Annotated in this window: 96 protein-coding genes, 2 tRNA genes and 1 riboswitch (1 of these 99 cut by a window edge); of the genes, 48 read left to right on the forward strand and 50 right to left on the reverse strand. The window is 60.1% G+C overall.

All coding sequences use genetic code 11. The features are described from left to right. The 3 genes in view from GSQ80_RS15010 to GSQ80_RS15020 are tightly spaced (at most 3 nt apart) and all read left to right on the forward strand, a layout consistent with a single transcriptional unit that may run on beyond the window. Positions 1-1,045: the 3' portion of a glycosyltransferase gene (locus GSQ80_RS15010; protein ID WP_158788374.1), read on the forward strand. 146 nt of this gene lie to the left of the window's left edge; only the last 1,045 of its 1,191 coding nucleotides appear in the window; its start codon lies off the left edge, out of view; the stop codon is at positions 1,043-1,045. Positions 1,046-1,048: 3 nt separating this feature from the next. Beyond that, positions 1,049-1,681: a putative colanic acid biosynthesis acetyltransferase gene (locus GSQ80_RS15015; protein WP_158788375.1), complete on the forward strand. Its 633-nt coding sequence runs from the start codon at positions 1,049-1,051 to the stop codon at positions 1,679-1,681. After that, positions 1,678-2,505 carry a glycosyltransferase family 2 protein gene (locus GSQ80_RS15020; protein WP_158788376.1) on the forward strand — a complete coding sequence of 276 codons (828 nt, stop codon included), beginning with the start codon at positions 1,678-1,680 and terminating at the stop codon, positions 2,503-2,505. The genes GSQ80_RS15015 and GSQ80_RS15020 overlap by 4 nt, the downstream gene beginning before the upstream one ends. A gap of 34 nt (positions 2,506-2,539) precedes the next feature. On the opposite strand, the gene GSQ80_RS15025 is transcribed toward GSQ80_RS15020, so the two are convergent. Next, positions 2,540-2,920, reverse strand: a complete 381-nt coding sequence (locus GSQ80_RS15025; RefSeq protein WP_158788377.1) for a response regulator — start codon at positions 2,918-2,920, stop codon at positions 2,540-2,542. A gap of 157 nt (positions 2,921-3,077) precedes the next feature. Here GSQ80_RS15025 and GSQ80_RS15030 point away from each other — a divergent pair, with 157 nt between their 5' ends. Then, complete coding sequence (locus GSQ80_RS15030) at positions 3,078-3,980, forward strand: tyrosine-protein phosphatase (protein WP_216850338.1); 903 nt, start codon at positions 3,078-3,080, stop codon at positions 3,978-3,980. Positions 3,981-3,989: 9 nt separating this feature from the next. On the opposite strand, the gene GSQ80_RS15035 is transcribed toward GSQ80_RS15030, so the two are convergent. After that, positions 3,990-4,685 (reverse strand): SDR family NAD(P)-dependent oxidoreductase, encoded by a 696-nt coding sequence (locus tag GSQ80_RS15035; protein ID WP_254059659.1) that lies wholly within the window; start codon positions 4,683-4,685, stop codon positions 3,990-3,992. 62 nt (positions 4,686-4,747) lie between these two features. After that, entirely contained in the window at positions 4,748-5,326 is a 579-nt protein-coding gene (locus GSQ80_RS15040) for a hypothetical protein (RefSeq protein WP_158788379.1), read from the reverse strand. A 260-nt stretch (positions 5,327-5,586) separates the two neighbouring features. Between GSQ80_RS15040 and groES the strand changes: the two genes are divergently transcribed. Together groES and groL are read left to right on the forward strand one after the other, a co-directional pair. Next, entirely contained in the window at positions 5,587-5,886 is a 300-nt protein-coding gene (groES, locus tag GSQ80_RS15045; protein WP_158788380.1) for a co-chaperone GroES, read from the forward strand. Positions 5,887-5,951: 65 nt separating this feature from the next. Beyond that, positions 5,952-7,619: a chaperonin GroEL gene (groL, locus tag GSQ80_RS15050; protein ID WP_158788381.1), complete on the forward strand. Its 1,668-nt coding sequence runs from the start codon at positions 5,952-5,954 to the stop codon at positions 7,617-7,619. Positions 7,620-7,698: 79 nt separating this feature from the next. Here the strand turns inward: groL and GSQ80_RS15055 are convergent, their stop codons facing one another. The 9 genes from GSQ80_RS15055 to GSQ80_RS15090 form a co-directional block, all read right to left on the reverse strand. Next, positions 7,699-7,875, reverse strand: a complete 177-nt coding sequence (locus tag GSQ80_RS15055; RefSeq protein ID WP_158788382.1) for a hypothetical protein — start codon at positions 7,873-7,875, stop codon at positions 7,699-7,701. A gap of 238 nt (positions 7,876-8,113) precedes the next feature. After that, a complete protein-coding gene (locus GSQ80_RS15060; RefSeq protein WP_158788383.1) occupies positions 8,114-10,549 on the reverse strand; it encodes an Orn/Lys/Arg decarboxylase N-terminal domain-containing protein in 2,436 nt (811 codons plus the stop codon). A gap of 145 nt (positions 10,550-10,694) precedes the next feature. After that, a complete protein-coding gene (locus tag GSQ80_RS15065; RefSeq protein ID WP_158788384.1) occupies positions 10,695-11,642 on the reverse strand; it encodes a hypothetical protein in 948 nt (315 codons plus the stop codon). A gap of 127 nt (positions 11,643-11,769) precedes the next feature. Beyond that, positions 11,770-14,148, reverse strand: a complete 2,379-nt coding sequence (locus GSQ80_RS15070) for a TonB-dependent receptor (protein ID WP_254059660.1) — start codon at positions 14,146-14,148, stop codon at positions 11,770-11,772. A gap of 163 nt (positions 14,149-14,311) precedes the next feature. Then, a riboswitch (cobalamin riboswitch) is annotated at positions 14,312-14,614 on the reverse strand. A gap of 27 nt (positions 14,615-14,641) precedes the next feature. Beyond that, on the reverse strand, positions 14,642-15,049 hold the full coding sequence (locus GSQ80_RS15075; RefSeq protein WP_158788386.1) for a DUF6869 domain-containing protein: 408 nt from the start codon (positions 15,047-15,049) through the stop codon (positions 14,642-14,644). A 129-nt stretch (positions 15,050-15,178) separates the two neighbouring features. Beyond that, complete coding sequence (locus GSQ80_RS15080; RefSeq protein WP_254059661.1) at positions 15,179-15,559, reverse strand: GNAT family N-acetyltransferase; 381 nt, start codon at positions 15,557-15,559, stop codon at positions 15,179-15,181. Then, positions 15,556-15,702: a hypothetical protein gene (locus GSQ80_RS23430; RefSeq protein WP_254059662.1), complete on the reverse strand. Its 147-nt coding sequence runs from the start codon at positions 15,700-15,702 to the stop codon at positions 15,556-15,558. Before GSQ80_RS23430 ends, GSQ80_RS15080 begins: the two co-directional genes overlap by 4 nt. Positions 15,703-15,724: 22 nt before the next feature. Then, entirely contained in the window at positions 15,725-16,690 is a 966-nt protein-coding gene (locus GSQ80_RS15085) for a quinone oxidoreductase (RefSeq protein WP_158788387.1), read from the reverse strand. A gap of 19 nt (positions 16,691-16,709) precedes the next feature. Continuing rightward, positions 16,710-17,687: a glycosyltransferase family 2 protein gene (locus GSQ80_RS15090; RefSeq protein ID WP_158788743.1), complete on the reverse strand. Its 978-nt coding sequence runs from the start codon at positions 17,685-17,687 to the stop codon at positions 16,710-16,712. Between the two features lie 119 nt (positions 17,688-17,806). Between GSQ80_RS15090 and GSQ80_RS15095 the strand changes: the two genes are divergently transcribed. From GSQ80_RS15095 to GSQ80_RS15110, 4 genes are all read left to right on the forward strand, one after another. After that, positions 17,807-17,883 (forward strand) — tRNA-Arg (locus GSQ80_RS15095). Positions 17,884-18,644: 761 nt separating this feature from the next. Beyond that, a complete protein-coding gene (locus GSQ80_RS15100; RefSeq protein WP_158788388.1) occupies positions 18,645-20,003 on the forward strand; it encodes a TolC family protein in 1,359 nt (452 codons plus the stop codon). Beyond that, a complete protein-coding gene (locus GSQ80_RS15105) occupies positions 20,000-21,577 on the forward strand; it encodes an efflux RND transporter periplasmic adaptor subunit (RefSeq protein ID WP_158788389.1) in 1,578 nt (525 codons plus the stop codon). Before GSQ80_RS15100 ends, GSQ80_RS15105 begins: the two co-directional genes overlap by 4 nt. Then, complete coding sequence (locus GSQ80_RS15110) at positions 21,577-24,729, forward strand: efflux RND transporter permease subunit (protein WP_158788390.1); 3,153 nt, start codon at positions 21,577-21,579, stop codon at positions 24,727-24,729. The genes GSQ80_RS15105 and GSQ80_RS15110 overlap by 1 nt, the downstream gene beginning before the upstream one ends. Positions 24,730-24,855: 126 nt before the next feature. Here GSQ80_RS15110 and GSQ80_RS15115 read toward each other — a convergent pair whose 3' ends face one another. The 11 genes from GSQ80_RS15115 to GSQ80_RS15165 form a co-directional block, all read right to left on the reverse strand. Next, on the reverse strand, positions 24,856-25,248 hold the full coding sequence (locus GSQ80_RS15115; RefSeq protein WP_158788391.1) for a DUF427 domain-containing protein: 393 nt from the start codon (positions 25,246-25,248) through the stop codon (positions 24,856-24,858). A gap of 70 nt (positions 25,249-25,318) precedes the next feature. After that, complete coding sequence (locus GSQ80_RS15120) at positions 25,319-26,059, reverse strand: SDR family NAD(P)-dependent oxidoreductase (RefSeq protein ID WP_158788392.1); 741 nt, start codon at positions 26,057-26,059, stop codon at positions 25,319-25,321. A gap of 263 nt (positions 26,060-26,322) precedes the next feature. Beyond that, on the reverse strand, positions 26,323-26,592 hold the full coding sequence (locus GSQ80_RS15125; protein WP_216850341.1) for a hypothetical protein: 270 nt from the start codon (positions 26,590-26,592) through the stop codon (positions 26,323-26,325). Between the two features lie 234 nt (positions 26,593-26,826). Then, positions 26,827-27,456 carry a response regulator transcription factor gene (locus tag GSQ80_RS15130; RefSeq protein WP_254059663.1) on the reverse strand — a complete coding sequence of 210 codons (630 nt, stop codon included), beginning with the start codon at positions 27,454-27,456 and terminating at the stop codon, positions 26,827-26,829. A gap of 199 nt (positions 27,457-27,655) precedes the next feature. Continuing rightward, complete coding sequence (locus GSQ80_RS15135; protein WP_254059664.1) at positions 27,656-28,513, reverse strand: sugar phosphate isomerase/epimerase; 858 nt, start codon at positions 28,511-28,513, stop codon at positions 27,656-27,658. 172 nt (positions 28,514-28,685) lie between these two features. Continuing rightward, complete coding sequence (locus GSQ80_RS15140; protein WP_254059706.1) at positions 28,686-29,144, reverse strand: cupin domain-containing protein; 459 nt, start codon at positions 29,142-29,144, stop codon at positions 28,686-28,688. A gap of 40 nt (positions 29,145-29,184) precedes the next feature. Further along, entirely contained in the window at positions 29,185-30,060 is an 876-nt protein-coding gene (locus GSQ80_RS15145) for a sugar phosphate isomerase/epimerase (protein ID WP_158788396.1), read from the reverse strand. A gap of 17 nt (positions 30,061-30,077) precedes the next feature. Continuing rightward, positions 30,078-31,394 (reverse strand): Gfo/Idh/MocA family protein, encoded by a 1,317-nt coding sequence (locus GSQ80_RS15150; RefSeq protein ID WP_158788397.1) that lies wholly within the window; start codon positions 31,392-31,394, stop codon positions 30,078-30,080. A gap of 112 nt (positions 31,395-31,506) precedes the next feature. Continuing rightward, entirely contained in the window at positions 31,507-33,432 is a 1,926-nt protein-coding gene (locus GSQ80_RS15155) for a glycoside hydrolase family 2 protein (RefSeq protein WP_158788398.1), read from the reverse strand. A gap of 160 nt (positions 33,433-33,592) precedes the next feature. Continuing rightward, positions 33,593-36,337, reverse strand: coding sequence for a TonB-dependent receptor (locus GSQ80_RS15160; protein WP_158788399.1), 2,745 nt, complete (start codon positions 36,335-36,337; stop codon positions 33,593-33,595). 66 nt (positions 36,338-36,403) lie between these two features. Continuing rightward, positions 36,404-37,126 carry a carboxypeptidase-like regulatory domain-containing protein gene (locus GSQ80_RS15165; protein ID WP_158788400.1) on the reverse strand — a complete coding sequence of 241 codons (723 nt, stop codon included), beginning with the start codon at positions 37,124-37,126 and terminating at the stop codon, positions 36,404-36,406. 355 nt (positions 37,127-37,481) lie between these two features. Here GSQ80_RS15165 and GSQ80_RS15175 point away from each other — a divergent pair, with 355 nt between their 5' ends. Together GSQ80_RS15175 and GSQ80_RS15180 are read left to right on the forward strand one after the other, a co-directional pair. Further along, positions 37,482-39,008, forward strand: a complete 1,527-nt coding sequence (locus GSQ80_RS15175) for a malectin domain-containing carbohydrate-binding protein (protein ID WP_174241342.1) — start codon at positions 37,482-37,484, stop codon at positions 39,006-39,008. A gap of 33 nt (positions 39,009-39,041) precedes the next feature. Then, complete coding sequence (locus tag GSQ80_RS15180; RefSeq protein ID WP_158788403.1) at positions 39,042-39,449, forward strand: OsmC family protein; 408 nt, start codon at positions 39,042-39,044, stop codon at positions 39,447-39,449. A gap of 7 nt (positions 39,450-39,456) precedes the next feature. Here GSQ80_RS15180 and GSQ80_RS15185 read toward each other — a convergent pair whose 3' ends face one another. Next, positions 39,457-40,455, reverse strand: coding sequence for a zinc-dependent alcohol dehydrogenase family protein (locus tag GSQ80_RS15185; RefSeq protein WP_158788404.1), 999 nt, complete (start codon positions 40,453-40,455; stop codon positions 39,457-39,459). Between the two features lie 203 nt (positions 40,456-40,658). Here GSQ80_RS15185 and GSQ80_RS15190 point away from each other — a divergent pair, with 203 nt between their 5' ends. The 3 genes from GSQ80_RS15190 to ispG all read left to right on the forward strand — a co-directional run bounded on the left by GSQ80_RS15190 (position 40,659) and on the right by ispG (position 43,552). Continuing rightward, the gene (locus GSQ80_RS15190) at positions 40,659-41,903 is read left to right on the forward strand and encodes a hypothetical protein (protein ID WP_158788405.1); all 1,245 of its coding nucleotides are present in this window, start codon (positions 40,659-40,661) and stop codon (positions 41,901-41,903) included. Between the two features lie 136 nt (positions 41,904-42,039). Next, a complete protein-coding gene (locus GSQ80_RS15195) occupies positions 42,040-42,285 on the forward strand; it encodes a hypothetical protein (RefSeq protein WP_158788406.1) in 246 nt (81 codons plus the stop codon). A 34-nt stretch (positions 42,286-42,319) separates the two neighbouring features. Continuing rightward, positions 42,320-43,552 (forward strand): flavodoxin-dependent (E)-4-hydroxy-3-methylbut-2-enyl-diphosphate synthase, encoded by a 1,233-nt coding sequence (ispG, locus tag GSQ80_RS15200; RefSeq protein WP_158788407.1) that lies wholly within the window; start codon positions 42,320-42,322, stop codon positions 43,550-43,552. Positions 43,553-43,641: 89 nt separating this feature from the next. Here the strand turns inward: ispG and GSQ80_RS15205 are convergent, their stop codons facing one another. The 4 genes from GSQ80_RS15205 to queF form a co-directional block, all read right to left on the reverse strand. Continuing rightward, positions 43,642-44,955 carry a glycosyltransferase family 2 protein gene (locus tag GSQ80_RS15205; protein WP_158788408.1) on the reverse strand — a complete coding sequence of 438 codons (1,314 nt, stop codon included), beginning with the start codon at positions 44,953-44,955 and terminating at the stop codon, positions 43,642-43,644. Beyond that, a complete protein-coding gene (locus tag GSQ80_RS15210; protein ID WP_254059665.1) occupies positions 44,952-46,208 on the reverse strand; it encodes an MFS transporter in 1,257 nt (418 codons plus the stop codon). The genes GSQ80_RS15205 and GSQ80_RS15210 overlap by 4 nt, the downstream gene beginning before the upstream one ends. Positions 46,209-46,305: 97 nt before the next feature. Next, positions 46,306-47,625, reverse strand: coding sequence for a M20/M25/M40 family metallo-hydrolase (locus GSQ80_RS15215; protein ID WP_254059666.1), 1,320 nt, complete (start codon positions 47,623-47,625; stop codon positions 46,306-46,308). A gap of 72 nt (positions 47,626-47,697) precedes the next feature. Continuing rightward, positions 47,698-48,105 carry a preQ(1) synthase gene (queF, locus tag GSQ80_RS15220; RefSeq protein ID WP_158788411.1) on the reverse strand — a complete coding sequence of 136 codons (408 nt, stop codon included), beginning with the start codon at positions 48,103-48,105 and terminating at the stop codon, positions 47,698-47,700. 106 nt (positions 48,106-48,211) lie between these two features. Here queF and GSQ80_RS15225 point away from each other — a divergent pair, with 106 nt between their 5' ends. After that, positions 48,212-49,801, forward strand: a complete 1,590-nt coding sequence (locus GSQ80_RS15225; protein WP_158788412.1) for a pyrrolo-quinoline quinone — start codon at positions 48,212-48,214, stop codon at positions 49,799-49,801. Positions 49,802-49,819: 18 nt separating this feature from the next. Here GSQ80_RS15225 and GSQ80_RS15230 read toward each other — a convergent pair whose 3' ends face one another. The 4 genes from GSQ80_RS15230 to GSQ80_RS15245 all read right to left on the reverse strand — a co-directional run bounded on the left by GSQ80_RS15230 (position 49,820) and on the right by GSQ80_RS15245 (position 54,656). After that, a complete protein-coding gene (locus GSQ80_RS15230; RefSeq protein WP_158788413.1) occupies positions 49,820-50,911 on the reverse strand; it encodes a M48 family metallopeptidase in 1,092 nt (363 codons plus the stop codon). A 97-nt stretch (positions 50,912-51,008) separates the two neighbouring features. Then, positions 51,009-51,410, reverse strand: a complete 402-nt coding sequence (locus GSQ80_RS15235; RefSeq protein WP_158788414.1) for a type II secretion system protein — start codon at positions 51,408-51,410, stop codon at positions 51,009-51,011. A 69-nt stretch (positions 51,411-51,479) separates the two neighbouring features. Next, complete coding sequence (locus GSQ80_RS15240; protein ID WP_158788415.1) at positions 51,480-51,989, reverse strand: type II secretion system protein; 510 nt, start codon at positions 51,987-51,989, stop codon at positions 51,480-51,482. A gap of 30 nt (positions 51,990-52,019) precedes the next feature. Continuing rightward, on the reverse strand, positions 52,020-54,656 hold the full coding sequence (locus tag GSQ80_RS15245; RefSeq protein ID WP_254059667.1) for a cohesin domain-containing protein: 2,637 nt from the start codon (positions 54,654-54,656) through the stop codon (positions 52,020-52,022). Positions 54,657-55,007: 351 nt separating this feature from the next. On the opposite strand from GSQ80_RS15245, the gene smpB reads away from it, so the two are divergent. Together smpB and GSQ80_RS15255 are read left to right on the forward strand one after the other, a co-directional pair. Next, positions 55,008-55,547 carry an SsrA-binding protein SmpB gene (gene smpB, locus GSQ80_RS15250; protein WP_158788417.1) on the forward strand — a complete coding sequence of 180 codons (540 nt, stop codon included), beginning with the start codon at positions 55,008-55,010 and terminating at the stop codon, positions 55,545-55,547. A gap of 226 nt (positions 55,548-55,773) precedes the next feature. Continuing rightward, complete coding sequence (locus tag GSQ80_RS15255) at positions 55,774-56,418, forward strand: hypothetical protein (RefSeq protein ID WP_158788418.1); 645 nt, start codon at positions 55,774-55,776, stop codon at positions 56,416-56,418. A 33-nt stretch (positions 56,419-56,451) separates the two neighbouring features. Here the strand turns inward: GSQ80_RS15255 and GSQ80_RS15260 are convergent, their stop codons facing one another. From GSQ80_RS15260 to GSQ80_RS15275, 4 genes are all read right to left on the reverse strand, one after another. After that, positions 56,452-56,835: a nuclear transport factor 2 family protein gene (locus GSQ80_RS15260; protein ID WP_158788419.1), complete on the reverse strand. Its 384-nt coding sequence runs from the start codon at positions 56,833-56,835 to the stop codon at positions 56,452-56,454. A 9-nt stretch (positions 56,836-56,844) separates the two neighbouring features. After that, positions 56,845-57,666 (reverse strand): class I SAM-dependent methyltransferase, encoded by an 822-nt coding sequence (locus GSQ80_RS15265; protein ID WP_158788420.1) that lies wholly within the window; start codon positions 57,664-57,666, stop codon positions 56,845-56,847. A gap of 167 nt (positions 57,667-57,833) precedes the next feature. Beyond that, entirely contained in the window at positions 57,834-58,316 is a 483-nt protein-coding gene (locus GSQ80_RS15270; RefSeq protein WP_254059668.1) for an SRPBCC domain-containing protein, read from the reverse strand. Beyond that, complete coding sequence (locus GSQ80_RS15275; RefSeq protein WP_158788421.1) at positions 58,313-58,660, reverse strand: helix-turn-helix transcriptional regulator; 348 nt, start codon at positions 58,658-58,660, stop codon at positions 58,313-58,315. Before GSQ80_RS15275 ends, GSQ80_RS15270 begins: the two co-directional genes overlap by 4 nt. A 153-nt stretch (positions 58,661-58,813) precedes the next feature. Here GSQ80_RS15275 and GSQ80_RS15280 point away from each other — a divergent pair, with 153 nt between their 5' ends. From GSQ80_RS15280 to GSQ80_RS15320, 9 genes are all read left to right on the forward strand, one after another. Next, the gene (locus tag GSQ80_RS15280) at positions 58,814-60,040 is read left to right on the forward strand and encodes a nitrogen regulation protein NR(II) (protein WP_158788422.1); all 1,227 of its coding nucleotides are present in this window, start codon (positions 58,814-58,816) and stop codon (positions 60,038-60,040) included. Positions 60,041-60,243: 203 nt separating this feature from the next. Beyond that, positions 60,244-60,825 (forward strand): dihydrofolate reductase family protein, encoded by a 582-nt coding sequence (locus tag GSQ80_RS15285; RefSeq protein WP_158788423.1) that lies wholly within the window; start codon positions 60,244-60,246, stop codon positions 60,823-60,825. 53 nt (positions 60,826-60,878) lie between these two features. Continuing rightward, a complete protein-coding gene (locus tag GSQ80_RS15290) occupies positions 60,879-61,523 on the forward strand; it encodes a dihydrofolate reductase family protein (protein WP_158788424.1) in 645 nt (214 codons plus the stop codon). Positions 61,524-61,811: 288 nt separating this feature from the next. Beyond that, positions 61,812-63,335: a leucyl aminopeptidase gene (locus tag GSQ80_RS15295; RefSeq protein WP_158788425.1), complete on the forward strand. Its 1,524-nt coding sequence runs from the start codon at positions 61,812-61,814 to the stop codon at positions 63,333-63,335. A gap of 6 nt (positions 63,336-63,341) precedes the next feature. Beyond that, positions 63,342-64,283, forward strand: a complete 942-nt coding sequence (locus tag GSQ80_RS15300; RefSeq protein ID WP_158788426.1) for a diacylglycerol kinase family protein — start codon at positions 63,342-63,344, stop codon at positions 64,281-64,283. A 3-nt stretch (positions 64,284-64,286) separates the two neighbouring features. Then, positions 64,287-64,988: an NAD-dependent deacylase gene (locus GSQ80_RS15305; protein ID WP_158788427.1), complete on the forward strand. Its 702-nt coding sequence runs from the start codon at positions 64,287-64,289 to the stop codon at positions 64,986-64,988. A gap of 49 nt (positions 64,989-65,037) precedes the next feature. Further along, complete coding sequence (locus GSQ80_RS15310) at positions 65,038-65,385, forward strand: DUF488 domain-containing protein (RefSeq protein WP_158788428.1); 348 nt, start codon at positions 65,038-65,040, stop codon at positions 65,383-65,385. 21 nt (positions 65,386-65,406) lie between these two features. Next, complete coding sequence (locus GSQ80_RS15315) at positions 65,407-66,021, forward strand: DNA-3-methyladenine glycosylase (RefSeq protein ID WP_158788429.1); 615 nt, start codon at positions 65,407-65,409, stop codon at positions 66,019-66,021. A gap of 522 nt (positions 66,022-66,543) precedes the next feature. Further along, positions 66,544-66,741 carry a hypothetical protein gene (locus GSQ80_RS15320; protein ID WP_158788430.1) on the forward strand — a complete coding sequence of 66 codons (198 nt, stop codon included), beginning with the start codon at positions 66,544-66,546 and terminating at the stop codon, positions 66,739-66,741. Positions 66,742-66,950: 209 nt separating this feature from the next. On the opposite strand, the gene GSQ80_RS15325 is transcribed toward GSQ80_RS15320, so the two are convergent. Beyond that, positions 66,951-68,951 (reverse strand): arginine--tRNA ligase, encoded by a 2,001-nt coding sequence (locus tag GSQ80_RS15325; RefSeq protein ID WP_158788431.1) that lies wholly within the window; start codon positions 68,949-68,951, stop codon positions 66,951-66,953. A 67-nt stretch (positions 68,952-69,018) separates the two neighbouring features. Beyond that, positions 69,019-69,528 (reverse strand): GtrA family protein, encoded by a 510-nt coding sequence (locus GSQ80_RS15330; protein WP_158788432.1) that lies wholly within the window; start codon positions 69,526-69,528, stop codon positions 69,019-69,021. Positions 69,529-69,627: 99 nt separating this feature from the next. Between GSQ80_RS15330 and GSQ80_RS15335 the strand changes: the two genes are divergently transcribed. Then, a complete protein-coding gene (locus tag GSQ80_RS15335; protein ID WP_158788433.1) occupies positions 69,628-71,223 on the forward strand; it encodes a hypothetical protein in 1,596 nt (531 codons plus the stop codon). A gap of 15 nt (positions 71,224-71,238) precedes the next feature. Here the strand turns inward: GSQ80_RS15335 and GSQ80_RS15340 are convergent, their stop codons facing one another. Further along, positions 71,239-73,272: a DUF3857 domain-containing protein gene (locus GSQ80_RS15340; protein ID WP_158788434.1), complete on the reverse strand. Its 2,034-nt coding sequence runs from the start codon at positions 73,270-73,272 to the stop codon at positions 71,239-71,241. 34 nt (positions 73,273-73,306) lie between these two features. Continuing rightward, positions 73,307-75,325, reverse strand: coding sequence for a DUF3857 and transglutaminase domain-containing protein (locus GSQ80_RS15345; RefSeq protein ID WP_158788435.1), 2,019 nt, complete (start codon positions 75,323-75,325; stop codon positions 73,307-73,309). A 163-nt stretch (positions 75,326-75,488) separates the two neighbouring features. Here GSQ80_RS15345 and GSQ80_RS15350 point away from each other — a divergent pair. Beyond that, a tRNA-Lys gene (locus GSQ80_RS15350) sits at positions 75,489-75,564 on the forward strand. A gap of 97 nt (positions 75,565-75,661) precedes the next feature. Here the strand turns inward: GSQ80_RS15350 and rfaE1 are convergent. Further along, on the reverse strand, positions 75,662-77,131 hold the full coding sequence (rfaE1, locus tag GSQ80_RS15355) for a D-glycero-beta-D-manno-heptose-7-phosphate kinase (RefSeq protein ID WP_158788436.1): 1,470 nt from the start codon (positions 77,129-77,131) through the stop codon (positions 75,662-75,664). Between the two features lie 63 nt (positions 77,132-77,194). After that, positions 77,195-78,349, reverse strand: coding sequence for a glycosyltransferase family 9 protein (locus GSQ80_RS23775; protein ID WP_158788437.1), 1,155 nt, complete (start codon positions 78,347-78,349; stop codon positions 77,195-77,197). Between the two features lie 102 nt (positions 78,350-78,451). Between GSQ80_RS23775 and GSQ80_RS15365 the strand changes: the two genes are divergently transcribed. The 6 genes from GSQ80_RS15365 (at position 78,452) to GSQ80_RS15390 (ending at position 83,919) form a co-directional block, all read left to right on the forward strand. Beyond that, positions 78,452-79,045, forward strand: coding sequence for a DUF4254 domain-containing protein (locus GSQ80_RS15365; RefSeq protein WP_158788438.1), 594 nt, complete (start codon positions 78,452-78,454; stop codon positions 79,043-79,045). 113 nt (positions 79,046-79,158) lie between these two features. Beyond that, on the forward strand, positions 79,159-79,746 hold the full coding sequence (locus GSQ80_RS15370; RefSeq protein ID WP_158788439.1) for a lipopolysaccharide assembly protein LapB: 588 nt from the start codon (positions 79,159-79,161) through the stop codon (positions 79,744-79,746). 78 nt (positions 79,747-79,824) lie between these two features. Next, positions 79,825-80,865, forward strand: a complete 1,041-nt coding sequence (gene yvcK, locus GSQ80_RS15375; protein ID WP_158788440.1) for a gluconeogenesis factor YvcK family protein — start codon at positions 79,825-79,827, stop codon at positions 80,863-80,865. Positions 80,866-81,115: 250 nt separating this feature from the next. Next, a complete protein-coding gene (locus tag GSQ80_RS15380) occupies positions 81,116-81,913 on the forward strand; it encodes a hypothetical protein (protein WP_158788441.1) in 798 nt (265 codons plus the stop codon). A gap of 115 nt (positions 81,914-82,028) precedes the next feature. Beyond that, entirely contained in the window at positions 82,029-83,201 is a 1,173-nt protein-coding gene (locus GSQ80_RS15385) for a hypothetical protein (RefSeq protein WP_158788442.1), read from the forward strand. A 106-nt stretch (positions 83,202-83,307) separates the two neighbouring features. After that, positions 83,308-83,919 carry a GNAT family N-acetyltransferase gene (locus GSQ80_RS15390; RefSeq protein WP_158788443.1) on the forward strand — a complete coding sequence of 204 codons (612 nt, stop codon included), beginning with the start codon at positions 83,308-83,310 and terminating at the stop codon, positions 83,917-83,919. 113 nt (positions 83,920-84,032) lie between these two features. Here GSQ80_RS15390 and rlmN read toward each other — a convergent pair whose 3' ends face one another. After that, entirely contained in the window at positions 84,033-85,313 is a 1,281-nt protein-coding gene (gene rlmN / locus GSQ80_RS15395) for a 23S rRNA (adenine(2503)-C(2))-methyltransferase RlmN (RefSeq protein ID WP_254059669.1), read from the reverse strand. Positions 85,314-85,322: 9 nt separating this feature from the next. Further along, positions 85,323-85,733: a hypothetical protein gene (locus tag GSQ80_RS15400; protein WP_158788444.1), complete on the reverse strand. Its 411-nt coding sequence runs from the start codon at positions 85,731-85,733 to the stop codon at positions 85,323-85,325. Positions 85,734-85,877: 144 nt separating this feature from the next. Here GSQ80_RS15400 and GSQ80_RS15405 point away from each other — a divergent pair, with 144 nt between their 5' ends. The 5 genes from GSQ80_RS15405 (at position 85,878) to GSQ80_RS15425 (ending at position 90,738) form a co-directional block, all read left to right on the forward strand. Next, the gene (locus GSQ80_RS15405) at positions 85,878-86,303 is read left to right on the forward strand and encodes a DUF4440 domain-containing protein (protein WP_158788445.1); all 426 of its coding nucleotides are present in this window, start codon (positions 85,878-85,880) and stop codon (positions 86,301-86,303) included. A gap of 71 nt (positions 86,304-86,374) precedes the next feature. Next, entirely contained in the window at positions 86,375-87,205 is an 831-nt protein-coding gene (locus GSQ80_RS15410) for a hypothetical protein (protein WP_158788446.1), read from the forward strand. A 13-nt stretch (positions 87,206-87,218) separates the two neighbouring features. Next, on the forward strand, positions 87,219-88,547 hold the full coding sequence (locus GSQ80_RS15415; protein ID WP_158788447.1) for a pitrilysin family protein: 1,329 nt from the start codon (positions 87,219-87,221) through the stop codon (positions 88,545-88,547). A gap of 125 nt (positions 88,548-88,672) precedes the next feature. After that, positions 88,673-90,112: a hypothetical protein gene (locus GSQ80_RS15420; protein WP_158788448.1), complete on the forward strand. Its 1,440-nt coding sequence runs from the start codon at positions 88,673-88,675 to the stop codon at positions 90,110-90,112. Positions 90,113-90,234: 122 nt separating this feature from the next. Then, on the forward strand, positions 90,235-90,738 hold the full coding sequence (locus tag GSQ80_RS15425) for a type IV pilin protein (protein WP_158788449.1): 504 nt from the start codon (positions 90,235-90,237) through the stop codon (positions 90,736-90,738). Between the two features lie 196 nt (positions 90,739-90,934). Here the strand turns inward: GSQ80_RS15425 and GSQ80_RS15430 are convergent, their stop codons facing one another. From GSQ80_RS15430 to GSQ80_RS15445, 4 genes are all read right to left on the reverse strand, one after another. Next, positions 90,935-91,360 (reverse strand): DUF1801 domain-containing protein, encoded by a 426-nt coding sequence (locus tag GSQ80_RS15430; protein WP_158788450.1) that lies wholly within the window; start codon positions 91,358-91,360, stop codon positions 90,935-90,937. Between the two features lie 26 nt (positions 91,361-91,386). Continuing rightward, entirely contained in the window at positions 91,387-91,587 is a 201-nt protein-coding gene (locus tag GSQ80_RS15435) for a hypothetical protein (protein ID WP_158788451.1), read from the reverse strand. A 64-nt stretch (positions 91,588-91,651) separates the two neighbouring features. Beyond that, the gene (locus tag GSQ80_RS15440; RefSeq protein ID WP_158788452.1) at positions 91,652-92,359 is read right to left on the reverse strand and encodes an alpha/beta fold hydrolase; all 708 of its coding nucleotides are present in this window, start codon (positions 92,357-92,359) and stop codon (positions 91,652-91,654) included. 238 nt (positions 92,360-92,597) lie between these two features. Continuing rightward, on the reverse strand, positions 92,598-93,089 hold the full coding sequence (locus GSQ80_RS15445) for a DUF1801 domain-containing protein (protein ID WP_158788453.1): 492 nt from the start codon (positions 93,087-93,089) through the stop codon (positions 92,598-92,600). Positions 93,090-93,387: 298 nt separating this feature from the next. Here GSQ80_RS15445 and pgi point away from each other — a divergent pair, with 298 nt between their 5' ends. Both pgi and GSQ80_RS15455 read left to right on the forward strand, forming a co-directional pair. Beyond that, positions 93,388-95,019 carry a glucose-6-phosphate isomerase gene (pgi, locus tag GSQ80_RS15450; RefSeq protein WP_158788454.1) on the forward strand — a complete coding sequence of 544 codons (1,632 nt, stop codon included), beginning with the start codon at positions 93,388-93,390 and terminating at the stop codon, positions 95,017-95,019. 249 nt (positions 95,020-95,268) lie between these two features. Next, on the forward strand, positions 95,269-96,105 hold the full coding sequence (locus GSQ80_RS15455) for an IclR family transcriptional regulator C-terminal domain-containing protein (protein WP_254059670.1): 837 nt from the start codon (positions 95,269-95,271) through the stop codon (positions 96,103-96,105). 557 nt (positions 96,106-96,662) lie between these two features. Here the strand turns inward: GSQ80_RS15455 and GSQ80_RS15460 are convergent. Further along, positions 96,663-99,551 carry a phosphoesterase gene (locus tag GSQ80_RS15460; protein ID WP_254059671.1) on the reverse strand — a complete coding sequence of 963 codons (2,889 nt, stop codon included), beginning with the start codon at positions 99,549-99,551 and terminating at the stop codon, positions 96,663-96,665. A 142-nt stretch (positions 99,552-99,693) separates the two neighbouring features. Between GSQ80_RS15460 and GSQ80_RS15465 the strand changes: the two genes are divergently transcribed. After that, on the forward strand, positions 99,694-100,677 hold the full coding sequence (locus GSQ80_RS15465) for a fatty acid desaturase (protein WP_158788455.1): 984 nt from the start codon (positions 99,694-99,696) through the stop codon (positions 100,675-100,677). Between the two features lie 72 nt (positions 100,678-100,749). On the opposite strand, the gene GSQ80_RS15470 is transcribed toward GSQ80_RS15465, so the two are convergent. Then, the gene (locus GSQ80_RS15470; protein ID WP_158788456.1) at positions 100,750-101,517 is read right to left on the reverse strand and encodes a class I SAM-dependent methyltransferase; all 768 of its coding nucleotides are present in this window, start codon (positions 101,515-101,517) and stop codon (positions 100,750-100,752) included. A 102-nt stretch (positions 101,518-101,619) separates the two neighbouring features. On the opposite strand from GSQ80_RS15470, the gene GSQ80_RS15475 reads away from it, so the two are divergent. The 5 genes from GSQ80_RS15475 to GSQ80_RS15495 all read left to right on the forward strand — a co-directional run. After that, entirely contained in the window at positions 101,620-102,552 is a 933-nt protein-coding gene (locus GSQ80_RS15475; RefSeq protein ID WP_158788457.1) for a sensor histidine kinase KdpD, read from the forward strand. A gap of 85 nt (positions 102,553-102,637) precedes the next feature. Then, positions 102,638-103,318, forward strand: a complete 681-nt coding sequence (locus GSQ80_RS15480) for a MarC family protein (protein WP_158788458.1) — start codon at positions 102,638-102,640, stop codon at positions 103,316-103,318. Positions 103,319-103,365: 47 nt separating this feature from the next. Next, positions 103,366-104,145 carry a response regulator transcription factor gene (locus GSQ80_RS15485; RefSeq protein ID WP_158788459.1) on the forward strand — a complete coding sequence of 260 codons (780 nt, stop codon included), beginning with the start codon at positions 103,366-103,368 and terminating at the stop codon, positions 104,143-104,145. Positions 104,146-104,217: 72 nt separating this feature from the next. Then, the gene (locus GSQ80_RS15490; protein ID WP_158788460.1) at positions 104,218-104,427 is read left to right on the forward strand and encodes a heavy-metal-associated domain-containing protein; all 210 of its coding nucleotides are present in this window, start codon (positions 104,218-104,220) and stop codon (positions 104,425-104,427) included. Further along, positions 104,424-106,304 (forward strand): cation-translocating P-type ATPase (locus GSQ80_RS15495; protein ID WP_158788461.1); only part of this gene is annotated, 1,881 nt, incomplete at its 3' end. The genes GSQ80_RS15490 and GSQ80_RS15495, both read left to right, overlap by 4 nt.

Below are 106,304 nucleotides of genomic sequence, written 5' to 3' on the forward strand. Positions count from 1 at the left end.
GTTTCCCTTCCAGGTGCATGCCCTCGGCAACAGGAAAAAATCTTGGTACTCCCCCCGGTTGATTCCGTGGCTGATTAAGAATCGTGATCGATTTGATGGCATCATCGTGCATGGACTTTGGGAGTTCACGGGACTGGCGGCTCTGCTTGCGGTTGCCGGACACAAGCCTTTCCTGGTCTTCACCCACGGCATGCTCGATCCATACTTCAAGCGTCGGTACCCACTCAAGCATGTAAAGAAGTGGATTTACTGGATACTGGCGCAATATTGGATTCTTCGCGCTGCTTCGCGAGTGATGTTCACCACCGAGCTTGAACGCGATCTCGCCACCAAGACCTTCTGGCTATGGCATTGGAATCCGATGGTCGTCTCCTACGGGGCCGACCCGCAGATGCCTGACATTGATGAGCTCGTGCCGGCATTTTATGAGCGCTGTCCAGAGCTGAATGTTGAGGATGCCGACCGCAGTTACTTGCTGTTCCTTTCGCGCATCCACCCCAAAAAGGGATGCGACCTGCTCCTCCAGGCATTTGCAGCCGTTGCCCCGGCTCATCCAGAGCTGCATCTGATCATGGCCGGCCCGGATGCGACGGGGATGCGGAAGGATCTACAGCACATCGTCGATGACGCTGGTCTTGCTCATCGCGTCCATTGGCCCGGCATGCTCAAGGGCGACGCGAAGTGGGGCGCTTTCGCCGTCAGCGACGCCTTCGTTCTTCCCTCACACCAGGAGAACTTCGGAATCGCGGTCGCCGAGGCACTGGCCTGCGGTCGACCTGTTTTGATCTCCGATCAGGTCAACATTGCGCCGGAGATCGAAGCCGATGGCTGCGGCATCGTTGAGCACGATACCCTGAAAGGCACCATCCATCTTCTGGAGCGTTGGCTGGCTCTGGATCCCGAACAGCGTCAGGCGATGCAGCAGCAGGCCAAGATCACCTTTGCCCGGCGTTACGATATGCGGAGGAACAGCGCCCTCATTCTTCGCATCTTCGAACGCCTCCGGACACAAACGCCCGCCTCTGTCGTTCACGAGGCTAACTGAACTATGGGCCGCCAGGCGCATTACCGTGCCACTGACCACATCCCGCCCGAGAGCCATGCGGACGCTTACACGCGACCAGCCTTCAGCGTGGGCAACCGATTTCGGCGTCTGGTCTGGAACATCTGCTGGATACTGCTCTATCGCATCTCTCCGCGGCCGTTCCACGCATGGCGTGCCACGCTGTTACGACTCTTCGGCGCCACTCTCGGCAGCGACTGCCATTTCTATCCTGCATCCAGGGTATGGGCTCCGTGGAACCTTGTTTGTGAGGACCACGTAGCCGCCGCCGATGGCGTAGAAATCTACAATCCTTCGCCCATCCACATTGATACTCACGTGATCCTCTCGCAGGACTGCTACATCTGTGGCGCAACCCACGACTATAACCACCCTGACTTCCCATTGATCGCCTATCGCATGCACATCGAAGGCTACGCCTGGATCTGCGCGCGCGCCTCAGTCGCGCCGGGCATTCATGTCGGCGAAGGTGCTGTACTCGGCATGGCTGCCGTTGCAACACGCAATCTAAAGCCGTGGACGGTCTACAGTGGCAATCCTGCAGTCGCCATCCGTGAGAGAACCCGCACCATCCCGCTAGAAGACACGCAAACCGTCCCGGCCGGAGGCGACGCGTGATCTCGGTGCTCATCCTCACGCGCGATGAGGAGCAGGATTTGCCCGGTTGCCTCGATTCCGTCGCCTGGTGTGATGACATTCACATATTGGACTCTGAAAGCACCGACGGGACCGTCGAAATTGCGCGCCAGCGAGGCGCTACCGTCACGACCCGGCGCTTTGACACCTATGCGGCTCAACGCAATGCTGGTATGCAGCTACCCTTTCGCCACGACTGGGTGCTGGTGCTGGATGCCGACGAGCGGCCGACTCCGGAACTGAGCGCTGAAATGCCGCCCGCAGTCGCCACTGCTCCGGCGAGCGTCTGCGGCTTCCGCATCCGTCGCCGCGACTTCCTGTGGGGCACTTGGCTAAAGCATGCGCAGTTGACCCCCTATTATGTTCGCCTGTTGCGCGTTGGACACGCGCACTACACCCGTGATGTCAACGAGGTGGTCGAGATCGATGGCGAGATTCTGGAGTTGCATTCGCCTTTCGATCATCTTGCCTTTTCAAAGGGCATCACGCACTGGATGGCAAAACACAATAGCTACTCGAGCAAGGAAGCCGAGCTGTTGGCCAGTGGCAAGGCGACGCGCGGAGCGTCCTTGTCACAGGCTATTTTTGCCAGCAACTTCCATGAGCGCAGGGTCGCACAGAAAGCCATCTTCTACGAGCTTCCTGCAAGGCCAGTGATTAAGTGGTTTTATATGATGTTTGTTCGCGGCGCGCTGCTCGACGGCTCTGCTGGCGTAATGTACGCAACCCTGCACAGCTTCTACGAGTTTCTGATAGAGGTGAAGCACAAGGAACTGATCCGCCGGCGCGAAGGCAAGCCACTGTAAGGCGGCAAGCCTCCGTGAGCCGACGGGAAGTCGCTTAGCCTCTGAGCTTGGCCAGCAGGTCGGTTGGGTGGACGGGCTTGGCCAGGATCTCGAACTCATGGCCCTGCGTGCGAGCGCGCTCGAGAAGATCCGCCGTCGCAGCCTGACCGGAGAACAACAGGATCTTGCAGTTCGGTAGACGAGCTCGCGTCTGGATAGCTGCCTCGATTCCCGTCATCCCTGTCATGATCACGTCGGAGATCAGCATGTCAGGATGGAACGTATCGAGCGCGTCGATCGCCTTCTCCCCGCTGTAGACGGCGCGAGCCTCGAAGCCCGCCTGGTTCAGGATAATCGCCAGCGTGTTAGCGATCACTTGTTCGTCGTCCGCGACCAATACCCGGGGCTTCGATTGAGTCGTTGTCTTGTCTGCCATGAATAATATTCCCTTGAAACTCTTTCTTTAGCTTCGTTACCTAACATTTCCAGCCAGCGAATGGTCATCTTCCTGGACGCCACCCGCCGCGTATCATCATACGTGTATCCAGGAGCGAGAGGATGCGCACAGCTGTTCTATCGAGCCTGTTCCTTCGATGCAACCCGCCTGGTCCGCGCTGCCTGCCGGCGGCAATCTATTCCGATCAAACTTCTCGCACGGTGATACTCTTGCCGTAGCTCGCATGGTCGACCTTCACCATCATCTGCTACCAGGCCTCGACGACGGGTCTCCCAACCTTGAGACTTCGGTGGCCATGGCGCGCATTGCCGTCGACGATGGCATAACCCACGTAGTCGCCACTCCCCACGCCAACAACGTATACGCGTTTGACCCCTCCGAGATCGCCAGACGTGTCGACGCCCTGCGCTCTGCCCTCGCCGCCGAGGCGATTCCGCTCAAGATTTCCTCGGGCTGCGACTTCCACCTCAGCTACGACAACATGCAGGACGCCGTCGCCAACCCCAAGAAATACACGCTAAACGGTGGCGACTACCTTCTTGTCGAGCTTCCCGACTACGGACTGTCCCCGCACCTTGACGAGGCCTTCTATGAGCTCGGACTGGCCGGCATGCGCCCCATCCTTACGCACCCCGAGCGAAACCCGACGCTGCAACGAGATCCCAAGCGCCTCGCAGACTGGATGCGTATCGGCTTACTCACCCAGATTACGACCAGCTCGGTGGTCGGCCAGATGGGAAAGCAGGCCGAGCGAATGGCTCATCGCATGCTCGCCGACCGATGGGTCCACTTCCTCGCCACCGACGCGCACAATACACAGTCGCGCCCACCCCGCATGCGCGCCGCTCATGACCTGGTCGCAAAAAAATATGGCGCTGCCTACGCCGACCGGCTCTGCACCAGCAACCCCATGGCGGTCTATGAAGGAAAACCCCTTCCCCAGCAGGACGAACCGCTTCACCTGTATGAGGAGGATGCCAAGCTCACGCGCCGCTGGTGGCAGATTTTCTGGAAGCAGAGAAAAGAAGAGCGCGATTGAAATCGGCTCCTACAGCCCTAGTCCACCGTCCACTGCCACCAGTTGTCCGGTGATGAAGTGGGGTCCCGTCGCGAAGAAAAGCACCGCGGCCGCAACGTCTTCTGCACGCCCGTTTCGCTGCATCGGTGTCTTGAGCGCGAACTCCTCGTAAGCGGGGTTGACCTCTCCCATCACGATCATGCCCGGCGCCACGCAGTTCACACTGATCTCCGGCGCCCAGGCCTTGGCCATGGTCTGCGAGAGCATATGCAGCGCCGCCTTCGACGTGCAGTAGTGCGCATGCGTCGGCCACGGATGAAGACCGCCCAGCGAGCCGATATTTACGATCCTGCCACGGGCCGCCTTCAAATGCGTATGAGCTGCCTTCGCCACCAGAAAGGGCCCGCGCGTATTGACCTCAAACATGGCGTCCCACTCCGCCACGCTGATCTTCTCCAGCGCAACAGTCTCGAAGGCGCCCGCATTGTTTACGAGCACGTCCAGGCCACCCAGGCCTTCGACAGCCGCAGCTACGGCTTCCGTTACGCTCGATTCCTCACGCAAGTCACAGCGGACGGCCAGCGCTCGGCCACCGGAGGCCTGCAGGTCCGCTACCGTTGAAAGGGCTTCAGTTTCCGATCCCAGGTAGCTGATCGCGACGTCCGCGCCAGCCTGTGCCAGCGTTAATGCCAGGGCACGGCCGATGCGCTTCGCACCGCCTGTCACGAACGCACACTTCCCTGCCAGCGGGCGCGCCGTCTGACGCGTCTCCTGCCGGCTCTCTTCGCTCACTGCGGAGAGCTCGTCTGGGGAGTCTGGGGAGTCTGAGGAGCAGGCGTGCTTGGCGGCGGAGTCAGCGGCTGATCACCAGCAGGCTTCGCCGGTGGAAGCACGTGATTTGGTGGTTCCTGGACGCCCGGCTTCAAATCAGCGGCCTTATCAATATTGTCCTGATACTGAGAAATCTGCTCGCGCGGCCGCATCATCCGTACTTCAAGAATTTTTTCCGGACCCACAACGTGAATGTTCTGAGCATAGGTCGCGAATCCATTCGCAATCACTTGCACGGATACGTCGCTCCCTACCTCGATGACATCGATGGTCGCCTTACCCTCAGGGTCGGTCTTGACCTCAAGGTTGCCGTCGTCCCGGCCGTTCATCGTGGCGTGAAAGACCACCGCTGCGTGCGGCATGGGCTTGCCGTCATAACCCTTCACCACGGTTACGACAATGTGCGAAAGATCGGGAAGGGGCTTATATTTGCGCCCATGCTCCGGCTGTTGCGCGCCCGTAACCGATACGATCCCTGCAACCATCGCCAGGCCCGCGGCCCAGCCCAACATTCTGCTTCGGTACAACTGCATCATGGCCTGATTCTATCGCGTGGAGGGGGCTTTTGGCTGCTCAATGAGCTAAACAGACCACCACCTGGAAACCTTAGCGGCTTTCACTAAGATTTCACCTTAGCCCATTGACTCTCGCCCCTGAAAAGCATAGATTAGCAGTCGGCAGTAGAGAGTGCCAACAGGTTCATTTGAGCCGCATTCCGCTCATCCGTGCCTCTCCCCGGCCTCTCATAGGCACCACACAGCAATCTGATCAACAGAAATCAAGGAGAAGCATCAACATGGCAGCCACTTCATTTACGCCGTTGCACGATCGCATTCTGGTTCGCCGCCTCGAAGAGGGCGAAAGCATCCGTGGCGGCATCATCATCCCCGATTCGGCCAAGGAAAAGCCGCAGCAGGGCGAAGTCATCTCGGTCGGCAAGGGCAAATCCAACGATGAGGGCAAGGTCTTCCCGCTCGACGTCAAGGCTGGCGACACCATCCTCTTCGGCAAGTATTCCGGCAGCGAGATCAAGCTCGACGGCGAAGAGTTCCTCATCATGCGTGAGGAAGAAGTCCTCGGCATCCTCAAGAAGTAACGCGCTGCTTATACGCGCTTTTACTGAGAACTAACAACTAAGAACGAACAACCAGGAGCTTTTAAATGGCAAAGCAAATTCTGCATGGAGAAGATTCGCGTCAGGCGATCCTGCGTGGCGTCAACACGCTCGCCAACGCGGTAAAGGTGACACTCGGTCCCAAGGGCCGCAATGTCGTCATCGAGAAGAAGTTCGGTTCCCCCACCATCACCAAGGACGGCGTCACCGTAGCCAAGGAGATCGAGCTTTCGGACTCGATCGAGAACGTCGGCGCACAGCTCGTAAAGGAAGTCGCTTCGAAGACCTCGGACATCGCTGGCGACGGTACCACCACAGCCACCGTGCTCGCCCAGGCGATCTTCCGCGAGGGCGTGAAGACCGTTGCAGCCGGCGCGAACCCTGCTGCCCTGAAGCGCGGCATCGACAAGGCTGTTGAGGCCATCATCGGCAAGCGCGATGAGCAAGGCGTAGTGACTGGCGGAGCGCTCTCGAAGTTCTCCAAGCCCGTTACCGGCGACATGATTGCCCAGGTTGGCACCATCTCCGCCAACTCGGATGAGCAGATCGGCTCGATCATCGCTGCGGCGATGAAGAAGGTCGGCAAGGACGGCGTCATCACCGTCGAAGAGTCGCGCACGATGGAGACGCAGCTCGACGTCGTCGAGGGCATGCAGTTCGATCGCGGCTACCTCTCGCCCTACTTCGTCACCGACGCAGAGCGTATGGAAGTCGCGCTAGAGAACCCCTACGTCCTCATCTATGAGAAGAAGATCTCCTCGATGAAGGACCTGCTCCCCTTGCTCGAGCAGATCGCCCGCACCGCTAAGCCCCTGCTCATCATCGCCGAGGACGTGGACGGTGAGGCGCTCGCAACCCTCGTGGTCAACAAGCTGCGTGGCACGTTGAACGTCGCTGCCGTAAAGGCGCCTGGCTTCGGTGATCGCCGCAAGGCAATGCTCGAAGACATCGCGATTCTCACCGGCGGCAAGGCCATCACTGAGGACCTCGGCATCAAGCTCGAGGGCGTCAAGATCGAAGACCTCGGCACCGCCAAGCGCATCACCATCGACAAGGACAACACGACCATCATCGACGGTGGTGGTGAGGACGCCAAGATTGAAGGCCGCGTCAAGGAAATTCGCGCTCAGGTCGAGAAAACAACCTCCGACTATGACCGCGAGAAGCTCCAGGAGCGCCTTGCGAAGCTGGTCGGCGGTGTCGCCGTCATCAAGGTCGGTGCAGCTACCGAGACCGAGATGAAGGAGAAGAAGGCGCGCGTTGAGGATGCGATGCATGCAACCCGCGCGGCTGTCGAAGAAGGCATCGTCCCGGGCGGCGGCGTGGCGTTGATTCGCTGCGTACCGGCTGTCGACGCGCTCATCAAGACGCTCGAGGGCGACGAGAAGATCGGTGCGAACATTATCCGTCGCGCGATCGAAGAGCCGCTCCGCACCATCGTTGGCAATGCCGGCGAAGAGGGCTCGGTCGTCATCGGCAAGATCCACGACTCGAAGGACGCCAACTACGGCTACAACGCTGGAACCGGCGTCTACGAGGATCTGGTCAAGGCCGGCGTCATCGATCCGACCAAGGTCACGCGCACTGCCCTGCAGAACGCCGCGTCGATCTCTGGCCTGCTGCTCACCACCGAAGCCATCATCGCCGACATTCCGGAGAAGAAGGAAGCTCCGGCAGGCGGCGGCCACGGCGGCGGCATGGACGGCATGTACTAAACAAACAGCAGCGAGATTCTCGCTTCTGCGATCTGGTCATGCAAAAGGCTCCCGGCTGCCGCTGGGGGCCTTTTGCTTTCTAGATTTGGGAGCTATCCTCTTGCTGACTCATGAAGCGGCGGTACGAAGCGATCACATCCACCTCTTCCCGCGTAAGGGGAACGTTTCGCAGATCATCCCCCGCCTGGCACGCTCGAACATAGTCCTCGAAAATTTTTACTTCCCTCATCAACTCCTGCATTCCCATTATCATCATTGTCCTCCTGATTAGGAGCCTTCTTTTGGAGAGCCGAGCAAAAGGCGAACCGCGTCCTAATAGCGATTCGACGCTTCAAGAATCGCTCAGGATGTCGCCAGAAAATCATCGAAATGTAAAGAAAAGAGCATCCGCGGAGATACGCATCGAAAGCTCCAGCACTCAAGAGTACAGAAGTGCAGCGCAACAACAGGAAGGGCCCCGGATAGATCCGGAGTCTTCGTTTTGTTGCATGCCCTTACCGTTCCGGCGAGATCCTTACCGGTGTCCCCGGCAATGGAGGCCCATCGTCTCCGGGCAGGTTTTTCTTGCGACGCTTCACTGGCGGCGCGGAGCTCGGCCCCTTCTGTTTGCGGCCGTTCTTCTTGCCGTTCGCCGTTTCGATCACTGCACGCATCCAGTAGTTGCCATTCTCATCCACTTCAACGCCGTGCGTCTCGCGCTCGAAGCCCGGAAACCGCTTGCCAAACTCTTCCATGGCGATGATCAGCTTGATCACCGGACTCTCCAGCCCGCCCAGCCGCTCACCCGGCATCGACATCGGAATTCCCGGCGGATACGGCACCAGCATCACTGCCGCGATGCGTCCGGCCATCTCGGCAAAGCGCACCTTCTCCGTCTCGCCGCGCAACAGCTTCTGATACGTCTGTCCCGGCGTCAAGACCGGATCAAAGTCCTCATCCGCGGCTGCATTTACGAGCCCTGAAAGATTTAATTCCTGCATCACGCTGTGCATCTGGTCGCTCAGCTCCTTGAGCGTCACATTGCGATACCGCGCCGGATATTTCATCACCAACTCCGGCAGCGCCTCTTCAAGCGGAGCCTCGCTGTCGTACAGCCGCTTGAACTCGAACAGGTTTTCGAGCAGTGCACCCCACTTGCCCTTACTGGTGCCGACGGAGAACAATACCAGTACGGTGTAATCGCCAGTACGCGCAATCTCAACGCGGCGTCCATCGAGAAATTCCGTCAGGATCGCCGCCGGAATGCCCCAGTCGCCAAACACACCCTGCGCGTTCACACCCGGTGAAAGAATCGTTACCTTGGCTGGGTCGAGCATGCAGTAGTCATCGGCAATATCTTCGTCCTGGTAGCCGTGCCACTCCTCGCCCGTCTTCAGCGTCCATGCGCTTGATTGGTTGGTCAGCAGGCCGTCAGCGGCCTCTTCGAACAAGTAGGTCTTCCCATCCAGCGGGTCGAACACATACTCCGGCTGATAAAGCCGGAAGAACCAGCCCTGCTCCGCCTTGCGCAACCGGTGCGCAATCGAGGACATGGCCTTGCGGAAGCTGATCGCATCCTGCAGCGTCTCGCTCATCAGCGTCGGTCCCGCAGGGTCATCCATCATTGCGGCTGCGACGTCAATGGAGGCAATCAGCGGATAGAACGGCGACGTGCTGCCGTGCATCATGAACGCCTCGTTGAACTGGTCGTAGTCCAACTGTGCCCGCGGGCTCAGCTTCACATGCACCATCGACGCCATCGAGAAAGCCGCCAGCATTTTGTGCGTCGACTGCGTTGAGAAGATTACCGGCCGGTCCGCCATTTCATCTGGCACGCCCATCGCGTAACGTCCGCGATAGATCTCGTGGAACTTCGCATACGCGTACCAGGCCTCATCGAAATGCACGCGTGGAACGCTCTTTGCCAGCTCTTCCACCACGCGATCCACGTTGTAGCAAAGCCCATCGTACGTCGAGTTCGTCACCACCGCATACGTCGGCACCTTCGACCGCGCGCCGGCACTAAACGGGCTCCGCTCAATCAGCGCCTGCACATTCTCCGGGCTGAAGCGCTTAATCGGTACCAGGCCAATCATGCCATAGCCGTTGCGCGTCGGCTTGAAGTACACCGGCCTCGCTCCCGTCACCGTCAAGGAATGACAAATCGATTTGTGGCAGTTTGCGTCGGCCAGCACAATGTCATCCTGAGCAATCACGCCATGCCCGACGATCTGGTTTGAAGCCGACGAACCGCCCAGCACATAGAACGTCCAGTCGGCTCCAAAGATGCGCGCCGCATTCCGCTCGCTCTCTCCGGGAGGCCCCAGATGATCCAGCCACGATCCCAGCGGCGATGTCGAGATGCCGAGGTCCGAGCGCATAATGTTCTCGCCGAAAAATTTGTGAAACTCCATCCCCACCGGATGCTTCAGGTACGCCACGCCGCCCATGTGTCCCGGCGCGTCCCACGAATACGCACCCTGCTCGGTATACTTCTTCAACTCGCGGAAGTACGGCGGTAGCAGCTGCTCGTGGTATCGTTCCACGGCAAAGTCCACGCGGTTGGCGATGAACGCCGGCGTATCGCCGAACAGGTGAATGTACTCATGCACCTGCTTCACGACCTCGAGCGGCAACTCACTCACCAGCGTCCGGTCAGCGATTAAAAATATAGGAATTTTCTTGTTACGTCGTCGGACCGCACGCAGAATCTTCAACGCCGCGCGCTCGTCAAACTGGTTTTCGCCTTCCAGATCCCAGTCCAGCAGAATCGCGCTGTGCGATGGATCGGAAGTCACCAGCGATAACCCATCCTCAGGAGTCGAGGTCCTTACAACTTCGTACCCCTCTGCGGCGATAGCTTCGACCAGACGCTCCATGGCGCGGTCCGAAACTGAATCCGTTCCACCTACTTCACTCGCAATCAACAGAACCCAACGACCTTCGTTCATACACCTCTCGTTCCTGCTCCATGGTACAGGCTTCGCATGAAGGAATCACGACTCCGGACGACGGAATCACGACTCCCGCTGGAATGCCCGAAAAAAGGGCACGGCCATAAGCCGTGCCCCTTTCATTGCCCAGCTTCCACTGTTGTTACCACATCAAGTCGACACCTGGATGAACGTTATTTGGCGTCTGTATCTTTACTCCCGGTTGGGTAGTTTTCAGCTTGATACGGATCAGGGTGTCGCGCTTTACGCGGGCAGAACTCACATTAAACCTCACCAGATAACTACCGGCGATGGCTTTGCTGAACTCATTGAGATAGGGCGACAGCGAAGGCGGCGTGATCGTCCCCATGTTGAAGGAAGTACCGCCCGAAGCCTCACCTACCTGCGCCAGATAGCTTTGACCGCTGAAGCTACCCCGCCCGCCCCGCATACCCGACTGGGGATAATAAATCGAATACACCGCGACCCCGGCCCGCTGCGCATCTTCCTGCGCTGTCTGGACGTACGGGCTGTTCTGGTTCATCACCGAAGGCCGACCGTTGTATGGGTCGACTCCGTTGGTCACCAGCAGCACGAACCGCGCGCCCGGCTGGTTGGACGGCCAGTGCTTCGCAAACTCTGAGAGCGTGAAGTACGGGCTGCCATTAACTCCGGCCACCGACATTGGAATCCGTAACTGCGCCGCCGCAGCCTGGTGGTTCGCCGTAAACGTGTTCATACCGCGAACGGTGCCGTTCTGCATGTAACCCACCAGCACCTTCGCGCCCGGCGGCAGCGAGTTAATGAAGGTTGCAAAGTCATCTAACTGGTTGCCGAACCCAGACCTCAAACCGTCATCAATCAAAATGGCAATCTGCGCGCCAGGCGGCGGAATTGGCTTCACCGACAGAATCGGCGTGTCCTGACCATTTACCTGGAGTTTCAGTAACGCCGGATCCAAGGGAGCGCCGCTCTTGGACTGCACCGAGATCGTCGCCGTGGTGGGCAACGGTCCTTCCACCGGAACGCCTTGCCCAAAGACGGGCAATGCTGTCATCACGAAGCCGGCAGCGAGGGCCGATATCATCTTGCTGCGAAAACTCTGGGACATAGTCTTCCTCCTTGAACTTCAATCGCTTAGACGGGGTTTGCAAGCCACAGGTGACACCAAACCTCCGGGTAATCTTACGCTAGCTTCCCGGAAACCTGCGCTCATTTCCGGGAAGCTTCCAAAAATCCTACCTGCCGCCCAGCTGAAGCTTCAACCCCGTCTGAAACGTCAAAGGAAGCCCCGGGTACCCAATCGGCCCAATGTGCTGGTTGTTCAGGAGATTGTCGAACTGCGCAAAGTAAGTGAACCCATGCTTGAGTGCGTAAGTGAAGCTCAAATCGAGCTTTGTGTAACCAAAATCGAGATTCCGATTTGGCAGCAGTAGCGTATTGCCGCCGTTGAGGTCCTCATACTCCAGGTACGTGGAGTCGTCACTTCGGCTGGCGATCGCTCCAGTCATAGAAAACGTCAGCCGCGGGCGCGTGTACTGGGCGTTGAAGTATCCCGTATTCGGAGCTCGCCGAAAGGGACGCGCGCCAACCAGCGGTCCGAGCGCGCCAATGGGTACTCCGGGAATATTCGGGTTCTCTGTTGGTTCACCCTGATTCGCCGCAACGGCATCCGAGGCGAACGATTGCAACACTTTCGCATCCAGGTAGGTATAGCCTCCGCGGAACAGGAAGTGCGGCCGTGGCTGCCACGCCAGCTCCACCTCCGCGCCCTGCGCGCTAAAGGCGAGCGAATTCACGTAGGCCTCATACAGACTTACGCTTGGATTCAAATCCAGACCAAAGTACTGGTTCAGCGCCTCGGCGTCCACGCCCTCCAGTTGATGGTTGAACATGTTGTGGAAGTAGCCCACCTTCAGCGTCAGCTTTTCCCCCAGGATGTTCTGATCTATGCCGACATCGTACGTGCGCGAACGCTGCGGACCCTGCGGCGTGATGTTGTACTTCTCAATATCCTCAGTATCGCCGGCCTGCAACAGCTGCGTGTACAGGCTCTGGAACTCAATCGCCAGCGTAGGTTCCTGGACACCTGTCGCGGCATTGGCGCGGAGCCGCGTCCCATGGAATATCTTGGCCGACGGGCGCACCGGCACGTAGCTCAACCCCAGCCGCGGCGTTCCTGCAATCCCGTACAGGTGATTCTTCTCCAATGCGCCACCCGCCGAATAAAACAGCCGGTGCCAGAACTCGCCCTGGAACTGCAGGTTGTATTCAAAGTTCGTGCGCTGCGTCGACTCATGCTCCGTGAAGTCAAAATCCGGGTCGTAGGCGTCGGTGTAGTAGTCGTTATACGAGCCGCGCTCGTTGTCATACCGAAATCCGAACAGCGCAATAAAGTGCGGCGAAAAGCTGTAATCCGTCTGGTAGTACAGCTGGTCGAGATTGTTGGCCTGGTCGTAATTGTTGCCGGTATACAGCTGCACCTGGCCGGTCGCCGTATATCCATTCGCGCCGCGGATAGTCACCACGTTCCCCACGTTGCCCGGCCCACCTGCGCCCGGATCGTCCTCCAGGAATGTCCCTCCGGCGGCAAACTCCTGCTCCTGCTCGCGCTTCCGCGCAATTCCGTACCGCACCAGGTTGTGCCACTTCCCTTTGAACCAGTTCTCCAGCGTCGCGCCGGAATATAGATCCTGATCGGCCTGCCGGTTATCCTGCGATACTCCCTGAAAATCCCAGGCTCCCGGAACGCCCTGAACGGAATCCGCATTGCGGATTGTGAAGCGGATCAGCGTATTGCCGTTGAAGTTAAACCCGACGTTGATCGCCGAGGTGGTTAAGTGATACCTGTCCAGCGGCAGCGCATTCGACGTATCGATTCGCGAGAACGCCCCAAAGTAATCCAGCCTGCTCCACGTACCACCAATCGATGCCCGGTTCTGATACGTGTACAGATTGCCCGCACTGCCCTCATAGTTCAACTGTGGCACAGGCGTGGTTCCGCGCGTGGTGTCAATCGTAACCACGCCGGCGCCGGCATCCGTACCGTACATCGCGGAATCCGGCCCGCGCACCATGTCGATCTTGCCCACGGCCGTTGAGCTCACCGTGCCGAAATCAAAGACGCCGCCAATGTCATCGGCCGGCACGCCATCGATCAGCACAAGATTTGCCGTCGAGTTCCCACCGCGCATGAACAGGCTTGTAACGCTTCCAAGTTGTCCGGTTTGCACCATGAAGGCGCCCGGTGTCAGCCGCATCACATCCACAACCCCGGTCCGCAAGTCCATCGCCTCCTGTGGAATCACGGTCACCGGAGACGTAAGCTGCGGCAGCGGCGTAGGAATGCCCGTTTCACTGACCGTAATCTCCTGGCGCACGGTGTTGGCTGCAAGCACGACGTCCTGCTGCAGCACATCGTTCACCCCGCCATAAAAATCCGTGCCGATGGCGGGCAGAAATCCCGCGGCAGAGCCAAGCAGTGTAAACCTTCCCGAGTCCGAGGACCGAATCTCAAACGACCCGTCCGTTTCCGCATAGGCAAAGGCGACAGTCTTCCCATCCTTCACCAGGCGCACCATGCCGCGCGGCACCGGCTTGCCCAGTGCATCGGTCATGCGGCCACGGATCACTACCGCCTGCGCGCAGGTTGAAATCAGAAATCCTAAAAATGTAAGGGCAACGCAGCGAGCGATTCTCGCGCGTATCGATCGACTGGCCGCATAACGGCCCAGAGACGATTGCATAGTATTCTCCTCCGCTTCCCCGACGGAAGCGTGGCAGGCACAACAGCAATGGAACCGGTCTCCTGACTGGCGCGATTTCAAAGTCGACCCTTGTCTTGCAGAGAGCGTCCCTTCCCGATGTCCATTGGACGATCAGTGGGCGCCTCCGGGTCAGCTTCACCTATAAATCCTGAAACCAAAAGTCTTGGCTTTTAGATAAATCCCTAAAAGCTTTGGTTTCTAGACTTGCAGGTGCGCGCATCACAGTTGCGGGGCAGTGGCGGAGTTTCACCGCGCTTCCCGAACATTCCTTTGCGGTAGCGTGAACAGATGGGACGTCGCCTTCGACAGCAGCAACGCAGAGACTTCAGCTGAAGTCTCTATCTTATGCGATTAGCTGTAGGAAGACCGCAGGATCAGCGATTGCCTTAAGCCGCGACCACACTTCTTCCGACATGTGAGCCTTGTAAGAGCTACGGATGACTCCAACGAAGGTCGGGTCGCGCTTCACTTCCGCCTCCACTCGGTCGATCAGCGTTGCGCCATAGACCGACATCAGATCCTCGAACACAGCGGCCGCGAGCATCTGTTCAATCACGGTTGTCCGGTTGAGTCGACGAACCGTAAGAATCAGCTGCCAGCTTTCTTCCGGTCGATCGATCACCATGTCGTCCACTAAGTTATAAGCCCACTGCAGCTCGGTACATTCGCGGCAGGGACCACCTACCCGCTCCCAGGCTTCTTGGTAACGGATCCAATTGCGAGCTAAGTCTTGTATCTCGAGGGCCGTCATGCCATCAAGATATACCTCTGTAACCACGCCGCATAGGGTCTATAAGACTTTAGTAATATGCCAAAAGGCGTAGATTTACTGCCTGATACATCACTCAGCGGGTTCCTGGACCTTCCTGCCCGCTCAGTTTCAGACACTCTTCGTCATTCGGATCACCGGGAGCGCCTCTCCATTCGGCAGAGGAATCGCAATCCGCTCCTGCTCGACATACCCACGCAGGTGGTAAAGCGGTGCCCCGGTCAGGGTCGATCCCATTTCCAACCGAGTGAATCCCGTCTCCCGCGCCTGCCGTTCACAGTGCGCAAGCATCAGGCTTCCTAACCCCCGACGCGCCCACCCTGGATGCACAAAGATCGCGCGAATCTTCGCCGCGTCCGTTGCTGGATTGAGACTGGCTGGCTCTCGACCCGTCATCCCGTCGCTTCCGCACAGCGTCGCTCGATAGCTCCAACCACCGCTGGCGACCATCTCTCCCCCAACCTCGGCCACAAAGTACGTCCCATCCGTCACCAGTTGCGAATCGAGTCCGAGCGCATGCCCCAGCGCGCCTCAATCTCCGCCGGACTATAGTCATCGGCCTGCAGCCCTCGCACCGACGCCTCAATCAGCACATGCAACGAGGGTACATCGGCCTCAGTCGCCCGGCGAATCACCACCCCATCCATGCCCACACCCCTAAAGCGTCAGCAAAACTTTGCCCGTAGTCTTCCGTCCGGCGAGGTCGCGATGCGCCTGCGCGGCGTCCTCCAGACGATACGTAGCGCCAATCCTCACATGCAGTTCCCCGCCTACCACCCAACCAAACACATCCGCCGCTCGCCGCTCCAGGTCACTCCGCCTGCGCACATAATCCTTTAGCGTCGGCCGGGTCAGATAGAGCGAACCCGCCATCAAGCGGATTGGATCCATCGCAGGAACCGCCCCACTCGACGCACCATACAGCGCCAACAGTCCGCGCGGCCGCAGACACTTCAGCGAATCCTCAAACGTCGTCTTACCCACCGAGTCGTACACCACCGGCAATCCGTCTCCATCCGTCTGCCGTTTTACCTCATCCACGAAACTCTCCGTCGTATACAGCACTACCTTATCTGCCCCCGCCGCGCGCGACAACTCCGCCTTCTGCTCGGTCGAAACAGTCGTCAGTACCCGCGCGCCCAGACGTTTCGCCATCTGCGTCAGCAGCAGCCCCACACCGCCTGCCCCCGCATGAATCAATACCGTGTCGTCTGCCCTGATCGCATAGGTATCGTGCGAAAGATAATGCGCCGTAAGCCCCTGCAGAAGCACGGCCGCGGCCTGCAGGAAACTGATCCCGTCGGGAATCTTCAGCAAATCGTCAGCGGGTGCGCAGGCAAACTCAGCATAGGTGCCGCGCGTACCATTCCATGCGACTCGATCGCCTACGGCGAAACCGCTCACACCGCCGCCCAGCTCCACCACGATTCCAGCCGCCTCCTGGCCGGGAATAAATGGCAACTCTGCCGGATACCGTCCCTCGCGCAGATACGTGTCGATGAAGTTCACGCCTGATGCTTCAATCTTTACCAGCACCTGTCCCGCGCCGGGTTTGGGAGTTGGAAGCTCGACGACCTCCATCACCTCGGGGCCACCGGTTGTCTTTATCTGTATGGCTCGCATCGTTATTCCTGTAACCGCCCTAGCGGCTCATGCTCTCTTCCGACGGCCGAATCCGCACAATCCGGTCCACCGCATACGGCGTATTCTGCGACTGCGTGAAGAAATGCCGCACCTGCAGCTCACCCAGCAGACCCACGCCAACCAACTGGATTCCCGCCAGGATCATCACCGCCGCAATCGTAAACAGCGGCGCATGCTCATCCATTACGTCATGGCCTGAGAGGAGTTTGTGCAACAGCAGCCACGTCGCGATGCCGCCGCCGCCAAACACGCCGAGCGCGCCAAAGGTACCAAAGAAGTGCAGCGGCCGCGTCATGTACTTCAGCAAAAATCGAATCGTCAGCAGATCAAAGAGGACTCGAAACGTCCTCGAGAGTCCATAATGACTGCGCCCGGACTCACGCGCCGGGTTTGTGATAACCACCTCGCAGATGCTCGCGCCATACCAGCTCGCCAACGCCGGAATGAACCGGTGCATCTCGCCATACAACGGAATGTTCTGGATCACATCGCGCCGGTACGCCTTGAAGGTAGTTCCGAAATCGTGAATATCCACGCCTGAAAGCCGCGCCATCATCCAGTTCGCCACCGCGGACGGCGCGCGTCGCAGCACCATGTTGTCGACCCGCTGGGCGCGCCACCCGCTCACCACGTCGTAGCCTTCCTCCAGCTTGGCAAGGAACATCGGGATCTCCGCCGGATCGTGCTGCAGATCGCCATCCATCGCCAGGATGTACTCGCCGGACGAATGATCGAAACCCGCGGCCAGCGCCGACGTCTGCCCAAAGTTCCGCCGCAGCTTTACCAGCAGCACCCGTGAATCCACCGCCGCAATCTCTTCCAGCAGCCGATACGTGCGATCCCGCGAACCATCATCCACGAACACCAGCTCGAAGCTCGAACCCACCTGCTCCATCACGCCCTTCACGCGGTCATAGAGCTTGGTGACGTTCTCTTCCTCGTTATGAAACGGCACGACGATGGAGTACTTCGGCACGGTTTTGATTTTACGCTGCCCCGTCCCCATCATCAGCTATTCTCTCCCTGGTTGCCGTCCGCGATACACTAGGCTAGGGTCTCACGGCCGATTCGTCGTATCCCCTGACATTGCCAAGTGGCCCGGTAGCTCAGTTGCATAGAGCAGCGCACTCCTAACGCGAAGGTCGCAGGTTGGACTCCTGCCCGGGCCACCAAGAAACCAGAAATGTCTGCTATTGGCTCTGCATCAGGACTCCTGCCCGGGCCACCAAGAAACCAGAAATGTCTGCTATTGGCTCTGCATCAGGACTCCTGCCCGGGCCACCAAGAAACCCAACAAACGCCAACAAGCGTAGGTTGCGGCGGCGAATCTGTGAGGCTCTTCAGTAAAAGCGCGTCGGCGAACCGTCACGGTTCTCAGGTTTTCCGCAATGTGATCCGGGACACACATGTCTGGAGCCCAGGGTGGGATACTTATAATCGAAATTGGGACACTTCTACGATGCATTGGGGCAGAAAAGTCGCGTTGCTCATACTGGCTGCAGCAGTCTTATGGACTGCGATGCCGGCGTCCGCTTGTGTGCTTATGATGCAGTCCAACGCGCGGCCCGTCTGCTGCGGTGAGATGGCACAAGGCGGCGCGATGCGCGGTATGAGGATGCATCCTACCTGCTGCCGAATCCGCGGAACTGAGCCCGCTGTCACCCCGGTTCCTCCGTTTTCTCCTGAGCACTCGCTGAAGCCGCTGTTGGTGGCATATCCAATCCGTTTGGAACGGCCCGCCGCTACTGATGCCGGATGGCACAGCGCTCTCGAAGCGCCACCGCCCAGGTCATCGCCAGGCGCCATCTCAATACTCCGAATCTAGAACTCCTCCCTTCGCAGGCTAAACCTTGGCCTTCGTGTATCCCCGTGCGCCTATGCGCGGAGAAAACGCGCGATGGTCCCGCGAGCCGTGTCTCCGTTGGAGGGAGCGATGAAAGTCTTTGTCTGTACAGTATGTATTTTTGCGTCCGCGATAGCCGGCGGTATTTGCCGTGCGCAGGCGGCCGCCGGGAGCAATGACCTCGCGCCCTATGCCGCACTTTTTCAGGACTCAACTCCGGCGCAGGCTACTGCCCCGCCTCTCACGCTGAACGATGTGGAACAGGTCGCCCTTGCCCGCAGCCCGGAGATCGCGGTGGCGTCGCGACGCGTGGCCGTTGCTGAGGCGCATGTCCCGGTTGCCGGTGCGCTCGACGATCCAATGGCCATGTATCGCGGGTGGGGAGTTCCGCTGCGGCAGCCGTGGAATTTCAATGACGCACAGAACATGTTCAGCATCAGCCAGACATTTTCTGGAGCTGGGAAACGGGCGCTGCGAACCAGCGTGGCCGGTTCGGATGTGGACGTGGCCAAGGCGCAGCTCGACGAGGTGCGACTGGATGTTCGAGTACGGGTGCACAAAGCCTTCGACGACCTATTGCTCGCCCAAAACGAGATGGCGATCCACCATCAGCACGTAGCGATCGCGCGGCAGGCAATCGAGGCGGCGCGCATTCAGTACACCGTCGGCAAGGGGCCGCAGCAGGACATGTTGAAGGCGCAGGTGGCCCTCACCTTGCTGGCGGAGCACATGATCCGCTTCGACCACGACGCCGCTCTGGCGCAGGCACGGCTCAACACGCTGCTGGGCCGTGATCCCGACACGCCGGTCAGCGTTGCCGGACAATTTGCGGTAGTGGACGCGCTGCCGGAGGCGCGGACACTCGATACCGTGGCCCTCCGGTCGCGGCCAGACCTGATGGCGGCCGAGCAAGCCGCCGCGCGAAGTCACACCGAGCAGGCCCTCGCTAAGAAGGCTTATCTGCCGGACTTCACCGTCTCCGGCGGATATATGTTGATGCCTGCCGGCACTCCAACGCGCAACGACTACATGGTGGAAGCTTCGATCAATCTGCCGTGGCTGAACCGCCGTAAGCACGATGCGGAGATTGCGGAAGCGACGGCGCGCACCACCGAGCAGGACGCTGAACTGTCGTCACTGCGCAACGTCGCCTTCGGGCAGATTCAGGATGCGCTGGTCGAGGCACAAGCCGCTCAGAAGCTGGCGCATGTGTATCACGATCAGTTGCGACCTCAGGCCGAAGCCACGTTGGAATCGAGCGTCATAGCTTACGAGAACGACAAGACGAGCTTTCTGAATCTCCTCGACAGCCAGATGACGGTCATCAATGTTGACCTCGCATGGCTCGATGCGGTCGCGGATTTTGATACCCGCTTGGCGGATCTTGAACTGGCGACAGGCGCGCCTCTTGAACAATCCACGACGCCCGCGACTGAGGTGAAACCATGAAGACCCGCATGTATCAAATCTCCCTGGCGGCTGCTGTGGCCGCAAGTCTAGTTCTCGCGGCAGTGCTTGCGTTTACGCTTCTGCACCGAGCGCCTGCAGCTCCCGCAGCGTCATCCTCGCAGGATCCCGTCGTGGCGCGTGGGCCCGATGTGGGTTCGAATCCCATGCCGCAAGCCGGCGGCGCCGCGACCGGAGTCGAGGCCGCGCTCGCAACCGTGCAGTTGTCGCCACAACGTCTACAGGAAATTGGCGTAACCACTGCGACGGTGCAGCGCAAGGATGTCAACGACACGCTGACCGTTCCCGGGAACGTCAACATGGACGAAGAGCGGTTGTCGTATGTGCAGGTACGCTTCCCAGGCTGGATTCAACAGGTATTTGCGAATGCAACCTACCAGTACGTGCGCAAAGGGGAGCGGCTCTTCACCATCTACAGCCCCGACCTTGTGAGCAGCCAGCAGGAGTATCTGCTGGCCCGTCAGAATCAGGACACCTTCGCACCGAATGCGCAGGATATGGCCGCGCAGGAGAGTGGCTGGATGATGCGTGCCGCCCAGGAGCGCTTGCGGCAATTCGATGTTCCCCAGCAGGCAATCGCGGACCTGGAACACAGCGGCAAGGTGCAACACGATATCGCAATCACTTCGCCGGCCTCCGGCTACATCATCGACCGCACCGCTCTGCCCAACGCCTACGTGCAGCCCGACACGAAGCTGTACACCATTGCGGACCTCTCAACGGTATGGGTTTACGCCAACGTATTTCAGAACGATGTGGGACGCCTCAAGCCCGGCGACTCAGCACAGGTCACGGTGGACGCCTATCCCGGTCGCAAGTTCAATGGCTGCATCGACCAGATCCTGCCCGAAGTTGATCCGACGACCCGCACCGCGCGCGTGCGTCTGGTATTTCGCAACCCCCGCGTCGAGCTCAAGCCGGGCATGTATGTCAACGTCGCCATCTCGGTTCCGCTCGGCCAGCAATTGGTGATTCCCGCCTCCGCGGTCCTGCAGTCAGGCTCACAGGCAATCGCGTTTCTCGACCACGGGAACGGTGTCCTGGAGCCGCGCGTGATCGAACTCGGACTGCAGCTGGATGACTCAGTGATGGTCCTCGGCGGACTCAAGGCGGGAGATCGGGTGGTGAGCTCCGCCAACTTCCTTGTGGACTCTGAAGCGCAGCTTCAAACCGCCATGGGAGCGTTTTCACCACTGCCGCAATCGGCCGCCGGATCCAGTAACGCCGTAGTCACGCAGATGCAGATCGACCTGAGCACGCAGCCGTCTCCGCCGCGCAAGGGCGCAAATACGGTGCAAGTAAAATTGGCCGCCATCGATGGCAAGCCGGTGACAGGCGCGCAGGTGGGCGTGACCTTCACCATACCGGCAATGCCCGCAATGGGGATGGCCGCACAGCACGCCGCTGCCACGCTCACCGACAAGGGTAATGGCGATTATGAAGGATCGGTGCAGCTTCCATCCGGCGGCACCTGGACAACGACCGTCACGGTTCAGCGTGGCGGCAAGGCCATCGCTACCAGGCAACTGAGCGTCGACGCCACGGGAGGAATGTGATGATTTCGAAGATCATTGCCTGGTGCGCGCGCAATCCGTTCCTCGTCCTTGCCGGAGCGCTTCTCCTCGTCTTCGCGGGAGTTTGGTGCATGCGCCGTGTGCCACTCGACGCACTGCCCGACATCAGCGACGTGCAGGTCATCATTCACACACCATGGGCGGGGGAGCCGCCGAATGTAATCGAGGACCAGGTCACATATCCGATTGTGACCTCGCTGCTCTCCGCCCCCAACGTCAAAAGCGTGCGCGCCCAGACCATGTTTGGCGACTCCTATGTCTTCGTCGTCTTTCAGGATGGCACGGACCTCTACTGGGCCCGCTCACGCGTGACCGAGTACCTTCAGCAGATCGCCGGGCGTTTGCCCGCGAACGTGCATCCCGCCATCGGCCCGGATGCCACGGGTGCGGGCTGGGTCTACGAGTACGCCATCGTCGACCGCACGCATACGAGAAGCCTCGCGGACCTGCGCGCGCTGCAGGACTGGTACCTGCGCTATCAACTCGAAACCGTGCCCGGCGTGGCGGAGGTCGCAAGCATTGGCGGCTTTGTGCGCCAGTATCAAGTCAATCTCGATCCCAAAAAACTCTTCTCCTACGGCATCTCCGCTGCCACCGTCATCGACCGCGTCCGGCAGAGCACCAACGAGGTGGGTGGCGACGTGCTCGACATGAATGGCGCCGAGTATATGATCCGCGGCCTCGGCTATTTGCACAACCTCTCCGACCTCGAAAATGTTCCTGTCGCCACAAAGAACGGCACACCAATTTTGATCCGCAATCTCGGCACAGTCTCCTTCGGTCCCGACGTTCGACGCGGCGCGGCGGACTGGCAAGGAGAGGGCGAAACCGTCGGTGGCATCGTCGTCATGCGCTACGGTATGAATGCGCTCAACGTCATTGACGGCATCAAAGCGAAGTTCAAAGAGATCGCACCCTCTCTTCCTCCCGGCGTCGAGATCGTGACTTCCTACGACCGCTCCTGGCTGATCGATCAGTCAATTCACACGCTCAAACGCGATCTTTTCGCCGAGGCGCTCATCGTCTGTTTCGTCAGCATCGCCTTCCTCTTCCACTTCCGCTCAGCACTGGTGCCTATCCTGACGCTGCCCATCGCGGTACTGGCCGCGTTCATCCCCATGTACTTCCTGCACGTCAGTTCCAACATCATGTCGCTCGGCGGTCTGGCGCTGGCCGTCGGCGTGCTCATCGATGCCGCAATTGTCATGGTGGAGAACGGCTACCGTAATCTCGCCGAGCGTAACGATGTGCCCAACAATGCAGAGCGACGCAACATCCTCATTCGTTCCGCGCAGCAAGTTGGCCCTGCGCTCTTCTATTCGCTCATCATCATTGTCGTTTCGTTTCTTCCGGTGTTTCTTCTGGAAGCGCAGGAGGGCCGCATGTTCCGGCCACTGGCCTGGACCAAGACGCTGGCGCTGATCTTCGCGTCGCTGCTCTCTATCACCCTGGTGCCAGCGCTGATGCCGTTTTGTCTGCGGGGAAAGCTGCGCCCGGAATCGGCCAACCCCGCCGCCCGCATCACCCAGGCCATCTATCTTCCCGTCCTACGATGGTGCCTGGGACACTGGAAGATTGTGATCGCCCTAAACGTGATCTTCCTTGCCGTCACCATCCCTTTGTACTTCCGCCTCGGCAGCCAGTTCATGCCCGCGCTATATGAAGGCTCAGCTCTCTACATGCCGAACGCCTTGCCGGGCATCTCGATCACGCAGGCAGTCTCGCTCATGCAGGAACAGGACCGCGTCATCCGTTCCTTTCCCGAAGTCGACACCGTCTTCGGCACGGTAGGCCGTTCCGACAGCGCCACCGACAATGCTCCGCTCGACATGTACGACACCACCATCATGCTCAAGCCACGCGATCAATGGCGCGCCGGCATGACCTACGAAAAGCTAATTGCCGCAATGGACCAGAAGCTCCAGTTTCCGGGCCTTACCAACTCCTGGACGATGCCTGTCCAGAACCGGCTGGACATGGAACTCACTGGAATCAAGACCGCGGTCGGTATCAAAATTCAAGGCCCGGACCTCGCCCACATCGAGCAGATCGGAGCGCAGATGCAACAGATCCTCTCCGCTATGCCCCAGGCCGATTCCGTCTATGCCGAGCGTGTCGCCCAGGGCTTCTATCTCAACGTCGAGGTGAACCGACTGGAGGCCGCCCGTTATGGTCTTACCGTCGCCGACGTGCAGCGCGTCGTCACTTCTGAGATCGGTGGAGCGGACATCGCCGAGAATGTAGAAGGCCGCGAACGCTTTCCCATCGCAGTACGCTATCAGCGTGACTTTCGCGATCACCCCGAGGCACTTTCGCAGGCACTCATTCCTACCTCGTCCGGGGAAGAGATTCCTGTCAGCGAGGTCGCCCGCGTCTACTTCTCGCGCGGCCCCTCCATGATCCGCGATGAAGACGGCGCGCTGACAGGCTATGTCTATCTCAATCTCAAGACCAACAACTACGGCGGATTCGTTAAGAGTGCGCAAGAGTTGTTGCAACAGAAACTGGTACTCCCCGCAGGCTATAGCTGGCGTTGGGCAGGAGAGTATGAGTTCGAGATGCATGCTAAGCAACGCCTGGAGATGATCCTGCCCGTCGTGTTCGTCGTCATCTTCCTTTTGCTTTACCTGGTTTTCAAGTCGGTCATCGAAGCGGCCGTGCTCATCTTTCCGACGCTGTACGCCATGTCCGGCGGCCTGTTACTGCAGTGGGTCCTCGGATACAACTTCAGCGTCGCCGTGTGGGTTGGATACATCGCTTTGTTTGGGATTGCGGTCGAGACCGGCGTGGTGATGGTGGTCTATCTTCATGAGGCCTATCAGGAGCGCCTCGCAGAGGCCGCGCCCATGACGGAAGCCGCGCTCGTTGAGGCCGTCATCAAGGGAGCAGTTCAACGTCTGCGGCCCAAACTCATGACCGTGACTGCCGTCGTCCTGAGCCTGGCGCCGATCCTGTGGGAGACCGGCATCGGTTCCGATGTGATGAAGCCGATCGCAGCCCCGATCGTGGGAGGGATGGTCACATCAACCATTCACGTTCTGATTCTCGTCCCGGCATTTTTCCTGCTCATCAAACGCCGGGCCCTACGTCGGGTCGCGCTTCCTACCGAACAAAACGAGAACGCTGCGGCCTAAGGCTTGTATATCGGAAATTTATCACCGAACATCGGCGCCTCGCTCTTAGACTGCTCCTCAGTGGCCTCATCCTGTATGACCTCCAATGCTCGACTAGAATGCCGTCTCTACAGAGTACGCAAGATGTCAGGAGAGGACTTCAACGGCGTCGACACGCGAAGGATAGAACGCCAAATAATCTTTAATCCTTGAGACCGCCTCATAGGGTTCTTCATACGTCCAAACAGCGAATTCCGACTTTGTACCGCCAATCGGAATGCTGTAGTAGGTGCAGTCGCCTTTATACGGACAGTAGGTGTAATGGGTGGTTCGAACAAGCAGGGACATGTCTGCGTCGCGACGCGGCAAATAGAAAACCGGGGAATATCCCTTCTCTTCGAGCAGCAGCGTATCGGACGATTCGGCGATGACGCGGTCGGCGACCATTACGCGTACTCGGCCTTCGACCTGGGAGATCGTGATGGGGTGATCTGGGCCAGGAATTTTGATTTCCTTGCCCGCTCGTGGATTGATTTGCATGTGATCCTCGATTCCCAGTTGCGATCTTCAGGGTTACAACTTCGAACTACCATCTACTGGCCTGAATAACCTAGGCATTCGTTCCGCCATCCACCGTCAGGTTTGCTCCGGTGATGTAGGAAGACTCTGGACCCGCGACGAACGCAACCAGTGCTGCGACCTCGTCTACATGGCCGTAGCGGTTGAGCGCGGTAGCAGCTTTCTGTGGCGAAGCCCAATCGCCCGCTGCAGGATTCAGATCAGTGTCGATTGGGCCCGGCTGAATATTGTTGACCGTGATACCGCGGCTGCCGACCTCTCTGGAGAGTCCCTGGGCGAACATCTTCACAGCGCCCTTGGTGGCTGAGTACGGAACTAAGCCGGGCGTCATCATGCGCTCGCCAACGCACGAACCGATGATGATGATGCGGCCACCGTCGTTCATGTGCTTCAGCGCGGCCTGGGTCGTGACGAAGACGCCGCGGATGTTGATGTCGATCACGCGATCCAATTCTTCCAGCGTGGTGTCCTCAAACTTCTTCGGAATCGCCGTGCCGGCGTTATTCACGAGAATATCCAGCGGTCCCAAGGTTGCGACGGCTTTCTCTACAGCGTTCTTGACAGCTGCCGCATCGGCTGCGTCCGCCTGGATGGCAACAGCCTTGCCGCCATTGGCTTCGATGGCTTTGACCACGGCTGACGCGGCGGTTGCATCCTTCGCGTAGGTGATCGCCACATTGGCTCCATCCGCGGACAGACGCTTTGCGATTGCTGCGCCGATACCACGCGACGCACCAGTAACGAGTGCCACTTTTCCCTTCAATTTGGACATAAGGACTCCCTCACCTCCTGTGAATGATTCGCGAGACTGCTTTCTTGTTCGAGTAACGCGACGCCAATGCGAAGTGTATGCGAAGTTCGCCGGACGTCCTCCCATCCTTCGGTTAAAAGTAAGATAACTTATTGCCCGTGGATAGGACTATTCGCTGCTTTAGGCCTGATTACATGCCACAAACGAAGGCATTTTGTATGCCAGCGTCGGGGGTGCGAAAAATAATACTATTTGGGGGTCCCAACAGATGCCGGGCTCGACGGCTACAGCGGTCGTCGGTCTTTCGGGATCACGATCTCGCGCCGGCCAAAGAGTCTTGCGTCGCATGCATAGGCGCCTGGGCCGAGCAGAGACAGCGCAATGCAGAATAACGCCGTCTCGCCGGACTGCCTGAGGTGTGTTGCGTGTGCATCGGCTGCGAGGAAGTACGTGACGTAGCCGGCCAGTTGCATAATCGCCGCGGCCATACTGGCTACCGGCGTCAGCAGGCCAATAAGAATCGCAACGCACAATACGATGAGGATCAGCGCCACAACAGGATGGCTCCAGGCATCGAGGATGAGCTGGCCATCGAGGAGGCAAAGTGCCACGGCAACCCGAAGAACAAGCAGCCCAAGGCCAGGCCAACCTTCGGGAAAGCTTGAAAAGAACCGCTGCAGCCGAGGCCTCCGAGATCGCGTAGTGCGAAGTGGGCTTAGCCTAAACGTTCTGGTGCCTCATTGAATCCCCCGATAGAGGTGTTCTCACGCAATCCCGAATAGGAACAGTTAGAGCTGGATGATGCCTCGCCGCAGGCCTATAGCTACGGCCTCGGTCCGATCGCGTGCATCGAGTTTCTCCATGATGTGCTTTACGTGACCCTTAACCGTCTCTTCCGTGATGAAGAGCAGAGCTGCGATGTCGCTGTTGCGGTTTCCACCAGCGATCTTTTGCAGCACCTCCAGCTCGCGTTTGCTCAGAGCTTCGTGGCCGAGGTGCTCGGCTAGCTGTGCAGCAACTTCAGGTGGAACGTGCCGCTTTCCGGCATGGACTTTGCGAATCATCTCCACGAGTTGCTTGCGGGGCATGCTCTTCAACATGAACCCCTTCGCGCCGGCTTCGAGAGCGCGCTGAATCTCCGCATCGCCGTCGAAGGTCGTCAACATGATCACTCGCACGTCCTTGAACTCGGTGCGAATGGCGATCAGGGCGTCGATGCCGCTGATGTCCGGCAACCGAAGATCCATCAGAGTGATATCGGGGCGATGTTTGCGATACTCGGCGATGGCGTCGCGTCCACATTGCGCTTCCCCCACCAGGAGCATGTCCGGTTCATTGCGAATAACCGCGCCAATGCCTTCGCGCATCAGCGGATGATCGTCCACGCAGAACACTCGGATCGGTGAGGTTGGGGTCACGTGAGGCCTGAGCTCCTTTCGTCTTTGCGCGGGCCCGTGAAACGCTCTCGATTGAGCCATGATAATGGGCGAGATGTCGAACGCTGGCTTGCCTTCTGAAATTTAATCTTACCCGACATCACCAGTTCCATTTCCGGTCCGGCGCCAAGGCTGCTTCGGTTCTATCATCATTTGATCACTTCCGGCGACGGGCAATTTACTAGATAGCTCCTGCTTGTTGGAGATCTTTTTTCATCCCTTCCCAACTCCTGACGGACGAAGCCTCCGGTGTCCCACCACCTTTCCAATGCGTCTCCAGATTGACCCCATTGGCGTAGCCGATCCCTTTGAGCGCCTTGAACTGCGCGACCCAATCGATATACCCAATGTCTACCGGCGACCAAACGATCTTGCCCGTCGCATCCTTAACCGCATTCTTCACGTGGCAGTGATGGATGCGATCCTTGGGCAGGGCGTCCCATCCTCCGGGGTAGGCGTCAAGCTCACCGCGCATGACGGCATTGCCCGGGTCCCAATTGAGCGCAAGATTTCTCGAAGGAACGCCAGCAAGCGTAGCTGCAGCCTCGCGGCCCGTCGCCGTGTTGCATTCAAATTCATTCTCCAACACCAGCATTACATCTTGCTTCGCAGCAAACTCCGCTGCTTCCTGCAGCTTGGCATTGATGGCCTTCCGATACGGCTTGACATCGTCGATGCGCCAGAAATCGAAGCAGCGAACCTTATTCGTCTTGAACTGCTTTGCCAGGGAGATAGACCGTTCCAGCACCTCCTGTTGCTGGTTGAACTTGGTTTCATCTGCTCCATGAAGGTCTTCTTTGGAGCCGTATTGCGAGTGCGGAGCCTCAGGCCAGTCGACCTTATAGAGCGGACTGCTGATGTCCGTCACCTCGAGATCGTACTTCGCGAGGATCTTCTGCGCCCTCGCGATTTCGTCGTCCGAAACCGTCTGTAGATTCTTTCCCCAGATCTCGCGCAGCTCCACCCAGTGAAGTCCAAACTGCTTGCTGATTACATAACACGCATGGTCGAAATCTTCTGACACTTCATCGGAGATCACACCGATCTTAAACTTCGATCCGGCAGCCCAGGCACGCAGCGGTAATAGGGAGGAAGCAACAGTTGCGACTGAAAGCTCGGCAAATTGGCGTCTGGAAAGCGTTTGCATCGATCGAACCCCTCAATGGTTATCAGTGTGACGAAGGTTGGAGCCGTAAAGATGCGAATAATCGCTAGGCGATCGCCCTCTGCAGTCCCACCGCAACAACGAAGTAACTCGCAGGACCCGCGCCCACGTTCTTCAGGCTATGCAGTACCGCCGAGGCGGTAAAGACGACGTCGCCCGCATGCACGATGCCGCGTTGGCCATCACTATCGACCTGCAACTCCCCTTGGCGGATCAACAGCAGCTCCGAGTGGGCATGGCGGTGCGGCGGATGCGGCATCTCGCCGGCAGGCAACATCGTTTCGTGCACCTCGATGAACTCGCCTGTGGCAAGCGTCCCCTGCACGACCGCACGCGACGTCATGCCATTCGGTGCTGTCTTGACCGGTAACTTGTCATACGAAAACAACTCCGAGTGGGCCAGTTTTGGAACATCTCCCGCCGACGCACCGATCTGCGCCTCTCCGGAGAGACTGCCCAGCATCGCAAATGCCGACAACGTCAAACCTAACTCACGACGATTCATCTGACTCACAGTTCACTCCTTCGCGACTAGCTGTGCCGAGTTACATCTGCTTCTGATAACCCATGCCCGCCAGCACGCCGCGCATGTAGGCGAAGCTGTAGCTCACGCCAGGCATAGGGTCGTCGGCATGGATCTCGTACTCCAGGTCAACGAAGCCCTTGTATTTTATTGCGACCAGCGCCTCGAAGATGCCGCGTACGGGCATCAATCCTTCGCCCACGGCAACCTGGCTATCCTTCGCTGTCGCGTTAGCGAGATCCTTCATGTGCATATTAAAGAGCCGCGGCCCCACCGCATGAATAGCGTCAACAGGATTCACGCCCGCACGCATGCAGTGTCCCACGTCGATGCAACAACCCATGCGCGGATCCATAGTGCCTACGGCCTTCAAGACATCCAACGGCGAATGCCAAATCTTGTCTTCCGGTCCGTGGTTGTGAATCGCGAAGCGAATGTCATACTCCTTCACAAATTTCTCGATACGCGGAAGCGTCTCGGGCGCAGGGTCTCCGGCAACGATCACCGAAACGCTAGCCCGCTTGCAGTAGTCGAACTTACTGCGAATGTCATCATCCTCGTCCTTGGGAAAGTAGATGGCTCCCAAGGCATGTAGTTGGATGCCCGCGGCAGTATAGTCGGCCACCGCTGTCGCTTCCTGGGTCGGATCCATCGGCAGGTGATCTTTCACGTCCTTTGCATTCAAGGCAGTGAGATTCAGTTGCTTCATGTACGTGATCAGCTGTGCTCTCGTAAAGTTGCGAAAGGTATAGCTCGCTAGACCCAGCTTGATGCCGGTAGCCTGTCCCTCCAGCGCGTAGTTCTGGGCGGCAGCAGAGATCGCACCGCCGCAGGAAATAGCCGTCGCAGCCAGCGCCCCACTGCGGAGAAAGTTTCGACGTGACCTATCGTGGTTCATGGAACTCCTCTCACTGATTACAGTTGCGGTGCCCAGCCCTTCTCATACTCGCGTCCCCACATCTTCATCGCAGTTGGATCGCCGAGCACCTTGCCGTTCACCGCGTCCAAATGCAACTCGCGGTTGACCTCCCACGCAATATTCGAGAGCTGCAGCATCGTAACCGCGACGTTCCCCTGCGCAATCGGCTGATGCAGCTTTTCTCCCTTTTGAATTCCGGCGATGAAATTCGCAAAGTGCGCATCGGTCATTGAATCGCGGCCAACAAGATCCGACGAGCTGGTTGCCGTCTTGTCCGCCTTGTACTCGCTAAGCTTTTTGCCGTTCAGGTCGTAAATTTCATAGCCGTCCCGGTCCACGATCACCGAGCCCGTCGTCCCCATCACCTCGATGCCGCGGTCGCGATTGAAGTACTTCATGCCGTTGCAGCACTTGCCTTCCCAGGAAAGCATCGCGTCATCATAAGCAAAGCTCGTCACCATCGTGTCGTAGAACTGCCAGTCGTCCTTGAACTGATACCGCCCCGCCGTCGAGGTCACGCTGTTCGGGTACTCCACACCAAGCGCCCAGCGCGCCACATCCACCTCGTGCGTTCCATTATTCAACGACTCACCCGTGCCCCAGGTCTTGAACCAATGCCAGTTGTAGGGCTGCACGTTGTCCTTGTACTCCTGACGCGGAGCGGGTCCCTGGAACAGGTCCCAATCCAGCGTAGCCGGAACCGGAACAACCTTTCCGTAGCCGATAGACTTGCGCACGTTGGAATACCAGGTCTTGGCGAAATAGGCGCGCCCGATCAGTCCATCGTGAATCTTGTTCACGATCTCGATGGTGTGCGGTGACGAGCGTTGTTGCGATCCCATCTGCACCAACTTGCCGTACTTCTTCTGTGCCTCGATCAGGAGCGCACCTTCGGCAGGATTGTGGGAGCAGGGTTTCTCAACATACACATTCTTTCCCGCCTGTAGTGCCAGGATCGCTATCGGAGTGTGCCAATGGTCAGGTGTCGCGATCGTAATCGCGTCAATTTCTTTCATTGCAAGGATGTTCCGAAAGTCCTTCTCGCCGACAGGCTCTTCGCCCATCATTTGTGAAGCGCTGCTCACATACTTCTTCAGAATATTGCTCTCGACATCGCACACATGCGAGATACGCGCATTGGCCTTGTTTGCCCTCAGCGCGGATAAGTGTGCATACGCGCGGCTGTTCAGCCCAATCACGGCGAAATTCAGGCGGCTATTCGACCCGAGAATCCGTGCATAGCTTTTCGCCGTACTGCTGATTGCCAGACCTGCGGCCCCAAGGGTATGGATGAAGTGACGACGTGTGATCATTGACCCTCCCAAAGGTCTCGAGCTGATTCTCGCTTAGTTCGGCCAGCACCACAGCTGAAGATATCTATCTCTATATGAGACGGACAAGTCCACTGACTTGTTGCTGGTGTCGTCAAGGCTTCTCTCCGCGAACTTTCTCGCCTGGATTTCCCGCAGGACGCACTTCAGAGCCAGAGGCATCGGGAGCCGCCGGAGCCGTTTGCAACGAGAGGGAAGGACCGCCCCCATGGCCAGCCCAATCCCTGTAGGTCTTCTGCAGAACGAAGAATGCTTCCTTTTTCCCGCCCGTGTTGGAGATCAGACCCTTCCGGTTGAACCCATCCTGAAGACCCGGCAGTTGTCGCATGGGCGACCTGAAGTCCACGAGAATCCATGGACTCAACCCGCGAAACTGGGGAATCTTCGCCAACATCGGCAACTGATGCTCGAAGATACTTGCCTGGTATTCTTCAGTCCATCGTTGAGTGGCAGCGCCATGCAATCCCGCCTTTGCGTCGCCTCCGAACTCACTGACAATTAATGGTTTGTTATAGCCAATGTGCCAGTGGGTGAGGTCGGCGTCCGCGGGTGATTGCTCGTACCAGCCAATATATTCATTCATGCCAATCACATCGAGCGCCTCGCCCAGCGGGTCGTCGACATACTTGTCGTGTCCCTCGGATCGGACCAGAAGTGCTGCCGTCACCAGCCTCGTGGAATCGAGCGCACGCACATCTCCTGCAAGTGTCTTAAGGAAAGCTGTTCGCTCTGGAGTGAGAGGTGTTTCATTCGCGATCGACCACAGCACCACCGACGCCTTGTTTCGATCTCGGCGAATCTCCTCTTCGAGCTGTCCTTGCGCCTTCGCGAGCACAGTAGGGCTGCCGAAGTCCTCAGCCCAGTAAACCGGAATTTCAGACCACACCATCAGCCCAAGACGGTCAGCCGCACGAGTCATGCGTTGGTCATGCGGATAATGCGCAAGCCGGACAAAGTTGCAACCAAGCTCCTTGGCCCAGCCCAGCAGCGTGGCTGCATCCTGGTCGTTATTGGCCCTGCCCCCACGCAGCGGCGCTTCGCCATGAATAGAGATGCCGCGAAGAAACACAGGCTTGCCGTTCAGCAGGATGTCGGTTCCGCGAACTTCAATCGTTCGAAATCCCATTTCGTCATCGAGACTATCTTCACCAGACACCAGATGAACCTTGTAAAGCTTAGGATGTTCGGGGCTCCACAAGGCAACATCCTTCGCCGCGAGCGAAATGGTCCCACGTTGATCGTTGCCAAGTTTGGCGGACACGCTGCGGCCCAGTTCCGGAAGCGAAATCGTGACCTCGTCTCCTGCAATCGCGCCTTGCACGTGCACGCTTCCCACAATCGCAGTGCGTTCGCGATTCAAATGCAGGTCGTAATCGTCGATATATTTGGCCGGAACATCGACCAGCGAGATGTCGCGGGTGAGTCCGCCGTAGTTCCACCAATCCGTGTTTAACGTTGGTATACCATCCGCCAGGCGCGTGTTGTCGACTGCAATGACAATGAAGTTCTTACCCGCGCGAATGCTGCTCGAAACATCACAGTCAAAATCGGTGAAGCCTCCCTCGTGGCTACATACTTTCTGCCCGTTCACCCATGCGATGGACTTGTAGTTGGCTGCCCCAATGTGCAGAAATGTCTTGTGGCCGGCCGGCTGGGTATAAGTAAAGTTTCGCTGATACCACAACAAACCTTCGTAATAGAAGAGTGAGTCATGCTGTGTGTTCCAATCCCCTGGAACCTTCAACGTGGGCGATTTACCGAAGTCGTACTCGACCAACCCCTGGCTATCGGTTTCCGGAGCCCCGTTGAGAAAGAATCCATCCTTTCGTATCTCTCGGTGAAAGTTGTACAGTCCGCCGTCATATGGGTCGACGATGTAGTGCCAGTCACCATTCAGCGTGACCATCTTTCGATGGTCGGCATTAACCAGAACGGTAGTGGACTGGGTTTGCCCGTGCGCGCCGACGGTAAGGACGGCGGCAAACGCCGCTGCCAGAAGTACGCGAAGCTGAGGTTGCATCAGAACTCCGTTGCCCTAAAGTTTGGCGATCGGCCGACCACGCCGATCGCCCTTGAGAACGTCCAGCCATTGTATTTCGAGCAAGATCAGGCCTGACGAAAAGTCAGAGTGAGGGCAGGTGCGAGCGCTCTACTGGCGCCAGCACCTGCCCCGCGTCCGCCTAGAACGTCAACCTGCCACCCAGTTGGATGACCCGCTGGGTGCCGGCGGCCGAAGTGATGGTTGCTTGAGAGGCCGACGTGATGTTTCCAGAGGATGGGTTGTTAAGACTCACCCAGTTCATGACGTTCGTGATTTCGGCGCGGAACTGGAACACGATTCCCCGCGGGAAGGAAATGTCCTTGAACAGGCCCGCATCCATGTCCTTCAGCCCAGGCCCGACCAGGGAGTCGCGTCCCACGTTACCATCCGCGCCGCCAGGACCGATGCCACCGGGCAAGCCGGGGCCATTGGCCGTGAACGCTGCATTGTTGAACCACGCCTTTGTGACACTGTTGGTGGCGCAAACCCGGCAACGATTCGGATTGAGCTTGGGGCTGACTCCAGGAACCGCGTTCGGACGGCTCTGGCCCAAACTGTCTAAGTTCTTATTGGATCCCGTCGACACTGTAAAGGGGCCGCCGCTCATGAAATAGGCGACCGACGAGACCTGCCAGCCGTTAACCAATTCCTTTACGACTTTGTTCGATCCGGTGTAGTAGCTGAGCTTCCAGATACCGGAGATCGCAGCATTGCTGTTGTGGTTCTGATCCATCAGTCCATACTCTTCCCGAAGGCCGCCGCCGACCGCGCCCAGGGAGTTGTTGGACGGGGTGAAGGGGCCGCCAAGTACACCGAAGTCCTGCGCGTTCATCAATCCATTCTCCACCGGGTTGGAGCTTTCCAGCGCGCGACTCCAGACATAGAAACCGCTGAGACTGAAGCCGTGTGCCATCGTTTTGGTCGCCGAGATTTGCAACCCGTTATAGTTTGAGCTTTGGTTTGAGATCAGCTCGGTAATCCCGGTCAGCGTGCCAGGTGCTCCTGGAGCGCCCGCATCGTACTGGCGACGGATGTCGGTGCTGGACGCCGCCGTGCTGGGCTTGCCGAAGACGGTTGAATACGGCGCGTAGTTAGCGTCAACGAAGGTTTGCAGGTGACGACCAAGGGTGCCTACATACGCTACCGTCGTGCTTATTTTGTAAGGTAATTGCCGCTGCACGCTCACGTTGTACTGGTACACCGACGAATATTTAACATTCGGATCGATAGCTTCGATGCTGGTGTTCGGGTAGAACTTCGGAGCGGCCGGCGTAAAGGTGTACGGGAAGATTCCTCCGCCGGGAGCGGTGCTGGGAAAGTTGTAAGCGGGACCTCCATAAACATTTGTCAGCGATGGAGTAGGACCAAACCCGTTGCGAATGGAGAATGGGGCGGCGTTGCCGGGCTGGTTCCATTCGTTACCGCTCGGAGTTCCGAAGAAGATGCCCGCTGCAGCGCGAATCGAGGTCTTGCCGTCCCCAAATGGATCAAATGCAAAACCAACGCGAGGCGAAATGTGATTGAACTGCGTGCTGATGATGCCGCGCCCGATTCCCTTGTCCCCAGGGAACACTTGGCCCTCCGGCGCATTCGGAGTAACGGTGGATTGCTGGTAGGGAACAAAGGAAGCCGTTCTGTCATGCGCATCGACAGGAGGCGTATCGATGTCCCAACGGATTCCGAGGTTGGCGGTGAAACGGGGCGTAATGCGGTAATTGTCCTGCACAAAGCCGGCAAAGTGCCAAGTGCTCAGATGCGTCACGTACGTCGAGTCCTGCTCAAATGCGCTGGTTTGGCCGGCGACAAAATCCGCAATCGCATTCCCCGTAGTGGTGGGCGCAGAGGTCGAGAAGGTCACATCGCCATAATTATTCAAATTCGCAAGGAACATCGTCTTGTCGAGAGCGAACTCAGCGCCAACGGAAAGATTGTGTCTGCCTCTGGTGATGCTGACCACGTCGCGTAACTCATAGTTGTCGGAACCCGTGACCGGGCCGGCATTCGGGTTGCCCGTGTTGAAGGCGCCGCTGATATTCAGATAGGGCAGTCCCGCCGGTCCCTGGATGGTGAAGTTCGAGCCGAAACTCCCGAGTGTCTGATTGCCTGGGCCGGTCACGGGAAGGAGAGTGCGTCCGCCCATCGCCCGTGTGAAAGTGAGCCAAACCTGGTTCGTCGTGCTGGGGCTGAAGGTGTGAGCATCGGCCACAACGGCATTCGTCTGGCCGGCATGCGACTGAACCCCAGTCCAATTGATGTTGCCGCCTCCGCTGGGAGTTGACGTGGTATTGACGTAAAAGTAGGTGACGGTCACATGGTCCGCGTTGGCGATGTTCTGGTCGTACTTGGCCAGGTACTCGTCCGAGTCTGTCGGCGTGTCATATACGCCGATGTACGCCCCACCGCCGCTCGACGGCGCGGCTGCGCCCGTCGGCAGCGGAACGGATACGCCAATCTTGTTGTTTACGTTCAGGAAATTTGCAGCCGTCGGGTCCAGGAGGGATGTGGGCATGCAGTTCAGCGTGGGAATCGCGCAGTTGGGACTACTATTTGTTCCATCTACCTGGGTATGGGTACCCGGCATGTAGACCTTGAAGGTGTCCCCAGTAAAATCGCCCATGCGCTCGGCGGCCGTGGGTGTCAGAGCGCCTGAGACCGTTGCCCCCTGTATCTGGCGCAAACCGGCATAGCTAAAGAAGAAGAAGGACCGATCGCGCTTGATGGGCCCCCCGAAGGCTGCGCCAAAATTGTTGCGGTGATACGGGTTCTTCACCAAGGTATGGGTAAAGGCGTTGGGCGCCGGATTCCAGCTAAACGCGTTGAAATCGGTGTTGCGGTTGAACTCAAACACCTCACCGTGGAACTTGTTGGTTCCTGACTTGGTCACCACGGTCACCACGGCGCCGGAGAATTGCCCATACTGCGCTCCGAACGCGTTGGTCTCTACGCGGAACTATTCAAGTGCGGAAGGGTTGGGAGCCGAGTTGCCGTAGTTGCGCATACCGGTAATGTTGTTGCCGCCATCCAGGTAAAATGCGACATTTCCGTTGCCCGAATCGAGCGAGCCGTTGACCTGAACGTCCGCCGACGGCAGTCCAACGGTAAAATTTGGGGTGCCGCCGGGATTCGTGGTGGGACTGCTGCTGTTGGCCATCACGCCCGGTGTCAGCGATAGTTCAGCGTAAGCGTTGCGATTGACCAGGGGCAGGCCCTGGATCTCCTGCGAGGTCACAACTCTCCCCAGTTCGGAGGTTGAGGTGTTGATCAAAGGTGGCGCACTCGTGACTGTGACGGTCTCCGTCGCAGCACCGGCAACTAACGGGACTTCAAGCGTCAATGTTTGATCGACGGTGAGGTCGATATTTTGTTGCGTGAAGTGTTTGAAAGATTTAGCTACCACTTCGACGGTGTAGCTGCCGACCGGAAGAAAATCGATGCGGTACTCTCCGAGACCATTTGTCTGCACCGCTCGCGAGAACCCGGTTGCCACGTTCGTGGCCGTCACTGTCGCCGTGCTCACCACGGCCCCGGTTTGATCCTGGACGGTACCAACAATGGTGCCGGTAGTCTGTTGCGCGTGAACTCGGGCAAAGCTGGCAGATAAGAGTAGAACGCCGATCAGGCACAAAAGGTATCTTGCGTGGCGGAGAGTATGGTTCGTAATTGCGGTCTTCATCTAGCCTCCAAAAGTGTTGATTCCTCTACATCGCTTTCCCGCCAGCACGTGGGTTGGTGTCTGTATCTGGCAATCGAGGTGATGTGAGTACGGCAGCCACACTATGGCCAGGAAGATTGCTTTGTCTTGTGAATTGCGAGTGAATGCAGGTTAGCTGCAACCCATGCAACTTGACCGCCAAGCCGCGGCTGGAAAGACCTTTAGGCTCAGCACTTTCCAAGAGCGCCGCTAACATTTGTTAGTGGTTGTTAGCGATCAGTGTCGGCGGCTTTGGCGCAGACAGCAATGCAATGGAAGGAAGCCGCCAACACCCTTCACTCGCGCGCAAGCGATCTGTTATCTTTAGGATCACCGAATGGGAACGTCTGCGGCATCTGCCGGATTGGATTTCACGGAACGTGCAGAGCTCGACTGGCTGCTGGAGTCCGGAGCTCTCGGTCGCTCTGCGAACCTGATTAAAGTATTGCGTTACGTTTGCGACGAGACTGCCGCCGGCCGAGGCGACCACATCAAGGAGTACTCGATCGCCGTCGAAGCCCTTGGACGCAAGGCAAACTTCGACCCCCAGACCGACACCATTGTTCGCGTGACGTTTCACACTCTGCGCAAGCGTCTGCAGGATATCTACGAGACCGGCGAAGGCATGTCCCACACGGTCCGGATTGTCATTCCCACTGGGGGGTATGCGGCACAGTTCGTGCATCTGCAGGAAGCTGGTCGTGCCTCCCACGTCCCGGGCGCGGAACCCGGGGGAAGCTTGCCCATTGGGTCGCCGCTCGCGTCCTCGGCGCCCGAGCCTCCGTTTCCGTTGTCTCCCGCGCCGACGCGGCATTTCCCCTGGTTGTGGCTGGGCGCTCTCGTGGCGGTCGCCTTGGTAGCCGTCGCTCTCTGGCGCCAATCGCACTCATCTCACTCCAGCCTGATGGAAGCCTTCTCACCCGCAGCCCCAGTCACCATTAGCGGACCTACCCACATTCTCTTCGGGAAGGGGAGGCACCCCTACACCGATCGCTCCGGAATCCGCTGGGAACCAAAGCCTGCATGCGAGGGTGGAGAGTCCGTTCCGCCCACCGGCGTAGCGTTTTCGGGGACCGAAGACTCGTACATCTACGATGGCGGTATTCGTGGAATTGTCCGGTGCATCTTTCACGCGCCGCCCGGGCTTTACGAACTGCGGCTCCATTTCGCTGAGCCTGGCAATCTCGAGCCCGCCCACCGGGTCGTATCTCTTGCCGTAAACGCCGGCCCCACTCAGTCTGTCGATGTAGTTGACCGCGCAGGCGGAGATCACGCCGCCACTACCTTCACCATTCCGGGTATCCGCCCGGAGAACGATGGCACCATCCACTTGGATTTCACAAGTGAGGTATCGCCCGTCAATGCAATCGAGATCCTGCCCGCACCCACGGTTCAAGCGCTTCCGCTTCGAATCGTTGCGGCATCGACTCCATTCAAAGACGACGCTGGAAACGTCTGGCTCTCTGACCGATACTTCCGCGGAGGCCGCCACGGACAGCCCCCCGATCAGGAACATCGTCCGAGTCTCGGTCTCTACTCCTCCGGCCGCATCGGCACATTTCAATACTCACTGCCCGCTCCCAAAGGCAGTAAGTACCGCGTGACCTTATATTTTCGCGAGCAATGGTTCGGACAGGAGAATGGAGCGCCCGGCGGCGTAGGAAGCCGCGTCTTCAATGTCTACTGTAACGGGCAGAGTGTTCTGCAGGACTTTGACATCCTCGCAGATGGACACGGGCAGTCGGTCACCAAAACGATCGACGGCGTCTCTCCCACAGCCCAGGGCGAGATCAATATTGCATTTGTCCCTGTCACGAACTATCCGCTCGTCAACGCCATCGAGGTCACGCCGGAGAATCCGTAATTTCCTTCCGTGCCATCAATTCAGGGAGCAACCATGGTCGCTATCCAAGTTGAATATCAGGGAGACCTGCACTGCAAAGCCGTGCATGGTCCCTCCGGAACCGAACTCAACACCGACGCCCCCAAGGACAATCAGGGTCGCGGCGAGAGCTTCTCACCTACAGACATGGTAGCCACTGCGCTCGGCACCTGCATGCTCACCGTGATGGGCATCATGGCTCGCACGCTGGAGATCGATATCGCCGGAACCACGGCGACAGTGGAAAAGGAGATGACCGCCACCGCCCCGCGCATGATCAAGAGCCTGGCCGTCAAGATCCACGTACCGCATTCTCTAAGCCCCGAGAACCAGCAGAAACTCGAACGCGCCGCACACACCTGCCCAGTTCACAAGAGCCTGCATCCCGACGTCCAGACCCCCATCGAATTCACCTGGGGTTGATCCCGACTCACAGCGTGACGACGATCTTCCCGACCTGCGCGTTGGATTCCATATAACGATGCGCTGCCACAATCTCAGCAAACGGAAATGTCTTATCGATCAACGGCCGGAACGCACCTGGAGCCAGGTGGTCGAAGACGTATTGTTTGGCCTTAGTGAAAACCGGATCAGCAGTCAGCTCAAACAGCGTGTAGGCCCGTATCGTGAGACCCTTTGCCAGTGCCGTGAACAGCGGGTACGGCGTCGGTTCAGCCGCCAGCGCTCCATATTCCAGAATGATGCCGCGGTAGGCCATCGCCGCGGCGAGCGACTCGAGGATCGGTCCCCCAATCGGATCGAAGACCACGCGCGCTCCCTTGCCTGAGGTGATCTCGTTAATCCGTGCAACCAGATCTTCCTCGTCGGTGACGATCACATGATCCGCTCCCAGCTTGAGAAGCTGTGCTTTTTTTGCTGCCGTACGAGTGACGGCGATGCTGATCGCGCCCTCCACCTTCGCCATCTCAATCGCGGCGAGGCCTACGCTGCTGCTGGCCGCGGTGATGACAACAAAATCCCCCTTCGCCACTTTAGCCAGCCAGATCAGCGCACCATACGCAGTCAGATACTGCATCCATATCGACGCCCCCTGCTCAAACGAGAGGCTCGGCGGATATTCGGCGATTCCCTTCAGCGGGACGACCGCCACTTCGCCATAAACCCCGTGGCTGTTCAACTTGAAAGTCCCCGGAACCGTGCTCACGGTCTTCCCAATCCAACTGGAATCGACATCCGGGCCAACGGCGTCGATCACCCCAGCAGCCTCGTAACCGTTCTTCGACGGAGAGACCGGTGTCTCCAAATATTGGCCGTTCCGAAACATCACCTCGGCGCGGTTCAGTCCGAGAGTTCTAACACTCAGCCGAACCTCGCCCGGGCCGGGATCAGGAAGTGGCAGTTCATCAAACTGAAGAACTTCAGCAGGTCCGGTCTTGTGGAAGCGAACAATCTTTACCGTCTTGGGCATGGGGCTGACTCCTGAACTACAAACTCCCAGTTGGATGACCGTGAAAGTGTAGAGGGCGCAGAATTCCGAAATGTATAGCTTTTCCCATTAGTTTCACCATGAACCCCCTGTCACAACTCGTCAGAAAAAAACATTTGCCTTCCCGGCAAGTAACCCACATACTGGCCGCCATGAACCCCTTACCCCAGGCTAGGAGATCTCCCATGAACCCCCGCAAAGCGACCGCCGTAGTCGCCCTTTTACTAATCCACCAGCTAGCCTTCGCCGACGCCAGCTATCAATCGACGACCCAGATCACCGGTGGCTCCCTCGTGGAGACCATGCAGAAAGTCAGCTTCCTCAGCCATTCCATCAAGGACATGCTCGCCCCCATCAGCACCACCACCATGGTCCACGGCAATCAAAAAGCCGTCGTCAGCAAGGACAGCACCGAGATCACCGACCTCGACCGCGAGTGCATCATCCGTATCGATAACGTAAAGAAGACCTACACCGTCATCACCTTCGCCGAGATGCGCCAAGCCTTCATGAACATGCCCAAGCAGATGGACAAGATGCAGGCCCAAATGAAGCAAGCCCAAGCCAACCAACCCCAGCAGCCCAGCGACATCAAGACCACCTTCGACGTAAAGGTCAACAACACCGGCATAACGAAGGTAGTCAACGGCCTAGAGGCGCAGGAGCAGGTCATCACAATGACCATGAAGGTCACCATGACCACCCCCCCGCCACCCCCTCAGGGCCAACCCGCAGACCCCAATGCGCCCAACTCCATGGACTACACCGTCACCACCGACACCTGGGTCGCGCCCGACCCGCCCGAGATCAAGGAGATCGCCGACTTCGACATCCGCTTCGGCCAGAAGCTCATGCAAGGCGTCGACATGAAAGAGTTCGCCGAACAGATGAAGCAGATGCAGGCGGCCGGCAACGCAGCGACGGCTCAACTCCTCGGCGGCCAGCCCGGCGCAGGCGACGCCATGGCACAGATGGCCAAAGAAATGGCCAAGCTCAAAGGCACCCGCGTTCTCGAGGTCACCAGCATGGGCGGTCTCGCTCCGGCAGGCACCGCCACCGCATCGGAATCGACGACGCCACCGCCCAGCGGCCAATCCGTCGCCGGCGACGTCGCCACCAACACCGCCACGCAGACTGCCAGCGGCGAAGCCAGCACCGTTAGCGGCAAGACAGGCATCTTCACCAACGCTCTAACCAGCTCCGTCCTGGGCGGCTTTCATCACAAGAAGGCAGCGCCCACCCCCTCTCCCGCCCCAGCCGCTCCTCCCCCGACCACTGCGAACGGCACTCCCGCCATGCAGACCGTCGTCCTCATGTCCACCACGACGCAGAAGTCCAACTTCTCTCAGTCATCTGTCCCACTCTCCGCCTTCCAGATCCCACCCGGCTTCCGGAAGGTTCCCTCCCCCATGGCGAACATGGGCCAGTAGCGCCCACCGGCGCGCGGACCAACGTCCGCGCGCCACGCATCCTCTCCGCGTGCTACCCTTCCTGCCAACAAAAATCTTGTCTCGGCCGCCGTCGCGAACGGCGGCCGGCATCTCAATTCTGTAGAGGTTCCCGCGCATGATCGATACCGATCTCATCGTTAAGCTTCTTCGCGAGCACGGCCACAAGGTCGAGTCCGTCTTCCATGTCCCTGAAAATGCCGGCGAGTACGAATTTTCAGTGGATGGAACTCTCCTCACCCTCTCTGAAACCCGTCAACTGCTTGAGCGCGAAGATGATCACGAGGAAGTCTCCGCGCAATCCATCGCCGACGCCGACCGCCTTCCTCCCTGGGACCGCCCCGGAACACCCCTCGACAGCTAATAACATCGCCCTAAACTGCTAAAATCTAAGGTGTATGCCAGCCATCCACCGCAGAAAATCCGTTCCAGTCACCATCGGCAACATCCGCGTCGGCTCCGACGCTCCCGTCGTCGTCCAGTCGATGACCAACACGGATACCGCTGACGTCGAGTCCACCGTCCAGCAGGTCGCCGCCCTCGCGCGCGCCGGCTCCGAGATGGTCCGCATCACTGTCAACAACGATGCCGCCGCCAAGGCCGTTCCCTACATCGTCGAAGGAATCCGCGCCAAGGGCTGGAACACCCCCATCATCGGCGACTTCCACTACAACGGCCACCTCCTCCTCGCCAAGTACCCCGACACCGCGGAAGCCCTGGCCAAGTACCGCATCAACCCCGGCAACTGCTCGATAGGCCGCAAGGACGACGACAACTTCCGCACCATGGTCGAAGTAGCCGTCAAGCATCAGAAGCCCGTCCGCATCGGCGTCAACTGGGGTTCGCTCGATCAAGCTCTCCTCACGAAGATGATGGACGAGAACTCAAAACTCCCGCACCCCCTCGAAGCCCGCGACGTCATGATGGAAGCCATGGTCGTCTCCGCCCTCGACAACGCTGCAGCCGCCGAACGCTATGGCCTCCGCCGCGATCAGATCATCCTCTCCGCAAAGGTCTCCGGCGTCCGCGACCTCATCGACGTCTACACCGAACTAGCCAGCCGTTGCGACTACGCCCTGCACCTCGGCCTCACCGAAGCCGGCATGGGAATGAAAGGTGTAGTAGCCTCCACCGCCGGCCTCGCTCCCCTCCTCCTCGCAGGCATCGGCGACACGATCCGCGTTTCCCTCACCCCCACTCCCGGCGGCGATCGCAGCGAAGAAGTCCGCTGCGGCCAGCAGATCCTCCAGTCGCTCTCCATCCGCAGCTTCATGCCCCAGGTCACGAGTTGCCCGGGCTGCGGCCGCACCACCTCCACCTACTTCCAGGAGCTAGCCGAGCGCATCCAGAACTACCTCGTAGAATCCATGCCTGAGTGGAAGAAGCACTACCCCGGCGTCGAAGAGCTCAAGCTCGCCGTTATGGGCTGCATCGTCAACGGCCCCGGCGAGAGCAAGCACGCCAACATTGGCATCTCGCTTCCCGGCACTTTCGAGGAACCCAAGGCTCCCGTCTACGTCGACGGCCACCTCTTCACCACGCTAAAGGGCGACCACATCGTAGAAGAGTTCCAGGTCATCCTCGACGAGTACGTACAAAAGCGCTACGGCAAGCAACTAGTAGAAGTCTAGCGTCGGTCTTTTTCCCGACCAACGGAAGGACCCCGCGAAGCAGTAAAAAGGCGTGCGAACGCCCGCCCCACGCGCAGTGGGCCTTTGCCTTAGCTTTTCTTCTTCTTCTCCGCCCGCTCCGCCAGTTTCCTCACCACCCGTGCGGTCCGTATCTCCTCATCCCGTTTCTTCCGCGCCTCGCGTTCCCAAACAAACGGGCTGTTATGTTTGCGCAGATCGCGCAACGGATACAGCGTTCCCCGCCACATCACGCCGCGCCGTGCCAGCACCACCACCATCGACCGCAGCATGGCAAAGATCATCGCCACGGCACCCAGCGGATACAGCCAGGCATAGCGCGCATCAATCAGGCTGGCCCTCCCCATCACCCGATACAACGCGCCGATGCAGCACACGATTAACAGCGCCTGCACCACCGTTCCCCACCACACCAGCCCAGCCAGCGGCAGCAGGAAAAATACAAAGATCCAAAGACACATCAGCAACACCAACAACGGCTGAAATCCAAACGCCGAAAACAGATTTTTCGTCATATTGACCAGCAGTCCATGCCCACCCTTTGCCCAGTGCACCAGCACCATGCCCGGAGCAAACGCCATTCGCTGCCGCATCCCCGCAGCGCGCATCCGCCGCCCTAGCGTAATGTCCTCCAGCACCGCCAGCCGCTGCGGAATCCATCCGCCAATCTCATTCAGCGCATCCCGACGCACCAGGTTGAACGACCCAATCCCCGCCACATCCCGCCGCGCCTTTGGCTCCTCCACCATCCACGGACGTGTCGCCCAAAGGCTCATCACCTGCATAAACCCCAGCACAATCCCCTCTCCGCGCGACTTCACCTCCACCGTCGGCAGCACCACCAGGTGATCGGCCTGCGTCTCCTGCGCACACACCAGCGCACGCCGCAATACCGACGGCGAAAACAAAATATCCGCATCCGTGAACAGCAAATAGTCCGATTCACTATTCTCCGTCGCAACCATCAGCGCGAACGTCTTGCCCAGCCAGCCCTCCGGCAACTCCGTTACGTGGATCGCGCTCAGCGCACCAGGCCTTCGCACGGCATACTCCTCCACATACGCGTCCACAATCGCGCCAGTCCCATCGGTGGACCGGTCGTCAACCACCAGCACGCGCACGCCCACATAATCCGCCACCATCAACGCATCGATGGTCGCCGCAATTTTCTCCGCTTCATCGCGAGCCGGCACCACCACTGTCAGCGTCGGCGTCCCCACCGGCAGCGCATCCCAATCCGGCATCGTAAGGTCGGGCAACGTTGGAAGAAGGTGCACCGCGTCGTACGTCCGCAGCACCCAGGCCAGCGTCAGCAGCCACCATACTGTCCTGATAATTTCGCGCCAGGACTCCGTCACATGGAAATGCAAGCCGTGCCAGTTCAAACCGCCGCACCCTCCAGCGAATGCGTCAACGGCGGCGCAAACTTCGACCCCACAAAGAAAATGACCGCCGCCACCACAAACGTGATCAACGTAATCGCTAGTCCCATCCTCAAGTTCGAATGATCACTGACGATCCCGATAATCTTGGGCGAAAACGCATCGCCAAACACATGCAGCGCGAACAACTGTCCCGCCATCGCAGTCGCTCGCAGATGTGCCGGCACTGCATTCAGCGTCGCCGCATTCACGGGCCCCGTTCCTAGGAACACCAGGAACACGGCAACCCCCAGAGCCGGCAACGTCACACTCTTCGGCCCGAAGAACGCCAGCACCGCCGGTGGCACCGCCAAAATCGCACTCAGCGCCGGCACCAAATACAGCGCCTTCGAAGTCTTCTTCGACCACCAATGCGCCAGCAATCCGCCCGTCACTGTTCCACCCAACCCACACACCACCGTGATGCCGCCCATGATCGTCCCCGCCGCCTCCATCGACCGCCCATCCACGCGATTCAAAAATGACGGCATCCACCACGAAATCCCACCCAGCGAAAACGTCACCGCCGCATACCCCATGATCGAGCACAGATAAGCCTTGTTCGATAGCAGGGACATCACCGAAGCCTTATCTACCTTCTTCCGATCCTTCGCCTCCGCCCGTTGCGGCTCGCGCATGAAAAACAAAATTAGCAGCGCAATCAACGCCCCAGGAATCGCCGACACAACAAACGCCATCCGCCATCCATGATGCGCAGCCACCACTCCGCCCGACAAATATCCCAGAGCCGCCCCCACCGGTATCGCCACATTAAAAATCGTCAGCACCGCATTGCGCTTATCATCGGCAAAGTAATCCGCCAGCAGCGCCGGCGCAAAGATCCCGAAGCTAGCCTCGCCAATCCCCAGCGCCGCATGCCTCAAATTCAGCGACAGATAGCTATGCACGCCCGCCGTCCAAAAATTCATCGCCGCAATCATCAGCGCCGCCACCACAATCATCGGCTTACGCGGAAACCGATCCCCCAGCCATCCCGTCAACGGAGACGACAGCACATACGCCACAAAAAACCACAGCGTCAGCGACCCAATCTGGCTATCCGAAAGATGAAACTCGCGCTTGATCTGCTCCTGCACCGCCGGCAGAATATACCGATCCAGGTAGTTGACGAAGTTCATCGCAGTCAACAGGCATAGCGCCACCACGGCTCCCTTGACCGATCGCGTTTTAGGCTTCGTTGCCGTCTTCGGGGCCATCGACATACTGAGCCGAGAATATCAGGCCCAACCAATCACCGTCGCTTCTCACCCCGCCAGCACATCCCGCGCCTTCAACAAAATCCCAAGCTGCCCGCTACTTCTCCTCCGACAGCCGATACATCAGCAACGCCATCCGCTTCGCCTGCTTTGGAATCGAGTCCAGGTACACCACCTCGCCCACCGCATGCGCCCCTGTCCCCATCGCGCCCACACCCACCAGCCCCGGCACATACGGAGCCACAAACGAAATATCCCCCGCACCACCCCCAGCCGGATCCGTCACCTCTTCCACCCCAAACCCCAGCGTCGCATTCACATCCTGCAGCTGAGCCAGCAGCGCCTCCGAAGCCGGAGTCACGGCCATCGACGGATACGCCTCATCAAACGAAATCTTCGCATCCGTCAGCGCCAGGTGCTGCGCAACAATCGCCTCCATCTTCGCCTTCACCCGTGCCGTCTGTTCCTCACTCACCGTCCGCAGATCCCCATTCGCCAACGCCGTAGCCGCAACAATATTCGACTTCCCCGTAGCCGTCCCGCCCGTCTTGTCTTTATCCATCACCGCCTTCCCGCCACCCAACACCAGCCCCACGCTGTACGTCAGCCCCGGCTCCCGCAGCTGCGTACGAAACGCCTCCACAATCCTCGCCAGCTCATAGATCGCCCCATACCCCAGCCTGTCCCCAAACACCAGCGACGAGTGCCCACTCTTCCCACTCGTCTCCAGGTGCCACGTATTTGAACTCCTCCGCCCAATCCTCACTGCATCGACGCCATCCACGCCGCCATCGCGAAACGCATTCTCAAACTCCAACGCCACATCGCTATGCTTGGCCGCATCAATCATGTCTTTTCTACTGATCGCGATCGGCCGTGCCGCATCCTCTTCATCGCCGCTCAGCACGATCGTGATTTCGGTGTCCTTCAACACCCCCGCTGCCTGCATCGCGCGGAGCGAATCCAGCATCACCACCAGCCCGCCCTTCATGTCGCACGTCCCAGGCCCGGTCGCCACGCGCCCATTCGTCCCCGGCACAATCTCGTACTTCTGAAACGGCGAGCCAGCATCGAACACCGTATCCATATGCCCAATCAGCAGCAGCCGCTTGCCGCACTTCCCCGCTCTCAACGGACAAGGATGCTCCGCCACCAGATCCCCCGCGCGCCCAACCTTGTCCATCGGATTCCACCGCACCGTAAACCCCAGCGCTTCAATCTGCGGCGCGATCACATCCTTCACCCGCACCACGCCCGCAAGATTCATCGTCCCGCTATTGATGTCCACCAACTTCTCAAGCAGCTCCACTGCCCCCGGCGTAGCTGCATCAACGGTCTTCACCATCGCCGCTTCAGTCGGCGATGGAGCACTCTGCCCACCGGCCATACCGCCCAGCGCCAAAACAAAACCCACCATCCACAAACGCGCTACACAAGTTTTCATGATGGCCGGAGAATAGCATTTACCGGCCGCCCGCCCCAAGCCGCTCTACCGAAATTCTTCACTCCGCGGATACCGCGCCGTCACCACAGTCGAGATCCCGCCCCGTGGCCGAAAATCTCCCTTGATCTCCGCCCACACCGGATCGGTCGCCTTCACCACATCGTCCAACACCTGGTTCACAATATTCTCCTGAAAGATTCCCAGGTTGCGATACGTGAACAAATATTCCTTCAAGCTCTTCAGCTCGAGACACTTCTCCCGCGGCATATACCGAATCGTCAGCACACCAAAATCCGGCAACCCGGTCTTCGGACAAACGCTCGTAAACTCCGGATCATCAATCAAAATCTCATACGCTTTGAACTGATTCGCCCAAGTCTCAATCGCCGGAAACTTTGTCTCCAGCCCCGCCGCAGCGTGGTCATCGGTATAGCCTGTCGTGTGTTCTGCCATCCCTCTAGTTTATCTCCGCAGCCCCCATCCTCCAACAATCAACCCCAAACGAAAAACTGTTCTCTGCGTCCATCAGCCTATGCGAACATTTCGCCGAGGGTCTCTCATGCCAAACCGTCGTGCCAGCTTCTTCCTCTTTTGCATGGTGTTTGGAATCCAGATGTTCGAATTGCAGGCAGCAACCCACGCTCAGGTCCTCACCGCCCAATACAACAACGCTCGCACCGGCGCAGACCTCCACGAGAAAATCCTCAAGCCCTCGAACGTAAACACCCGCACCTTCGGAAAGCTGTACACGCGCACGGTCGACGGCGATGTTTTCGCCCAACCTCTCTACGTTCCCTCGCTCACAATCCCCGGCCTCGGCAAGCGCAACGTAGTCTTCGCCGCCACCGAGCACGACAGCGTCTACGCCTTCGACGCAAACAGCACGCGCGACACCCCACTCTGGAAGACATCCTTCATCGACCCCGAGCACGGCACAACACCCTTGTCCGACCGCGACGTACAGTGCCCCTTCATCACCCCCGAAGTAGGCATCACCCCAACACCCGTCATCGACCCAACCACCCGCACCATGTACGTGCTAGCCCGCACCAAAGAGCACGGCGTCTTCGTACAAAAGCTGCATGCCCTCGACATCACCACCGGCAAGGAACGCCCCAACAGTCCCGTCATCATCACAGCAACGATCCCCGGCAAAGGCGACGGCTCCATCGACGGCAAGGTCACCTTCGACGCACAGAAAGAAAATCCCCGCGCCGCGCTCCTGCTTCTCAACGGCGAAATCTACCTCACTTGGGCCTCGTCCTGTGACGTCGCTCCCTATCATGGCTGGGTGATGGCCTACGATGCCCACACCCTCCACCAACACGCCGTCCTCAATACCTCACCCGACGGCGACGACGCTGGCATCTGGCAGTCCGACGCAGGCCCCGCCGCTGATGACGCAGGTAACATCTACGTCGCCACAGGCAATGGAAACTTCAACGCAAACAAACAGGGCGGCCGCAACTTCGGCGACACCCTCCTGAAGCTGCACCTCGACGGATCCAACCTCGTCATCCGCGACTATTTCACTCCGTCCAACCAGAAAGTCATGGACGCCCACGATTGGGACCTCGGCAGCCAGGGCCCCGTTCTCCTTGCGCCCCAGCCCGGCCCGCATCCGAATCTACTGGTCCTCGCAGGCAAAGAAGGCAAGCTCTACCTCCTCGATCGCGACCACCTGGGCAAGTTCCACGAAGGCTCCGACCCCCAGGTCCTGCAATCCATCAAAACCAAGGACGCCTACGGAGCAGCGGCCTATTGGAACGGCAACGTCTACTTCACCGATCGAAGCGACATCACCCGCCAGTTCGCGCTGCTGAACGGTCTCCTCACAGAGAAAGCCGCAACAACGCTCATGCCCTCTCCCGCAGCCACGCCCATCGTCTCAGCCGACGGCAACGCAGACGCGATCCTGTGGGTAGCCTCCACCAAAGAGTGGGACGAGACGCAGATCGACCGGGCCGCCATCCTCCACGCCTACGACGCCACCGGCATCACCCACGAGCTCTACAACAGCGAACAGAACAGCGCCCGAGACCGAGGCGACAACACCGTTCGTTTCGCCATCCCCACCATCGCCGACGGCCGCGTTTACCTCGGTACCCGTGGCCACGTCGACGTCTACGGCCTCTTGCCCCAGAAATAAAGCATCCCACGCAACACGTTAATTCGTGCTCCCCGGCACCGCCGCCGGCGCATTATTCGACTGCCCCACGCGCCGCAGCACTGGCCCTTTCGCCGACTTCTTCGTTCCCACCCCACGCTTATTCTGGATGCGCTCCAGCCGCGCCTTCACGTCATTAAACTCCGACGTCGTCACCAAATACTCCGGCCGCGCCGGCAGAATCGTCGCAATCTCACGCTCCACCGCCGCAATGCGCTCGGGCGTCGCCGGATGATCGCTGAACGCCTTCGAGATCGCCCCCGGCTTATGCTTCTCCAGCGCCGACAGCTTCTCAAAAATCGTCACCATCCCCTGCGGATCGTATCCCGCCCGATACATGTACTGAATCCCCAGGTAATCCGCCTCGGTTTCATATTCGCGCGAGAACTCCAGGAACGACAACGGCATCGCCAGCTGCGCCGCCTCGTACACCCCATACCCCGTCCAAGACCCTTGAGCAAACACGATCAGCGGGATCGACCCAACCTCCATATACCCCAGCTTGGTCATCGCGCGCGCCGCGTGATGCGCCGCCACATGCGCAATCTCATGCGCCATCACCCCCGCCAATTCATCCTCTGAATCGCACGCCAATATCAACCCCGAATCCACATAGAAATACCCACCCGGCAACGCCATCGCATTGATCTCATCCGTGTCCAGCACCTTGATCGTGAACGGAATCTTCGCGTCCGAATTCCTCACCAGGTTCTGCCCAATCCGATTCACATACTCCACCACCACCGGGTCGGTGACAAGGTGCGACGTCTTCTCCACCTCCATCGAATACTGCCGCCCCACGCTCAGCTCCCAGTTCGTCGAGTACCAGTTGCGCACCCCACGTCCTCCAATCTTCCGCGTCCCCACCGCGTCTACATCCTGCTCTGACCCCTTCTTAACCTGCGTATCCAGATGCTCTCCCGGAGTTGCCACAGACGCACCCTTCACCGGCGCGGCCACTTGGGCATCCGCAGCCGCAGTTGCACCCGATGCCTGATCTGGTTTCGCCGAGTCCGCTGGCGGCGCTCCCTGCTGCCCCACCGCCATCGCTCCCGAGAGCATTACCGTCGCCGCAAATGTCAGTACACGCATGGGAACTCCACCAAAAGGCTTCGCATTCAACCAGCACGCCTGCTCTGCATTGTAGTAGTCCCGGCCGCGCGAAGCTAAACCCAATCGCCCGCCGGCATCACCAGGTGTTATACGTCGTCCCATCACTCGCCAACGCCTGCGATCCCGAGTGCACATCGTCCATCCCACCCTGCGTCTCATTAATATCCGTCATGGTGTCCGACATCCCCGTGATCCATGTTTCATTACTGCTCGTAATCGGATCCACCGGGATCGACTTCAGATACCCCGCCTGCACCAGATCGTCCAGCGTCTCCGGAGCCTTTTCTTTGTCCACCGTATAGCTGTCGATCGCCGTCCGCATCGTATGCAGATCTTCCCGGAGCGTAGCTTCCTTCGCTCTCTGCAGCGTCCGCACATAAATTGGAATCGCAATCGTCGCCAGGATCATAATGATCGCCATAACGATCATCAGCTCGACGAGCGTAAACCCGCCCTCGCCCGACTTCCTAACCCGCATTGTTCCAATCCCAGCCATTCGACTCCGCCAACAAATCCCTGCGACTTGATTCCTATTTCCGAGACTTCATCACCAGGTGTTGTACTTCGTTCCGTCCAGCGCCGTTCCTTGGCTCTTGCTATAGACGTCGTACACATCCTGCCCGCCAAAACTATCCGAATCAGGCGGATCCTGATTCGATCGCAATCCCCAATCCGTAGTGCCCGACATCGGGTCCACGGGAATCGCCCGCAAAAACCGCATCTTCTTGTCCTTCACATCCACGCCGTTTACCAGCGTCTGCAAATCCGGTGGATAGTTGTTCGAGTCCGCCTTAGTCTGAATTCCACCCAGATCCGCAACGTCCTTGTACATATCGATCGCCCGGCGCATCTCCCAAAGATCAGCCCGCAACTGCCGCTCCTTGGTTCGCTTCACCTCAAACTTCACCGCCGGAATTGCCGCCGTCGCGAGTACCGAAAGAATGGCGAGAACGATGATCAACTCCATCAGAGAGACGCCACGTTCTCCGCTGCGCACCCGCGACCGCAGTCGCTCCGTGCCGCATTCCCTGGCGTCGGACTCTCTCTGGTCGACCATCTTCCCTCCTTCCTTCGACGCCCCCGATCTTTATTTGACGTGCACGACACCCTGGTTGCCAACCGACACAATCCGGTTCTGCTGGCTGTCCCTGGTTCCAATCCGCGTTAGCGCCAGCGTCGAATCACCCGTGCCAATCGCCTTGAACGTCAACGTGCAGATCGATCCCTGCCCATCGACACCCTTCGTCCCCGGCGGCCGCGTCGCCGAGATCGTTACGGCTCCGTTGCCCTCATCGCGATGTACCAGCGCCACGGACTGTCCGTCCTTGCCCAGCAGATCGCCAGCATCCACATTCACGAGCGACAGCACCTTGGGATCGAACTGTATCTGCAGCGGCACAGCAAACAGATCATGTGCATTCTGCGCAACAATCGACACCTGGAACGTCGCACCAACCGTCTGATTCGTGCTGCCCGGCGTTACCGCCAGCGTCAGCGGCGTTGCAGACATCGTCCCGTCCGGCGACATATGCATGTTGGCCATCGTCGCCGGCGTCACCGGCTTGCTATCCGCCGCCATCTTCGCAATCATCGACGAGGCCGCATTCGCCGCCGAGGTCTTCGGCAACGAGTTTGCCGCTGGCGCTCCCTCCGAGCTCTCCACCGTCACTGGTGTGCCCGGTGCCTTGCGCAGCAACTCCACCGATTGGCTTGTGCCCGTGTAAATCGCCCGCGTATTCTCGTCCGTCAAAATCGACTCGCGCACAATATGCGGAATAATCAGGAACACGATATCGTCGCTCGACTGCGTCTTGTCCGTGCTCGCGAAGAAGTACTTCAGAATTGGCAACTCTCCCAATCCCGGCGTTCCGTTCACGTTCTTCGAGTCCTGCACCTGCATCAGCCCTGCCAGCAACGCCGGCTCGCCGTCCTTCAGCTGAATCACCTGGTCCGCAACCCGCTGCGAGATGATCGGCTCCTGCACACCCGAAATCGTCACCGTGTTGCTTTGCGCCGACACCTCGACCTTCAGCTTCAGCGAGATCTCGCCGTCATAATGCACCGTCGGCGTCATATCGATGTTCACGCCCACATCGAGGTACGTGAACTGCGTCTGTACTCCCAGCGACGCAGTCGTAATCGCCGTACCCGCCGAGTACGATCCCGTAGCAATCGGGATCTTCGATCCAATCTTCAGGGTCGAATGCTGGCCATCGGTCGCACGTATGCGCGGGTTTTGCAGAATGCGCGTGTCCGAGTCAGCCAGCAGCGCATTCACCGTTCCGCCGCCCACAGTCACCGCGAAGTTCGTCGCATTCAAATTGCCCAGCGTGTTCAGCGTCAGGCCGGAAGTCGTCGTCGACGAGCCGCCGGCCGCCGTCGTCGTCGAGGTCGTCGTAATATTCGCATTGCTGTACTGCGGCGTCAGGCCAAAACTCGTGGGCAGCGTGATACCGATGTCCCTCTCCAGCGACCGGCTCACTTCCAGCTCCGCCACATCCACCACAACCTCTGGCTTGGTGCGATCGAGGTCATTAATAATCTTTTCCGCCAGGATCAGCTCGTCCGGCGTTCCACGAATAATCAGTGCGTTCTGACTCGCCACCAAATAAATCTTCAGCCCCGGATCCAGCAAATTGCGGATCGCCACCATAATCTCGTTCGCGTCATTCTGCTGCGACACGTTGGTCAAATAAAACGTCTGCACCGCCAGGTCATCGACCTCTGTCCGTTTCGCCCGCGTATTCTGCGCCACAAAAATCGTGTTGCTCGTCACCGGTTTCCAGAACGTCCCACTCAGCACACCAACAATGTGCAGCGCCTGCTCCAGCGATACATCATTCAAATCCACCGGGATCCGCTTCGGCACATACTCCGGATCGAAGATCACGTTCAGACCCGCCGCCCTGCAGATCGCCTGGTACACCACCTCGGTATCTTGCTGCGCCATGTGCAGCGTCAGCGGGTCGTCCGACACCGGCTGTAGCGTCACTGGCCCACCCAGTGTCGAGATCTCGCTCTGCATCTGTCGTTGATACGGCGTCTCTTCCCCCATCCCCGGCACCAACGGTTTTCCCGGTGAACCCCCTGCCGCCCCTCCGGCTTGCCCCGGCGCACCGGCCGGCCCGCTGTTTGACCCCGATCGCTTCTCCATGACCTGCAGCTCTTGCGCCGCCGCCTGGTTGCCCGGATCGATCTGCAACGCCCGCGCAAATTCGTTGATCGCGCCGTCCACGTCGCCCGACTGCCGCAATACCCGGCCCCGATCCACATGCATGTTCGCTGCCTTGAAGCGCATGGTCTCGAAGCTCGTCCGGTACTGCAAATCATTCGGTTTCTTCAGATGTGCCTGGCGATAATCCTCGAACGCCGCATCGTAGTCATCGCGCGCCTCGGCCTGCTGCCCCTTCTTATTCCACGCGCTCGCCGACTGCGCATGCGCACTGCTCACCGCCATGCCGGAAAACAGCATCACGCCCAGCATCCACGCCATCGGTACCGCTTCCAGCCGTCGCCGGCGAGCCCGCAACGCTTCCCCGCAAAAAGCGACCCAGAGCCCCATCATGCTTCGCCGTACGCTTCGATAGATTCCGTCCACTGGCCGTTCCTGCATGCGTGCAACCCGCTCCCCTGCAATCCGATACAAGATGCCTCGGACACCGGTCTCCCACCCCCGTCCGGCCATCACCCGCGTCCCGTTTTCTGGGCAAATCGGATCGGCCATTGCTGAGGTTTCGAGCGGTTGATCGGGCTCGTTTGATGATACAGCCATTATCCGTCGCTTCACTAGTCTCTCCACTCCAAACCTGCTGCCGTTACCCGTCCGCGGAGAGCTTCCTTCGTCCCTCGCAGCGATCCTGCTCCCTCACGCCATGCACGCCTGCATCAGCGCCCAAAGCCACGAAGTTGAGTCCCAGCACCTTCGCCCGCATCTATCCTCTTGATACCATCACCTACGGGCCTATCTGCTAGCATCACACTCTTGGACGTATCACCGTCCATTTCGTAGCCAGCAGTAACCGAATCCTAATCATTAGGCCTAATTCTGTCCCCTAATCCTTAGCCCCTGTCCTTTATGCCCCGCTCGCTCTCCAATCCGACCGTTCCCGCCCCACCCAAGCCCTCCGCCAAGGAGAAGGATCGCGATCCCGTGGCCGCCGGCAAGCGCGATGCTGCCTTCAACCGCTCGGCCAGCTTCAACTACTTCCTTTCCGACCGCTTCGAGTGCGGCGTAGCCCTCCGCGGTACAGAGGTCAAGTCCATCCGCGAAGGCAAAGCCAATCTCAAAGACGCCTACGGCCTCCTCAAGGACGGCGAGGCCTTCCTCCTCAACGCCCACATCGGCCCGTTCTCGCACGGCAACGCCATGAACCACGAAGCGTTACGTACCCGGAAACTCCTGCTCCACAAAAAAGAGATTGAAAAACTCGAAGGTTTGACGAAGCAAAAAGGCTACACCCTCATCCCCGTCAAACTTTATTTCAAGAACGGCCGCGTCAAGTGCGAAATCGCTCTAGCCAAAGGCAAGCAGGACTGGGACAAGCGCGCCACCGAACGTGCCCGCGAAGGCGACAAAGAAGCCAAAGCCGCCATAGCCCGCTCCCAGCGCACCTAGCCACCACCAGCCTGCTTTTCGTCGTCATCCTGGCCCTGAGCTTGCCGAAGGGGAAGGATCCCTGCCTTCGCCTCCGCTTTTGCCGTTGTTCTTGCCCTTGCCTTTCTGTCTGTCATTCCGAGCGCAGCGAGGAACCTGCTTCCCGAGCGCAGCGCGCCCGTTCTTGCCTTTCGCTAAAAGCTAGAAGCTGCCATCAACCTCCCCGTGCTAGGATTCCCCCAATCCCATGAGCCCCCTCACAACCACCCTCGCCCTGCTCCTCGCCGCGGCCCTACCCCAATCCACCGCCACACCGAGCAACCCCACCGCCACCTTCCATAGCGACGCCCTGCACCTCGATTACACCTACAGCAGCTTATTCAAAGCCCTGCCCGCCGTCGCCGACCAGACCCTTCAGTCCGAGAAAGATAAGGCCACCGGCGCGGTAGCCAAAGCCGCGGTAACCTGCATCTCGCTGCCACTCACCGCCACCGACTCCACCAACGGATTCCGCATGATCAGCATCATGCGCCTCGACGGCACCTGCCTCGGCCGCCCCACCACCTCCGGCGAACTCGCCGCGCTCGCCACCACTTCCCTCACAGACTCTCTCAAGCGTTTTGGCGATCCGCAGATCGGCAGCACTGCCTACTTTCAGATCGCCGATCATTCCGCTGCCGTCCTCTCCGGTTCAGTAAGGTCTGAAAAGTATGGCACCGCCTTCTACGGGACGGTAAGTTGTCTCATCCAGGGCACCGACGCCGTCTGCTGGGAGTTCATGGCCAGCAAGTGCTCCGCACTCCCTGAACTCCTGGCCTACCCCATCCAGTTCGAAGGCCAACCCGCCCAACCCCTCATCCCAGCCAAGTTCGCCCAGGCCTGCAATCCCTGACGCCGCCGCTGGCCTACTCGGTCGCCCCTGGCCTTACTGGTCGTAGTTCGCCCACACCCCGCGGATCTTTCCCGCCTCGCTTATCAACATCACCTCCGCGGTCTTGCTGCCGCGAACATTATTCACATACGAGATCACGATCGTCTCTATCCCCCAAAGCGTCTCCACCAGCTCAAATCGCAGATGCGGATACGCCTTCAGGCCCAGCTCGAAGTACTCCCGCAGCGCAGCCTTGCCGCGCACCCTTCCATCTCCCTGCAGCAGCTTCACCGCGACCGGCGAGCGCAGTTCCACATCCTCTTCGTAGTGCGTCAGGATGAGTTCCAGATCGTGGCTGTTCCACGCCGCAATCCATTCCTCGGCAAACGCACGCGCAAAGCCAGCTTGTAACGGAAAGATCGAGTCATTCAGATCCATAGTCGCTCCCTAGCGCCGCCGCGCCACAACTTCTAGATACTCATTCTTCACCAGCGTCCGCTCTTCCGGATTCTCCGCCACATTCGCTCCCGTCCACAATTCCAGCGCCTCAGCGAACTTCGCCTGCCCCGCCTCATCCAGCCGCCCAAACGCCATCTGCGTCGGCCCAAAATACTTGCGGAAGAATGCCACCGCCCCCGCAGCATTCACCGGCATATCAAAATCAACCGGAATCAGCTCCGTCCGAATCGCATCGAACTTCTCCCCGAGCCGCTCACGCACGGTCACCTCATCACCCCACAACACGGGCGCCACCAGCCCCGGCGGCGGAGGCGCGTGCATGCTTCCCACCTTGAACATCTTGCCCGTAAAACTCGCCGGATTCCAATTCGCCATCGCCAGCAATCCACCCGGCTTCAATACCCTTGCCAACTCCGAAGCCACCACCTCCGGCCGCGGCGCAAACATCGCCCCGAACATCGTCACCACCGCGTCAAACGAACCATCGGCATACGGCAACTGCTCTGCATCCCCCTCATCGAACTTCACGGCCAATCCCTCCGCAGCCGCACGCTCGCGCCCCTGCACAAGGAGATTGGTCGCAATGTCCACGCCCGTCACCACCGCCCCCATTCGCGACAGCGGCAACGCCGCATTCCCCGTTCCACACGCGACATCCAGCACCCGCATCCCTGGCACAATCGGCAACCGCTCCACAAACGTTTCGGCTGCCCCTGAAACGGTCTTTGCGACCACCCCGAAATCTCCCGCCATCCAGGTCGCGCGCATCGACGCCTTGATCTGTTCCATCGGTAGTCCGGAACTCGCCATAACCAGCTCTCCCTAAATGACTTTCCACCACAATCCTTCACAGCCTCAATGAAGTCAAGCCAAAACTTCCTCGCCCGCATGCCACCGCCAGGACCCACGGCTCGACCTAAGCCGGCACAGGCCATCGCCCTGGATCAAACCGCCCACGTGCGCCCTGCCCTCACCGCTCAGATCATCCCCTCCAGCCGCACGTAGCTCGCTTCCATTCCCCGCTCCATCCCGGAAGCCAACATCATCGCACGCGTCTGCACATCGGGCAGCGTCATCCGCATCGTCATCAACGTTCCCGCACCGTCTTTATCGAACCGCGTCTCAACCTGATTGTCAGGAGTCGGATCCGGTATGTGCATTCGCTCCACGTGAACAATCCGGTGTTCCGGCCCCATCTCCAGGATCTCGCCCGTAATGAAAAACCCCTTACTCCCATCAACCTTCGTCCACTCGTAGCGAATCTTCCCACCGGGCCTCCCCTCGTAGATGCAGACCGGCATCACCCATCCCTCCGGCCCCAGCAGCCATTGCTGGATCAACTTCGGATCCGTGTGCGCCCGATACACCGCTTCAGGAGAAGCGGCGAACCGCCTCGTTACGATTACGTGAGTCTCACCTTCCGTCTCCAGCGTCATTTTGTTCAGCGTCGATTTGCTCATCGTCTCTTCTCCTTTTTAGGTTTCTCCATCGCGGCAAGAACGTCATCCAGCCGCTCATAGCTCTTCTCCAGACCCTTCCGCAGCATTGCAAGCCACTCGTCCATCGCCTCAATCCCCGCCCTCTCCAGCCGGCGCGGCCGCTTCGTACCCTCCGCCCGCTGCGAAATCAGCCCCGCCTCTTCCAACACCTTCAGGTGCTGAGAGATCGCCGGCTGCGTCATGTCGAACGGATCCGCCAGCTCCGACACCGTTGCTTCCCCTTTCGCAAGCCGTGCAAGAATCGCTCGCCGGGTCGGATCAGCAAGCGCGGAAAAAGCACCGTCAAGATTGAGAGCAAAATTCATAAGCATCAACTTATATAAGTAATAACTTATTGTCAAGTCAGAATTATTTGGCTCCGCCCTGCCCACCCGACCCACCAGCCATGTGAGCAATACGGCACATCCACTTTCTTCACCAAAGCAGACAATCACTTAGGTGTGTTCGAGGAACCGCACGTGCCGGAACTACAGATCCAACCGCAGACGCGAGACTCCGAGCAAAATTTGTCAGTAGAAATCAACGAGCGCATTCGGACGGACAAAATCCTCCTGAAAGCCGGCGCCCTGCAGCGCGCCATCCTCAACAGCGCCAACTTTTCTAGCATCGCCACCGACGCCCACGGCGTCATCCAGATCTTCAACGTCGGCGCCGAACGCATGCTCGGCTACACCGCCGCCGAAGTCATCAACAGAGTCACACCCGCCGACCTCTCCGACAGGTTCGAGCTCATCGCCCGTGCCGCCGCCCTCAGCATCGAATTCGGAACCAACATCACCCCCGGCTTCGAAGCCCTCGTCTTCAAAGCCTCCCGCGGCATCGAGGACATCTACGAGCTCACCTATTGCCGCAAGGATGCCAGCCGCTTCCCCGCCGTCGTCTCCGTAACCGCACTCCGCGACGCCCAGGACATCATCATCGGCTACCTCCTCATCGGCACCGACAACTCTGCCCGCAAGCAAGCCGAAGAAGCCCTCCTGCGCAGCGAGATGTTAGCCAGCGCCGGCCGCATGGCCGCCAGCATCGCCCACGAGATCAACAACCCGCTCGAGGCCATGATGAACACCCTCTACCTCGTCCGCTCAACACCCGACCTCCCCGACCAGGCGCGCCTCTACCTCGACATCGCCGACGGCGAACTCATGCGCATCGCCCACATCACCCGCCAGACCCTCGGCTTCTATCGCGAGTTCTCCGCCGCCACCAGCAACTCCGCCTGCGATCTTGTCGAGTCAGTCGTCGACCTCCTCAAATCCAAAATCCAGGCCAACGGCGCCACCGTCGAACAGCAATGCGACAACCCGCTCAACATCCTCGGCATCGCCGGCGAGCTTCGCCAGATCCTCGCCAACCTCCTCGCCAACTCGCTCGACGCCGTCGGTCACGACTGCCGCATCATCATCCGCACCTCCGCATCCCTCGACCCTGCCAGCGGCAAAAGCCGCATCCGCGTCTCCGTCTCCGACTGCGGTCATGGCATCACCACCGCCACCGCCAAGCAAATGTTCGACCCCTTCTTCACCACCAAGGGCACGGTCGGCACCGGCCTCGGCCTCTGGGTCTGCAAGCAGCTCGTCGACAAAAACGGTGGCACCATCCGCGTCCGCTCTAGAACCCACGGCCCCAAACACGGCACCACCTTCTCCATCACCCTCCCCCACGCCCCCGCTCTCGCCACGGCGTAAAGTTGGGTGCCCAATTCATGACGCCACCATAGTCATGAGTGGGGTAGCCAACCCGGTTGACCGCCTACTCCCTATACAAGTCCTAGCAAGCTCTACGGTCTATTTGCGCCTTGGCCTCCCGCCTCATCACAGATTGCAGTAAGTCCCGGGTCTGGGCTATGTTCAAACAACTTGCACGCTGCAAGTAGAAATCAGGAGGCAGTATGGCCAGGCTCATCTTCGGCATGATGCAATCTCTCGATGGCTATGTCGCCGGACCTTCCGGCGGCCCCAGTTCGGAAGGAGTCTTATCCGCGCAGGCAGCCGCCGAAATGCCGCCACCGGGCCCAACCAGCTTCCGCCATTTCGTCGACAACGTCCGCAGCCTGGACGGCATGCTCTACGGCAGACGCATCTATGAGGTCATGCGTTACTGGGATGAAGACAAGCCGGATTGGGACGACCATGAGCATGAATTCGCCGCCGCTTGGCGTCCCAAGCCAAAGTGGGTCGCCTCCCGTTCCCTGAAGTTCGTTGGCCCGAACGCCACCCTTATCCAAGGTGATGTAATCGACTTTGCCCGAAGCCTCAAGGCCGAACGAAAGGGAGACATCGACGTCGCCGGCCCCGAGATTGCCAACGTCCTCTCCGCCGCAGGTCTCATCGACGAGTACCGCCTGTACTTCCGCCCCTACATCCTTGGCGGCGGCAAACCCTACTTCGCCGGCCCTCGCCCTCCGCTCCGCCTTGTCAACCACGAGCCCATCGGAGAAGACGCAGTCCGCCTAACCTACGTCCCCGCCTGATCACGCCGACTCAACCAGGCCTGACGCACATTCATCGTTAGCAAGGAGCATCCATGTCAAAGGTTCGTGTCGCGGGGTTTGGTATTTCACTGGACGGTTTTGGAGCAGGCATCGAGCAGAGCCTGGAGTATCCGCTGGGTAAGCGAGGTCCGGAAATCTTCCAGTGGTTCTTCCCTACCAAAACATTCTGCACCATGGTCGGGAAGGAAGGCGGATCGACCGGCCTGGACGATACGTATGGACGGCGGTCGATGGAAAACTTTGGCGCGTTCATCCTTGGTCGCAACATGTTCGGTCCGGTGCGTGGCCCATGGCCGGACGACTCGTGGAAAGGATGGTGGGGGCCCAATCCGCCATACCATGCGCCCACCTTCGTTCTGACCCACTACCCGCGCGAGCCCCTCGTGATGGAAGGTGGAACGACCTTTTACTTCGTCACCAGCGGGATCGAAGAGGCACTGAGGCTCGCGAAACAAACAGCGGGCGACAAGGACGTCAAGATCGGAGGCGGTGTCTCCACTGTGCGGCAGTATCTGCAGGCAGGGTTCGTTGATTCCGTCCACCTGGCAGTTGCACCGGTTCTGCTCGGTCAAGGGGAGGCACTCCTCACCGGTCTTGATCTGCCGGCTATGGGATTCTCCGTAACAGAGCACGAGGCGACGGAACACGCGACCCACGTGGTACTCACGAGAAGCTAAATGAAGAACCCTCGCTTTTTGTTAGCTGCCCGGCCGGGTGCCCATTCATGACAGCCCCATCGTCATGATTAGGGTCTGCAGCGGCCTCTAGGTACCCCAAGGCTTTAGCCTTGGGTCTCATAACGCCAGACCGAAGCTCCTTTCCTCGTTGCCGCAGGCCGGAGTGAAGCCGCAGGCGAAACGACCAAATTGCTTTCCTCCTGCTGCCCACACGAAGTGCCGCCACGCGAAGCCACGCGGTCCGTGCAGGACCCGCTGTCCGCATCGGACAGCGTTACCATAGACAGTGTGACCACCACTCTGCTTCACCAGTCCCCCGCCGACGTCGCCACCCCACTCCTCGTAGTCTTCGTCACCGACACCGCAAGCCCCGCACCCGGAATCAAAGACTCCCCCGCCGCCCCCACCCTCCTCACCACCAACGCCGCAATCCAAACCGCCGCGACCCCCTGGCTAACCTCCGGCGACTTCAAAGCCACCCTCGGCGAGACCTTCCTCCTCCCAGCCCCCACCGGCCTCAAGGCCCAGCGCCTCCTCCTCATCGGCCTCGGTAAGGCCGACAAACTCACCCCCCACGAGCTCCGCAAGGCCGCCGGCGTAGCCATCCGCTTCGCTCGCCCCCGCACTCTCCGAACCCTCGCCCTCACCCTCCCCGAACACCCACTCCTCCCACCCGGTCCGTGCATCCGCGCCATAGCCGAAGGCGCCATCCTCGCCGATTTCGACATCGACTTCTACCGCGCCGACCGCAAAGACCTAAGCATCGAAAGCCTTACCGTCCTAACCCCCACCCCCATCACCGACGCCCTCCAAACCGCCTTCAACGAAGGCGTCATCGTAGCCGAATCCCAGAACTTCGCCCGCACCCTCATCAACGAGCCCGGCAACATCCTCACCCCCACCGAGCTAGGCAAGCGCACCGCCGCCATGGCCGCCGAATTCAACCTCGCCTGCGAAGTCCACTCCATCGAGAAAATCCTCGAGCTAAAAATGGGAGCCTTCGCGTCCGTAACCCAAGGCTCCCCGCAACCCCCCGCCCTCATAGTCCTTCGCTACGAACCCCCAACCCCACCACCCGCCAACGCGCCCGTCATCGGCCTAGTCGGCAAGGGCATCACCTTCGACACCGGCGGCATCTCCATCAAGCCCGCCGCCGACATGGACAAGATGAAATACGACATGGCCGGCGCCGCCTCGATGATCGCCTCCATGCGAGCCATCGCCCAGCTCAAGCCCAACGTCCGTGTCCTCTGCGTAATCTGCTCCTGCGAGAACATGCCCGACGGCCACGCCTTCAAACCCGGCGACGTCGTCACCGCTATGTCCGGCAAGACCATCGAAATCATGAACACCGACGCCGAAGGCCGCCTCGTCCTCGCCGACGGCCTCCACTACGCCCAAACCCTCGGCGCCACCCACCTCATCAACGCCGCCACCCTCACCGGCGCCATCGGTACCGCGCTAGGCCAAATCAACGCCGGACTCTTCAGCAACAACGACGAGACCACGGGTAAGTTTTTCTCCGCTGCCTGGAACGCAGGCGAAAAGTTCTGGCAGATGCCTTGCACCGACGACTACCGCGACCAAATCAAATCCCAAATCGCCGACATCCTCAACAGCACCGGCAGCCGCTACGGCGGAGCGACCACCGCCGCCATGTTCCTAAAAGAATTCGTAGGCGACACTCCCTGGATCCATCTCGACATAGCCGCCGTAACCTGGCTAGACGACGCCAAGCCCTGGCAATCCAAAGGCCCCAGCGGCGTAGCCATCCGCACCATCACCGAATGGATCCGCTCCTACGCCAGCTAACCCACCATGCGCCGAGTCCTCCTGCTCTTCAATCCCGCATCAGGACGCCGCCGCACCAAACGCCTGCGCACCATCGAACAAATCGCCCAAGCTCTTCGCACCCGCGGCATCGACGTCTCGACCCAACCCACCGAAGCCCCCGGCACCGCTGCCCGCCAGGCCTCCGAAGCATGCCTTCAGGGAATCGATACGATCTTCGCCTGTGGTGGCGACGGCACCATCCACGAAGTTCTTCAGGGGCTGATCTTTCATCCCGACGCCACGCTAGGCATCATCCCTCTAGGCAGCGCAAACGCACTTGCAAGACATCTGCGCCTTCCACTCGACCCAATCCGAGCAGCCCTGCAGCAGCTCGACTATCAGCCCCAAACAATCCCGCTCGGCAAAGTTACTTTCGAAACGCCGACCAGCGAAGCTTCGCGATACTTCATCGTCATGGCAGGCGCAGGCCCCGACGGCACTCTCGTATACAAGATGCTGGCAAGCGGCAAACACAGCCTCGGCCGATTGATGTACTACCTGCGCGCAGCACTCCTCTTCTCCACGCATCACTTCTCGTCTTTCACCATTACCCACACGCTTGCCGGCGCCCCAACCACACAGCAAGCCGTCAGCGCCATGTCGGTCCGCGTAGGAGATCTCGGCGGCCTTTTCAGCCCACTAATTCGCGGCGCCTCCATCGAGCATCCACACTTCACCCTGTCCATCGCTGCGGACCCAGCTCGCATCTCGCTACCCGCATGGTTCGCCCTGAGCTGGGCACATCTGCACCGCTGGAACCGCTTTGTTCAAACAGTCCACGTAGACACCTATCATTGCGGCGCTGGCAAGACCGCACGCGTGCAAGTGCAGGCGGACGGAGAATGGCTCGGCACCACCCCAATGACCGTCACACTGGTACCGGACGCGGTGCGGATTCTCATGCCGATTGGAATCCGCCTAAACTAGCTCATGCCCTTCTCAGCCACTGACCGCCTCTTCGTCCTCACCGGCGCGGGCATCTCCGCCGAAAGCGGCCTCGCCACCTTCCGCGGATCCGGAGGCCTCTGGAACGGCCATCGCGTAGAAGACGTCGCCACGCCCGAAGCCTGGCACGCCGACCCAACCCTCGTGTGGCGCTTCTACTCCATGCGCCGCCGCGACGCCCTCGCCGCCCAGCCCAACGCCGGCCACCTCGCCCTCGCCGAACTCGAACGCCAGATGCCCGGCCGCTTCTACCTCTGCACCCAGAACGTCGACGACCTCCACGAGCGCGCCGGCTCGCACCACATCCACCACATGCACGGCAGCCTTTTCCAATCCCGCTGCACCCGCTGCAACGCCCCCTTCCCCGACGCAGCCACCTACGAAACCACCCTCCCCACCTGCAAAGTCTGCGGCCACCCCGTCCGCCCGCACATCGTCTGGTTCGGCGAAATCCCCCTCGCCTTGGAAGAAATTTATGCCGAACTAGCTCGCGCCACCGCCCTCCTCGTCGTCGGAACCTCCGGCTCTGTCTACCCCGCCGCGGGCCTCGTCCACATCGCCAACCAGCGCGGCATCCGCACAATCTACGCCGGCCCTGAAGCCCCGCTAAACGCCGAAGCCTTCGACGAAATCCTCCTCGGCCCCGCCACCGAAGTCCTTCCCACCCTCGCCGCTTCCCTAAAATAATCTGATCCGTCTTCCTTCGCCGAGCACTCAAAGAGTCATTGAGCTCACCATGAATATTCAAATCAAACGCGTTTACGAAGAGCCCACCCCCAACGACGGAACGCGCATCCTCGTCGACCGCCTTTGGCCGCGAGGCCTTACGAAGGAGAAAGCCAAGGTCGATCTCTGGCTAAAGGATGTCGCCCCCAGCACCGACCTGCGCAAGTGGTTTGCCCACGATCCCGCTCGATGGACAGAATTCCAGACGCGCTATCGCGAGGAACTCAAGCACAACCCTGAGCCCCTCTCGCTCCTGAAAGAAGCAGCCGCCAAGGGACCGGCAACATTAATCTACGGCGCCCGCGACCAGCAGCACAACGAAGCCGTAGTCTTGCAAAAACTCCTGAAGTCGAAATGAATTCGCCCTTATTCCCTGCCTATGCCCACCCTCCTTCCGCGTAGCTTCTATCTCGATTCACCCGACATCGTCGCACGCAACCTGCTAGGCAAGCTCATCACCCGCAATCTCAACGGCGAGCGCCTCACCGGACGCATCACGGAAATCGAAGCCTACCTCGGCCTCTCCGATCCCGCCTCCCACTCCTTCATCGGCAAGACAGCGCGCAACGCAGTCCTCTTCGGGCCGCCCGGTTTCTCCTACGTCTATTTCATCTACGGAATGCACTACTGTCTGAACTTCTCATGCCAACCGGAAGGCGAACCCGGCGGCGTGCTCATCCGCGCCCTTCAACCCGTCGCAGGCCTCGACACGATGGCCCGCCTTCGCGGACTCGCCTCTCCCGTAAAACCAAAGCTCCTCTGCTCCGGCCCCGGCCGTCTCTGCGAGGCATTAGGAATCACCCTCGCCGAAAATGGCCTCGACGTCACCCGCGCCAAATCGCCCCTGCGCGTCCTCGACGACGGCTTTCGCCCCACCTCCATCACCGCCACCCCCCGCATAGGCATTAGCAAGGCAGTCGACATGCCCCTCCGCTTTCTCATGACCGCGCCGGACCCGGGTGCCCTATCTTCGCGACGGTCCCATCGTCACTAAAGTGGGCATCGCGCGCCAGCGCGACCGCTCCCGCCCCTGTCCAAACTCATCTTCACGACGGCCTCAAGGCTCGCATGGGAGGGCAGCCCCGCAGTGAGCTTCTAGGTACCCCAAGGCTTCAGCCTTGGGTCTCATAACGCTGGGCCGAAGGCCCTTCCTCGCTGCCGCAGGCCGGAGTGAAGCCGCAGGCGTAGCGACTAAATTGCATTCCTCCACCTCGCCACAAATCAACTCGCCGCCAAAACGTGTCAAGCCCCCTCCGACCCCTAAAACCGCCAAACCCCGCATAAACACTGGCGATTAAATCTTCAAAAACTTGGCATAGTTACCCTATCCAACTCGCTACAATAGAAGTAGACCCAAATCCACTCACAGCCCAGCACCCTCGCAAGGACAGCCACGCGAAGCCCTTCGCCGTCCGCGCAGGACCCGGGCTTTCGCATTTAACGCGGAAACGGCCAAATCCGACCGATTCCCCTCAACACCGTGCGCCCAAAAAGTATCCGGGGGGAGCCCCCACCCATGACAACCATCCCAGCACCCACCTGCCACCATCTCTTCCCCGACCACCACCGCTGCGGCTCTCCCGCCCTCCGCAACGAACCCTTCTGTTACTTCCACCACCCCGAGCGCAAACCAACGCGCGCACCCCGGCGCATCTACCGTGGTCTACCCTCGCCCTCAAGCTCCCTGAATGCACCACTTACAGCCTCTCTCTAGCCCATTCAGATACTTTGGCAACTAACCCCAACCCCCTGAGTACTTTGCGCGAAAAGTCCCGCAGGCCGAGACCTTGGCCCTTTATCCCCAAGCCTCTCAACACTTTGCGGGCAGAAGCGTGGCGCAGACTTTACTCCCTAACATCAAGCCGCTGAAGCCTTTAGCCAAAAAGTAGTACAGGAGGGTCTGGGGGGAGGGGGGCCCCCACCCTACATCGCGCTGGGCACCACAATCCCCAACCACCCCAGCACCCGAACCAACTCCCGCCGAGCCACCGCCGCGGTCGCCAGTAGCAGCATCTTCCGAGCCTCATCGGTCTCAGTCAAAATGTGATGCCGGTGATAAAAGTTATTGAACTGCTGTGCCAGCGCAAACGCATACCGCGCCAGCATAGCCGGCTCCGCCGCCGCGATCGCCTGCTCCAGCACCAGCGACAGCCGCGACGCCGTCAGCCAAACCTCCCACACACTCGTCCCCTCATCACCGACGAGCATCTCTGCCAAATCCAAATCAGCGACAGCCGCCATCGCGGCTTCTTCGCTCACACCAGCCTTACGAAAAATATTCGCCGCCCGCACAGCAGCATACTGCGCATACGGCCCCGTCTCTCCATCGAACGCCAGCGCATCCTGGTAGTCGAACGCGATCACCGTATTGCGCGTAAACCGCAGCAGGAAAAACCGCAGCGCGCCCACACCAATCGCCTCAGCAATCTGCGCACGCTCGGCTTCCTCCAACTCCGGATGCCGCGCTTCCACTTCCTTTCGCGCAGCCGCAATCATGCGATCGATCAAATCATCGGCCTTCACGCCGAAGCCCTTGCGTCCGCTCACCTCAATAAAATTCTTAGCCTTATCTTCATCGCTCAGCACATAGCCAAGATCTTCCGCAGTCCGCGCAGTCAGCCCCACAAACGCATAGTTCAAATGCGTGTACCGATCGCTCTCATCGACATAACTCAGCGCCCGCAACGACTCCTTCACCTGCGTCTGAGGATCATCCTGTCGCGAATCGATCACGTTATAAATCGCGTCCGCATGCCCGAAGCTCGGATGAGGATCTTCACCATGCGTAGTCGAAATCCAGCAAGTATGTGTCGCATACTCGCGAAATTTCGCATACCCAAAATCTTTCCCCAGCAGCCCATACTTCCAAAGGTGATACGCAATGTCCTTCCCCACATACGTCACGGTCCCATTCGACCGCACAATAATCTTCGCGTCCTCGTCTGGTCCACTCTCCGACAACTCAACACCAGCAGCCGCCGAGATCGCCCGCCGCATCACCCAGCAACCCTTGTTCTTCCCTTCCGTCTCGAGATACAGCACACCGCGCTCCACCATCAGCGCGCGCGCAGTCTCCCAGAAGTGTAAGTGCAGAATCTCGCTCTCGCGCGGCAGAAAGTCATACTCAATCCCCAACCGCTCCATCGTCTCCAAATGCCGCCGCAGCACACCAGTAGCGATCAGCTCCGCGATCTCTGCCTTCTCATTTCCACCAGCCTCAATCGCATGCAGTGTATCCAACCGCAGCTGCCGACGCTCCCCCACGCGCGGCGCATCCGCCTCATACCACTGCGAAACCTCCGCATACAGATCCCAGCATGCATAATCCAACCGCTTGCCCGCGGCCTGCAACTCCGCCATCCACGCGCGCACATCCGCCAACGACATACCCTGCAACTCCGTCATCGCCACCACAATATCGGCCACCTGCACGCCAGTGTTGTCGATGTAGTTCTGCACGCCGGTATCCCAACCAGCCTTGTACTCATCCTTCTTCAGCATCCGCGCAAAGCTGTCGCCCAGGATCGCGTTCCGCAGATGCCCTACATGCGCAGCCTTGTTGGGATTGATACTCGTATGCTCGACCAGCCGAAACCCACCGCCGCCCACCGCCGCATGTTCATCCGCCGCCATGCGCTTCACCATCGCCGCGCGATCCAGCTTCACATTCAAATAACCCGCGCCGGCAATCTCCACCGCAGCCACACCGGGAGTTGCGGCCAACTCCGCCTGCAACTCCTGTGCAATCGCACGCGGAGCCTTCTTCAGCCGCTTCGCCAACTCGAAAGCAACCGGAAGCGCCATCTCTCCAAACTCAATCTTCGGCGGCAACTCGACCGCAAGATTCGCCAGCGAAATCTCGTAGCGCTCCATCAACAGCGCCTCGATCCGTGCCTGCAACTGCAATTGCAATGTTCTATACATGATTGTCTTTCTGAACCTTTAGCTAAACGTCCAAGCATCGCAACGCAGAAACTGCACACCCAAAGCGCTAGCGCTTGAACGAGAACTTCTTATGCGCAAAGTAGCTGTAGCACGCAATGATTACCGAGTTCACAATCCCCGCCAGAAACGGAGCGTAGGGATGCGTCAACGCAGGCACCAGAAACGCCTTGGTCGCCAACGGCAGAATGATCAACTCCGCTGGCGTACTGATTCCATACACGGCGAAACACTTCAACCATTCTTTTAAATAGTTGCCTTTTGTGCGAAACACAAAATGCTTGTAGCAGAGAAACGCGACCGTGATCGCCAGGGGCTTCGACACGATTTGCGCAATATCCGCGATCAGCGGTTTCCCGTGGTGCGGGAGCAGATACCCGAACAGGATCACAAATCCCGAATAAAGCCCCAGTGAGATCAGCGTATTGGATCCGCCGACGAGCAGGAATCGAATGACCTCGCCCGACGGCAAAACCCGCCGAAGCGCAGCAAAAGGGCCATGTGCGCTGGGATCGGGCGGCGTCTCGGCTTCGAGTAGGGAGGGTTTGTGGCTGGACAACACACCTCTTATTCTAGCCGCAACTCGCGAGGCGCGAACACAAACTCGCTCCCTCGATCGTCGCTTCGCATTTGGTTGTATCGTCAACCTCAGAACAAAATGATTTCCTCGACGCGGCCAGACCCCAACTTGTCCCCCAGGCTTCTTCCGCCCTGGTCCATTCACCTTGCCGTGGTCGCATTAGCCGTCCTCACACTTCTCCTCAACGGCTATCACCCGTTGGCCGAAGACGGTGGCCTCTACGTAGCAGGCGTACAACTAACTCTCAACCCAACCCTGTTCCCTCACTACACCGTCTTCGTCAGTGAGCACCTACACTTCTCCGTCTTCGCCCCCGTCCTCGCCTTCCTAGTCCACCTGACCCACTTCTCACTAGCCTGGGTTTTGCTGCTCACCGATCTCTTCAGCCTTTGGCTTACCTTCTACGCTGCTCATCGCATCTTGCGACACGCCATCTCCAGCGAACCCGCGCGCTTCGCCGGCCTCTGCCTTCTCGCTGCCTTCTGGACCCTCCCCATCGCAGGCACCTCGTTACTACTGATGGACCCATACGTCACCGCGCGCAGCCTCTCCACACCGCTCTCCCTGCTGGCCGTTGCCTTCGCCCTTGAGGACCGTCCCAGCTTCCACCCACTCGTCTGGTCTACCCTCTGCCTCATCCTCGCAGCAGCCTTCCACCCTCTGATGGCCGCGTACGCCTTCGCCTTCGTCCTCGTCCTGCGCCTCTCCCACCTGCGCCGGCGTTACATCGCCTACGCAATCCTCGCGCTCTCCGCACTCACGCTCGCGACGATTCTTCAAACCATCGCCCCCACCGAAACCCCCACCATCATCGCCGCGGAGAAATCCCGTTATTACTGGTTCCTCTCCCAATGGCAATGGTTTGAGCTCCTCGGACTCGTCGGTCCGCTAGCCGTTCTCGCCGCGCTGCTCACCCGCTATCGCAAGCAATCCGACCCACTCAACGCCGCCGCTGCCGCTCTCTGCCGCGCCTGCATCGCCATCGGATGCATCGCAACCCTCGTCGCCCTTCTCTTCGCGCACGAAGGCAGTCGTTCCCACCTCGTGGCCCGCATGCAGCCTCTGCGCGTCTTCCTTCTCATCTACGCGATCATGACCCTACTCCTCGGCGCAACCCTCACCGAGATCGCGCTCGAAACCCGCCGCCGCCTGCAATCGCAAGTCGGCCGCACTGCACTCGCAGTCCTACCCGCGATCCTCATCCTGGCCCTCGCCGGCACCATGTTCTACGTGCAGCGCCAGACCTTCCCCACGTCCGAGCACCTCGAGTTCCCCTGGCTCGCGCAGCAGAATCCCAACCCCTGGGTTCAGGCCTTTCTCTGGGCTCGCGACAATACCCCACCCGACGCACTCTTCGCCCTCGACACCAAGTACGTCAACGAGGACGGCGAAGACGCGCAAACCTTCCGCCCCATCGCTCTCCGCAGCGCCGTCCCTGACTTCTCCAAGGACGGCGGCGAAGCGGCCATCACACCCTCCCTCGCCACGCAATGGCTACAGGGAGCGGACGCCCAAACCAACCTCTCCACCGAAACCGACGCCGTCCGCGATGCGCGTCTACTCCCCCTCGGCGTTACCTGGATGGTTCTTCACGCCGCAGCTCCAACCGCGCACGAATGCCCTTATAACAATGGCGTCATCAAGGTGTGCAGCCTCGTAGCTGCGCGCCCGTGACCCTCCTGCCCGCGGTCAGTTTCCGCCCGACGCAGCAACCGCCGGCGCGGTCTTAAGCACCACGCTCTCCTGGTCTTTACTCTCGAACTGGGTATAAAACTTGCGCAGGCTGTCATAGTCCTTCGGCATGACCAGCAACTCACCCTGAATGTAGTTCCGTCGCGTAGTAAAACCTTTTGCATCGCCGGTAATCGCAAGGGTGTAAGCCTCCTGCTTCGGAAGATCGAACCTCGCCGTGTCGGGCAGCGCTTCCACACTCATCGTCGCCGGCAAATTAATTCGCTGTGCATCCTGCACATACCGGGGATAGTGGAAATAGACAGACTGCTGCCGCTTTACATCGGCGAAGGGCGCCGACTCGCCACTCAGGAAGATATCCGAGGGCACAAGGACGCGTTTTCCCGTACGCGTTCCCAGCGTTCCAGTCACATCGTAGCTCACCTTCAACGGCTGCTCATAATCCGCAACATTTTCTATCTTGTCGACCTTTACCTGCAGCGACCTCGGCACCATGTCTTCCAGATGCGTCCGCAGCGCGTGGTTCAGACTCTCCTCGTCCCCGCTCAATGCCCTATGCCGCCACTCCACTGCGTTCGCTCCCATAAAGGCCAGATCGATCGTGCCCGTAATCTGGCCGGCCTCATCCATCTTCAAGTTCGCCACCCGTGTCAGTTCGTTGAATTTGTAGTCGTCGCTGGAAGTTCCGCCAAATTCAGTGCCCTTATCGAACTGTCGCAAACCCTGCACCAAGGTATGCTCCCACGCAAGGTGACCATAGGCACAGTATCTGCATCCCGGATCGAAGTACTTCTCTGTGCCGTCCACATTGACAATCGCAATCACGTCGTCGAACTGTCGAAAGCTCAGCCAGCCCTGAAGAAAGAGCTCCTCGCTTCTATCCGGCACCAGCATTAGGTAAGCCTTCATACCCGCCGCCCTCGCCATTCCCACAAACAGCTGGGTGATCTGTGTCTCGCTGCCTCGTTTGTGGTTCAGCACGTCGGCTGCGTTCTTTATCTGATGGCCGCCCTCGGCTTTATCTTCTTGCTTATCGTGAGCTCGGGTGTAACGCGTATTTTCCAGCTGCATCACCGCCGCATAAATCTTTTGCAGCTTCTGATCATCGCTCGTAGCTCCAACGGTAATGTCCGCCGTCTTCTTCTTCAGATCCGAGTTCGGATCTGCGAAGGAGTCCATTCCCTTCGACCAGTCCTTGCCTTCATCCTTCCACCACTCTGCTGCCGTATGTTCCGCCGTGAAGTTGAACAGAACCCGGTAGCTGAAACTCGCGATAGGAGGCATATAGGCCTCTTTCACCTCCGGCGGAACATCCTTAATCGTCAACTCGAAGACCTGAATTGGTTCATGCGTAAATTCGGAATGCGGGACATCGCGACGCTCGATTTTGGCATCCGCCGGAAGTATCGGAAGCCAGGTAATCGTCGTAATACTGCCGTGACTATCTTCAAGTTCCCTGGATGTCGGGTACCAAATGTAATGCGCCTGCTTCACATACAAGTCTCCCTGGATGATCCATTGGGGTGCCTCATAAATGTTATCGGCGATCCGCGTTGCATAGCGGTACTCAATAATGCTTCCCACCTCAACATCCGGCAGCGTGAACACTCTCTCCTGCACCTTCACGTCCTGGGCCTTCTCCAGTACTTTCAGATAGGGCTTGCCCGTGAAAGGAATGATCGTGCCATCCGCGTGGATCGTCCGTCCTGTAATGTCTTCCAGCGTCTTGTCATCGCCAGTGAGGGACGATTCGTTCTGTGCGACGGTGACAAAGGGTAGCGTCACATTCGCATACTTCTCCCCATCTTTGGTCAGAATCTTGATGCGTTCGTAATGGAACACTCCGTGAAGATCGTCCTTGGTACTCTCTTCACGATTCAGCACCACCGCTGCCGCTCCTGGGTATCCCGGCAACGAGGTCATCGATAGCTCTTCCGGCGTCGGTGGCATGAAACTCGCCTGTTGCGCACACGCCACGCCGCTCACTGCCACGGCCGTCAATATCCATGCACCGATCGTTCTCGTCGTCATCGCCAGCCGTTCACTCCCTCTTAGTCTGTGTCCTTTAGTTTCCGCGCTTCAAAATTGCCTGACTGTCTTCATCCGCAGCAATAGCTGCCGCCAGTTGCTGTACCGCTTCATACTTTGTCGCCGGCACCGTCACCTGTCTCACGGTGTAGGTCCGGCTATAGTGCAATACGCGCCCATGCAACTCAGTTGAGCTCACATAGCTCGCAAATCCAACGTCGATCTTGACCGGATCCGGCAGTTCATCCACCACGTACCCCTGTGGCAGCTCGATGTCATACTCATCGGTGCCCTGCATCGTCTGCTCCAGATCGATCTCCACATGGCGGGGCTTACGATCCACGTCCAGCCCATAACTTCCCAGCACTCGCGGCCGAACCATCAGCAGTGGCCCCGTAAAACTCGCGAAGTGGCTCGCCTGCAAATCGAACGTGGTCGTCAAATCCTTGTTGAGGGCATCCACATTCTCCACCTTCAAACCAGTCATCGACGCCCCCGTAAAATCCTGCGCGATTACCCGGTTCATATACTCTGTCTGCTTCTTTTCGCCCTCGCTTGAGAACACCTGCCGCCTCGTCTCCGCCAGATCCCCGAACCGCAGGTCCGTAACCGATCCCTTCAGCGTCCCATCCGCACTCAGCTCAAACTTCCCTGAGCGCCGGATCGTGTTCAGCTTCGGATCCATCACCGGCAGCTCGATGATCTGGCTATCCTTGCCTTCCATCAGCACGCCATAGCTGCCCTGCAGGTTGTCCTCCAGCTGCCCGAACGGTGTCATATCCCACGTCGGATCAAAAATCAGATACCGCCTGCCCGTCTTCGCCGTCACCACACTGTGCAGCTTCGCCGATTCATACCCATTCGGAATTTCGATCGCCGCAATCATGTGGTCGCCCCAGATCGAAGGCGCATCCGGATCGATCACGCCCCGCTCTACATCCACCATCAGCAACGCGCTATGAATCCCTACGCTCGAGAGCATCGCCGACAGCAATGTCGCCTTGTCCTTGCAGTCACCATACCGTCCACGATAGATATCCTCCGCCGCATGAGGCTGATAGCCGCCAACTCCCATCTTGATCGCGACGTATCGGATCTTTTGCTGCACGAACTCTCCGATAGCCTCTGCCTTGTCGAAGAAATCCGTCTTACCCGCCGTCAACTCTGCAGCCTTCGCCGCGATGTCTGGCGCAGACTCCACTCGGCCGCGCTCCAATCCCTCATACCACTCGCCAATGCCCTGCCACGTGCCATCCTGCGGCTCCATCAATCCGGGCCCTGCATAGTGCACCGTCATGCGCGCCGCCTGGGATCCCTCACCCGGCGCCATCGGTACGTGATCCAGGTCAATCGCCGACTCGTTATTCATCTCCCAGCGATAGGAATGATTTTCCAGATCGATCCCATCCACCTTCGCATGCCGAGCCCACGTCGTTGTGTACGTGTAGCCCGGAGGTAGCGCCAGTGTGAAGCTTTGTTGGATTCGCGGGAGATCGTCCTGAAAGCCCCAATTCGTCTCTGCCAGGTACGGCCGCTCGCGCTTCTCGTACTCATATGCGATGATGCCGCCCGGATCCCGTCCCGGCGGATCCGCGGCCTTCGCCCTGTCATCCGAGTACAACTCCCCACTCCCCCCGGGCGCTCCTAGATCCACAATCTCGTTGTCCTTCATCGTGTACTCGTGACCTGCCGCGTCAATGCTCCACACATGCAGCGAAAGTACCTTCGAGTCCTTGTCGTACGACACCCACGGGTACCCATAATCCCGTCCCTGCGGCCGCAGAATCTTCACCACCCTGCGCACATGCTCAACCGCCTGCCCCTTCTGGTCGACCGTATACGTCGTCTCCTCGAGCAGCACCACCGCCTTGGGATTTCCGTGGAACTCCGGTAGCTTCTGTTGCGCCGCCGTCTTCACCCAATCCGGCACCGGCTGCGACCCAAAAAGGTTTCCAGCCCGCGCTCGAACACCACTCCCGAGCGCCACCGCGCCCACCAACAGAATCGCCAGTCGACCGCCCGCGCGACCGCGATCTACTGCAACTCTCGACTGCATGGCGGCAGCTCTGTGTGTCCCGCCTCCCACTTTCATGGAGACCCGCTAGGTAAGAGATTTAGTGGTTGATTTATACGTGTCTTCTCGGCGCCATGCAAGTCCGAATCGAATTCCACCGCCACCGCAACGAATACTGCCCTTCGTGCTACCTTAATCAAGGAGCGAGCGGGTAGCTCAGTTGGTAGAGCATCGCCCTTTTAAGGCGTTGGTCCTGGGTTCGAGCCCCAGCCCGCTCACCACCTCACCATCCCACCTACAAATGAGCGCAATAGTCTCTGCAGCAGGCAGGAGTAGCCCTCGTCCTCACCGACGAGCCCGAACACTGACTTCGCGCTCTTATTCGCTCGCCTTCAGCTTACGCACGATGTTCGACGTAGAAAATCCCTCGACCGTCGGCACAATCTCCACGCGTCCTCCGGCGGCAATCACCTCTTCATGCCCCACGACCGTCTCGATGGAATAATCCCCACCCTTCACCAGCACGTCTGGCCTCACCGCCCGAATCAGCTCCAGCGGCGTGTCTTCCTCGAACACCACCACCGCATCCACCGCCGCCAGCGCTGCCATCACTCGTGCGCGTTCGTTTTCTCCCACCACCGGTCGCGTCGGCCCCTTCAGCCGGCACACACTCGCATCGGCATTCAATCCCAGCACCAGCTTCGTCCCAAATCGGTGGCACTCTTCCAGCAGCGTCACATGCCCCACGTGCAGCAGATCGAAACACCCGTTCGTGAACACGATCGTCTCGCCCGCAGCTCTCCACTCCGCCACGCGCTTGGCCAGCCGCTCGCCATTCAACACCTTCTCGTCGCCGCGAATTCCGCTCGACGGCGTCATCGCCGCCACCAGCTCATGCCCCGCGATCGGTACCGTGCCCATCTTGCCCACAACGATCCCCGCTGCCAAATTCGCCAGCTCCACCGCTGTCTCAATCTTCAACCCACCAGCCAGTGCCGCGGCCAGCGTAGCAATCACCGTATCGCCCGCGCCCGACACGTCAAACACCTCGCGAGCCCGAGCCGGCGAATGATACGACCCGCCATCCCACAGCACGCGAATCCCCTTCTCGCTCATCGTCACCGTCAGATACTTCAGCCCACACTTCTCGCGCTGCGCTTCGCCAGCCTCCAGCAACGCTGCGAGCAGATGCGAACTCACGCCGGTCGCCAGCGCCAACTCCTGCAGGTTCGGACACACCATCGTCGCCCCCGCATACTTACCAAAGTCTGGAGTCTTCGGATCAGCCAGCACGGGAATCCCCGCCACCTTCGCCGCCGCAATCACTGCCGCGCACAACTCCGCCGACACCGCACCCTTCGCATAATCCGACAACACCACCGCGTGCACCTTGCTGACCAGCTGCTCCGCAAGCTCCCGCAGCCGCTGCTGATCCTCCGCACCCGGCGCGTCTTTGCTTTCGATGTCCAGCCGCAGCAACTGCTGCTGCCGCCCCACAATCCGCGTCTTCGAGATCGTCGGCAGCTTCGTCGTCACCACCCCCACCGTATCGATTCCCGCAGCCTCCACCAGCGCGGCCAGCTCGTCCTTATCCTTGTCCTCACCCCAGAATCCCGCGAGCACCGCCTGGCACCCGAGCCCCGCCAGGTTCATCGCCACATTCGCCGCACCGCCCGCACGCTCATAGTGCTGCGCATGCCGCAGCACCGGCACCGGAGCCTCCGGAGAAATCCGATCCACCTCACCCAGGATGTAGCGGTCGAGCATTAAATCCCCAACCACCAACACCTTCAGGTGTCCAAACCCGCCCTCCAACAATCCCAGAACCGCATGTGTCTCCGGCAGCATCGTCGTCTCAACTTTCCCCAACCATCATCGCACCACAAGTTCTCAGTTCTCAGATGTCAGTTCTCAGTTGTGAGCGATCGCTTTGCCTTCACTAAGAACTGAGAACTGTGAGCGCACCACCCCCATCACCTCATCCACCCCGATCGACATCAAGCACTTCTTCTGCTGCTCAATGCACGTCTCCAGCCCACACCCCCAGCACTCCACCCGGTGATACACCACCTGGTGCTGCTTCCCAAACGGAAACCACTGCCGCGGAATATTCCGTGCCGCAAAGATCGCCACCACCGGCGTCCCCACCGCCGCCGCCAGGTGCATCGGCCCGCTGTCATGCCCGACAAACAGCCGCGCCCGCGCAATCGCCGCTGCACTCTCCCGAGGCGTCAGCGCCCCACAAAGATTTACCACCATCCCACCACCATTCGCCCGCCAACCCTCCGCCGCAAACTCACTCGCCTCACTCTCCTCCTCCGCTCCCAACAGCAGCAGCGCCCTCCCGGGAAACTCCACCGCCATCTTTCCCAGCAGCGCCCGCCAGTTGTCCGAGCCCCAATCCTTCGCCTGCACCTTCGTCCCAACACTCACCGCAATGGACTCCACCGCCAGCGCCTCACCACCAATCGCCTGCGCCGCACGCTCCCGCTCCTCCGCGCTCAAATGCAGATCCCAGCTAGCCGGATCATTCAGCCTTCCGGGATCGGCAATATCCCCCACCGCGGCCAGTTGCCCGATACACCGCGCCAGTCGCCCCGCCTCCGGCTCCAAATGACCATCGCCCATCGCATGATCTTTCCCGCCCGTCGCCGCGCCATAATAGTTCCGCTGCATCCCCTCCGTCAGTGGAACCCCAACGATCCGCCTCACACCACAAAGCCGAAAGAACGCCTCATCCCTCTGCGCCGCCTTCACCCCGCGCGGCGCTGCCAAATACACCAGCACTTGCGGCCTCCAGCGAACGATCGACCACCAAACCCCCAGCAGCTCCCCCACACTCCGCGTCCCCACCTCGTAGCGCATATACCCTTGCACCAGCCCCGACCCCTCCAAAATCGCCGCAGCCGCCGGCGCCTTCGAGCTCACCGGCACATTCGTCAGCATCCGCCGCTCCGCCTCCGGAAACGCTCTCGCCACCAGGTGCAGCGCCGGCAGCGCCACCAGCATATCGCCCAGGCTTCCCAGCCGATACACCAGCACCCTCCGCGTAGTCCTCTTTCCCATGCCTCCAGTGTCGCATTTCACACTGTATCCACACCACACACGTGCGCCGCCCCCGCCCCTACCATCTTCGCCGCGCCTCCGTTATCCTTGCTATCACGCCTCATGCTTGTCGCCTCCCACATCGTCTCTCTTCAAGACCAGTTCACCGCGCACGGCCACAACCCCTCGTCCCCGGCCCCGGCACCTTCCTCGCCCTTCGAACAAGTCGTCCTCGACCAGCATCGCGCCAACTACGATCTCTGGCACCGCGAAGACGAAGCTCGCGACCCCGACGCCTCCGACGCCACCATCGTCCAGGTCAAGCACGATATCGATCGCCTCAACCAACTCCGCAACGATCTAGCCGAGCAGATCGACATTGCCCTCCTTGAGCTCTCACCCGACAGTTCGGCCGCTCCCCTCCACTCCGAGTCCCCCGGCCTCATCATCGACCGCCTGTCCATCCTCGCGCTCAAAATCTTTCACACCGAAGAGCAGCTTCACCGCTCCACCCCCGATCACCAGCACCGCAACCAATCCCGGCTCGCCGTCTTGAACGAACAGCGTACAGACCTCGCAACCTGCCTCGACATCCTCTGGTCGGATGTGCTCGCCGGCCGCCGCCGTTTCAAGCTCTACCGCCAACTTAAGATGTATAACGACCCCACACTTAACCCCGTTCTCTACAACCGTTCCCCACTCGACGATCCAGCCTGACGATCTATCGGGTACACTCGTGTTTGACCTAAACCCCCTCAGCCTCGTATAACCCCAGTTACCATCGCCGTAGTTTGATCCTTATAACTCCATCCGTCCAACCCGAGAACATCATGGCCACGAAGCCGGCAACATCGACCTCAGAGAACAAAGCAACCAGGACGCCCGCAGCGTCCAAGGCCCCGCGCACCCTCGCCGGTAACGCACAACACGCCACAGACGCCGCCCGCAAATCCACGCTCGCCCTCTATGAGAGCGCGCTCAAGCTCATGCAGGCCGGCAAGTATGAGAAGGCCCACGAGGCCTTCGCCAAAATGCTCGAGTCCGCACCGCAAGACCTCGCCGACCGCATTCGCATGTACATCTCCGCTTGCGTCGCCCAGATCCACAAGGGCACCACGGACTTCCAGACTCACGAAGAGCGCTACGATTACGCCATCTCCCTGCTCAATCAGGGCAACTACGAAGACGCCCGCCAGCACCTCAAGGAAATCCTCCTCAAAGAGAAGTCTGCCGACTACGCCTTCTACGGCCTAGCCCTGCTCGCCTCGCTCACCGGCGACCACGACACCTGCATCGAGCACCTCACCGAAGCCATCCGCCTCAACGGCCAGAACCGCCTCCAGGCCCGCCTTGACTCGGACTTCGATGGCGTCGCCGAAGACCCCCGCTTCACCGAGCTCCTCTACCCCGAAGTCTGACCCTGCGTTGACTCCTTCCTCCAAAACACCACTAACTCGCCGGCCTTCTTCCCGTCCGACTAAACTAGTGAGCGGACGATGAGTACATCACGCCAGCTTCGAGTCGTAGCCATCGGTGGCGGAACAGGCCTCTCCACGCTCCTTCGCGGACTCAAGGCCTTTGTCGCCACACCCGCCGGCGCGTCCCCACTCGCCGACCCTGCGCTCCAAAACCTCCCCGCCCTCATCCGCGAGCTCTCCGCCATCGTCACCGTCACCGACGACGGTGGCTCCTCGGGCCGCCTCCGCGAAGACCTCCACATGCTTCCCCCCGGCGACATCCGCAACTGCCTCGTCGCCCTCTCCCAGGACGAGCACCTCCTCTCGCAGCTCTTCCAGTACCGCTTCGCCAACGGAGACCTCGAAGGCCACAGCTTCGGCAACCTCTTCCTCGCCGCCCTCACAGGCATCACGGGAGACTTCGCCCAGGCCGTCCAGGTCAGCTCGCAAATCCTCGCCACCCGCGGCCGCATCTACCCCTGCACCACCGCCAACGCCACCATCTCCGCGCGCATGGACGACGGAACCACGGTCCACGGCGAAACCAGCATCACCGCCTCCGAGCGCTCCATCACCGAGCTCATGCTCTCCCCCGCCGACGCCTCCCCGCTCCCCGAGGCCCTCGAAGCCATCGCCGCCGCCGACCTCATCACCCTCGGTCCCGGCTCTCTCTACACCTCGCTCATCACCAACCTCCTCGTCCGCGAGATCCCCGAAGCCATCGGCCGCTCCAGCGCCACCCGCGTCTACATCTGCAACCTAATGACGCAGGCCAACGAGTCGCTCGGCCTCTCCGCCTCACAGCACATCGAAAAAATCCTCGACCACGCCGGCACGCAGATCTTCGACTACGCCCTCATCAACACAGCCCCCATCGGCACCCAGACTCTGGCCCGCTACGCCAGCGAAGGCCAGACCCCCATCCTCGCCGACCTCGAACGCATCCGCTCCCTCGGCGTCGAGCCCATCACCGGCAACTTCGTCCACGAAGGCGAAGTCCTACGCCACAGCTACGACGTCCTGGCAGAAACAATCCTCCAGCTAGCCCTCACCAACGCCCCCGCCGCCCTCTCCTCATAGCTTGCCGTTGGCTTTGTCTTTCTTTGACAATTTCTAAAAGAAATTGCCTTTCCGAGCGCAGCAAGGAACCTGCTTCTCGCGCAAAGCGCGCCCGTTCTTCGTACCACCCAAAATCTGTCATCCTGAGCGAAGCAGCTCGCACAAGCGAGCTACGCAGCCGAAGGACCCCGAAACCCCTCGCATCACCCAGAGCGCCGGCACCTTTTCAACCACTGCCCCCCACTCCACACGCAACGTAAAATCGACCCAAATGCCCAAGTCCGCCGCCTCACCCCTCACCACCGCCGGCCGCATCTTCTACGCCCTCGCCATCCTCGGCTTCGGCGTCCAGTACGCCCTCTACGGACATCTCCGCCGCGGCCTCCCCCTCTGCCCCATCTGGCTGCACCCCGACACCATCCTCGCCTACGCGCTCGCCGCCCTCTGCATCGCCGCCGGCCTCGCTCTCCTCACCACCTGGAGAACCACAACCGTCAGCCTCATCCTCGGCCTCCTGTTCCTCGGCACCGCCGCCCTCTACCTCATGCACTTCAACTACGTCGCCTACGACGGCGACGGCCGCACCCTCTTCCTCGAGTGCCTCTGCCTCGCCTCCACCGCGCTCATCCTCCACGGCCTCTCCTCTGGAAGTAAGTACTCGCTCATGCCTGGCCGCCTCTTCTTCGCCATTGCCATGATCATCTTCGGCATCCAGCACTTCCTCTACGTCCGTTATCTCTCCACCCTCGTCCCGCGCTACCTACCCGGCCATCACCTCTGGGTACTCGGAACCGGCCTTGCCCTCATCGCCGCCGGCCTCTCCATCGCCACCACCATCGAAGACAAGTACGCCTCCTACGGCCTCTTCATCCTCTTCTTCGGATGGTTAGTCATTCTCCACCTCCCCCGCATCCTCCACGCCCTCCACAACGGCGACGAGTGGTCCAGCGGCTTCGTAGTCCTCGCCTTCAGCGGAACCTCCCTCGTCCTCGCCGCCTCCTCTGGGGGCATCACCGCCGCCAAGCCGTCGAAATCAGCGCCGAGAAAAGAGCGCCCTTGGCGGCCATAACCCGGCACCCATAACCCGGCGACAATCGGGTACCCCAAGGCTTCAGCCTTGGGTCTCATAGTTGCTGCGTGAAAGAAGGGGCTTTAGCCCCGCAGGTATGCATTACGCTTACCTCATGCGAACCCGCACTCTCGAAGGCGCCCACGTCCGCGTCCAACCTCTCACCCTAGCCCTCATCCTCTTCGCCACCACCCTCGCTCACGCGCAGCAATCCCCCTGGCAAGGCGAATGGGGCGCCTTCACCGACACCTCCGCCGCCAACGGCCAGCGCCTCACCATCTCCGATTGCACCGCCACCACCTGCACCTTCTCCGTCTCCGCCCGCGTACCCGGTGGCAACTGCGGCACCGCCAGCAAAGCAACCTTCACCATCGCCTCCCCTACCGAAGCCACCGCCAACCTCCCCGGCGAATCCGCGACGCAGACCTGCAAGCTCCAACTTCACCGCGATCCCAAAAGCATCACCGTCACCGCCGTCGGCAAAACCTGCACCTCCTACTACTGCACCAGCCCCGCCATCACCCTCTCGCACACCTACCCGCAGCGCTCCACCACGCTCTACACCGGCCCACACGCCGACGCATGCCTAAGCAACGCCTCGCCCGCCACCGTCGCCACCTGCACCGACGCCGCGCTAGCCAAGCTCGAACAGCAGTGGCAAGACCTCTACGCCGACTTCCCCCTAACCCCCAACCCCAATCCCAACGAGAACGGTTACAGCCACGCCGTCGCCGTCGACGCCGCCATCCTGAAGCACTGCGACACCGCATCCAATCCCTCCACCTGCCTCCACGATCGCTTCACTGCCGACATCGCCCTCATGAACACCAGGCAGACCGACCACATCGCCGCCTACACCGAGCGCGGCGATCCCGCCACCGCCGCTACGCTCGCACAAAAGATCGCCGGCAAGTACCGCCACACCTTCGCCAACGGCGACGTTCAGGGCGACCACTACCGCTCCACCGACACCCTCACCCTAACCCCCGTCGGCAGCGCCTCCATCCACTTCGATGCTCACCTCGAGTTCTACAACGGCCACACCTGCGACCTCTCCGGCGGCGCCCTCTATCGCAAAAACGGCAGCTTCGTTTACGACGACAAGCCCACCACCTCGGACTCCACCGATCCGGTCTGCCACCTCGGCATCAAGCCCACCTCCACCGGCATCACCTTCGAGGACTACACCGGCGGCTGCAAGATGACCTCCTGCGGCGAACGCGGCGGCTGGAACGGCGCCTCCTTCACCTTCGCCCAACGCATCCCCGCCAAGCCCCCCACCAAGTAATCTCCGAAGCAAACACTGGATATCGGTGGTTGGCGACGAACAGGTACCCCAAGCCTTTAGGCTTGGGCATGCGTCCTAAGGAAGCAGGGGCTTTAGCCCCGGACGTATGCAGTACGCTAACCTCATGCAAGTCCCCACGCTCGAAGGCGCCCACGTCCGCCTCGAACCCCTCACCCTTGCGCACCTCCCCGCTCTCGAAGCTGTAGCCTTCGACCCTTCCATCTGGCGCTACATGCTCAGCATCCTCCGCACTCCCGAGGACCTCCGCGCCTGGGCCACCTTCGCCCTCTCCACTCCCAACATGTTCACCTGGGTCACCATAAAAAAATCCCACGACCACACCCCCGACCAGCTAGTCGGTTCCACGCGCTTCATCGATCTCGACCTCACCCATCGCAGCACCGAAATAGGCCACACCTGGCTAGCCGCGCCCGCGCGCGGAACCCTCATCAACGCCGAAGCCAAGCTCCTCCAACTCACCTACGCCTTCGAAACCCTCAACCTCAACCGCGTAGCTCTCAAGACCCACCACGAAAACCTGCAATCCCAAAACGCCATGAAGTCCATCGGCGCCATCTACGAAGGCACCTTCCGCAACCACTACCTCATGCCCGACGGCACCCTCCGCCACAGCATCTGGTTCAGCATCACCCGCGAAGACTGGCCCACCACCAAAGCCCACCTCCAATCCCGCCTCGCCGCCCGTTCGAATGTTTGATTTCATCGCAGTTGCATTTGCCTGTTTTCGCCGTCATCCTGAGCCAAGTGAAGGATCCCCGCATTTTGTTCGGAGACCCCATAACGCTACGCGCCGAGCGATACCGCACCACGCTAAACCCCAATCGCCACCAGCCCCGACTCCTCCGCCACGGTCCGCTTCAACTGCCCGCAAGCCGCATAAATATCCCTCCCCCGCGGCCGCCGAATATACGTAGCGATCCCACCCTCAATCAGCATCCCCTGAAACACCGCGACATCCTCCGGCGTCGGCTGGTGATACGCGATCCCCGGCCCCGGATTCCACACAATCAGATTCACCTTCGCCCGCATCCCCCCAAGCAGCGCCAGCACCTCGCGCGCATGCACCGGCTGATCATTCACCCCACCCAGCAGCACATACTCAATCGTCACCCACTCCCGCGTTCGCAGAGGGATCTTCTGCACCGCTTCCAACAGCGCCGCAATATTCCACTTGCGCGTAATCGGCATAATCTCTTCCCGCACCCCATCGTTGCTCGCGTTCAACGACAGCGCTAGCTTCGGCCGCACCGTCTCCTTCGCAAACGCCTCAATCCCCGGCAAAATCCCGCTCGTCGAAACCGTCATCCGCGACTCCGGAATCCCAATCCCTTCGACCAACAGCCGCACGCTCTTCATAAACTCGTCATAGTTCAGAAACGGCTCCCCCATCCCCATAAACACCAGGTTGATCCGATCCTTCCCAATCTGAATCCCATGCCGATTCAGCACGGCCGCTACCTGCCCCGCAATCTCTCCCGCCGTAAGATTCCGCCGAATACCTAACTTCGCCGTCAAACAAAACTGGCAATTCACCGCACAACCAACCTGACTCGAAATACAAATCGTAGCCCGCCGAAACCCCTTCTCCGCCAGCGTCCCAAAGTTCGCCCGATCTCGCCCATTCCCCCGCCGCGACCAGTACCCACCATCTCCAACAATGACGTCGTTGCCGTTGCTTTTCTTGCTGTCATTCCCCTCGGGAATCTGCTGCTCTCCCGCAACCGCCTCCTCCGCCGTCTCCACCTCCCCAGCCTCTTCCGCCGCAGCCTCGCTCCCATCCCCGCGTTCCCCACCATCCCCATCCGGCATCCAAACCGTCTCCACGGTCTCGCCATCCACCATCCGCATCAAGTACCGTTCCGTCCCATCCACCGACACCGCCGTCTGCGCCATCACCGGCAACCCGACTCGCCATCCCGCCGCAGCCAGTTCTTCCCGTAGCACAGTCGGAAGCGTAGTCACCTCATCCAGCGACACCACGCGCTGCTTATACAACGCATCCCAAACCTGCCGCGCGCGATAAGGCTTCTGCCCGAGCCCCGCCATCAGCTCCGTCAGCTCCCCCAACCCCATCCCAAAAAGCGTTCTCACACTTCCAGTCTATGCGATCGCCAGTGTCGCGACATGCCGGTCGGCCTCAGCCACCCCGTCCGCCACGCCCGCATCCACATACAGCGCCCGAGCCTCGCTCCAGTGTTGCTTAGCGACCATCGTCGCGCCCGTCGCCGCCTCAGCCATCGCGGCTACACGCAACGCGTTGGCCATCTCCAGCGCCGTTGGTGGAGAGCTCCTGTAGTACTCCACCACCGCTTCAGCATTCCGCAACCCCGCCGCCGCATCACCGGCCCGCATGGCCAGCTCAGCCGCGTGTCGCAGAGCGTGCGCCCAGCGTCCCGACTCATGTTCTGCCCGGAAGGATTCAGCCGCTTCCACATACAGCGCCGTCGCATCTACCAGCCGACCTTGGCGCCGCGCCGCCTTTGCTTCGATCACGCAGTCATCACCGCTCATGCGCAACAATCTACGCCCATCTCCCGCCGTTGAAAACCCCCGCACCCAAATCGTCCTCCGAACATCGTTTGCAGCGCCGTCATCTCCTCGCCAACGCACCACCCGCATCTCCACCCTCACGCCCACCGCTCCTACAATGGACCCATGGCTTCGCGCAAAACCTTCTTCACCACCGACCCCGCTCTCGCGCCCATCCTCGACGAGCTCCGTCCCCTCGAACCCATCTTCCACACCCCCGACTTCGGCCTAGAGCCCGCCGACTTCGAGCGCCGCACCGCACCCGACTACTGGGAAGTAGGAGCCTCCGGCCGCCGCTACGGCCGCGATTTCATCCTCCAGGCCCTCGCCGATTCCCCACCCGTCAACGCCACCACCGCCCGCTGGCGCGCCTCCGGCCACGCCCTCCGCCAACTCTCCCCCGACACCTACCTCCTCACCTACTCCCTCCGCCAATCCGACCGCCTAACCCGCCGCTCCACCCTCTGGCAACGCACCCTCGCAGGCTGGCAAATCCTCTACCACCAAGGCACCATCGTCTCCGCCAACGAAGACGACCTCGCCCCCTCCTGAATCCCCAATCTCCATCCCGCGGGTGACACCAGACGCTCCCCTCCGTCTGACTCTCAGCACCTCACCCAGGCATGACACCTCTCCGATCCACCCTCGCCGCGCTCTCCCTGATCCTCTGCACCCTCCTGGCCGGCTGCGGCCCCAACTCATTCATCTCTTTAGGTGCCATTAGCGCCAACTGGTACTTCTACGGCGATTACACTCCCAGCCCCGGCTCTCCCTTCAACAGCGGCAATCTCCCCTTCGGAGGTTCCCTCGTTAGAACGGGCAATCAAGTCTCGGGCGTCCTCCACATCAACCACCCCTGCTTCGGCAACAACGCCACCGACATCCCCTATACCGGCACGCTCATCAACAACCACCTCAGCTTCACCTCCTCTTCCGTCGCCGGACAAACTCTCACCCTCCAGGGCACCCTCTCGCAGAACGATACCGTCCTCAGCACGGCTTCCTTCCAGATCAACGGCGGCTGCGCTGTCTCCGTCTATAGCCCCGAGCTCACCTACACCGTCAACTCCTGGCTCAACCAGAAAGGCGAGAGCATCCCAAGTCTCACCGGCCCCTGGACCACCTACCTCAACACCGCTGGCCCATCCCTCACTGAACACCTCACGCAATCCCCCACCGCCGACCAGCACGGCGACTTCGCCCTCACCGGCAACGTCACCGTCGCTGGCTCCCCGTGCTTTACTTCCGGCACACTCCAGCCCGCCAGCTTCATTAGCGGCTATCTGGGCCAACAGGTCATCCTCATGAACGACGGTTCAACTCTTACAGCCACCGTGGAGGCGGGCCCCAACTCCAACCTCGGGCCAGCCCTTTCCCTCGATCCCGGCACCATCACCGGCGGCAACTGCAATGGCCCGATCGACCTCAGCCTCCAATCTGCCAGCAACCCATGAAACAATAGCCTTAATGCCAGTCTCCGTACCCCTCACCGAAAACTCCACCCTCTCCGCCTCAGCCCCGCACCTCCGCGACATCCGCACGACCACGCTCCCCAACGGCCTCCTAGTCCTCACCGAGCGCATGCCCCACCTCCGCTCCGTCGCGATGGGAGTATGGATCGACTGCGGCTCCCGCGACGAAACCCTCGCCGTCAACGGCATCTCCCACTTCATCGAGCACATGGTCTTCAAGGGCACCACCACCCGCTCCGCCCAGCAGTTCGCCCGCGAAGTCGACGCCATCGGCGGCAACCTCGACGCCTTCACCGGCAAAGAAACCGTCTGCTTCAACATCAAGGTCCTCGACGAAAATATCCCCGCCGCCCTCGACCTCCTCACCGACCTCGTCCTCCACCCCACCTTCTCCCCCGAAGACATCGCCAAGGAACAAGGCGTCATCCTCGAAGAAATAAAAATGGACGAAGACAATCCCGACTACCTCGTCCACGAGCTCTTCACCCAAAATTTCTGGCCCAACGATGCCCTCGGCCGCCCCATCCTCGGCACCGCCAAATCCGTCTCCTCCTTCAATCAGCAAATCGTCCTCGACGAATACGCCCACCGCTTCACCCCCGCCAACATGGTCTTCTCCGCCGCCGGCAATCTCGACCACGACGATTTCGTAGAACAAGTAGCCGCCGCCTTCACCTCGCTCTCTGCGACCTCCAGCGAGAAAATCGCCCGCCCCAACCCACCGCAGACCAAGCCCCACATCACGCTCAAGAAGAAAAAGTCCCTCGAGCAAGTCCAGTTCTGCCTCGCAGTCCCCGCACCGCCCGTAGCCTCACCCGACCGCTACACCGCCTACCTACTCAACAGCATCCTCGGCGGCGGCATGTCCTCGCGCCTCTTCCAATCCATCCGCGAAGAGCGCGGCCTCGCCTACAGCATCTACGCCGAGCTAAATCCCTTCCGCGACACCGGCTCACTAGCCATCTACGCCGGCTGCTCTGCCGACAACACGCGCGAAGTCCTCACCCTCACCCTCGCCGAACTAACCCGCCTCAAGCACGAGCCCGTCACCGACGAAGAACTACACCGCGCCAAGTCCCAGATCAAGGGCAACATGGTCCTCGGCCTCGAAACCTCCGGCTCCCGCATGTCGTCGCTAGCCCGCCAGCAAATGTATTGGGGCCGCTTCTTCTCGCTCGACGAAATCACCACCGAGATCGACCGCGTCACCGTCGCCGACATCCAGCGCCTGGCCAACGACCTCTTCCACCCCGAGTCCCTCGCCCTCACCCTCCTGGGCAACCTCGGCCCCCTCAAACTAACCCGCGCGGACCTCGCCTGCTAACTGCATCGAGCAGGCCTTCAGCGACCTCGGAAACCTACGATTTTCTTATTGCAAGCACCGCCCGAAAAGCGGTAGCGTTGCTCTACCCGAAAATCCGTTGGAATGCTGAACGCTGAGGTGTTTGCATGCCCGAACAGGACTTCAAAGCCACTCCACGCCAGGCCAAATTCCACTACGGAAATGTAGCCGCCCCAACCACACCGGAATCTCCTCAGGACCCGCTTGAGAAAAAGGCTTTTGGGTACGTCCATCTCGCGCCTTCGGCCTCTCCATCCGATCCGGAGTCATCGCCTCTTCCGGTCGCGTTGCTGGTCTGTCACGGCATGGGCCAGCAAGTTCGCTTCGAAACCATCGGCCAGGTCGCAGCCAGTCTGCTCAAACATGCTAAAGCCCAGGGTTGCAAGGAAGTCGATACGGGCGTGCAGTTATCGCTCGAGAACGATAGCTTTCTTGCCCGCGCTGAATTGAGCTGGACGGACCCTGAAGACAAGCAACATTGCATCCATATTTATGAGGCCTACTGGGCTCCCATCACAGAGGGACAGGTCACCTACTGGGAGACCGTCAAGTTCCTCTTCTCCGCCGCCTGGATGGGCATCAAGTCTTCGCGGTTTTTCAAACCCTGCAACTTTCAACGGTTTCTCTTTGGCGATCTTCACAAACTCACTATCTTTGCTGGCACCCGCGCCGCGCTCCTGTTGGTTGCAACCGTGCTCGCCGCGCAGGCACTTGCCATCGCGCTCGTTCTCGCCAAACTCGCAGACCAGCTCAAGCAGTTGGAAACCTCGCACTTCGCCATCAAGCAGATCCTGGAGATCCTGCTCCCCGGCATCCATGTACTGCGCTCTACCTCTTCCACGCCCGAGCAGAAAGCGTTGGTCGTACTCGCGCTCATCGGCTGGTACCTGCTGGTCGCGGAGATACTCTTCGTCCGATCGTTCCTCATCGAATATGCGGGCGACGTGGCAGCCTATATCTCGCCCTACAAGGACTCCAAGTTCGAGGACATCCGCACCAAAATTCAGGCCGTCGGCTTGAACGTGGCCAGGGTCATTTACGGCTTCGACAACATCACCCCGGTGCCGGACTACGAGCGCGTCATCATCGCGGGCCACTCGCTCGGCTCGGTGCTCGCGTATGACACACTGAACGCGATTATCAACCTAGACCTCACCTCGGCTAACCCCGGATCAAGAAACGTTGTTGCCCGCACCACCAAGCTGATTACCTTCGGATCCCCCCTCGACAAGACCGCCTTCCTCTTCCGCAACCAGTCCAACCACGTCAAGGATCCACTCCGCGAACAGATGGCAAGCTCCATTCAGCCCCTGATTCTCGACTACCCATCCTTTCGTAGACCGAATCTCTGGACCAACCTGTGGTCGCCGCTCGACATCATCTCGGGCAGCCTCGAGTATTACGACCTGCCAGCCATGCAGCAAACCCAAAGCCCGTTGGCCGTGCAGAATCTAAAAGACCCTGCCTGCACCATCCCTTTTGCGGCGCACGTTCAGTATTGGACCGGCGACTTGTTAGCCAGCACGCTTTACAAAGCGGTCAAATAAAGGCGCTCTCTCCACAACTTCCCGGAAAACTCCATCCCAGCCACGCTCCCCCTCCATCCCCGCAAACGTCTATACTCTGAAACTGGAAATCTGAGCGCACCTTTCGCTCTTCCGAGGAGTCCATGAACACCCAAACCCGCACGCGCGAATCCGGCTTCACTCTCGTCGAACTGCTCATCGTCATGTCCGTCATCCTGATCCTCATGACCCTCGCCATCCCGGCCATGCAGTCCGTCATCCGCCGTGGCAACGAGACCTCCGCCATCGCCTCCCTGCGCGATCTCAACACCCAGGAAGGCCAGTATGCCTCCACCTACCCGCAGCACGGCTTCGCCTGCTCGCTCACCGCGCTCGGCGGCAAACAGGGCTCCGCGCCACCGGGCGCTGAAGCCGCTCAGCTCATCCCCGACGACCTCGCCAGCGGCACCAAGGCCGGCTACACCTTCACCATCAGCGGCTGCAGCAAGTCCACCATCAATAACGTCGACCAGTACAACAGCTACCTGATCACCGCAGTTCCCAACTCCGTCGGACACTCCGGCAATCGCGGCTTCTGCACCGACGAGAACGCACAGATCCGCTACGACCCCAAGGGCGGCACCAACTGCACCGAGCTCCTGCAGTAGCTCGTCTCTCCTGACACACCGAAGGCCGCCTGCCAAGGCGGCCTTCGCGCTTTAGAGCCTCTCCACTCCCTACCCCTCATTCGTCATCTCGACCGAAGCATCACGTATTTGTTTTTGTGATGCGAAGTGGAGAGATCCCTGCATTGGTCGTTGCTCTTGCTTTTCTTTGTGTCGTTATCTCCGGGAATCTGTTCACCTACCCAACCTTTTTCGCAGCCTTAGCCTTAGCCTTCGCAGGCTTAGCCCCATTCACCGCCGCCGCCTCGCGCACCAGCGCCTTGAACGCCGCCGCATCCACCGTCTCCCCTTCACCAATATCCAGCGCCCGCCGCACCTTTCCCTCCAAACTGGAGTTGAACAACCCCTTCGGATCCTTCAACGAAGCACCCTTCGCAAACGTAAGCTTCACCGCCTTCTTATACGTCTCGCCTGTACAAAGAATCCCATCGTGCGACCACACCGGAATCCCCCACTTCCACTCCTCAACAACATCCTTATCCGCTTCCTTGATCAGCGTGCGCATGCGCGCGAGCGTCTTCCCCCGCCAGTCCCCAAGCTCCTCAATCCGATTCGAAATCAGCTCCGCCGCCGTCTGCCCCTCACCCAGAACCGTCCTCTTCATAGTCTCCTCCAGACCCAGAGCCCGCGCTACTCCTTTCGCTTCGGCTCCGCCTCTTTCGCCATCAGCACCACCAGCTCCTGGTTGCTCGCCGCACCGCCCGGATTGTGCGTGATCATCTTCACGCGATAGCCCTTCGCGGCAGCATCCGTAAGCCGCGTCTCATGCTCAAAATCACCATTTCCAGAAACAAACTTGTACTGTGGATCGGGCAAAAACTCAGAACTCATCGTCGATTGTTCCTTTCCAGAACATCTTCATGAGACGGTCCATCGCCCCCCCGGGTTGGCACCCTCAGCCTCCAAGCTCCGTCACAAATCCCGTAATCGCCTCGGCAGCGACCTTCGCCTCGCACTGCAAGAGCAAATGCGGAGACTCAATCATCTCCGTCCGTCCCGGCTTCACTGCCCGCATCTCTCCCAGGCACCCCGGATCCACCAGCTTGTCCTTAGTCGGCTGCAGATACAGCACCGGCACCTTCACCTGCGCCAGCTCCGCCCGCACATCCACGTTCAGAACCTCGCGCACCCGCGCTCCCAGCACCTTCGGCGTCACCCACGAAACCGCACCCGTCACCAGCTCCACCAGCGCCTGCGGCGCCTCCTGGCCAACCAGCAGATACCGCGCCAAAAACCCAGGCATCGACACACGAGCCAGCAGCGGAGCCAGGTCCCACAGCAGCGTTCTCCGCCAGCCCCGCAGCGGGCTCGTCACGTACCCCGCACTCAGCACAATCCCCTTCAGATTCGGCGGCTCCAGCGACGCAATCAACACCGCCAGCGGCGCCCCATACGACTCCGCCACCAGCACAAACGGCTCATCCACAGGAATCGCTCCCCGCAACGTTCCCGCCAGTTCCCCATAGTTCATGTAGCGGTCAGCCGGATACCACAACGTCTCCGTCTCCAGCTCCTCCGGCAAGACTGTCACCAGTCCCCGAAACAGCTCACCGCTTCCGTCCATACCTGGCAGTAATACAAGTTTCTTCAAGGTCTTATTCATACATTTTTCTAATTACTTATTCGTACCCAGACATGTCATCCTACGACACCAGCCCCCCACCAAGACAGCCCCAACCGAACCATTCCCGAGAATCCCAATAAACATCCCATAGCGATCCCACATCGAACGTGCGAACACCCAAGTTGCCGATAACACCTTATTGCGCACCAGGACTCAACGGTCGGCCTAGCCGGAACCAGATAGCTTCTGGATCGCCGACGACTCGCCCGCAATCGCACTACTCCGAGTCTTTACGGCGTGGCCTCTGTTTTTTCGAGATGGATCGAATGACCAGTTTGCCTCTGCCGCTCTCAGGCAACGGCGCTTCAGCCTGTTGGATGGCGGCGGCGATCAGTTCCTCAACCTCAGGACGACTCAGCGTCGCCGCCGATTCGATCCTGATAAAGCGGTTTTGGCTGCCGCTGCCAAGAAGCAATTTATGCGGATCCGGTAGCGTGGCTCCGTGATAGAACGACAGCCCAACTCCGTTCGCGCCTGCGGCAATCGAGAGGATGCAATCGGACGGCCGCTCGGTCGAGCAGTATCCAATTACGAAGAAGTTGTAATTGTCGTAAACCAGCTCATTGGCTGTGGACAGGCGCTTGCGCAATACTTTTCGCACCGAGCGAATCAACGCTGCGTTCTTCGAGTCAAACTTCTCAATAAAGCCCGCAAGTTGCCGCTCGCCTGTCGCATCGGCTTGCAAAGCTATTCGTTTGCTGGTCTTCATGGCTAGTGCGTCCGCCTCTAGCGCCATGTTCAACGGTGAGTATAACGCCTTGTGATCGCCTTTTCTCGATGTCCAGCTCAGGCGCATCACGGCCAATCCGTAACCGCCCGTGAAGGTGCCCGGGAAGTCGCGTTTTCGGCAACTCCAGTTCCTCCTGCAACCAACCCTTCCCAACGTCTCCCTTGCTCCCATCCACCCACTCTTTACATCTTCCTCACCTCCACAATGCTCTAATATCTCCAGCGAGTCCCGCGCCCCACACCGCCGCTCGCTCACAGGAGAGCAAGTTCAAAATCCCATGACCGACCGCATCGTTCCGCTCAGCTCCCGCCCCGCCTGGAAAGCCCTTCAGCAGCGCGCCGAATCCATCCGCCCCCAACAGCTCCGCGAGCTCTTCAAGTCGGATCCCACCCGCGGCACCCGCTTCAACGCTGAAGCCTGCGGCCTCTTCCTCGACTACTCCAAGAACCGCATCACCGACGAAACCCTCAAGCTCCTCATCGACCTCGCCAAGCAATCCGGCCTCCGCGAACACACCGAAGCCATGTTCACAGGCCAGAAAATCAACACCACCGAAAACCGCGCCGTCCTCCACGTCGCCCTCCGCGCTCCCAAATCCGAATCCATCAAAGTCGATGGCGAAGACGTAGTCCCCGAAGTCCACAAAGTCCTCGACAAGATGTCTGCCTTCGCCGACAAGATCCGCTCCGGCGCCTGGCTCGGCTACACCGACAAGCCCATCAAGAACATCATCAACATCGGCATTGGCGGCTCCGACCTCGGCCCCGTCATGGCCTACGAGGCCCTCCGCCACTACTCCCAACGCGACCTCACCTTCCGCTTCGTCTCCAACGTCGACGGCACCGACTTCGCGGAAGCCACCCGCGATCTCGACCCCGAAGAGACCCTCTTCCTCGTCGCCTCCAAAACCTTCACCACGCTCGAGACCATGACCAACGCCCACTCCGCCCGCACGTGGACGCTCGCCAAGCTCAAGCAAACCGAGGCCATCGCGAAACACTTCGTCGCCCTTTCCACCAACACCGAACTCGTCTCCAAATTCGGAATCGACACCGACAACATGTTCGGCTTCTGGGACTGGGTCGGCGGCCGCTACTCAATGGACTCCGCCATCGGCCTCAGCACCATGATCGCCATCGGCCCCAACAACTTCCGCGCCATGCTCGAAGGCTTCCACGCGATGGACGTCCACTTCCGCACAACTCCCCTCGAGCAAAATCTCCCCGCCCTCCTAGGCCTCCTCACAGTCTGGTACACCGACTTCTTCGACGCCCAGACTGTCGCCATTCTCCCCTACGAGCAATACCTCAAGCGCTTCCCCGCCTACCTCCAGCAGCTAACCATGGAGTCCAACGGCAAGCACGTCACCCTCGACGGCACTCCCGTAGAAACCCAGACCGGCCCCATCTACTGGGGCGAGCCCGGCACCAACGGCCAACACAGCTTCTATCAACTCATACACCAGGGCACCCGACTCATCCCCGCCGACTTTATCGGCTTCTACAAGGCCCTCAACCCGCTCGGCCGCCATCACGACATGCTCATGGCCAACGTCTTCGCCCAGGCTGAAGCCCTCGCCTTCGGCAAAACCGCCGAAGAAGTCCGCGCCGAAGGCGTTCCCGAACCCCTCGTCCCCCACAAAGTCTTCGAAGGCAATCGCCCCTCCAACACCCTCCTCGCCGAGAAGCTAACCCCCCACACCCTCGGATCCCTCATCGCCCTCTACGAGCACTCCGTCTTCACGCAGGGCGTCATCTGGTCCATCGACTCCTTCGACCAATGGGGCGTCGAGCTAGGCAAAGTCCTCGCCACCAAGATCCTCGGCGAACTCGAATCCCCCACCGAACCCAAGCTCGACCACGACACCTCCACCACCAACCTCATCAACCTCTACCGCAGTCATAAATAGCCAAGCTCCGCCAATATCCACGCGCCATAACTCAACCCAGGTCCCGCTTCTGGGACCTGGGAGGTCCAGCCACGACCGCGAGCCAAATTCCGCATCGGCGATAACCGCACGGAAAATGAAGATATTCGCGCGGAATCTGCACCACGTGCGCCAAGTCCTTGCGCTTGCTTCAAATGTGCGTTTACCGTAAATCGAGCGCGGCAATCGCCCGACGCTCTTGCTCAACTGTACCGACCTGAGGAGGCCACCTTGTCACCATCTGCCACACTTTCCGCCCCTGCCCCACCTAAAGCCAAAGCCCTCCCAGGTGTTGCCCTCGACGCCTACACCGGCGATCCCAACTTCATGGCCTCCCTCGCCCGCGGTCTCGTCGTCATCGAAGCCTTCACCCCCCAGACCCCGCAGATGACCATCTCGCAACTCTCTCTGCGCACGGGCCTCTCCCGCGCCGCCGTCCGCCGCTGCCTCTACACCCTCAGCAAGCTAGGCTTTGCCGGTGCAGACGAATCGCAGCGCTACTCCCTCCGCCCCAAAATGCTCTCGCTGGCCAACACCTACACCGCCTCCAGCACCCTAGCCAACGCTGCCCAACCCATCCTCGAGCGCATGTCGAACACCTACCACGAGAGCTTTTCCGTGGCCACACTCGACGGCGAGCAGATCGTCTACATTGCGCGCACCAGCGTCACGCGCGTCATGTCGGTCGACCTTCACATCGGCTCCCGCCTACCCGCCTTCTGCACCAGCATGGGCCGCGTCCTCCTGGCCTACTTACCGCAAGACCAGCTAGAGTCCTTCCTCTCCCGCGTGATCCTGACCCAGTACACGCCTCGCACCATCAACTCCATCGACAAGCTCCGGCTCGCCCTCCGCAACGTCCGCCGCAACGGCTACGCCCTCGTCGATCAGGAGTACGAAATCGGCCTCCGCTCCATCGCCGTCCCGGTCTATGCCGGCAACGGACGAGTAGTCGCGGTCGTCAACCTAAGCGGCCACGCCCCCCGCATCCCCATGCTAGAAATGCAAACCCGTTTCCTCCCACCCCTCCGAGCCGCCGCCGCCGAACTAAGCGTCTTCCTCCGCTAACCCCACCGCGTCGCTGGCCTTTGCCGTTGTCGTTGTTTGTTTCCCGCGGTCATCCTGACCCTCGAGCGTAGCGAGCGGGAAGGACCCCCGTATTGGCTCTTGCTCCTGGCTTTGCCTTTCCCTTTTGCTTTTGCCTTTGCCTTTGCTTTTGCTTTTCTGGCTGTCATTCCGAGCGAAGCGAGCGAACCTGCTGTCTCCCGTTCTTTTGTCCCCGTACATCACTCGCGCCGTCCGCGCAAAACCTGTCAAGCCCCTGCAACCCTGGAATATCGCCAAAACACCTATGAACACTGGCGAATAATCTTTCCAAAACCTGGCATAGTTACCCCCACCCACTTGCTACACTAGTAGTAGAGATCAAACACGGAACACATCCGCTGCAACGGCCACAGCCGGTGCAGCTTTCACATTTAAGCCCTAACCCTAACAAAAAGAATATGATACGCGTAACCCGTTTAGAATCAACTGCTTGAAAGCACCCGTCCTGCGTCAACCCGATGATTCCAAACGAGTTCGCTAGCGAAAAGTGAAAGCAGGGGGAGGGGGGGTGGCAGGACTTAATCGTCGTCGTCATCCTTCTTCTTCGCGTGCTTCACCAACAGCGCAGCTGGTGGAGGCGCAGTCCCCATCGCATCCTGCCAAAGAATCAAATTCAGCTTGTACGTATCTGCCCGATCCGCATGGCTGAAGTCCATCTTCATCGACGCAGCCGCACCCGGAGCGCTCGGCTTGTTCGCGGTATAAATCAGCCCATTCTCCCGGTTGGTCTGGTCAGCCGTAAACGCAGCCTGATCTCCCGGCCCCGTAAATAGCGTCGAGATCAGCGACGCAAACGCATCGTTGTTATTCATAGGGGGCACACCCAGCAGCGTCTCCATCGTCCGCAACACGCTCACCGTCGAGTAGAACCGGCTGTCCACAACCGCCGCCTTCCCCGCCGCGGCGTGCGGAGCATACTTGCTCACCACGATCGCCAGCGACCGGTGCGCATCCACATGGTCCGCACCATTCTGCGCGTCGTCTTCCAGGATGAAAAACGCGGTGTCATTCCAATAAGGTGAGCGAGAGATAGCCTCGACCGCTCGACCAATCGCCAAATCGTTATCGGCCACGGAAGCCTTCGGCGAAGGCGACCCTGGCCGTGTCCCGGCCGTGTGATCATTCGGCAGCCGCAGTTGAATGAAGTTCGGCATTGTGTCATGCCCCGCCGCGCGATCCTTCTCCCAAACCGCCAGATGCCGCAGGAAAATATTCACGCGAATCTGGTCCGGCACCATCAACTCAAAGTCCGGCGACTCCGGCGCAAAGTGCCCCACCAGCTCCGGCTTCGTCGCCACGTTATAAGCTAGCTTTGGAATCGCCCAAGGCCAAAGATTTTTCCCACCGCCCCACTCCGCCGGAATCTCCTCGCCGGGCAGAATCGACGGTCTAGCGCAACTCACTTCGCTCCCCGACATCGCTCCTTCTTGCGGATTCGGCTGCGGATTCAGCGGCGTTTTCTTCTGTGCCTTGTCCCCGCAGAACACCGACGAGATGTATTCCGCAAAGTGATAGATCGTCTTGCCATGCGCCACCATGTCCGTCCAGATATACCCACTCTGTGGCTCGTTGACATCGGGAATATGCTGCAGCAGCGGATACCCATCCGCGACCATTCCCTCGTAGTCATATGTCCGCTGCCCACTACGATAGTTCTGCTGCCACGTGTCTTCGAGATAGTCCGTCCCAATGGCAGCATTCGACCAAACGTGCCCATCGCCCGAAACTTCGGCCGAGTCATAGAAGTTATCCAGCACCCCAAACTGCAACGCCAGCGCATGCTGATTCGGCGTAACGGCCGCTCCATACATCGTTAGCGACGGATCGCCATTGCCAACCTGCTTGCCATCCTTGCTCAGATCGCCAAGCACCTGGTCGTACGTCCGGTTCTCCTTGATGATGTAGATCACGTGCTTGATCGGGCTCGTCCCACCGCTCGCAAACGCAATCGTCTCCGTCGCCGCCTTCATCCGGTTCGACTCCAGCACCGTCTCAGTCGAAGCCTTCAGCCCCGCCTCCATCGCGCTCTCATCCACCGCGGCGAGCGACCCATACAGCAGCGTCGCAATATACGTAGACGATCCGCCTTTGCGCCCAGCACCATCCGCGGTCATGCGCTGAGCAAAATTATTCGGCCCCGCTCCCTTGCCCTTATCTGCAGTCACATACAGCTTGCCGTCAGTAGAAGTCAGCGCCAGCGGCATATATTCCGTCGGAACAAACCCCAGCGGTTCCACAAACCCCTTAGCCTTCGCCACACCGCGCAGCCGCCGAGGATCAAGCACCGCCACCGCATCCGATCCAAGGTTCGCAACGTACAACCGCGTCCGCTCCGCATTCATCGCCAGCGAGACCGGCTCCGCGCCAAAGTAGCTCTGCCCCGGTAACCTCGTATCGAAGTACCCGCGCACAGCAAGCTCCGGCGCTTCTGCCCTCCCAATCGACACGGCCGCAACCGCATCGCGATTCGATAGCGTCACATACATCATTCCCGCGCGCTCATCCAGCAGCAGCGCGCAAGGATGCGTTCCCGGCGCAATCGCCGACTTCGGCTTCAGCAGCGCCACCTTGCGCACCACCTTGCCGCTTCCAAGGTCCAACTCCACGACCTCACTCGCATTCCACAGCGCCACAAACGCGCGTCTCCCATCCTTCGTCACGGCCAGCGCAATCGGATACGTCGACGGCACATCCTCACTCTCGCTCAAGTCAAACGTCCGCTCAATCTCTCCCGTATCCACATCCATCAGCGCCACCGAATCGGACAGGTTCTCCGCCACCAGCAACCTCTGCTTCTCTCCAGGCACCACCGCAATCGCGGCCGGATACGGAATCCCCATCGTCCCGCCATCGGTACCCGCATAGTCGGTATGGTGTCCATCCGCCAGCTTCACCATCGGCAGCTTCAGGAACCCTCGCGGCGTCAGCACTCCATCCGCGAATCCATACACCACCACTCCATTCCCCATCTCCTTCGCACCATCCCCAACCGGCGCGCTCGACGAAGCCATGCTCGCATACACCTTCATCCCATCCGCACTGAACGCCAGCCCTGAGAAGAACGTCTGCGCCGCATTCTGCCCCACACGCGCATCCGGAAAGTCCTTCACCGCTCCGGTATGCGTATTCATCACCGCCAGCGACTGCGCATACCCCGATTCAAACGTCCCATACCCAGCGTTCAGACTCACCACCCATCGCCCATCCGGCGACACCGCCAGCGACATCGGCAAGCTGTTCAACCGTTGTGCGCCTCCCGGAACCGGCAGCAGCAATTGCTTACTCGACGGCAAATCCACCGCCGACTGCGCCCCCGCCGCGACGCCCAACCCCAGCAGCATCAGCGCCCCGAAGCACGTAACCCGCCATCCTGCCGAGCATCTGTGTGCGCGTGCTTCACCCGCCATTAACCTCGCAATTACCCGTGAAACCCCATCAGTCGCGCCCGCCTTCGCCATTACAAATGTGTTACACACGCCGATTCGCCCTCCTAGTATCGTCAGCAATAGGACTTGTATTACACCGTACTCCCAAGGATCGAGCCCCGACATGAATACAACATTGCCCGAAGTCGAACAGAGCACCGCGCCTGCCAACCCTCTCCTCGCCGTCCAGCAGGTCACGCAGAAGATCAAGCAGGATCTCCGCATGGGCCGCGAGCATCAGCAGGGCCGCATCAACTGGATCACCACCATCGCCATGGGACTCTTCCACGTCGGTGCCATTGCCGCGCTCTTCTTCTTCTCGTGGACCAACCTTGCCGTCTTCTTCGTCATGTACTTCTTCGCCATCAACGTCGGCATCGGCATGGCCTACCATCGCCTGCTCACGCACCGCGGCTACAAGACCCCACGTTGGCTGGAGTACTTCGTCACCGCCTGCGGCTGCCTCGCCCTCGAAGGCGGACCCATCTTCTGGGTAGCCACCCATCGCGTCCACCATCAGAACTCCGACCAGGAAGGTGACCCGCACACCCCGCACGACGGAACCTGGTGGGCCCACGCCGGCTGGATCCTCTCCGGTCGCGCTCTCCACTCCGAGACCGCACTCCTCGGCCGTTACGCTCCCGACCTCACCCGCGATCGCGTTCACGTCTGGCTCTCCAAGTACCACTACATGCCGCTCGTCGTCACCGGCCTCCTGCAGCTAGCCCTCGGCGCTGCTCTTGCTCCCGGCCACCGCTTCGTCGGCGCCATCGGCATGTTGCTCTGGGGAACCTTCCTCCGCGTCACCCTCGGCCTCCACGCCACCTGGCTAGTCAACTCCGCCACCCACCTCTGGGGCAAGCGCCGCTTCGAGACCAAGGACGACTCCCGCAACAACTGGTGGGTCGCCATTCTCACCGGCGGCGAAGGCTGGCACAACAATCACCACGCCCACCCCGTCAGCGCCCGTCACGGCCTCACCTGGTACGAGTTCGACATCAACTACTACGGCATCTGGCTTATGGAAAAGCTCGGCCTCGCCAAGAAAGTTCAGATCGCCAAGTTCGATTCAGCCGCCCCCAAACCGGCCGGCGCCTACATGGACTGATTCAGTCCGCTCATCATCGCAATACACCGCAGGCGCAGAGTTCACTCTGCGCCTGTTTTCTTTATCCCCGCCTTATCTCCGATACAAACTGCAGCGGTCCTCCGGCGAGGACACATGATCCGCCGCGGCATCCACTTCCGACATCCCGATCCGTTCACTCCAAAGCAGCTCGAACCCCGGAAACTCCGCGAACACCGCCTCCTGCTGCGGAACCACATACAGCAAATCAATCTCGCCCCGACGATCACCGGCAACCGCGTCCACACGCTCCAGCAGCCGCCGCATCATCGGCGCAAGAAATGGGTTGTACATAAAGATCAGCAACCGCCCCGACGGAAGGCTCAACCCGAGTGCATCCCCCTGCACCAGTCTCATCGGACTCAACGCTCGTCCTGACTCGTGCCACATCTCCAGATTCTTCTCCGCCACCTGGTGAAGGCTCGCGTTCAACTCCACCCCCACCACCTCCCGGAACGGAAGCTCCGACGCCAGCATCATCGCTCGCCCCTTCCCGCTTCCAATATCTATGAACGAGTACCCCTCCACCCCCACTGTCCCCGCTGTCTCCCTCCATCGCGCGAAAGCCCGCCGCATTCGCGACGGCGACATTCCGTAATACGCCACGGAAAATCGGTCGTGCTCATGGCCGCTGAACAATCCTCCCCCGCTAACCAGGCCGCTGGTCTCCGTCCCGTGTTCCTCATCGAAAGGGTGTAGCTCAGGCTTCATCGCACCCCGCGACCCCATCGCGCGCTGCATCGCCTGCCGAACGGTGCCCCACACCCCGCGCTGCCCCAGCGACCATTGGATTTTTCGCCAGGCCTTTTGAAGACGCCCCATGCAACGTATTCTATTCGTGCCGCGCCGCGGAGCCCTTTCATGTCACCTCTGCCGGCGGTTGTTTTTTCTACACTCTATCCTCTACCCTCTACACTCTTATTCATGAACCTCACACGCCGCCGCGGAACCAGAGCGTTTTTCATCACGCTCGGCGTGTGTCTCACCGCCCTTGCCATCGTCCTCAACATCACCTGGATCCACAACAACGGCCGTCGCCTGGCAATCGACTTCCTCGGTGTTGTCCTCTTCTCCATCCTCATCGCCGGCGTCGTTCTCAACACCGTCTTCCTGGTTCGCGAAGTCCGCCGCAACGAGCGGCAGGACTCCTTCCTCAAAGCCGTCACTCACGAACTCAAAACCCCCATCGCCAGCATCCGTCTCTACCTCGAAACCCTGCAGCGTCATCCCGGCGACGAGCAGCAACGCCAGCGCTTCTACGCCATCATGCGCGAAGACAGCGACCGCCTCCTCGCCACCGTCGAAACCGTGCTCAAGGCCGGCGAACTCGGCCAGCGCCAGCGCGTCCAGCAGCGTACCCGCGTCGAACTCCATCCCCTCGTCGCCGACTGCATCACCACCGTCATCCTCCGCCATCACCTCCAACCCGAAGACATCACCCTCGAAGACATATCCGGCAGCGTTCGCCTCTTCGTCCTCGCCAACATCGACGACCTCCGCACCGCCATCCTCAATCTCCTCGACAACGCCGTGAAGTACTCACCGGACGGCGTTCACGTCACCTGCCGCATCGGCATCCAGCGCTACACATGGGCCGTCCTTTCCATCATGGACACCGGCCTCGGTCTCCCTCCCCGCGAGCTCAAGCGCATCTTCAAGCGCTTCTACCGCGCCCCTTCCAACGACCAGGTCAAGATCAAGGGCACCGGCCTCGGCCTCTTCCTCGTCCGCACCATCGCCGTCCAGCACGGCGGCAGCGTAGGCGCCATTAGCGAAGGCCTCGGCCACGGCACAACCTTTGAGCTCAAACTCCCCCTGCTCGTCGGCGATCCCAAACCGAAATCGTCTCTCGCTTGAACCTTCGTCACCGCCCGGCTATCTCCGCCAACGTACAATCTCCTCAAGCAGGCTCACCACTCGAACACCCTCTCCCCGAGGAACCATGTATCTCGTCTGGAAATTCTTCGCCCTCGGCTTCAGCGCGCTCCTCCCCCTGGTCAATCCCTTGGGCTCTGCCTTTGTCTTCCTCGGTCTCGTAGGTCTCGCCCCCATTGAGGTCTACCGTTCCCTCGCCCGCAAGATCGCCTTCAACACCATCATCTTCCTGATCGTCGTCGCCCTCATCGGCTCTTCACTCCTCAGCTTCTTTGGAATCTCTCTGCCCATCATGCAGGTCTCCGGAGGCATCATCATCGCCATGATCGGCTGGTCCCTCCTCAACCAGCAGGACAGCCATCCCAGCCCCGAGAAGACCGTAGCAGCCCAACCCGCCGTCACCGATTCCGAGATCGCCAGCCTCAAGAGCAAGGCCTTCTATCCCTTCACCTTTCCCATCACCGCCGGCCCCGGCTGCATCGTTGTCATGCTCACCCTCAGCGTGCACGCCAGGCAGCCCGTCATCACCCAGACCCTTCTCGCCTACGCCGGCCTGCTCGCCGCCGTCATCCTGCTCAGCGCCAGCGTCTATCTCTGCTACGCCTACGCCCCCAAGATCGTCCGCTCCATCTCGCCCGGCACCGTTCACGGAATCCTGCGCGTCGTCGCCTTCATTCTCTTCTCCATCGGGATCCAGATTGCCTGGAACGGCCTCAGCGTCCTCGTCCCGCAGCTCCTCCGAAAATAGAAGCCGCGGGCATACAATCTGCAAGTACAAATCCCCCCATCCCGGTCATGACCAAGCCCAAGCCCGCACTCATCGCCATCGTCGAAGACGAGGAACATCTCGCCCAGGGCCTCATCTTCAATCTCGAAGCCGAAGGCTATCGCGCCCATCACGAGGCAGATGGTGACGCCGCTCTCGCGTGGCTCCTGGACGCCACTGCGCCGGACGCTCCCGATCCTCCCGCCGCCATCCTCCTCGACGTCATGCTCCCCGGCCGCGACGGCTTCTCCATCGTCAGTGAGCTTCGCAAAGCCGGCCGCTACACCCCCGTCCTCTTACTCACCGCCCGCGGCCGCGCCGAAGACATCGTCGAAGGCTTCACCGCCGGCGCCGACGACTACCTCCCCAAACCCTTCGACCTCGGGGTCCTCTTCGCTCGCCTCACCGCCCTCCTCCGCCGCATGCAATGGCAGAGACCCAGCCAATCTCCCACCACGCAACAAACCGAGCGGGCTCCCACGCCCACCTACACGCTCGCCGGCCACATCATCGATCTCGACAACCTCGAGATCCGCTCCCAAAACCCTCAGGATCAACCCGACAAGATCATCCATCTCACCCTCATGGAAGCCGACCTCCTGCGCTACCTCCTCGATCACCCCGGCAAGATCGTCCCCCGATCCGAGCTCCTCGAAAACGTCTGGCACGTCAAAGAAGACACCGACACCCGCGCCATCGACAACTTCGTCGTCCGCCTCCGCCGCTACCTCGAACCCGATCCCGCCAAGCCCATCCACCTGCTCACCATTCGCGGCGTAGGCTACCGCTTCGTCCCCGACCCCTCCTAGTCCACGTCCATCGAGCGGTGGGTGTGGCCAACGTCACCGCGACCGAACTCTCGCGGGCGCATCATATTAACTATGTCGACTCTAGTTCTGCGCATTGACAACATGCACTGCGGCTCCTGCATCCGCCGCGTCACGCAAACGCTCAACGCGTTACCCGGCACCCACGCACAAGAGGTCCGCGTAGGCAGCGCGCGCATTCAGACCAACACCGCACCCGAGCAGATTCAGCAGGCCCTCACCGCCGCCGGCTATCCCGCCTTCGTTGAATCGGCAGCGGCATGACGCAGCAGACGCTGCTCATTCAGGGCATGACCTGCGCATCCTGCCAGATCCATGTCCAGAAGGCGCTAGAGGCCGTCCCCGGCGTCGACTCCGCCAGTGTCAACCTTATGGCGCACACTGCCCAGATCACCACCGCCTCTCCCCTCGACACCACCACCCTCATCACAGCCGTCCGCAACTCCGGCTACGACGCCTCACTCCCGACCCCCGCAGGCGAATCCCACACCACCCACGACCACGACAGCATGGAGACCCCCCACCTCGGCCTCCGCACCCTCCTCGCGCTCCTCGCCGGCGCCATCGCCATGCTGCTCTCCATGCCGCTGATGATGTCCTCGGCCAACAGCACCGACCCGCTCCTCCGAACACTCGCCAACGCCCTCGCACCACTAATGCCGTCCATCCTCATGGACCTCCCGACGCAACCGATCCGCTGGATCCTCTGCGGGCTCGCCCTCGCCACCATGCTCTTCGCCGCGCCCGAGATCTACACAGCCGCCTGGCGAGCCGCGCGCCACCGCGCCACCAACATGAACACCACGGTCGCGCTCGGCACCCTCGCCGCCTTCGCGTCCTCCTTCGTCGCCACCATCGCGTCAACCTACTTCACGCGCCACGGCCTCGCCTCCGACGTCTACTTCGAAGCCGTCATCTTCATCCTCGCCTTCCTCCTCGCCGGCCGCTGGCTCGAAGCCCGCGCCCGCGCCCGCGCCACCAGCGCCCTCCGCGGCTTCACCCAACTCGAATCCTCCGACGCTCGCTTACTCACCCTCCCCACAAACTCAACCGACTACGCCAGCGCCCCCGAAACCCTTCTCCCCCTCTCCGCCATCGAACCCAACGACCTCATCCGTGTTCTCCCCGGCGACCGCATTCCCCTCGACGGCCTCATCCTCGACGGCCGCAGCTCCATTGACGAATCCATGCTCACCGGCGAACCCCTCCCCGTCACCCGCACCCTCGGCGACAACGTCTCCGGTGGCACGCTCAACCTCGACGGCCCGCTAGTCCTCCGCGCAACCGCCGTAGGCGCAACCTCAACCCTCGCCCAGATGCAGCGCCTCCTCGAGCAAGCCCAGTCCAGCCGAGCCCCCATGCAGCGCCTCGCCGACCGCGCCTCTGCCATCTTCGTCCCCGTCGTCCTCGCCCTCGCCGCCTTTACCTTCGCCGCCTGGTCCATCGCCGAAAACACTAACGGCCATCACGAAGGCTTTGCTCGCGCCCTCTCCATCGCCATCGCCGTCCTCATCATTGCCTGCCCCTGCGCGATGGGTCTCGCCGTCCCCGCCGCCATCACCGTCTCTCTAGGCCGCGCCGCCCAGTCCGGACTGCTAATCAAAGGCGGTGAAGCCCTCGAGCGACTAGCCACCGTAGACACCGTCGCCCTCGACAAAACCGGCACTCTCACCGAAGGCCGCCCCCACATCGCCGCCTTCGTCCTCGCGCAGACCGCAACCCTCCCCGCCGAAACCCTCCTCGCCTACGCAGCCGCCGCCGAGTGCCTCTCCACCCACCCCTTGGCCCATGCCGTCGTCTCCTACGCCGAATCGCAACAAGCTCCTGTCATCCTGAGCGAAGGGCGCAGCCCGCAGTCGAAGGACCCCAAGAGTTCTGATTCGTCCAGACTCCTTGCCCCTTTCCCACTCACGATCACCGACCTCATCACCCTCCCCGGCACCGGCCTCACCGCCACGATCGTCGGCCATAAACTATCCCTCGGCAACGCCGCCCTTCTCACCACGCCTCCCCCCCCCCCCCCCCCCCCCCCCCCCCCCCCCCACCACCCCCCCCCCCCCCCCCCCCCCCCCCCCCCCCCCCCCCCCCCCCCCCCCCCCCCCCCCCCCCCCCCCCCCCCCCCCCCCCCCCCCCCCCCCCCC

The organism is Granulicella sp. L46 (assembly GCF_009765785.1).
Lineage (GTDB): Bacteria > Acidobacteriota > Terriglobia > Terriglobales > Acidobacteriaceae > Granulicella.

Bases quoted from the DNA above. Each gene is read 5' to 3' on its own strand.
- GSQ80_RS15015 (WP_158788375.1), top strand. From the start codon at position 1,049: ATGGGCCGCCAGGCGCATTACCGTGCCACTGACCACATCCCGCCCGAG.
- GSQ80_RS15025 (WP_158788377.1), bottom strand. From the start codon at position 2,920: ATGGCAGACAAGACAACGACTCAATCGAAGCCCCGGGTATTGGTCGCG.
- GSQ80_RS15030 (WP_216850338.1), top strand. From the start codon at position 3,078: ATGCAACCCGCCTGGTCCGCGCTGCCTGCCGGCGGCAATCTATTCCGA.
- GSQ80_RS15040 (WP_158788379.1), bottom strand. From the start codon at position 5,326: ATGATGCAGTTGTACCGAAGCAGAATGTTGGGCTGGGCCGCGGGCCTG.
- groES (WP_158788380.1), top strand. From the start codon at position 5,587: ATGGCAGCCACTTCATTTACGCCGTTGCACGATCGCATTCTGGTTCGC.
- groL (WP_158788381.1), top strand. From the start codon at position 5,952: ATGGCAAAGCAAATTCTGCATGGAGAAGATTCGCGTCAGGCGATCCTG.
- GSQ80_RS15055 (WP_158788382.1), bottom strand. From the start codon at position 7,875: ATGATGATAATGGGAATGCAGGAGTTGATGAGGGAAGTAAAAATTTTC.
- GSQ80_RS15060 (WP_158788383.1), bottom strand. From the start codon at position 10,549: ATGAACGAAGGTCGTTGGGTTCTGTTGATTGCGAGTGAAGTAGGTGGA.
- GSQ80_RS15065 (WP_158788384.1), bottom strand. From the start codon at position 11,642: ATGTCCCAGAGTTTTCGCAGCAAGATGATATCGGCCCTCGCTGCCGGC.
- GSQ80_RS15070 (WP_254059660.1), bottom strand. From the start codon at position 14,148: ATGACCGATGCACTGGGCAAGCCGGTGCCGCGCGGCATGGTGCGCCTG.
- GSQ80_RS15075 (WP_158788386.1), bottom strand. From the start codon at position 15,049: ATGACGGCCCTCGAGATACAAGACTTAGCTCGCAATTGGATCCGTTAC.
- GSQ80_RS15085 (WP_158788387.1), bottom strand. From the start codon at position 16,690: ATGCGAGCCATACAGATAAAGACAACCGGTGGCCCCGAGGTGATGGAG.
- GSQ80_RS15100 (WP_158788388.1), top strand. From the start codon at position 18,645: ATGAAAGTCTTTGTCTGTACAGTATGTATTTTTGCGTCCGCGATAGCC.
- GSQ80_RS15105 (WP_158788389.1), top strand. From the start codon at position 20,000: ATGAAGACCCGCATGTATCAAATCTCCCTGGCGGCTGCTGTGGCCGCA.
- GSQ80_RS15110 (WP_158788390.1), top strand. From the start codon at position 21,577: ATGATTTCGAAGATCATTGCCTGGTGCGCGCGCAATCCGTTCCTCGTC.
- GSQ80_RS15115 (WP_158788391.1), bottom strand. From the start codon at position 25,248: ATGCAAATCAATCCACGAGCGGGCAAGGAAATCAAAATTCCTGGCCCA.
- GSQ80_RS15120 (WP_158788392.1), bottom strand. From the start codon at position 26,059: ATGTCCAAATTGAAGGGAAAAGTGGCACTCGTTACTGGTGCGTCGCGT.
- GSQ80_RS15140 (WP_254059706.1), bottom strand. From the start codon at position 29,144: ATGAATCGTCGTGAGTTAGGTTTGACGTTGTCGGCATTTGCGATGCTG.
- GSQ80_RS15145 (WP_158788396.1), bottom strand. From the start codon at position 30,060: ATGAACCACGATAGGTCACGTCGAAACTTTCTCCGCAGTGGGGCGCTG.
- GSQ80_RS15150 (WP_158788397.1), bottom strand. From the start codon at position 31,394: ATGATCACACGTCGTCACTTCATCCATACCCTTGGGGCCGCAGGTCTG.
- GSQ80_RS15155 (WP_158788398.1), bottom strand. From the start codon at position 33,432: ATGCAACCTCAGCTTCGCGTACTTCTGGCAGCGGCGTTTGCCGCCGTC.
- GSQ80_RS15165 (WP_158788400.1), bottom strand. From the start codon at position 37,126: ATGAAGACCGCAATTACGAACCATACTCTCCGCCACGCAAGATACCTT.
- GSQ80_RS15175 (WP_174241342.1), top strand. From the start codon at position 37,482: ATGGGAACGTCTGCGGCATCTGCCGGATTGGATTTCACGGAACGTGCA.
- GSQ80_RS15180 (WP_158788403.1), top strand. From the start codon at position 39,042: ATGGTCGCTATCCAAGTTGAATATCAGGGAGACCTGCACTGCAAAGCC.
- GSQ80_RS15185 (WP_158788404.1), bottom strand. From the start codon at position 40,455: ATGCCCAAGACGGTAAAGATTGTTCGCTTCCACAAGACCGGACCTGCT.
- GSQ80_RS15190 (WP_158788405.1), top strand. From the start codon at position 40,659: ATGAACCCCCGCAAAGCGACCGCCGTAGTCGCCCTTTTACTAATCCAC.
- GSQ80_RS15195 (WP_158788406.1), top strand. From the start codon at position 42,040: ATGATCGATACCGATCTCATCGTTAAGCTTCTTCGCGAGCACGGCCAC.
- ispG (WP_158788407.1), top strand. From the start codon at position 42,320: ATGCCAGCCATCCACCGCAGAAAATCCGTTCCAGTCACCATCGGCAAC.
- GSQ80_RS15210 (WP_254059665.1), bottom strand. From the start codon at position 46,208: ATGGCCCCGAAGACGGCAACGAAGCCTAAAACGCGATCGGTCAAGGGA.
- GSQ80_RS15215 (WP_254059666.1), bottom strand. From the start codon at position 47,625: ATGGTGGGTTTTGTTTTGGCGCTGGGCGGTATGGCCGGTGGGCAGAGT.
- queF (WP_158788411.1), bottom strand. From the start codon at position 48,105: ATGGCAGAACACACGACAGGCTATACCGATGACCACGCTGCGGCGGGG.
- GSQ80_RS15225 (WP_158788412.1), top strand. From the start codon at position 48,212: ATGCCAAACCGTCGTGCCAGCTTCTTCCTCTTTTGCATGGTGTTTGGA.
- GSQ80_RS15230 (WP_158788413.1), bottom strand. From the start codon at position 50,911: ATGCGTGTACTGACATTTGCGGCGACGGTAATGCTCTCGGGAGCGATG.
- GSQ80_RS15235 (WP_158788414.1), bottom strand. From the start codon at position 51,410: ATGCGGGTTAGGAAGTCGGGCGAGGGCGGGTTTACGCTCGTCGAGCTG.
- GSQ80_RS15240 (WP_158788415.1), bottom strand. From the start codon at position 51,989: ATGGTCGACCAGAGAGAGTCCGACGCCAGGGAATGCGGCACGGAGCGA.
- GSQ80_RS15245 (WP_254059667.1), bottom strand. From the start codon at position 54,656: ATGGCCGATCCGATTTGCCCAGAAAACGGGACGCGGGTGATGGCCGGA.
- smpB (WP_158788417.1), top strand. From the start codon at position 55,008: ATGCCCCGCTCGCTCTCCAATCCGACCGTTCCCGCCCCACCCAAGCCC.
- GSQ80_RS15255 (WP_158788418.1), top strand. From the start codon at position 55,774: ATGAGCCCCCTCACAACCACCCTCGCCCTGCTCCTCGCCGCGGCCCTA.
- GSQ80_RS15260 (WP_158788419.1), bottom strand. From the start codon at position 56,835: ATGGATCTGAATGACTCGATCTTTCCGTTACAAGCTGGCTTTGCGCGT.
- GSQ80_RS15265 (WP_158788420.1), bottom strand. From the start codon at position 57,666: ATGGCGAGTTCCGGACTACCGATGGAACAGATCAAGGCGTCGATGCGC.
- GSQ80_RS15270 (WP_254059668.1), bottom strand. From the start codon at position 58,316: ATGAGCAAATCGACGCTGAACAAAATGACGCTGGAGACGGAAGGTGAG.
- GSQ80_RS15275 (WP_158788421.1), bottom strand. From the start codon at position 58,660: ATGAATTTTGCTCTCAATCTTGACGGTGCTTTTTCCGCGCTTGCTGAT.
- GSQ80_RS15285 (WP_158788423.1), top strand. From the start codon at position 60,244: ATGGCCAGGCTCATCTTCGGCATGATGCAATCTCTCGATGGCTATGTC.
- GSQ80_RS15290 (WP_158788424.1), top strand. From the start codon at position 60,879: ATGTCAAAGGTTCGTGTCGCGGGGTTTGGTATTTCACTGGACGGTTTT.
- GSQ80_RS15300 (WP_158788426.1), top strand. From the start codon at position 63,342: ATGCGCCGAGTCCTCCTGCTCTTCAATCCCGCATCAGGACGCCGCCGC.
- GSQ80_RS15305 (WP_158788427.1), top strand. From the start codon at position 64,287: ATGCCCTTCTCAGCCACTGACCGCCTCTTCGTCCTCACCGGCGCGGGC.
- GSQ80_RS15310 (WP_158788428.1), top strand. From the start codon at position 65,038: ATGAATATTCAAATCAAACGCGTTTACGAAGAGCCCACCCCCAACGAC.
- GSQ80_RS15315 (WP_158788429.1), top strand. From the start codon at position 65,407: ATGCCCACCCTCCTTCCGCGTAGCTTCTATCTCGATTCACCCGACATC.
- GSQ80_RS15320 (WP_158788430.1), top strand. From the start codon at position 66,544: ATGACAACCATCCCAGCACCCACCTGCCACCATCTCTTCCCCGACCAC.
- GSQ80_RS15325 (WP_158788431.1), bottom strand. From the start codon at position 68,951: ATGTATAGAACATTGCAATTGCAGTTGCAGGCACGGATCGAGGCGCTG.
- GSQ80_RS15335 (WP_158788433.1), top strand. From the start codon at position 69,628: ATGATTTCCTCGACGCGGCCAGACCCCAACTTGTCCCCCAGGCTTCTT.
- GSQ80_RS15340 (WP_158788434.1), bottom strand. From the start codon at position 73,272: ATGACGACGAGAACGATCGGTGCATGGATATTGACGGCCGTGGCAGTG.
- GSQ80_RS15345 (WP_158788435.1), bottom strand. From the start codon at position 75,325: ATGCAGTCGAGAGTTGCAGTAGATCGCGGTCGCGCGGGCGGTCGACTG.
- rfaE1 (WP_158788436.1), bottom strand. From the start codon at position 77,131: ATGCTGCCGGAGACACATGCGGTTCTGGGATTGTTGGAGGGCGGGTTT.
- GSQ80_RS23775 (WP_158788437.1), bottom strand. From the start codon at position 78,349: ATGGGAAAGAGGACTACGCGGAGGGTGCTGGTGTATCGGCTGGGAAGC.
- GSQ80_RS15365 (WP_158788438.1), top strand. From the start codon at position 78,452: ATGCTTGTCGCCTCCCACATCGTCTCTCTTCAAGACCAGTTCACCGCG.
- GSQ80_RS15370 (WP_158788439.1), top strand. From the start codon at position 79,159: ATGGCCACGAAGCCGGCAACATCGACCTCAGAGAACAAAGCAACCAGG.
- yvcK (WP_158788440.1), top strand. From the start codon at position 79,825: ATGAGTACATCACGCCAGCTTCGAGTCGTAGCCATCGGTGGCGGAACA.
- GSQ80_RS15380 (WP_158788441.1), top strand. From the start codon at position 81,116: ATGCCCAAGTCCGCCGCCTCACCCCTCACCACCGCCGGCCGCATCTTC.
- GSQ80_RS15385 (WP_158788442.1), top strand. From the start codon at position 82,029: ATGCGAACCCGCACTCTCGAAGGCGCCCACGTCCGCGTCCAACCTCTC.
- GSQ80_RS15390 (WP_158788443.1), top strand. From the start codon at position 83,308: ATGCAGTACGCTAACCTCATGCAAGTCCCCACGCTCGAAGGCGCCCAC.
- GSQ80_RS15400 (WP_158788444.1), bottom strand. From the start codon at position 85,733: ATGAGCGGTGATGACTGCGTGATCGAAGCAAAGGCGGCGCGGCGCCAA.
- GSQ80_RS15405 (WP_158788445.1), top strand. From the start codon at position 85,878: ATGGCTTCGCGCAAAACCTTCTTCACCACCGACCCCGCTCTCGCGCCC.
- GSQ80_RS15410 (WP_158788446.1), top strand. From the start codon at position 86,375: ATGACACCTCTCCGATCCACCCTCGCCGCGCTCTCCCTGATCCTCTGC.
- GSQ80_RS15415 (WP_158788447.1), top strand. From the start codon at position 87,219: ATGCCAGTCTCCGTACCCCTCACCGAAAACTCCACCCTCTCCGCCTCA.
- GSQ80_RS15420 (WP_158788448.1), top strand. From the start codon at position 88,673: ATGCCCGAACAGGACTTCAAAGCCACTCCACGCCAGGCCAAATTCCAC.
- GSQ80_RS15425 (WP_158788449.1), top strand. From the start codon at position 90,235: ATGAACACCCAAACCCGCACGCGCGAATCCGGCTTCACTCTCGTCGAA.
- GSQ80_RS15430 (WP_158788450.1), bottom strand. From the start codon at position 91,360: ATGAAGAGGACGGTTCTGGGTGAGGGGCAGACGGCGGCGGAGCTGATT.
- GSQ80_RS15435 (WP_158788451.1), bottom strand. From the start codon at position 91,587: ATGAGTTCTGAGTTTTTGCCCGATCCACAGTACAAGTTTGTTTCTGGA.
- GSQ80_RS15440 (WP_158788452.1), bottom strand. From the start codon at position 92,359: ATGAATAAGACCTTGAAGAAACTTGTATTACTGCCAGGTATGGACGGA.
- GSQ80_RS15445 (WP_158788453.1), bottom strand. From the start codon at position 93,089: ATGAAGACCAGCAAACGAATAGCTTTGCAAGCCGATGCGACAGGCGAG.
- pgi (WP_158788454.1), top strand. From the start codon at position 93,388: ATGACCGACCGCATCGTTCCGCTCAGCTCCCGCCCCGCCTGGAAAGCC.
- GSQ80_RS15460 (WP_254059671.1), bottom strand. From the start codon at position 99,551: ATGGCGGGTGAAGCACGCGCACACAGATGCTCGGCAGGATGGCGGGTT.
- GSQ80_RS15465 (WP_158788455.1), top strand. From the start codon at position 99,694: ATGAATACAACATTGCCCGAAGTCGAACAGAGCACCGCGCCTGCCAAC.
- GSQ80_RS15470 (WP_158788456.1), bottom strand. From the start codon at position 101,517: ATGGGGCGTCTTCAAAAGGCCTGGCGAAAAATCCAATGGTCGCTGGGG.
- GSQ80_RS15475 (WP_158788457.1), top strand. From the start codon at position 101,620: ATGAACCTCACACGCCGCCGCGGAACCAGAGCGTTTTTCATCACGCTC.
- GSQ80_RS15480 (WP_158788458.1), top strand. From the start codon at position 102,638: ATGTATCTCGTCTGGAAATTCTTCGCCCTCGGCTTCAGCGCGCTCCTC.
- GSQ80_RS15485 (WP_158788459.1), top strand. From the start codon at position 103,366: ATGACCAAGCCCAAGCCCGCACTCATCGCCATCGTCGAAGACGAGGAA.
- GSQ80_RS15490 (WP_158788460.1), top strand. From the start codon at position 104,218: ATGTCGACTCTAGTTCTGCGCATTGACAACATGCACTGCGGCTCCTGC.